The organism is Vibrio sp. GJ43-1 (assembly GCF_055808835.1).
Map to the genome: position 1 here is coordinate 1,557,131 of NZ_CM147884.1, position 115,343 is coordinate 1,672,473.

Sequence of the window (115,343 nt, forward strand, 5' to 3'; positions counted from 1 at the left end):
ATCGGATTATATGATCGCTGAAGACGTTTCGCTAATAATCACTCAAAATAACCGTTAAGCGGGAGAGTTGACGGTTAGCACAGACTCGCTGACGAGTTTTAGCTTCCAACAAAGTGCGAATAGCAGTAAGTATAATATTCCCCCTCCTTCTACGACCCCGAGCCATTGAGAGTGTTGCCAGCAATAAAGTAGAAAGAATCCGCCTAAACTGCCGCCTATGTAATAGTGCACCAAATATAATGCGGTTGCGGTCGCTTTGGCCTGTTGCGCTTTTTGGCTTACCCATGCATAGGCTAAGGTATGCGTAAAGAAAGCGCCGCCACTAATGAATAGTAACCCTACAACCATTGCAGGAATGGTGTCGACAATGGCAATGAGCATCCCACATAGGCTAATGGTCGCACCGAGCGCCATTCCGGTGATAGGGGAAAGTGACGACGCCAAATACCACTCCATTTGGAGCTTAGTGTACCAGCGAGGTAGCAAAGAAAAATCAGTGCCGCCATTGCGATGGGCAGGTTGTGAGGCTCACTGACTAGCCGAAACCCCATGACTGAATATAGGTTAACAAACAAGGCAAAATTTACCCCGCCAATAAGCATGGCAAGCCATATATTGCGATTGGAGAGATGCATCACTAAGGCTCGGTTGTGGTGGCGGAACATGCCTCTAGTGGGTTTAAAGTGTTTTTGTTCCGGAAGCAGCCATGCCACTATTAAGACGCATACAAAGGTAAAGCAAGCGATAACAATGACAGCGGTTTGCCAATCAAATATATCGGTTAATACGCCCCCTGCGATACGGCTAGCTGATTCCCCCCAAAGAATTGGCTGCAATGTAACCGCCAATCGCATTGTTAAATGCTTCGCTAGAGAGCTCCTCAACCATATAGGCGACAGCAACAGAGGCAAATGCGGCTAAAGCAAACCCCATTAACGCGCGCAGCATAACAAGGGAGAATAAACTTGTCGTAAGTAGCATTAATGCGCCGATGACAGGCAGTAGAAATAGCCCCGTTAACATGACCGCGCGTCGTCCCAAGCTCTCTGAACTGATTGCCCATGGCACCAATGAAAGGGAGAGTGCTAAGGTTGCAGCGGCAAAGACCCAATTGATTTCGGTTTCAGAAACCGCAAAATGCTGTGAGAGTTGGGGCAGGATTGGTTGAAAGACATATAGATTACAAAATACCAGAAATGAGCCGAGTGAAAGTCCCCAAGTCACTTTACTATATTCTGCTGAATGTCGTTCAATCACAAATCACCTCATTTGGTTTCTAAATGCCGACTAAAATGCAGCAATGTGACGAAATTATCACCTGAATGATAATAAATAAAATATATTAAAAATATCATCATAATATATTTTGTTTATATGAATATTCGACAGCTCAAACATTTCCTCGCGGTGGCTCGAGAGCAAAACTTTACCCGAGCAGCAAAGAAGGTAAACATTGCTCAACCTGCTGTTAAGTATCTCAATTAAAAAATTTGAACAACAGTTGGGTGTTCAGCTCTTTTCCCGGATCGACAAGCAGGTGGTGTTGACTCAGGAAGGGCGGGCGTTGAAACCTCACGCACAAAAAATATTACAACAAGTCGACGATGCAACGTTGGCAATCGATGAGCTGAAAGGTTTGCTGAAAGGGGAAGTGCGTTTAGGCACTCCGAGCATGATGGGGAGCTATTTTTTCCCAAAAATCATCATGGCGTTTAAATCACAGTACCCCAACTTAAAAATGACAGTGGTTGAAGCGGGCACGCAAGATATTCGTAAAATGCTACTGGCAGGGGAGATTGATTTAGGTGTTATTCGCAACACCGATGTACCGGATGACTTAGATGTCGACCCCATTTACCGTTCAGAGATGGTGGCGGTGATGAGCGAGAACCATCCTTTTGCGTCGCAAGACACATTAACCTTTGATGCGTTCTTTCAAGAAGAGCTGGTGATGTTCAAGCCGGGTTACTTTCACCGGGATTTTATTGATGAAGAGTGTCAAAGAAGAGGGGTAGAAGCGCAGTTTTCTTACGAAACGAACTTACTGCCGATGATTTTAAGCATAGTAAAGCAAGACTTTGCTATCACCGCTTTATTAGAATTGGTAACGGAGCACGAACCCAAAACGCGCGGTGTCTCGTTTGATCCACCTGTTTTTGTCGATCTTGCATTAGCATGGCGTAAAGATGGCTATTTGTCTCGCGCCGATAGGGCGTTTATGGAATACATCAAAAACCACACGTAAGCGTTTAATTAGACAAGGTAGGCACTTTTAATCCGACCTTGTCTTTTCTATGGTTTCCAACGAAAGCGCGTATTTAGTGACCAACGGTTTTTGACAATAAGTTCACGATAAGAACTCCGGCAAGAATAAACCCAATGCCAATTAATGCTGGTAAATCGAGTTTTTGGCCGTAAACAAAGTAGCTAACGGTTGCGACTAACACGATACCAGCACCACTCCAAATCGCGTACACCACGCCAACGGGCATTGTTTTTACTGTGACGGACAGTAAAAAGAAAGCGATGCCGTAGCCAATGAGCACAATAATACTGGGTGATAACTTGGTGAATTGTTGTGTTTTTGGAATAAATGAAGTTGCAATCACCTCAGCTACAATGGCAATAGAAAGTGCAATGGCTGGGGGCAACGAAACAAGTAGTTGGAACATATAGCAACACGCCGCATAGATGAACACGAAACAACTCGTATTCTGTGGCGCGAAGTATAATTAAAAAATATTGATTTGGAAGTACGGAAAGCGTAATTGATTATTACGGCATTGCAATAATCTAGCTACGTATTATCACTCGTCTGGAAGGAGTAGCGGTTCTCTTTCCAGACCGGACGGATTTGCCTTGATAGCGGCTAGATGAAATAGCCGAAAAGTTAACGTGAAGCCGATGCAGTGTGTCCGTTACAGCTTGTCGAGAGTGATATCGTCAAAGCGATAGACTTCGCCGCCAAATTCCGTTGAAAATGCCTTGGCATCAGACTCTTGGCTAAAACTTGCCAATGTCTTGCCCATTGCTCCGGTTTGATTCGAACCAATGACATACCACGCTGTTTTGCCGTCAATAAAATACTCATCTTCTGGTTTCTGCCAGGGCGTTTTACTCATGTCATGGACAAAGACCTGTTCGATCTGGCGCAGGTTATCTGGCTGTAAAATATAGCTAAACATATCTTTGGTGGAGCAGAAGCGAACCGTTGTGTCGCTGCCTTTTTGATAGGCTTGCCCTTTTGGTCCGGGGTAATTGGTGATGACCATGCCACATAGATGGCATTCGTCGGCGCTTTCGATAGCTTGGGCTTGCCGAATAACGTGCTGTTGTTCCGACTCTCCGCAGCCAAAGAGGAGCAAGGCAAAAATGGGGATAATCAGTGATTTAATGATATTCATTAGTTGTCGTCCTTTGTCTTTTGGAGATTTGAGTCATTCAAGGTATATCGGTATTGTGATGATTATTGTCGTGATTATTATTGTGTTGCATGCGTCTGTTATTGCTATAAGTGCTTACGTCTAAAAATGAAAAGTGACACGCTTAAGGGCAATAAGATCCAAGCGAACAAGGCGAAAATCAGGCTCTGCGTTGATAGGCTGCTGTTTATTGCTACGGCGAGTACGCCATTTACATCGGTTTGATTAAGGGCGGAAAGATTGATGAGCCTGAAAAGATCGGCAGGGTTGAGCAACATGATCTGTACGAGCGTCTGTTGGTCGAGTAATTCATATCCGCCAATCAGTACGCCAAGCAGCACAAGATCAAAAACCAAAACAAAAAATAGCCAAGTGAGTAATGCAGCCCCGGCCGCTTTGGATTTTTCAGACACCATAAGGCTAATGAGATACGCCAGTGCAACGAAGCATAAACCGAGTAAGCTAGAGGTGATAATAAATAATGTAAATGCCCCCCAAATCGCTTGTAGTGGTGTGGTAATACTCAATAAAACGCCAGCAGAACCAAAGCCTAGTACCGTCGCCAGTGTGATGATCCCTCCCTGTCCGATAAATTTACCGAACAGCAATTGCGCATGACTCACAGGGTAGGTCATCAATAATAGTAAGGTGCCAGACTCTTGCTCGCCAACAAAGCTGTCATAGCAAAGTAGCAGCGCGATTAACGGAATAATGAAGACAGATAGGCTAGATAGGCTTGCAATGGTGGAAGATAGCGATGGGGTTGCCAGTTGACCTGAAGCGACGCTTCCGTAATAGCTAATACCAATCGATAACAAGGCAAAAACCAGAGTGATGGACACTAACCAGCGGTTTCGCAATCCGTCTTGAAACTCTTTAAGCGCGACGGCAAAAATAGGGTTCATAGTGTGTTCTCCTGCGGCTTAGCGAATTTGTCCTGATTGGTGCGTGGCGTTAACCCGAGAAAGTGCTGGTAAATCTGCTCTAGGTTAGCGGGCTCCATTTGAATATCACTCAACGATTCATGTGCGAGTAACGCTTTGAGCACTCGAATTTTTTCTTCTTTGGGAACAGAGAGCTGATCATTTGAAATCGCGAATTGCGCGAGTTGGCTATTGGTATAAATCGCACCATTCAACCCACGGGTTTTTATTTTTGTCGGTAGCTGTGCTTGTGACCTCAGCTCATCCAAAGTACCAATGGTGATTGAGCGACCTTGAGATAAGATCATCGCACGATCGATATGCTGCTCGACACCCGGCAGTACGTGAGAGCAAAGTATGATGCTTGCCCCTTCTTTTTTTAATGTGTCGACACTTTGATAAAATTCCTGAGTGGCAATCGGGTCGAGCCCAACGGTGGGCTCATCGAGAAGCAGTAGTTTCGGTTTACCAAGAAAAGCCTGTGCTAAACCGAGACGTTGTCGCATGCCTTTTGAGTAAGTTTTGACTTGTCGGTGTAGTGCGTGGGACAGACCCACTTGGTTGAGTAAATCGGTGATCTGTTGCTTGGGCGCCGATTTTAAACGAGCAAAATAGGTGAGGACTTCGAGCCCGGTTAGTTGCTCGTAAAAGCTGACATTTTCAGGCAAATAGCCAATTTGTTTGCGTCCTTGCCATGCTTGTTGACTGCTTGGATTCATGCCAAAGACGGATACGCTCCCTTGCGATGCTTGTGTGACGCCTAAAATGAGTTTCATGGTCGTAGTTTTGCCCGCGCCATTGTGACCAAATAACCCCAATACCTCGCCGGGCATAATAGAGAAACTCAGCGCATCAACCGCACAGACATTTTTGTATTGCTTGCTCACATTATCGAGTTGAACGATAGCCTGATTCATGAGTGACTCCCCTGTATTTGTGATGCTGTTGGAGCCAGTAGTTGCTCGCGTTTTTCTGAGTGATTGGGTGGTGACATGAGCGGGTAGGAATCCTTCACTCCCGATGGTTTTAATACTGGGAATTGTTTCTGAATCCAGCGCAGCATCAAAATAGCGGGGCTATCGAGCAGTACTTTAGATTCTGGGTATTTCCAAACTATTTTATCAATGCCATCGTTGGGCTCGAATGGGGTGTCGCCCGTCGAGCTGTTATTGAGATCCCATCCTAGATAGTTACTCCAATAGTTTCCTTTGCCGTTAATGCTCCATTCCTGCGCTTGATTTGAAACATACTTAACTTGAATCGGATTATTGATGAAGCTATGTTTAGGTGACGTTGACATTTTCAGAGCCCGCTGTGAGGTGAATGCCAATTTCAGCGGTATCTATGATGTTGTGGCTAATTTCGTTGTATCCAGAGTTGTAGACAAAGAGACCTTTGCCTTCGCGACCAACCACTTTATTCTCTGGTTTGGTCCAAATATTGTTTATCTGGTTATAACTAATGGTGGAGTGGGTGATGAAGTTCATTAGCATGCCGTAGTCTTCATTGTCACGGCTGGTGTTGCCAATCACCTGTAGCTGCTTTGAACTCATTAATGCGAAACCCGCACGCGTATTATAGGCAAGATTGCCAATGACGCGATTGCTGTGTGAGTACATATAATGGATGCCGTAGCGAAGCGTGTGCATGGTGTTATTGCGCAGTTCGCATTGCTGGCTTGAAATAATGTAAAGACCGTCACGTGTTTGAGAAATCGTATTGTCGCTGACGAGGGCATTTTTTACCGTAGACAGCTGGATGCCATTGCCTCTATCGGCGGATCGTAATGTTGGGTTACCCACTACGGTGTTGTTTTCAATGGTGATATGTTGCGCTCGTTGAATCCACATGCCAAAGCCATCGCCATTTAAGTGATTATTGAGGATGTATAAGCGCTCAGCTTCCGTATCGGAATAGATTCCTGCGTTCTGATCTGTGAGGTTTCTGCCCCAATTTACAATGGTTAAATTGGAGATTTCGATATCAGAACTCTTGAGAGTAATAGCATTGCCAATGCCTTGAGCATCGACCGTTGCCTCACCTTGACTGGTGAGGGTTAAGGGTCTGGATATGACATAATTACCGTAAAATCGCCCCGATGTTAAGACAATCGTGTCGCCTTGCTGGGCGTGATTAAGCGCGTATTGTAAGTCATCATTGGGACTCACCATCGTGACGGCGGCGAAGGCAATACCATGATAGAAAAGAGTCACAATGAGTAGCCAAAAAGAGTGCTTCAATGAAATCATCCTAACGAGTCAAAATCCCAATACGCTCCCCTAAATATTGAGGGGAGCGTTATGACGTGAAGCTTACGCTTCTACTAGCATTCGGCCGCGCATTTCCATATGGAGAGCGTGACAGAACCAGTTACAGTAATACCACTGGACACCAGGCTTATCGGCAACAAACGTGATAGATGAGGTTTGTTGAGGGCTGATCTCCATTTGTACACCGTGATTGGTCATACAGAAACCATGGCTAACATCTTCGATGGTATCTAGATTGGTAATGACGACGGTGACCGTGTCGCCGAGTTTGACTGTAAACTCATTCATGCCGAAAGTAGGGGCAATAGAGGTCATGTAAACGCGCACCTTATTGCCGTCTCGAATGACCTTGTTTTCCGTCATCACATTGACGCCGTCTTTTTTAGCCATTGCTATCGTTTCAGCAAAAATGGGGTCCTCTCGCGACCATATCTTACTTGGTTTCACTTTGCTGCGGTGAATAATGGTACCGTCGTGCGGTTCTGCGAAAGTAGGACCGTCGTGGACCAGTTTCATTTCGTCGCCGGAGATATCAATTAACTGGTCATTTTCAGCGCGTAATGGCCCAACAGGTAAGAAGCGGTCTTTCGAGAACTTACATAGTGACACCAACCATTTACCATCCGCATCACGCGTTTCACCGCTAGACGTGCTGTTATGCCCCGGTTGATAATGCACATCGATTTTCTGTTTGATGTAATTCACTTTTTCGCCGTTGTAGGCTCTGACGGCCTCTTCTACATCCCATTTTACAATCTGGCTGTCTAGGAAAAGCGTAGTATATGCAAAACCGCGGTTATCAAAGGCGGTGTGCAGTGGCCCTAAGCCCAGTTCCGGTTCGGCGACAATGGTGTCTCTTGGTTGAATTTTGTCGTTAAACAGGTCATCAAGTTTAGCGGTGGCGATAACTGACACCGTTGGAGAAAGTTTACCATTCGCAACGAAGTACTTGCCATTTGGAGAGGTATTCATGCCATGCGGTGATTTAGGAACAGGGATGTAACGAGTGAGTTCGGATCCTTTTCGACCATCGAGGACGGGCACATCATTGCCATTATAGGTTTTAAATTTCCCAGCCTGTAGGGCCGCTTCACAGCGTGCCAAACTAAAGACGACAACATGATCACGCTCGGCGGTGATCATTTCGCCCAGGTTCATGCCCATTTCTGAGTTATAGCAGGTAGAGGCGAAGTATTTGCCATCATAGTCAGCGTCAGTATTATCTAGGTTACCGTCCACCATAACTTGGAAGACCACTTCCATTTTTTCTGCATCAATGACGTTAAACAGTGAACGGTAAGTACTGACGTCTTCGAGTGTCGCCTTGCCATCATTGTTCATTGGAATTTCAAATTCACTGTTACAAATGACGTATTTGGTCTCAGGCACCTTTTGTACGCGAAGTCCATGAATGGCCTGCACGTTAGGGATGGTGATCATCTTGTCCACTTTCATGACATCGCAGCGGATACGGGCAACACGTGAGTTTGCTTTATCGTTGATAAATACATATTTCCCGTTATAGCGACCATCGGTCATACTCATATGAGGGTGATGAGAGTCGCCAGATAGTAAGTGCGCGCTATCACCTTTAATTCGCTTACTCTCATCGGTAAATCCCCAACCTGTCGCACTATCGGCATTAAATACGGGGATTCGCATTAACTCGCGCATTGAAGGGATACCTAAAATACGGACTTCACCGGAGTGGCCGCCGCTCCAAAAGCCATAGTATTCATCCATTTCTCCGGGCTCAACATAAGGGCTATTACCCGACTCAGCAGCCTGTGCTTTCGCCATAGAGGCAAACATGGCGGCTGACATAGGCGCAGCTGCGACACCTAATCCAATGGCGGCCGTTTTTCCAAAGAACTTTCTCCGGTCGGTATTGACGGGCATGTTGTCAGGGTCGAGGGTCTTTTTGTCATCGCTCATGTTGAGTCTCCATTCAAATTGGTAGGGCTGATACATGTCGCTGTTATGCAGTGATAATGCTGTTACCTCACCGCTTAGGGAATCTGTGTTACTGGGATATCAGCGTCGCTCTGTTTCCGTTTTTTGTATGCCTGTTTTTTTAATGGTGGGCATTTCCCATCGTTGGAATAAGTGATCTGACAATCTAGGCAGTAGTGGCATTCACGCATGTTGATCTCACCGTTAGGGTGAATCGCTTGAATCTCACACTCTTTTGCGCAGATTTTGCATGGTGAGCCACATTCTGGACGTCGTTTTAGCCAATCAAATAAACGAATGCTGTTTGACACCGATAAGGCTGCGCCTAATGGGCACAGGTATCGGCAAAAGGTTTTGCGGTTAAATAGGTTCAAAGTGAGTAAAAACACCGCCCACAGAATGAAAGGCCACTCACGGTCAAACTTGAGCAAGAATGTGGTTTTGAACGGCTCAATTTCTGCGAACTGTTCTGCGAGTGCTAGTGAGTCGAGAGAGAGAGCAAAGAGGCCGAGAAGAATAAGGTATTTGATTGCCCACAGTCGTTCATGCACCGCCCATGGCAATTCGAATTGTGGGATTTTAAACGCTCTAGCACTTTGATTGATCAACTCTTGCAGCGCGCCAAAAGGACATAACCATCCACAATACACGGCTCGGCCCCACATTAAAATGGTCACTGCCGCTGCGCACCACAGCATGAAAATTATGGGGTCGAGTAAGAAAAGATCCCACGAAAATTGTGTCATTAGGGCGTTGAGGAAAGTGAAAACATTGACGACGGAAAGCTGTCCGCCCCAGACCCAGCCGATGAAAATAACGGTAATAATTAAAAAACCGTGGCGTAGGCGGTGCATGAACGTTGGGTGGCGTACTAAGAAATCTTGGAAGAATAAAATAAGCAATAAGACAACAATGAGAATGGAAAGTAGCCCCACTTTTACTTGGTTTTCTTGCCACACTTGCTGTGCTAAAGAAAGCTCGGGTTTTATTATTATCGGAGCTGGTGTGTCGACGTATTGTGAAAGTGGGTGATAGTCCCCTTTAAAACTGGTGAAGACACTATCCACCGCGCCTAATTGACGGCGTACCAGTAGCTCGATTTGCCAGTCGGCACCGGGATCAAAGTCATGGTGTGCTTGCACTTTAAAGACAGACATTTCATGAAAGCGCGGTGCATCGGCTATAGACAAATCTAGGATTCGGTTATGGTCTAGATCGCGAAAAGAGATGTCATTGTTGTTTTGCTTGACTTGGATCCGGTCGAATATTCCCCCTCTCACATAACCAGAGCCTTTGTAAGAGTAGCCATTGCCAAAGATAGCAATAAGATGCTCATCTGCTTTAAGGTTGTTGATTAACCATTGGTACTCTTGCTCGCCAAATAGGTTTTTCCCAATAGTCGGGATGTCAGCTTGCGCATAGTAAATCTCAGCAAAAGGTTGCTCTCTATCGCGGGTTGCCACGCGCTCAATGTTTTCGGCAGCTGTATCGGTAAAGGCGTCTTGAACCGCGCCTTTGCGAATGAGCAGTTTACGAATGGAACCATCTCCCGTTAATTCTAACCAACTTCTCTGCTCAAACTGCTCTTTTCTAATGGTGGATTTAGGTTGAATGACATTGCTGATCGGTTTTACGATGCCAAGAGACTCAGCTACCTTGGTCGCCGCTTTCGTAATGGCGACATTCATGACCATGACAGTGACAGTGGCACCTGATAAACCGTCAATGGGTACGTAGTTTTCGTTTGCTTTGCCACCCACTTTAATCCGGTCTTTCACTGACAGGCCGACATACTGATCGCTAAATTGCCATAATTTGCTTTCAGGTATCCCCGCTAAAATGATTGGTTCGTGATGTTCTAGGACTTTAGAGGCAAGGTAACGGCCTTTAGGGTCAATGATGACGAGCATGTTAACAGGCTCGCCAGAGTAAGCGGGTATGCTCGCAATATCGTTGGTTTCAAAGGCGTAGCCAAGAACGTCGTCGTTATGGGTAATGGTTCTTACGAGCGGATCGCCGTGCTTGTCAGAAATGGAAGTTTGGCTAGGGAAGGTTTGTTCAATGAGCGGTATGGGATCTTTGGGAGGGCTGACAAATAATGCATAGCTGGGCAGACTAATAAACAGCAGAGCGAACACCTGACACACTAGAATTTTCGTGACAATTCTTAGCATAAGCGCTCCCTTTATATCCGTATTGCCTGACTGAATAAATCATAGAGATAAACACGATGACACGGTCAGGTGTGAGGCGTTAGAGTAGGGTTTTGTTAATGGAGTGTTTTTGATTTGTATCAAGTTTAGATAAAACGAAAGCTATCAATAGTACAAAGGTTGCTCACCTTCACAGACTTGTAAGGAAATATTATCGCCATTGACTCGGTCATTTTGACCTATACGAGTAGGCTGGATTAGAGATTAGAGATTAGAGATTAGAGATTAGAGATTAGAGATCAAAGGAAGAGGTTAATCATTCGCAAGGATGAAGCAGGATGCAAAATCTGAGTCGAGATCGGAACCCCTTCCTTACATTTAGTTTGAGTTGTACATACGGTCAAAGTTCTTTTGGTTCCAACCTACCATGACCTGATCGCCGATCTTTATCACTGGAATCGAACGCGCGCCCATCGCTTGAAGCTCTTTGCGTCCTCTTTGCATCTTGGCGTTAGTCAGACGGTATTTATAGCCTTTACTATCCAAATAGCGTTGGGCATCTTTACAGTGAGGGCATTTATCAGCGACATACAGGACTAAACGTTTCATTGATTTACTCTATAGCGGGTTTTGACCAGCGCAGTTTATCGATAATTGAGGACAATTACTACTTGTCTGCAACCAAGGCGCTGGCGAGTACTATGACTTACGCTAGGGTAATAGTCTTTGAATACCCGATATTGACCATTTACGCGGTATATAGTCAATTATTCATGGCTTGTTGCAGGGTCAATAAAGCACAATTGTTGATAGAGCGTCGCCGTTTTAGGCATAGTGACGCCATGAGCAAGCGCAATGTCTAACACGTTCTTATACATGTATTGTCGCTCTAATGCCCTCTGATTCTTTAAATCCAGTAGCATGCTGGTGTGATAGGGTTTCATCGCCGCTGTGTTGCTGAGCATGGTGTCAATTAAGGGGGTAGGCAAGTCCGTTCCAAGCGCTTTTGCTGCCGCTTGAACTTCTTGCATGATCTCTTTTGCCAACGTGACGAGTTCGGGACACTGCATGATTTGCTTGGTATCGGCAGATAATACGGCAGAAAGCCCATTAAATGGCACATTCCACAGTAGTTTTTTCCAGCGTGCATCCACAATACTGCTTTCTACATCAACGTCTACGCCAGCGTTACGAAAATCCTGTGCCACTTGCTCCAATAGGGGCTGTCCTTCAGCGCCATACACGCCGAGTGTCAGTCTCCCGTAATCAATATGGTCAATATGCCCAGGACCTATCTTGTTAGAGCAGATAAAGCAAAGTCCACCACCGACAAAGGGTAAGTTAAGTTGTTCAGAGAGTTCTTGCTCTGCTCCAATTCCATTTTGTAGCAGTACGATAAGTGTATTAGGTTTGACTATTGGCGCAATGAGACTCGATAACAGCGGGTTACTTGTCGTTTTGATTGCAACCAAGATGACATCGGCTTTTGGCATCGCTTCACTTGATGAATAGGCTTGCAGAAAGCTCGGTGGAATTGAAAAGTCGCCATAGTGGGAGTCAACGGTTAAACCATGGTCGCGAACATGAGTAAAGTCAGAGTTGAAAAGAAAATGCACATCTTCCCCGCTGTGATGCAGTCTCGCCCCATAATATCCGCCAATAGCGCCTGTCCCGATTACTGCGAATACCTTCTTTGTCATAGCGACGTCCTTGTTATGCATTAATTGAAGTAATGTACATGAACTGACGAATTAGTGAACCTTTGAGGGCAATATTCGTGGCGAAATGTGAACCATCGGCAACGTTAAGTTTCTTATATAAATAATGATGATATTGATACTTAGCGCGTGTTCTCGGTTTTCAAAAGAATCCATTGCTGTAGCATGGTATGCGCTTTATTATTTGCGGGTATTTATTCGGTTTAAGCCGCACATGTCGACGTAATAACAGGTAGTAAGATGATTGAAAGAAAAGAAACAAAACAACGTATGAGCCGCGCAGTGATTCATAACGGTACGGTTTATTTTTGTGGGCAAGTCGCTAAGGATTCAACTCAAGACATTACTCACCAGACGACAACCATGCTGGAAAAAGTAGATGAATTGCTTGAAAGTGTCGGTTCGAGTCGCGAAAAACTGCTATCTGCAACGATATACGTAAAAACAATGGCAGACTTTAAAGCCATGAATGAGGTGTGGGATGCGTGGGTACCAGAAGGCTACGCCCCAGCTCGCGCTTGTGTTGAAGCAAGCATGGCAAGAGAAGAGTTATTAGTAGAAATTTCAGTGGTCGCGGCGGTGTAAATTGACGCTGTGAGAAATAGACCGCCTTTATTCTATGAAAAAGGCGGTCTATTTCTAAGCCGTATCCCCCTTCTTCTTGAGCCCCCTCAGTCTGACTATCCATCGTCCATGTTTTTAATCTGCAATGCTTGATCTTCGGACACTTGATTTTCCCATGTTAAGTGTTGGCTCATTGAAGCTTCTAGGATCGGGATTTTTCCGAGCGCTTTGTACCACAAAGACACAAGCACTAATGAATTAGTGTTGATATTGAACGCGTTGTTTGTCCCATTGTCCGTATAGATGCCAGTGGGGATACTTCTGGCGTTTAAACTGGTTCGAAGGACTTCTTCTCTAAGTTTTGCGCTGAAAGCGTCGTCAAATAGTACGCTGAAACCAAAGCCCGCTTTATTACTGAATCGCTGTGGTGTTTCAATGGGTTTGCCACCAGGACTAACACTTAACCAACTGGTCCCGTAATAGTAGATATTATTGTAGGCGAACCAAGGGCTTTTACTCATCGCATCTTCTGCGTAAATATGGAGCTGGTTCGTTAATTCTGAGCGATGTTTTTGTAATTGGTAGAGCGCGTCTAATTGGTTCCACCATACTTGTGGACGGCCAATCTCTAATGCAAGTAATACATAGGGATCGCTAGTGAAATAGGGCACATTACGTGTATCTACATACAAGTCCATCCCGTCCACGCTAATGGTTTCTGATGTGGTATTGTCGTAGCTAGCAGACAAGTCGAACCCATAGAGTGCGTAGCCTTGCGCAGCGTATTGCAAATAGCCTAATCGACCTTCTTGTCTAAAATATTCCTTACCTTTATACAACTTTGTTCCATAAAGGGTTTGTTCCTTGATTGCTGAGGATAAGCTCCAATGAGATGTGATGTCTTGGACGATGGGCGACAATTCCGGAAAACGTACCTCGGTAATTTTTAACCAAATGAGCAGACGGCCAATATCCAATGCGGACCAACCGTTACCGTTTGAGGCGCTGGTGCTATAACTGCCACTGGGTAACCCGGTTTTTGCGCTGTATTCTCGATTGGGCAGTGTTGTTTTGTAAAGTGGAAAGTCAGCGAGTGTGGTTAACGTGGTACGAAGTCGGTCACGGGTTATTTCGGTGGTTTCTAGCTTAAGAGCGTGTAGGGCCAATGTGGCGGCTAGCCCGCTGGCAATGTCCCACATTGTAGCGTGATGGTAGCCTTGAACCGAATCCCACATCCCCGTTGTTTCGTGGTGATTTTTTTGGAAATAATGTTGGGCTTTTCGTGCCATCAGCCAGTCATTACGAGATAGCTTTTGAACATCGACTAAAAACGATTCTTGGCTGTGTTCTGCTTCATCCATCATGGTCAAGGGAGAGGGCAAGGCGTGAGGGCTGTATTCGTCTAGGGGGGCTTCTGGGCGAATTGGTGGAGCTAAAGCACGTCGCTGATAGTCGATGGTTTTCGCTTCTTTGGTTGTTTCACCTGGGGCCACAGCGCGACCACCATAAAAGCTTGGTAATTCGGGCATGCCAGTATCCGCGTACACAAACGCCGCTGGCATCAAGATGATGAAAAAAGACCGAATTAAGCGTGATACCAATAAAAAGTCCCCAGACGGAAGGCAGAAGATAACCTAATGATAATACATAAGTTATTATTTTCGAGTTTCATTAGATCGATAGTGTCTCAAAATCGAACGCTCAGTGTTAATAAAGGTCGGTTACTTTTTGTACTAAGCACTGTCATTTTTTTGTTGAAGTTGGTACTATCATGGCGTCAACGGACTGTATTGAGTCAACGGATAGGCAGGGCTAACCCAACGAGGTGCTGCTATGCGAAATTTTATCAATACTTTAACTCGCTCAGAACTTTCTCCCGTTCGCCATTCGGCGACAGTGTTACAACAATTCCTTGCGTCTTCACGCGACTATCAGCTTAGTCAAAAACAAAAACAAAGAGTGGAAACCTATTTAGGTGAAACCCAATTGTCGATTGATGATTATGGCAATCCATTAGAGGCTCATAGTGTCATCGCGTTTTCCTTTGGAGACAGTGATGATGTCAATCGTTGCCTTGGCCAACAAGTCGTCAGTTTAATGAAAGACTATCCGTTTTTAGATGCCCATTTACAGCAAGAGGTCGCGAAGCACGCCGTTCATAAAGTCGCTAACGCGCACGTGATATCGAGCGATGATTATCTCACCACTGCGGATATCGCGAAACAGGCGCTTGATTGTGCTATAGGCCGAAACGTAGTGGTGGTGGCCCAGTCTTGGCATGCCAAACGCTGTATTGAAACGTGTCAAGAAGTAGGCTTGAACGTCGTCGCAGTGAAAACCGTAGACCGATTTCCAGAGAACGATCCTCAACCTTGGGTAAGAAACCCCATCAATTGGATTCTGAAAGAGAGCCATCGAGCGGTGGCAAGTGGAATTGAAATTAGTCGTCGATTTAACTTAGCATAAGTCCCATTTAACTTTAACTGCTTGTTTCTGAGATATTTATTGAACGCATAAAAAATACACATTGTTGTCGTAGTTACTATACTCCTTTTTAGTTGAATACTATTGAGGTTTGTGGCTTACATGGAACGAATTAAGTCCGCATTTACGCACACTAGAAAAGAGCTCTGGATAGTATGCTTTTTCAGTTGTGTCATTAATTTTTTGGTGTTATCGCTACCCATTTATGGCTTGCAATTGTTTGACCGAGTTCTGTCGAGTTCGAGTCTAGAGACGATGTTTGCGTTAATGGGCATTGTCCTCTTTTTGGTGACGGCACAATTTTTACTGGAGTATATTCGCACCGAGTTGTTGCAAAAGTCGGGGTTGAAATTAGATGCTCAATTAAGTGGCGTGTTATTAGCCAAAAGCATTTCTCAGTCTTCGGTGACCAATCGAATTGAGAAACAAAGCTTACAAGATTTATCCGAAATCCGTAATTTCCTCGTTACCCCTTCTACTTCTGCTATTTTTGACCTTCCTTGGGTGCCGTTTTTTCTGATTATCCTATTTATGCTACATCCGTATATTGGTGCGGTCGCCTTAATCGGTAGCGCCGTATTTATGATGATGGCAGTGGTGGTTCTGTACCACAGTCGTCGGTCAAATGATGTGGCGAATCAATACTCTAATCGTACCAATATGGAACTTAATGACTACTTGCGCAATGCTCCTATGCTTAAAGCGATGGGAATGTCAGACAGTATCGGCAAAGTTTGGGAAGGTAAAAGCGAAAAGTTGCTTGCTTATCAATGGCAAGTTAACTCGCGAATGGGGCGATTGTTATCGTTGAGCCGATATTTTCGCACCTTACTGCAAATTGCGGTGCTCACTCTTGGTGTGTATTTAGTGCTTACTCAGCAGCTAGGTACCGGAGCGATTATTGCCAGCTCTATCATTATGGGGCGTGTGTTATCGCCATTTGAACAAGCGGTATCGGCTTGGAAATCATGGTATAGCGCAGCGGGGGCTTGGTATCGTCTAAATCGACTGGCTGAAAAAGAGCCGTCGATATCAAAAGTCACCCTTCCTGAACCTAAAGGTCAAATTCACTTTAAAAACGTTGCTCTTAAACTACCGACGATGCAAGAACCATTGCTGCAGAACATTAATTTCAAATTAGCGGGTGGACAGTCGTTGGCAATACTGGGAAATTCTGGTTCGGGTAAATCAACACTCGCTAAGCTCATTATGGGTATCTATCAGCCAAGTATTGGCATGATAGAGGTGGATGGGGCCACCATTGAACAGTGGTCTGAGACCCAGTTTGGTGAACATATTGGTTATTTACCGCAGCATGTCGGACTTTTATCGGGCACTGTTAGAGACAATATTAGTCGATTCAGTCATGCAAAAGACGAAGATGTCATCGCTGCCGCTAAATTGGCATGTATTCACGAGCTCATCATATCGCTCCCTGACGGTTACCAAACGTACTGTGGTGAGGGGGGCTTGCAACTTTCTGGTGGTCAAATGCAGCGAATAGGTCTGGCTCGGGCTATTTTTTCAAATCCGAAAGTGCTGGTATTAGACGAGCCTAATTCCAACCTTGACCCTGAGGGAGAGGTGGCACTTGCGATTGTACTTCAGCACTGTAAAGAAAATGAAATTACAGCGGTGATGATTAGTCATCGACCGGGTTTTTTAAGACAGATGGATTGGGTGATCTTATTAAAAGACGGCAAGGTAGAGAAAGCCGGGAAAAGTGAGCAATTTCTGGGGTTACATGCAGAAACGGGTGCTCCCGCCAGAATTGATGACCATCAGTCTAAAAGTACAGGGTAGGAGTGGCTATGGTATTTGATACTAAAAGCGTTATCAGAAAAGGGATTATTCTCAGTCTAGTCACGACAGTGGGTTTTGTCTGGTGGGCGGTGTCCGTTGATCTTAGCGCGGCTTCTATTGCGAGAGGGGTGCTGGTGGTAGAAAGTAAGCGTAAACAAGTTCAGCACCTTGAAGGGGGTGGGTGAAGCAAGTTTACGTTAAAGAGGGACAAAGTGTTCAGGCGGGCGATGTCTTGCTTGAGTTATCAAATTCGCGAGCTGAAGCGGATTTTCAGCGGTTAATATTGAAATCTATTTCTTTGGATTATCAAAAACGCCGACTTCAAGCATTATTAGATGACAGCCAACAAGTTGATTGGAGGTTTGTGGATGACGGCATTGAGATAGATACGGCTGATAAAACTCAGGTTGTAGCCAATGTGATCAGCAGTGAACAATTGCAATATCAGCAAGCTATTCTCAAACTTGAGTTAACGGAAGGGCAGTATTTGCAGAAAAAAGCGCTGTTGGACGAACAAGTTCGCGGTGGTCAGTTTCAAAAAAGAGCGATCGAGCGTCAGTTGTCTCTTCTCAAAGAGGAGATTGATATGACACAAGGGTTGGTGAAAAAGGGCTACGTGTCAAAAACCCGAATGCTTGAGCTAAAACGAGCAGCAGCGCGAGTGGATGCTGAGTTAGCAGAAGTGAGTGCTGAAACAGAGGTCAACCATCGTCAATTGGCAACCTTAGAGCAAAATCATCAATCAACGTTGTTGGAGTTAAAACAAACCTATTCTTCCCAACTTGCGCAAGTACAAAAGGAATCTCGTGATATTAGTGAAGCGCTTAAAGCAGCAACGGATGTTAAGTCGCGAGTCACCATTCGCAGCGAGCACAATGGTACCGTGGTCGGACTTAATGTGGCGAGTGTTGGTGGAATTGTGAACCCCGGTGATGTTCTCATGGAGATAGTACCAGAGACTGATGAACTGATTATAGAAGCTCTGATCCCGGCGCAAGACATTGATGTTGTGCGCGTAGGGCTGCAGGCTAAAGTTCGTTTAAGTGCTTATAACGTTAGAAAAACGCCACCAGTAGATGGCGAGGTGACTTATGTTGCAGCAGACCGCTTGAGCGATGATTCCAACGAACAGCAAACAGGATACCGGGTGAAAGTAAAGTTGGCGAAGGACGCTCTGGTTGGATTAGATAATATTGAACTGTATCCCGGAATGCAGACGGAAGTCTTTATTGTTTTGGAGAAGAGAACGCTATGGGACTACTTAACCGCGCCGTTAACGGTTAGCTATTATCGCGCCATGAGAGAGGTATAGTGTATGGAACCTGAAATGTTATTTTGGTTGTCATTTTATGGCTTTTTTCTCGTGCTTTCTGTCGTTGTTGGTGCAAAAAAAGGGCGAGTGATTGCTGGTGCGTTGCTAGGGTACGTACTTGGGCCTGTGGGTTTGATTCTCATTTTGTGCAGCTCGGATAAACGAATGGTACCTTGTCCACATTGTGGGGAAAAAACACACCGCCACTCCTATCAGTGTCAACGCTGCCATGAAAAAGTCTATGGCTGTTTGCATTCGAACTAGTGTATAAGCGTCAACTTGTTGTATAGATATTATGGTTGGTCTTCCTTTCCTTTCCTTTCCTTCCTTTCTGTATCATCGATACGGTATGTTACTTGTTCGTAGTGTTTTTTAGGCAAACAATCAGCAAACCTCCAGGTAGTAGGGGGACGTGTTGTGAACTCGCAGCTAAAAGCGGTTTGCTTCTAAATTGGATTTGGCGAAAGAGGAACAATTATGAATCAACCTATCTTACTGTGCCCGAAGTGTCAGGTAGACGTATTACTGAATACTAGCAATGTATGTTCAAAGTGTACGACAAAATACCGAAAAGTCCCTTTTTGTCCGGAGTGTCACGACTCACTTGAAGCATTAAAAGCATGCGGCAATGTGAGCTATTACTGTAACGGTTGCAGAATGCAGAAGTCGCGTACCACCATCCGCTGGCAGTTGCAGGAAGTTGTTGCTGCAGTAAGTCGTTAGAGGGCATTGAATAACGGTTGCTGTTGCTCATAGTGAGTTGAACTAATAACAACGCAAAAAAAGCCCTCTACATTAAGAGGGCAAACAGTCGTGTTGCAAGGAAGTGTTGAAAAATGGTGAATGACGATTCATTCACCCAACGAGGAATATAACGACGACAAGCCTAAGTTATATCTGATGGGAAATTAATGTCGTCTTGCTCTAAATCACTCCAAATAGTGACTTCTTTTCCATCTGAGCTTTCGAGTTTGTAGCCATACAAATTAGACGTGTCAAGGTTTTGTGCTTCGTAGGCATCTTTAAGTCCTTGATCCATATCTGTAGTGGTACTTTTAAGCTCCCACCCCCAACCAGACAAGTCGATAGACTTTGCGCCAGTACAAACAAACTGACCGTTGGCGTCACCGGCACGGTGTCATTGATCGTGACCTTATCGAGTGCAATTGAAATATCGGTATCGGTTGAAGTGACTTTTATGCCTTCAATCTCTTGGAAGGCGGTTTTTGACATGTCGATAGTTTGGTTGTCGCCATCGTTACCCACGACCAGCACATCAAAACCTTCCCCTCCGCTAAAGTAGACGGAGTTAGCATCACCAGAGTTCAGTTCTTCACTATCGAATATAAGCGTGTCATCGCCGCTGCCTGCAAACAATTGATCAAGGCCGCTGCCACCGTCGAGCGAATCGTTGCCTTCCTGACCAAAGATCAAATCATCGCCCGATCCGCCACGAAGTGTATCATCACCAACGCCACCATCAATGTAATCACTGTTACCGCCACCGTCGAGTGTATCGTTACCTTCTTCACCGGATAGGTGGTCAGTACCAGAGCCGCCATACATTTTGTCATCACCGAGCTCGCCATACATGTGGTCGTCGCCAGATTGACCATATACAGTGTCATTGCCGTCTTGGCCATAGAGGATATCGTTACCGGAGCCACCTTCAAGGCGGTCATTACCTTCGCCACCGAACAATTGGTCGGTACCGCTGTCACCTTTTAATCGGTCGTTACCAGTGCCTCCTAAAAGCGTATCATCACCATCGCCGCCATAAAGTTTGTCGGCGCCAGTGCCCCCGTCTAGCGTATCGTTATCGCCATAGCCATAAAGCTTGTCATCACCTTCGCCGCCTTCGAGTAAATCGTTACCTGAGCCTGCGTTTAAAAGGTCGTTGCCCGCTCCGCCATACAGTTTATCGTCGCTTAAGCGCCAGCGTTTAGACTGTCATTACCTTGGTCGCCCCAAAGTTGGTCATGGCCTGCTCCAGAGGAGAGTGAGTCGCTGTCATCGCCGCCGTACAGCTTATTGTTGCCAGCGTTGGCTATGAGTGAATCAGCACCACTACCACCTCTTAATGTATCGTCGCCATCACTCGATGATAGGGTGTCATCTCCTTCGCCACCTTCAATGTGATCACTGCCATCGCCAGAGCTTATTGTATCGTTACCCTCGTTACCAAATAAGGTGTTATTGCCACTTTGAGCAATGATGTCATCATCGCCAATGCCACCAGTGACGGAATCATTACCCGCACCCGTTTTGATATAGTCATCGCCTTCGCCGCCAATAATGGTGTCATTGCCAGTGCCACCGAGGATAATGTCGTCACCTAGGCCGCCATCGAGTGTATTGTCACCGGATTCGCCATGTAGTTGGTCACTTCCTTCACCTCCTATGAGGTGATCATCACCTGAGCCTGCAAATAGGTAATCATCGCCAGAACCACCGTCTAAACGGTCGTTTCCAGCATTACCGAGCAGAACGTCGCTTTCTTCATTTCCGAATAGTTGGTCACTGCCAATGCCGCCATCAATAGTATCAGTGCCTTCGCCACCAGAGAGTGTATCGGCACCGCCCCCTCCATAAAGCGTGTCGTTGCCTTGATCCCCAGTAGCAGTGTCATTGTCTTCGCCGCCGTAAAGGATATCGTCACCCTGACCAAGAGTGATGGTGTTCGTGCCTGCTTCGCCAAACACAGTGTCATCACCCAAGCCTGCATCTACGGTATCTTGTCCATCACCAGCAAATAAGTTGTCGTTACCGCCGCCTCCAGTAATGGTGTCATCATCATTACCGCCATAGAGGGAATCGGCGACATCACTACCGATCAACGTGTCGTTACCAGTACCACCAAAAATTTGATGAGAGCCAGTAGAAGCCGCGATAAGTGTGTCATCTCCCACTTCACCAAGGAGGGTGTCCTGACCATCATCGGTCATGGTATCGTTACCCGCGCCACCCGCTAGAAAGTCGTATCCATCACCACCGATGAGTTGGTCGTCGCCATCACCACCAAAGATGGCATCATTTCCATCCTCGCCATATAGCACGTCATCGCCCGCGCCACCATCAAGGTGGTCATCTCCAGTGCCAGAATAGACGGTATCCGCACCGCCGCCAGCGTAAATGGTGTCACGGCCTTCTGCAGTGTTAATGTTGTCGGCTCCTGTTCCTCCGTACACGGAATCGTTTCCAGCACCGGTTTCTATGGTATTGGTACCAGCTTCGCCAAAGACAATATCATCGCCTTCACCGGTCACGACAGTATCTGTCCCGGTCCCGGCATATACGGTGTCGTTACCTTTACCCGATACCAATGTATCGTTATCAGCACCGCCTTTTAATACGTCGTCTTCATCTGAACCTGTGAGAGTGTCATGACCTGAACCACCGTGGAGCTCGCTGGCGTTTAAACCCGCGGTTAGCGTGTCATTTCCGCCCTCGCCAAACAGGGTATTATTTCCTTGTTCACCAAGTACGACGTCATCGCCAGCGCCTGCAAAGACTCGGTCGTTACCAGTGCCAGCTGAAATGGTATCGTTACCCGAGCCCGAGTAAACGGTATCGTGACCTGTTCCGGCGTGAATGGCGTCTGCGCCAGAGCTGGAATAAAGGTGATCATCACCATCTTGCCCGAGGATTTGGTTATCACCATCGCCCGCGTATATCACGTCACTGCCTGCACCGGAATCAATGATGTCATTGCCACTATCGGCATAAACCGTATCCGCACCATCGCCTGTGTTTATTGTATTTTGACCGCCACCAGCGAAAATGGTGTCATTGTCAGCACCAGATTCAATGATGTCGTCACCGGACTCGGTATAAATTGTGTCGGCACCATCACCAGATTCGATAGTGTTGTGTCCGCTCTGGCCAAAAATGAGATCATCGCCAGCGCCCGTTTCTATTTGGTCATCCCCAGAACCCGCGTAAATCTGATCATCGCCTTGACCTGACGAAATGATATCGTCACCTTCGTTGGCGTGGATGATATCGCTACCATCCCCCCTAACAGGTTGTCAGTTCCAGTACCACCATAGAGTTCGTCGTTACCATCGCCACCAACTAAGTAGTCGTCACCAGCGTCACCGATGAGAACATCATTCCCTTCGTTTCCTGATAGTTGATCGTCGCCAACTTCACCGACGATAACATCGTCGCCTAAGCCGCCGAGCAAGGTATCGTTACCGTCACCACCGAGGAGAAGGTCATTGTCTGACTGGCCGTGAATAATGTCGTCACCATCGCCACCCATAATGAAGTCAGCGCCTTCTCCACCATAAAGAGTGTCATTTCCCTCTTCACCCTGTATTTCATCATCGCCCGTACCACCGTCGATATAATCAGTGCCTTTGCCCCCGAGTAGTACGTCGTTTCCAGTTTCACCATAGATCTGGTCATCACCATCATCACCAATTGCGACATCGGCCCCTTCTCCGCCATAAATGATGTCGTCACCAAGTTCGCCAAGTAACATATCGTCACCAGCGTCTCCTTGTAGTCGGTCATCTCCATCGCTGCCTAGAAGCGTATCATTCCCTTCTCCGCCGGATAGAACATCATCGCCATTCCCACCGACTAAAACATCATCGCCTTCACCGCCAAATAATTGGTCATCGTTAATGTCTCCGTCGAGAAAGTCATCTCCGCTTCCTCCAAAGATAGTATCGTTACCTTGTTGGCCCTTTAAGATATCGTCACCAGCACCACCGTCTATGGTGTCGTCGTAAAGACCATCTACGGCAATATCAACACTATTAACTTGTGAAAGAGGTTGTCCATCGGTCGTTTCCAATGAGAAATGAATGGGGGAGTCGTTTGAGGATTGCTCAGAGGTATAAGTAAAGCTTAGTGATACGTCACCATTTTCATCAACGGTTGCGGGCAGCGTTTGAATGACTTGCCCATTTTCATCGGTTATAACGACAACCACACTTTCGCTAGCTGTCGTGACATTAAAGTTGGCAGTGAGGCTGCTAGTTTGGTCGACTAAGTAATTACCGAGCCTAACGCTGTGTGTGATGGGGTCACTCCCCTCGGTTTGCTCCGCAGCAGAGAAAGAGTAGACCGATTGACTAGCACCCCATGAATCGTTGCTACTACTGCTTTCGGTCGTTGTTGTTTCTGTTGGCGTCTCATACTCCACATCACCTAATACGGTATCAGATCCGTCTCCCGCTTCAATGTGGTCAGAACCTTCACCTCCGGCGATAAAGTCATCCCCTTGGTGTGCGTGTACTTCATCGTTACCTGAACGGGCATTGATGTTATCTGCGTTCTTGGTTCCGGTAATAAGATCGTTATGTTTGGTTCCTTCCATGAGATATTTCTCTAAGCCTGACGTTTTTAATATGTATGGATTAGGATATTCGACAGCAAAATCAATTAAATCTCCCAACTGTCTAAATAGATCAGGATATGTGCCAGATTTTGATTATATGTGTTAGGGTTTGATTTTATAGGGTATTTATTTTTATAGGTTGTAGAGGGGCGTTATATAGACTGTATTTTATTTTGACGAGCAAAAAGAAACACAAATTGCAAACACGGAAGAGTGACAAAAGAGGGGGGGGGGAGTTAGAACGAAAACGAATAGGCAATCATGATAGAACCATCTAAAAATCGGCCAGTACTTTCTGCGGCATCATTTGAGTTCCAACGATTGCCTGAATAATTATTATATTGAACCGTAATGGTTCCCGGTCGCCAGTCAAAGTAACCAAAACCATAGGTATAGTCAGGATTCCACGGTTGTTGTTGCGAACGGTCGAAATAGTAAAAGGCCGTTGCGTTAAGATACCAATTCCCTGTGATGGCGTATTTACAGCCAAGAGATAAGGTTTGATGATGCGCTTTGTAATCTGTTGATGCGAGATCAAAGTAGGTTGGCGTATAATTATAATCAGTCTGGCAACCAATGCTGCCATCCTCGCTAACTCTAGTCCACTCCAGTAGTTTTCCTGTTACGGGAAATTTCCACCCCAGTGACCACGTCCCTTCGTTAAAGTTGGTGCGGGAACCACCGGGTTCAGGGGCAAAGCGGTTACCGCCATAATTAGAGTAAAGCAGACTAAAGGTATATGGGCGCCAATCACTGTAACCGAAAACATAAGTGAAATCTGGATTCCATGCTTGTTGCTGATCTTTATCTAGGTAGTAATAAAGTGTCCCTGATACAAACCAATTTCCGAGTAGTACATATTTAAGAGATAAGTTGGCAGTATAATTTACATTGGAAGGCCCGTTGGTGGCCCCAGCAGGTAAATTAGCTTCTGTCGTTTGCTTTAATGGTAGATTTAGAGAGAAGTTACCACTAAGTCCTGATAATCCGTCACGATCTTTTAACTCACCTAAAGGTAGCTCAAAAGAGCTTTCAACTCCTCGCCAAATTAAGTCCACTTCGGTTTCTTCTGGTTCTTTATTAATAGTGTTGTCATCTTTGGTGATGTTTGGAGAAATAGGAGCCGGGGCATGTTGCCTAGAATGGGACAAATAGTCATCGGCCTTTACTGCTAATGGTATGAGGGCAACAATAATACAGATTTTCGTCTTTTTGCTCATATTTCCCTGTGCCGAAAGCAATAGTTCCTTCTGTTTATTCAAGCACAATCTCACGCTAACGTGAAGAAAACAAAAAAAATTTTGGTAATCCAAGTTTCTATTCCTATCCTGATTAATATGATTGGAAATCGCGGAATTCTGATGAATGGAAAACGTTGAACTCAGTAAGAACCAAATAGAGAGAGCGATTCTGTTAGTTGAGGACAATAAAACAACGCAGATCTTAATGAGTTCGCTGTTAAAGAAGCGAGGCTATGACGTGACAGTGGCAAGCCATGGCTATGAAGCATTGGAAGCACTAAACGAAAGTGAGCACATTCAGTTCGTACTAAGTGACTGGGTGATGCCAAAGATGGACGGTGTTCAATTATGTAAAGAGCTTAAGTCTACGAATTATAATCGTTACATATTCTTTGTTTTATTGTCGTCGCAAGATGATCAGGACTCAATAATCAGTGGTATCGATGCCGGAGCTGACGATTTTGTGGCGAAAAACACCGCCATCGATGAGCTTGATGCACGTATTCGAGCTGGCTTCAGAAATTTGGGTCTTCATAATGAATTACTCAAGAAAAATCATCAATTAGATTCGGCATACGCCACGATAAGGCAGGATTTAGATTCGGCTGGTGACTTTATACGTCAGTTACTTCCAACTCGCACTGAATTTAAACGGGTGTCGATGGCCTATACGTCCATTCCAAGTGCGCAGGTTGGCGGAGACATTCTGGGTTACTTTCCCCTAGATGAGGATCATGTTGGGTTTTATCTATTGGATGTGTCGGGGCATGGGGTAGCCTCTGCGTTGTTGTCTTTTTCTGTGCATCAAACATTGTCTGTTGTGAATGGCCCCAATTCAGTGGTGTTTAAGGGAACTGGGGATGAGAAACAGATCCGACCTGCTGATGAAGTGGTGACGAAGCTCAATGAAATATACAGCCAGGATTCATCTAATCACCTTTATTTTACAATGATTTATGCCGTGCTGAACAAGAAAACGGGTGAATTAAATTACTGCGCAGCTGGGCATCCTCCGATTATTTGGGTGCAACAAGAGGCGAGGACGACTCAATTCTTAGGCGATGACAACTTTGTCGTTGGCATGTTTGATTTTGCTGACTACAAACAAGAAACCATATGTTTGGGAGCGGAAGATGAGATTTGGCTCTATACCGATGGCATCACCGAAGCGAGAGTAGGGGAAGAGTTTTATACCGAAGAGCGATTAAAAAACTTGATCGCACTTCAGGATAGAAAGCCGCTTGACGAGAAGCCTGGGGAGATAGTATCTGCGGTACGCGAATGGCAAAAAAATGCAATGTTTGATGATGATATCAGCATTCTGGTTTGTAAATGGACACCACAATAGGTAGGGAATTATATGAAGTACGATATTTCTAGTAGCGAGTTGTTTACGGTCATTCAAGTTCAAGAAGCGCGTTTCGATGCCAAGCTTGCGACGTCTTTTCGTCAGACCATAGAAGAGGTCAAATCAGAGCTTAAACCGAATATCTTGCTCGACATTTCGCAGGTGACATTTATGGATAGCAGTGGCTTAGGCGCGGTGATGGCCGTTTACAAGTTATTGAGAGACAAGCAAATTGCTGTAGTAGGTGCCAAACAGCCAGTACGCGAGCTGTTCAAACTTACTCGTATGGACAGGTTGATTAAAACGTATGACACGGTGGAAGATGCTATGACGACGTCAGTTTAACTAGTTTTTGACCAGCGACTTACCAACAATGTATTTGCCAATATCTGGCAGCAATAACGAACAACGGCTAGGAAATAATATGAAAGGAATGATTCTGGCGGCAGGGAAAGGGACGCGTGTTCGGCCCATTACTCAGCAGATACCAAAACCGATGATCCCAATTTTGGGTAAGTCGGTAATGGAGTCAATGATTGAATTATTTGTTCAGCATAACATAAGTAAAATTGTCATTAACACCAGTCATTTAGCTGAAGTTATTGAGGGGTATTTTGGTGACGGTCACCATTTTGACGCTCAGCTTTCGTATTCATGTGAAGGCGCTTTAAAGGAAGGGGTCTTTGAAAGCAAGGCGTTAGGTTCGGCTGGTGGAATGAAGCGAATCCAAGAGTTTTCTGGTTTTTTCGACGAGACTTTTGTTGTGGTCTGTGGAGATGCATGGATTGACTTGGACCTTAAAGAGGCCGTTAAAAAGCATCGTAAAAATGGTGGGATTGCCACGATCATTACCAAACGAGTACACGCAGATGAAGTAGAAAAGTATGGCGTTGTTGTCACCAATGATAAAGGGCGAGTTGAAAGCTTCCAAGAAAAACCAACTAAGGAAGAGGCGTTGTCTGATCAGGTGAATACGGGGATTTACATCTTTGAACCTGCGATATTTGATTACATACCCAAAGAGACAGAGTTTGATATTGGTAGCGAACTTTTCCCAACTTTGGTTGAGCAGCATATCCCTTTCCACGCGGTTGAGATGAATTTTCAATGGCTGGATGTGGGTAATATCAAAGATATTTGGGGAGTAACGGAAGACGTATTGAGCGGGAAGGTCCCGGGTTATCGTATCCCTGGAACGCAAGTCAAAGCCGGTATTTGGCTAGGCATTAACACCAACATTAATTTATCGAAATGTAATATCGTCCCACCGGTCGTAATTGGCAGCGGATGTAAAGTCGAGGATGGGGCAACCATTGTTGGGCCAGCCTTAATTGGTGCCAATTGTCACGTTAAAAGCGGTGCGACAATCAAGCATTCGTTAATCTTTGATTACACGCAGATTCATTCGGGAGTCGATATCGCAGAGCAAACCATCTTTGGCGATTTCAGTATTGGTCATGATGGTCAGGCTGCAAGTTCAGTGATGTGGACGAATTTACGACCATATTTGGCAATGAATCGTTTAACCGATGCGATAAACACGATGTAGGCAATACTCAATGCATATTAATGGTGATGAGGTCTCAGTAATGACCATAGATGGGCAAACATTTTCAAATACATATAAAAGCACCATCGATGTATCAAGAGTGGCCGCCGAGGATTTGAAAGGGTTCTGGCATTCACGTCGCTTGAGTGATAGCGATATCGGTGAACTTGAGCTTTGTGTGGTCGAACTTATCAATAACGCGTTTGAGCATGCCTATGCTGGTCAAGATGGTGAGCCGATAGAAGTCACGAGTCGCTACAACGAAAATAAAGTTATTGTCGATATCACCCATTTTGGTGAGGGGATGTCACAAGACGAGTTTCGCGGTGCGTTAGAGGCGGATTTTATTGAGCCTGACCCTGATGACCCTGATACATGGACGACCTCAGGACGTGGGTTCATTATATTGGCCGCGTTACTCGATACTGTGGAGTTAACGCAAGATGGAGAAAAAAATACGTTTACCTTAATAAAAACCATACGGTCATGAAGCGATGGGGGCGGTCATGAGAATTCTAGGATTAAGTTTAATTTATTTGTTACTGCAGGGCTGCACTAGTCAGCCAGCAGTGCAATCTGTGAGCTCTCAATCGCTGCATGGCCAATGGAAATTTACCTCGTTGACACCTATAGCTAAGCCTTATTCGCGTTCGTTATCTGTCCCCTCTAATTGGTATTCACAAGGCGTGGAGTTTTCAGGTGAAGCACTCTATCAAACCTCGTTTAATGTGACAGAGTCAACTGAAAATGGCCGATACTGGTTGATGTTTGACGCGGTTGACTACGAGGCTAAAGTTGCACTGAATAACATTCCGGTAGGCGCACATACTGGTTATTTCTCTCCATTTTCCTTTGATGTCACGCCTTTCATTAAACAAGAAAACAACCAATTAACCGTTATCGTTAAAAGTGAAAATGATGAAAAACTTCCGGATTGGTCACTGAATAAAAGGGAGCTCAAAGGCGTGTTAAGCCACCATGATACTCGACCAGGAGGCGCGTGGTCAGACAAAGGGCAGGACGCCAACTCTGGCGGGATTTGGGGGGAGGTTACACTCAAAAAAACGGGGCCAATTGCAATTAAAGAAACAACGTTTATTCCAACCATTGATTCCAATCGATTTACCTCGGGGACCTTAACCATTGAGCTGGATAGCTTAGTTATAGGGCAAGCGCATATTAATATCTCCCTTGTCTCGCCCTTGGAAGCGGATCATCAAACCCGTAGTGAAACTTACACTTTGGAAACGGAACTCAAGCAGGGAACAAATATAGTTGAATGGGCAGTACCAACAATGAAGAGAGCGTTGTGGTGGCCTTATGATTGGGGAAAGCCTAACTTACACGATCTAACAGTGGAGGTTTCATTAACGAATCAAGCCTTGTCTGACCAAATAATGCAGCGCATTGGGTTTAGGGAAGTAAGGTATTCAGAATCAGAGAAACATTTTTACATTAATGATCTTCCATACTTCATCCGAGGCACAAATTATATTGCAAGCCAGTGGTTAGGAGAGGTGACCCGTGAGGACTATGCCAACGATTTGACGTTGATGCAGCAAGCGAATATTAACGGCATTAGAGTGCATGGGCATGTCGCTGGGCAGGCTTTTTATGAACTTGCAGATGAATATGGTTTTGTTGTCTGGCAAGACTTCCCGTTACAGTGGGGCTATGAAAACTCATTGGCGACAGCGATTGAAGCGGCTCGGCAAGCAACTGAAATGACCAATATGCTATCTAATCATCCGTCTGTCGCCTTCTGGAGTGGCCATAATGAGCCTCCTTGGGATGCGACCTGGATGAAGTATAAGTACCCCAGTTATGAACGATCTCACAATAGACAGTTGACGGCATCGGTGCATGAAGCGCTGTTACGTGCTGATGATGGTCGCATTGTGCGGGAGGCCTCTTACACTCACGAACATCCTTGGTTTGGCTGGTATTCAGGTCATTATAAGGACTATAAAAGACTGCAAGGACCACCCATTATTAGTGAGTTTGGTGCACAAGCCTTACCGCGTGAAGCGATATTATCCCGCTTCTTGACCGATAGAGATACTTGGCCATTAAGCGCAGAGCAATTGGCTACTCTCGAATATCACAATTTTCAGCCTCATGAAATGACTAACTTGGCAAAAGTTAATATGGGAGACAGTGTTAATGAGCTAATTATTAACAGCCAAGAGTATCAACGTGTCGTGAATAAATACGCTGCTGAGCAGTTACGATTGAAGAAAAATAATGGAATTGCGGCTATTTATCAGTTTATGTTTGTGGATAGCTGGCCTTCTGTAACGTGGTCGATATTAGATGTCGAACGGCAAGAAAAATTGGCATACCTAGCAATTAAAGAATCTTTTCAGCCGATTTTACCCGTTGCCAGTGTAAAAGATAAATCTTCGTCTAAGCTATTAAATATCAGTGTAATCAATGACTCAAGAGACGATATTGTTAATGCGAAGATAGAAATTAACTGCATAGAAGGCAAAGCTGAACCCACATCATGCTGGCAAGAGAGGAATATAACAATTGAGCACAACAAGGTTGTGAAAATTGCCACAATTGAACAGTCAAATATAACTGATGATTTTGTAATTAATATCATTGGTGGGAATGGACAGTTAATTTCAAGTAATCACTATAGAGCGGGTGATTATTAATGGCCTGAACAAGTATGTTGAATGAGATACTAAACATATAAAGGTCATTTAAGAAACTGAAGCATGAAACGCTTAATAAGGGAAGTTAAGTTGATGGATATGTATTTCAAAAAGTTCGAACATCGAACACCACCAGAAGCCAGTGCCCCATAGCATTCCGAGAGAGTTGCTGTATCAGTATCTAGCGACGTGTAACCTCACACTCGGGATGTGGTATTTATGGTGGCGTTGGACCTACGCATTAAACATGGATGCGTTGTGGTTTTCTTTGCCACTTGCTTTTGCTGAATCCTGTGCATTTATAGGTTCCATTTTGTTTACTATTAATATGTGGAAGACGAAAGATGAGCCGAAGAAAACCCCTCCTTCCAATATTAATCAGTGCGTTCGTGATTGTGAAGAGGACCGCCCCGTTTCGGTTGATGTATTTTTCCCTAGCTATGATGAAGAACCAGACTTGGTGCGATTGAGTATCGAGGACGCACAGAAAATTACCTATCCCAGTGAAATCGACATGAAGATATTTATCTTGGATGACGGTAAACGGACATCGATGAAAGCGCTCGCAGAAGAAATGGGTGTTGGCTATATTACCCGAGAAGGGAACGTCGGCTTTAAAGCGGGAAACCTAAGAAATGCCATGGAGCAAACCTATGGTGATTTTGTCGTTATCTGTGATGCAGATACTCGTCCATTTTCTACGATTTTAGAACATACCTTAGGATACTTTAGAGATCCAGATGTGGCATGGGTTCAAACGCCCCAGTGGTTCTTTGACCTCCCTGAAGGCGTTCGATTGCCTAAGTGGCTATCAACAAAATTGGGTAATTGGGCGGCACCACTGGGCCGTGGCATAGAGAAAGTTTACGGCCCTGTGACCTTCGGTCAAGACCCGTTTGTAAACGACCCCCAAATGTTTTATGACGTGATTCAACGTAGACGAAATTGGGTTAACGCTGCATTTTGTTGTGGAGCTGGTTCTATACACCGCCGAGAAGCGGTTATGGAAGCCGCTTTGAGGGCGTATGCCGAACAAATTACCAATGAACAACAAGATGTCGAGAAACAGATTAGAAAACTGACCAAAGAGAAAAGCGTCGATCAATCTGTTTCTGAAAATTTACGAAATGAAATTTTGTTTGATACTGAGTTTACTCCTTATAAGTTTCATGTCTCAGAAGATCTGTATACGTCAATTGTGTTGCATTCGGACTCTCAGCGTAACTGGCGTTCCATTATGCACCCAGACGTTGAAAGTAAAATGTTATCGCCGCAAGATTTACAAACATGGACGGTTCAACGCTTCAAGTATTCTGGGGGATCCATTGACATTTTCATGAATGATAACCCGATATTTCGCAAGGGGTTGAATCTAAAACAGAAGCTCATGTATGGCGGTAGTTTCTGGTCCAATCTATCAGCGGTTTGGAACATCGTATTTCTAGCTTGTCCTATCATCTATTTTTTGACCTCTATTGCACTAGGTCAGTGCTTATGACGTGACCTTTTATCTTCATTTTCTTCCTTACGTATTAACCGCGGAAATTGCAATGATGATTGGTACATGGGGAGTAGCTGGCTATAAAGGTAAAACCAATTTCCTATCTTTCTTCCCAGTGAATATGCGTGCACTTTGGACCGTATTGAGAGGGCGGAAAATCAGTTTCCCTACCACGCCAAAAGAGCGACAAACAGGTAATTTTGCCAAACTGGTGGCGCCTCAGATGGCTGTGTTTTTTCTCAGCCTATTTAGCTTAGGATTTGCTTGGTACGGTCATTATTTTGGAGGATGGGGCAGCTATTCAGAAGGTGGTCTAGTTCTGAATACGTTTTGGATCATCAATAATATGCTCGCAATGTGGGGCATGATTGCAGCAGCATTTTGGGAACCACCAAAAGAAGATACAGCAGATAAAGCGGCCGTTTCAGAGACAGAGGATCTTAAGTATGAAGTTTAGTAATGCATTGTTAGCGGCAAGGCACCATATTGTTTTCATTCTTGGTCTCGCAACCGCGCTCGTTATCGCCTTTTCTATTGAAACGCGTGATTATGGCAAAACATTAGGCAATATCACGTTTGAGGCACATGAAGAGATTCCGTTAAAAGCGCAGCGAGTGCTCACCCAAGAAGAATTTACTTGGGCAACGACGGCTTGGCAATATTTTGAAAATAACTATCAAGAAAACACTGGTTTGGTGAATTCAGTTGATGGCTATCCTTCAACGACAATGTGGGATACGGCGTCTTATTTAATGGGGTTAATTGCGGCGGAAAAAATCAACATAGTGACACAAGACGTATTTAAGATGCGGATGGAAAAGGCCCTTCGATCGTTAGCCCGTTTACCGTTGGTTGAAGGGAAGTTACCTAACAAAGCCTATAACACACAAACGCTAGCCATGGTGGACTACCAAAACAATCCAAAACCGGACGGTATTGGTTGGTCAGCGATTGATATTGGACGAATTTTAGTCCCGCTTAATATTCTTATTTGGCAATATCCACAATTTAATACTGAAGTCACCAACATTTTAAATCATTGGAAAATGGATGAGATGCTAATTGAAGGCTATTTATATGGCTCTCGACCAAATGAACAAGGTGGCTTTGAACTTGTCCAGGAAGGGCGAATTGGGTATGAAGAGTATGCTTCGAAATCATTATTTCTGATGGGGCGGGATGTGTTTAACTCAATGAAATATATAGATTACCTAGATATGGTCGATGTCTACGGGATCGAAATTCCAACGGACAAGCGAGATCCCGCTAAGTATCACGCCCACAACTATGTGGTGAGTGAGTCCTATATTTTAGATGGCATTGAGTTTGGCTCAGACAGTGTCTCAAGAATATTCGCACATCGTGTGTTTAGTGCACAGGAGCGCCGTTACGACGATATAGGCATAGTGACCGCAGTGAGTGAAGATAACGTCGATGAGGCACCTTATTTTGTCTATAACACAGTCTTTTCCGATGGAAAAAAATGGAATGCGATTTCTGACGACGGTAAAGATCAATCACACCTGAAAACGTTGTCAACGAAGGCTGCTTTCGGTTGGTACGCCCTTTATGAGAATGCCTACACCGATCTTCTAATTAGTGAAGTATCGCCTCTATTTTCTGATGGTAAAGGCTGGTATTCAGGGCGCTATGAAGCGGACGGCCGTCCTAATAGAGCGATTACTGCCAATACCAATGGCATTGTATTGGAGTCCTTGGCCTACATAGAAAATGGCCCCTTGTTACGGGTTGGAGCTCAGTAATTGAGATTGTGCAGTATTAGGGAGAATTCGATGCGTTATTTGTCAACACTATGTATCGCGCTGGCCGTAGCTGGGTGTGGTAATAAATATAATCAGTTTTCAGAAGATATTGTTGAGCGAAAATCTCACTGGAGCATACCTCAGCCTCGTCATGGTGAACTGACGGAAAAAGAAATGGATATGGCCAGAATTGCTTGGAAATATTTTGAAAATAACTATCAAGAATCAACGGGTTTAGTCAATGCGGTAAATAACTACCCATCAGTAACATGGTGGGATGCGGCTTCCTATCTTGCTGGAGCGGTGAGTGCGCATCAGTTAGGAATTATCGAGAAGGAAGAGCTTGATAAGCGTTTAATTGCTTTTATAGGGACATTAAGTAAGCTTGACCTGTTTCGTGGAGAGTTACCAAATAAGGCCTATAACACTCAAAATGCCGCGAAGGTGGATTACGCCAACCAACCTGGGGAAATTGGCTACTCTGCTCTAGATCTAGGGCGGCTTCTGGTTTGGTTGTATATCATTAAGCAAAGGTATCCAGAATTTGCACCGAGTATCGACTCTGCAATCTTACGCTGGAATTTTTGTAATGTTGTAGACGAAAATGGCACGATGTTTGGCGCTCTTCTAGAAAAAGATAAACCTGTGCAATATCTTCAAGAGGGGCGACTGGGTTACGAAGAATACGCAGCAAAAGGTTTTCAACTTTGGGGTTTTGATACCAGTCAAGCATCAGACCCTGAGCCGTATGCGACCATCAACTTATTCGGCTACGACGTGCCATATGACACACGTGACCCAAGAAAGTTAAAGGCACATAGTTACGTTGTAACTGAAAGTTATGTTTTAGATGGTGTGGAGCTTGGATGGGATTTAACGGAAGACAAAACGGGGCATGATGCTAACTATTCCAATGAGTGGATGGCGGAGTTTGCGCTTCAGATTTATCGCGTTCAGGAGGAGCGTTATAAACAAACTGGTATTATCACTGCTAGGACTGAACATCAATTAGCAGGGGCGCCTTACTTTGTTTACGACACAATTTATACCGATGGCTTTGCATGGAATACCATCTCTGAGGTTGGTGAATATCTACCACAATACTCAGCTGTTGCCATTAAAGGTGCGATGGGAATGTGGGTGCTGTGGGATACAGAGTATACCGACTTACTGTTTGACCATGTTTCTCATATCTATGATCGGGATAAGGGGTTCTATGAAGGGATTTATGAAAATGGTACAGGTCTAATTAATACGTTTACCTCTAATAATAACGGCATCACGTTGGAAATATTGTTGTACAAACAACAAGGGAAATTGTTGCGCTATAAGGACAAACCAGCCCCAAGCTTATGGGAAAAAGCGCTAGAGACACCGTTTGGCTATGAAGGGCAGTGCTTACCGCGAGAAAATTACAAAAAAAGCAAAATAAAACGTAGAGATGTCGCTGATGGTTAAGCACGCAGTATTGCTTATTGTATTTCCAGTATTGGTCGCATGCGGGACGATTGTCCGCGGTGTGAGCGATGGTGTCGATGCAATTAACGCTTCTCAAAGCTTTAGGCAAGGACGATTTGGTGCGCTAACCGAAGAAGAGCTCGCATGGGCAAGTACTGCCTGGAAATACATTGAAAATAACACTCAGCTTCAAACTGGATTAGTCAATGGTATTGACAATTTCCCCTCAACAAATATGTCGGGCATATCGGATTATTTAATCTCACTGTTGGCAGCAAAAGAGTTTGAATTTATTTCTAACAAGCAATACGACGAGCGTCTTACCCTTGTTTTAACCTTTCTGAACGATATGAATCTGAGTATCGGACAAATCCCAAACAAAGTCTATCACACACAAACAGGTCAAATGACGGACTATGGCTTACAACCTAAAGATATAGGTTGGTCTTCTCTGGATGTTGGACGTCTGTTAATTGCTTTAGCCATGGTTAAACAGCATTCGCCGGAATTTTCTGAATACGTTGATAAAGCCGTGTTGCGTTGGAATTTTTGTGAACTGATTAATGAAGATGGTGAGCTGTTTGGAGGCGCGATCTTTGACGGAAATGTCACGCGATACAAAGAGGGGCGTCTAGGGGTAGAGGAATATACGTCATACGGGTATCTGGATTGGCAAGTGGTTCCTTATAAAGCGATGCGGATAGACCCTTATGATGTTGCCACGATTTATGGTATTGACCTTTTATTTGATGGGCGAGATCCACGCAATTTTGATGTGCTTAGACCGGTCTACAGCACGCCTTATCTATGGATGGGATTGGAATTTAACTGGGACAAAATCGACGACCGCTCTTCTTCAGATGCGACGCATACTGATGAAGTGATGTCGGCGATGGCGAACTCACTCTACCGGGTGCAAGAAGCTCGCTGGGATGCTGATAGAATTTATACCGCGCGCGGTGATCATGTGGTCGCTGGTGACCCTTATTTTGTCTATGACGCTGTTTATGCCCTTGGAACTCCATGGATAACAGTCGCAGAGGATGGCAGTTCCCATGACCTATTGGCGTTAGTATCAACAAGGGTCGCGTTTCAGATGTGGGCACTTTGGAAAACGGATTATACTGATCGATTAATGATTTTGGTCAAGGAGCTCTATGATCCTCAACGCGGTTGGTATGAAGGCCGATACGAGCGCAATAGTAAGTATGAGAAAAGTATTACCCTTAAAACCAATGCAGGGGTATTAGAGGCGTTACTCTATAAAAAGAAAGGAAAGCTCTACCAGCCTAAAGAGGATCGAGAATATCGAGATGTACAATTTGATTCGCGTTTTTACCACCCAGGTAAGTGCTTGACGGAGACCTTTGATGATTATGATTAGAGCGTTTTTTTAATTTTAGTGCTCACGTTTAATGGATTAATGGTCTGTAATTTTGCTAATGCGGCAGTGCAAGATGTCGACTTAAGAATTTTTAGTAAACCGACGTTGTTGGCTGGCAATGGAAGGTATAAACAAGCTGCTGAGCAATATCACCGACTGAGTATTCAAATTTTGGCGTCAGAGTCTAAGTTAGGCACAGAAAAAATGTGGCAGTATGCAGGCCTTGCTGAAGTGCTGGCAACGGTATGTGCTAATTTAGATAATGATGCAAAAGCTTATGAGTATTGGGCGAATAGCGTCCGATACTTGTTAACGGGAGGGACTGACTGGGCTCAAATGCAGCAGTATCTGCATCAACAAAATGAGCAAGCCAATACGCAACTTCTTACGCAAATGCAAACCATCGATGTTGCGGGAGGCTATGATCAATCTTGGGAGCAGGATGCTGCTGTATTACAAGTGTGGCAGGAAAAACTAAACCTGTTTGTTTTTTCAGGCCCTAGAGCAGGGATGGCCGTTTCACCATCCGCTCTTACTATTCAGCCGCAAGTGCGGCGACCTGCTTCATGCGGTTCCTGCACAAGTGGCACCGGGGCAAAGAAAACTCAATGGGTTAGAGTCTAATTTTTCTCAGTCTTCGTCTTTCGTTCCAACCGAAGTTACTCCTGTTGTTGCTGTTGAAAGTAAGGATACCGAAGCGACGGCGGAGTCGGTATCAACAAGTTCTCCTACGCTAAATATTCCCCGCACCAATAGGCATTTAATTCAAGGCACAATCTCGCCACAGCCAGTGGTTACAGGCAATGAAGTGACGATTGCGACGCCTATTGAAGCGTTCGATTATGAACAAGCAGAAACGGCTCATAATGAACGTTCAATGCCTAAAGTAACAAAAGATGAAGGGCAGCAGCCAGAGGTCGCGTCACAGTTGCAAAAAGCCAATATTGGTACTGAAACTAATCAAGGCGTGCAAGCGATACAAAGGCGAAGCTTCGCACCGATAACAGAATAACTCTCGATAACAGAATAACTCTCGATAATTGATTGACGTGATCAGCAATCGTGCACTGGATCTCCTCGCATTAGATTTATGTCGGACAATTTCTTGATAACACGATGATAAATCCTAGTTTGCTTTCGTTACGTACATTTCGTTCCGTGAACGCGAGGCAAAGGATATGACCCAAGAACATCAACGACAAAGCGCAACAAAACTTCTTCGACACGCGAGCCAGCATTTTGACCTCACTGATAACGAGCACCAAAAGCAACTATTGAGTTTAGCTGAGCAGCTAGATTCATTGGCCTTGCTTTCAGTCGAGCAACTTAAACAGTTAGCAATTAACGAGCAGGCTCCCTTAGAGTTTCGTCTTGCGGTTAAATTGGTGGACTCAAAGCGCTACATGAGACAAATAACTAAGCCGATATCCGTCGGTGTAGTTTTTGCAATGTGGGGTGAACATAATCGCCTCAACCCAAAATCTGCTCATAATCCAAATGGTGAGGACTCTTTGCGTGCCAAAATCGATCAGCTTAATTGGGTGACACAAGATAGCCCAGTCTCTTGGCGGTTGTATCCCATTGATGATGGCTGTCCACATGGTAGTGCGGAAATAGCGAGAGGCATTAGCATTACGAGTGAATCGAGTAAGCAAGTAAAGGTTTCCTGTCTAGAGGACTATGTCGCAACAGGGGCAGGGCCTTTAGCGAACTTACATAGCGCAGACGATTCACGTAAAGGGGGCGCGATTATACTCGGCTGTATGAAGGCGGTTGAAAACAAGGTCGATGTGGTGGTTTACACTGATGCGGACAATTCAGTGCATCTTGGGCAGCTTGGTTTGTTGTTACGACCGTACTTAGAACAAGGAAAGCAGGTCATTCTTGGAAATAGGAAGCATCCAGATTCGATATTGGTGAAACAAGAAGAGCGTTGGGGAATTGGTATTAAAACGCTGAGGCATATGCAAAGAATGATCGGTAAGCAGATCTTTTCTCAGGGCATCAAAGACACGCAAGCGGCATTTAAATTGTACTCAAGAGATGCGCTAACAAAAATTTTGGAGCGACCAACGGTTTATGACTTCTCGTTCGATACCGACTGGATATTGGCGGCTATGGAATACAACAAGCCAATTACGACAGTGCCATTTGCATTCATTGACTCTGCAGCCGAATCCGCCTCGATAGTACAAGGACCTATGACGACATGGTTTACTTTGTTGGAAGGTTTAGTGAAAGCTGCGCGAGCGCGTCAGGCAAGTTATAGCCGTGAAATGGCAACCGTCTTTGATGAAGAAATTCATTCGCACAAAGACTTAGAGTTGCTCATCGATATTCTTCCTCCAGAGCTTGAGAAGGCAACCGATGCTAACCTTGGAGATCCAGCATTGATGTCACCACAAAAAATGCGTGAGTGGATTCAGAGAGCGAAAATTTCGCGACCTGCAGCGATTTCCTAGTGAGTGCTTGAAGTATAAAGCCAGGTATTGTTGTGCTTCAAGAAAGTTAATTAGCTATGCTGCCTTACCGCTGTACTGCAGCAATGATATTAAGGATTCAAGATAGTTAATAGTTAGCTGGTCTGGTGATGAATTTGGTAGCTCAAGGGTGATGCAGGGTAGTGCCTGCTCTTGACACCAGCTACCAAAAGATCCTGGTGTGTCATAGCCAATATCAGGAACTAAAGGTAATTGAAAGTAGGTAGACAACCAGTGGCCTAATGGCGAATTTTCCGGATCATCAACGCAGGCGAGCGGTTCATGCAAAGAAACAACAAAGTTCGGATTTCTCGTTTTAATAAGAGAAATGATAGCGCTGATTTCGGGTTCTAATGTTGTTTTTTGCCCTGTTGCAACATGTACGTCGCGTTGGGCATTCTTGCTAGTCCAACGATAGGTGGTGCCATTTTCACTCCAGTTTTTCGTTGGGAATGCACGGTTTAAATCAACTTGATTAGCATTTGCTCGCGTACCCAGCTGATGTCCATCAGGATTTAAAGATAAAACAACGTCATGGCGCAGATGTTCAGGTTGCATGCTTCGTAGCGCTGCTGATAATGCCGCCACTGAAGCCGGTTTCATCTCCGTGAGTGCCTGCAATAATTAACCCCTTTTGTGGGGAAGGTATTTGGGCTGGGAAAAAGAGCAACGGGGCATTGAAAACGCTGTGACCAAATGGTTGCGGTTGGATTAAAAATTGCGCGCGCTGAGATCTGGGAATTCGGGCCGTCAGGGAAGATGACGCCTTTGTCGACGATAAACTGTCGTCTTTTGAATTATCTTGCATCGCTATCGTATGTTGTTTAGGGGTGTTCTGACCTGACATAGACTACCTCGAAGCTCATTACTTGGGATAACCTCACGGCTTTATGGATTTGCCTGTGATAAAAGTGTAGGTGAGCTTGTTAATTATAACTTACCTCTGCTCATACGATAGTTCACGGATTTATACGATAGTTCACTGATTTGGTACCCTCGTATGAACAATCAATATACATGGAATGTTGGATACGTCTCTATGAAAAAAAACAGTAAACGTCAGAGGGTGTCATTGACGCCATTTATACTCTTATCTGCTTTCACTATTCTTCTTCCCTCAACTGCTTATACTGCACAGTTGCCCGACCAGGTGCAATTAGCCCCTAATCAGCATGTTGTGAGAGGGAATGACGCTGAAGTCGCGACGTTAGACCCTGCTAAGGCAGAGGGGTTACCTGAAATGCATGTCATTCGGGATTTGTTTGAAGGTTTAGTGATTCAAGATGCCGATGGGAACGTGATTCCTGGCGTCGCAGAGTCATGGGAAACCAAGGATAATAAAACGTTTATTTTCCACCTCCGCTCTGATGCAAAATGGTCAAATGGAGATCCAGTCGTCGCTTCTGATTTCGTTTTTGCGTTAAAGAGAGCTGTTGACCCGGCCACCGCTTCGCCAAACGGCTGGTATTTGAAGATGACGAAGATCAATAATATCGCGATGATCTTAAATGGTGAGAAACCGGTATCGGAACTGGGTGTTAAAGCGATTGATAACCACACCCTAGAATTTAAACTCGACAGTGCCGTGCCTTATTTTGTGGCAATGACGGGGCATACATCGATGATGCCAGTCCATCAAGCCTCGATGAAAGCAAATGGTGACAAGTGGGCGCGAGCGGGCGTGCTTGTTTCAAATGGTGCATTCACTTTAAAGCAGTGGGTCGTGAATGAGCGTATTGAACTGACAAGAAATAGTGATTATTGGGATAACTCAAACACCGTGTTAAATTCGGTGACGTTTATTCCTTTTGAAAGTCAAACCGCAGCTTTAAATCGTTATTTGATCGAGTGAAGTTGACATTACTTCAGACGTACCTGCTCAGATGGCGGCAAAGTTAAAGAAGGAGCAACAAGACGCGTATAAAGTCGTACCGTTACTATGTACTTATTACTATGCGTTTAATACAACACGAGCGCCTTTTAACGACGTGCGAGTTCGCAAGGCGGTGTCTTACACGATTATGAGGGATGTGATAACGAACGGTATTACTCAGGTTGGTAATATTCCTGCTTATACGTTTGCTCATCAGTATGTTGCGGGGTTTACCGCCACTCAACCAGACTATAGCCGTTGGACCCAAGAACAAAGAGATCAACAAGCCAGACAATGGTTATCGGAAGCAGGCTATGGCATTGACAACCCCTTAGATGTTAAGTTGCTTTATAATACCAGTGAGAGTAATAAATCTATTGCAGTTGCCATTTCTTCAATGATGAAGAAGAACTTAGGCGCAAAAGTGGTGTTAGAAAATCAAGAATGGAAATCCTATCTAGTGGCTCGTCGAGAAGGGGACTTTGATATTTTACGAACCTCTTGGTGTGGTGACTATAATGAAGCGTCGACATTCTTATCTTTAATGACGTCCGATAGTGCTGGCAATAGAGCCTTTTACAAGAGTGATGCCTACGATCAAAAAATCAGTAGTGCGTTAACTGCCACTGACATTGAAGCACGTAATCAATACTACGATGCGGCGGAAGCCGTTTTAGTGGAAGACATGCCGATCGCCCCCATTTATTATTACATGCAGGCTAGGCTGGTTCGCCCAACGATTGGCGGATTTCCCATTAATAACGTAGAAGGGCGGATCTACTCTAAAGATTTATACGTGTTGGGACAATAGCACAAGCAGTAGTCGTCATGTTTACGCGACACTTAAGCGTGTAAGTAAAAGAAAAGGATGCCGTAGGCATCCTTTTCGTGTTTAAGGTGAGGCATTTCTAACGTAGCTAAGTTAAGACAGAATAATCAGTATGGTGTAGGCGAGGGTCATTAATATATTCGCGATGGCATAAGTATCAGGCATAGCCAAGCGCTGGGATGGTTGACCGCGCATGTTCGTTCACTACATCCATCGCAGGAGCACATGTTCTCGCTCCGACAATAGCACCGATAAGAAGCGCGCGATTCATCTTCAAGAAGTACGCGCCGACTAGATAGGCAAGTACGACCAAGCACGACGCTGACTAAGAATGCGATAACAATCACTTGCGGGCCAACTTGAGTTAGGTGCTCAAACATTTTACCGCCTGCGCTTAACCCGATTCCAACCATGAAAAACATCAGCCCCAGATCTTTGACCATATTGAGGGCACCTTGTGGCACGTAACCAAAAGTAGGGTGATTTGCCCGAAGGAAACCAAGTGTGATGCCTGAAAGCAGTAGCCCAACAGCATTGCCTAAACCAAACGATACCTGACCAAATGTCATGGTAATCAAACCAAACATGATGCCTAAAATGAAGAAGCTGCAAAATGCAAGCAGGTCTGCCATTTGGCTATGTATGGAGATAAAGCCAACTTTTTCAGCAAGTCCTAATACGCGGCTTTTCTCACCACTGACTTGCAAAATATCACCTTTAGCAAGAACGATATTAGCATCCATCGGCATTTCGATTTGAGCGCGAACTACGCGGTTTAGAAAGCAGCCAAACTCTGACAGGTTAAGATTTGATAAACTCTTTCCTGCAATATTATCACTCTTAACAACAATCTCTTCTTCAACGATGCGAAGGTCAAGTAGGTTACGATCAAACACTTCTTTGCCATTTCTAAAGCTTGGGTCCAAACGTGCATGACTGTCGGGAAACCAACAAGCGCGATTTCATCGCCTTCTTGTAAAATCGCATCTCCGTCAGGGTGGGCAAGGATACCATTACGACGAATTCGTTCGATATAACACCCCGTTTGACGATAGATGCCAAGCTCACGGAGGTTTTTGCCGTCAGTCCAGTCAATTAACTCTTGCCCCACTCGGTAGGCTCGAATTATTGGAAGATACACTTTACGTTGACTAGAGCCGCCAAGACCGCGCTCTTGAGCAATTTGTTGAGCAGAATCGTGTAAATTCTGCTTTTGTAGTTTCGGCAATAGTTTGGCCAGCATAATCATACTGATAAGACCAATCAAATACGCCATGGCGTAGCCGACGGAGAGGTTTTCTAGAACCAAACCAAAATCCATACCGCGTGGAATGGTGGCCAAACCAGAGTTCAACGCGTCTTGCGCCCCCACGAGCACAGGTGTTGCCGTAAGAGCTCCAGCCATAACCCCAGCGGAGAGTCCGTAATCTAACCCTAAATAATGGCTTGCAAAATAGGTCACTGTTAATGCCGTGACCAGCACCACTAAACTTAGGATGAGGTAGTGCTTACCATCTCGAAAGAAGATACCAAAAAAGTTTGGTCCTGCTTCAATACCGACACAGTAAATAAACAGCATGAATCCGATGGTGAGTGCTTCGGCGTTAAATGAGAATCCAAGGTGTCCCATAACCAGTGAGGTGATTAATACACCAATGGAGTTACCGAGCTGAAGACTTCCAAAGCGAATTTTGCCAAATGCAAGGCCAATCGCTAAGGCGACAAAAATAAGGAGGATAGGGTTTTGATCTAACAATTGTACTACGTCAATGTTCACTGTAGCGACTCGAAGCAACGAAGTTGAGTGGGTTATAAAGTGTGGCGATTGTAGCGGAAATAATCAAAAAGATAAGTGATTTTTTTTAAGTTTGACCATTAGATTACATATTGTGGGGATTCTCTGACTTACTCGTAGCGGGTCAATAGCAATTTGGTATAGCTTTGTCGCAATATTGATATAGATCCCAATAAAAAAGCCAACTCATTACAGTTGGCTTTAAGTGTGATTCTTTCAACTATACTGTTGATTAGACAGTGAGTTATTCGTCGAAAAGACCTAGATTTTCTTTTGCATACGCTTCAAATTCCGTACAACCACCAATATGGTCTTGATCGATAAAAATTTGAGGAACGGTTTCAACGGGCTTACCAACGGTTTTCTCTAGGTCAGCTTTAGAGATACCTTCCGCGTGGATGTCAACATAGCGGAAGTTGAAATCGTCACGTTTAGCTTTTAACGTTTCTGCATGCTCTTTTGCACGAACACAGAATGGACAACCTGGACGACCAAAAATTACGACAAACATTGACTTTCTCCTTGAAGATTAAATTCTTACTAAGCACTAGGAGTTTGATTAACTCGGCTCTTATAGTGTATGACGATAACTATGCCTTAAGATGAAAAGGAAATAAAGCCGGAAATACCACTCACTACCATAGGTAAAACCTATTAGTGCATATGTTAGTCAGTTTGCAGCGTCAATGGATGAGTTTATGTTGTGACTCATACCGAAATTGCGAATTTAAAAATGGGTAAAACGTATGTTGATTGGTTTATATCAACTTTTCATTTCTCAGGTCACTGCATGCTATTAGTGGCTTATAACTCTCATGTGTTTTTACTATCGACAGGGCTTGCAATTTGAGACACCACTTTTTCAATGTCGTATTTTGAACTTCAACGACACTGCGCTTTAGGTTTTTAGCATCGGATGAATCGTCTATATGCTGAGACTTAAGTTTCTAGCATAGAAGCTAAATCGACAATGGTGTAATGGTGAGCTTGACGATATACCGAAAGGATATTGGTATGTTTCAGTTTATGACTTCGAGTCGTATCGTATTTGGCGAAGGTGCATTGCAATCGTCTCTCTCTATCATTAACCAATTTGGCTACAGTGTATTACTTGTAACAGGGCAGGATAGGCAACGCGCCGAACCTGTCATCCATTATCTTCACAGTCAAAATATGCGCTATCAGCATGTTGCTATCTGCGGCGAACCGAATATTACTATGGTGGAAGAAACGGCGATTATGGGGCGTCGTTTTAACCCAGATATGGTGATTGCGATTGGCGGTGGAAGTGTTTTAGATATGGGCAAAGCCCTGGCTGCCATCATCCCCAATCAAGGTGACGTTTATGACTATGTTGAAGTGGTGGGGAGAAATGTACCGTTAAAAACAAAACCAATCCCAATGATTGCGATTCCAACGACCGCGAGTACAGGAGCGGAAGTGACGAAAAATGCGGTATTGAAATCAGGACAAGATAAGGTAAAAGTGAGCTTGAGAAGTCCTGACATGTTACCAGACGTCGCGATTGTCGATCCGGTGCTGACTTATGGGACGGATGCTTACACTTCAGGGAGGGGGCAATGGATGCGTTTACGCATCTGATGGAAGCCTATGTATGTGGTGAGCCAAACCCTCTTACGGACATGGTCTGTGAGGAAGGGCTAAGAAGGTTAAGCCAATCTATAATTTCAGGTTGTAAGCAAGACAACCCTAAAGCGCGCGCGGATCTTTCTTTTGCCGCGATGCTTGGTGGCATGGCAATTACCAATGCTAAACTCGGGGCGGCACATGGGCTTGCCTCTGCATTAGGCGGTAAAATTTCAGCCCCTCATAGTGTGATCACCGCGCAATTAGCGCCTCATGTTATGACTGAAAATGTGAAAGCTGCGAAGCGGGCTGGACGCAGTGACGTGCTAAATCGTTATCGTCATATTGCTCAGATTCTAACGTCACGATCGGATGCGTCGATTGAAGATGGGATTGTATGGGTCACAATGATTTTAGAGCGTTTAGAGTTGCCTAAATTATCCGATTTTGGTGTTTGCCACACACCATTTGATGTTGTTGCAGCAGACGCAATGAAATCCGTTGCCATTAAAGGTAATCCATTGCCTTTAACTGTCGATCGGTTAGAGCATATTTTAAATCAAGTATGTCAGTGTCAGTGCGACTCGCGAGATAGGGTCACAGAAGAGCAAGCACAGGTGGAGTATAGAAATAATCCAATTGAAACCGATTAAGGGTGAGAAGGGATAAAAAAAGAGAGGCGTTAACCTCTCTTTTTATGTTTGTTTGCAGCTGGATTAAAAATTAGGCAGCTTATCGTAGCGGGAGTCTTTTAGGACTTCTTTTACACGTTTCAGATTATCTCTGAAGCGACTACCACGTCGCAGTGTAAAGCCAGTAGCAAGAACATCGATAATGGTCATTTGCACGACACGGCTAGCCATTGGCATATACACATCAGTGTCTTCCGGTACGTCAACCGTAATAGACAGTGAACTGGCTTTATCCAGTGGCGAGTCTTTTGCTGTAACCGCAATAACCGTGGCACCATTTTCACGGGCAAGATGTGCAATTTCTACCTGACTCTTTGTTCGGCCAGTGTGCGAAATAAGCACAATAACATCATTATCTGAACAGTTAATGCAACTCATTCTTTGCATCACAACGTCTTCATAACAAGAAATTGGGATGTTGAAGCGAATAAATTTGTTTTGTGCATCACGGGCGACAGAAGATGACGCACCGAGCCCAAAAAATGAGATTCTTTTCGCTTGCGTTAGTAGGTCAACCGCGCGATTGATCTGCATGGAGTCTAAGCTGTTTTTTGCCACATCCAAACACGCCATTGTCGATTCAAAGATCTTGTGGGTGTAGGCGTCGGGACCATCATCTTCCTCAACATTTCTGTTGACGTAGGGTGTGCCATTAGCAAGGCTTTGCGCCAAATGCAGTTTAAAATCAGGAAACCCTTTTGTGTCGAGTCGTCGACAAAAACGGTTTACCGTCGGTTCACTGACATCTGCCATTTTCGCTAAGGTAGCAATGCTAGAGTGAATGGCCGTCTGGGGAGATGCCATTATAACTTCTGCTACCTTTCTTTCAGATTTGCTGAAATTTTCTAAGTTCTTTTGGATTTTCTCTAATGTATTCATAGTGTTCACAGGGTAAAGAGAACATCTTGTTAGCGCATAATAGTTTGATAAGGTGCCATTAATCTAGGGGTAGATTAGTGGGTTCTGTATCAATATCGATTTTATATAGTGACTTTATTTAACGAATAGAGTCACTGTCGACGCGCGCTAACTCCATAAGTTCAGTATAAACGAACAAGCCAGTCAGCTGTAACAAAAGGTCACATGAAATCTTTAGAATATGACAGGCATCAAACAAAATTCTGGAAGAAAAAAACAAATGGACAAAAAACAGGCGAAAATAGTGCTTTTCTAGCCCGTTTACGCCGTATTAGCGCCACAAAATAGAAATAAAATTTCATAATGTGATTGTTGCATCTAATTTCTTCTACAGTTGTGGTATTACTCGCCAATACATCAGTTAGCTGAATGATGCTGCGCAAGCGTTATCTGTTTCGCGATGCGTTCGATCTGAGTGACCAAGTTCGCACCACTGTCTTGCGCTATTTCACGTTGTTCTTGTAACACCGCTCTTAGAACGTCCGTAGAGGTGAGTGGGTTCGCTAAGACTACACGAAAAACTATGGTATTGAGTTCACTCCATCGAGTCGGATTCAATTGCGTCCGTGACACAAAAGAACGTCCGGTTTCGCGTTGCTTCTTCTGAATGAGCTTAGTTAGCTCGTTGAGAAGTGTATGGATGCGAGTGACTTGTTCAGGTGTCGCCATGCTCAGTGCCTGCTTAGCACACTCAGGAACATAACGATAAGTTAATAAACACAGCTCAGGTTTGGATACTAATTCAAAATCGTGCTGTTTATCGATCAATTCAGAAAAGAACTTGGCTTTTTCGATGCTCTGGTTAATGAGTAATTCGTACCCAGGGCGACTAATAATATGCATCGCTGCATATACAAGCATGGCCATACCTGAACGAGAGCCTTCTAATGTGTGGCTTCCAAGATCTTTGGATCCTTTGCGAAGTATATACTGAGCATGATGTTCAATACTTTTCATGGCATCGGGCTTTTTGAAAAGCACCATGCCAGCGCCCATTGGGATGTAGAGTTGTTTATGTGCGTCTATGGTGACGGAATCAGCAAGTTCAATACCATCTAGCAAATGGCGATACTTATCAGACATCAAAGTTGCGCCACCCCATGCAGCATCCACGTGAAAATGGCATTGCTCTTGTGCACAGATTTGAGCGATTTCACGCAATGGATCGACGTGGCCTGTTTCTGTTGTGCCAGCTACGCCAATCACTGCGAACGGCTTGATACGCTGCTTATTTAACTGTTCAAATTTCAGTTGCAAGTCTTGCGGGCAAATTCGGTTATTACTATCAGTCTTTACGGCGACGAGTCCTTCTTGACCAATGCCAAGAATGTCCGCGGCTTTTTTAAGTGAATAATGACCTCGCTCCGACACCAGAATGGCAAGCCCTTCATAGCCAAAATGTTTCATGGCTTTGAACAAACCTTCTTGTTCAACACCCTTAAATTCGCCGTCGGCTCTTAAGGCGTTGTTTCGTGCGACCCAAAGCGCGGTAATGTTGGCGATGGTCCCACCAGAGCAGAAAGCGCCCAAAGAATGGTTCGCACTGTGCATCCAGCGCTGATAGAAGGGTTCATCTTGTGAGTAAATAAGCTTGTGCAGCATACCTAGCACTTGACGCTCTAAGGGCGTAAATGCTTTTGATGTCTCAATCTTCACGAGGTTTTGATTCAACGCGATCATTATTTTAGATAGCGGCATCAAAAAATAGGGCAGCGCTGATGTCATATGGCCAATGAAACTTGGCGATGATGTGTGTACTGAATGAGAAACCAGCGTGTCTAATAAGTGCTGCGTATGCTCTGAAACGAATTCAGGCTGCTCGGGAATAACCGCACTAGAGAAATCTTTTTCAATTTCATAAAGCGGTTTTTCTTCCGCCACAATATGCTCTCGCAAAAACTCATTAAGGTTTTGCGATAAGCTTTCTTCGATTTGTGTCAGCGTTGAATCTGGTCCTTCAGGGATAGTGAATATGCGAAGAAGGCTCTCAAAGCTGACGTTAGCAATTTTTTGCTCAGATACCATATCGTAATCTACTAATATTCCATTGGTGCAAGCGGCACAATCTAAACCAATTAAACGAGAATGTCTTCCAATAATTGAATTGAGAACTAAAGTTTCACCGTGCTACAGACAAAATGGCTAGTTTTTGGCTAATTCAGAAGCAAAAGCTGGCGAATTAGCCAGCTTTCACGGTAGGGGCGCTATTTACAACGGGTTGCTTCGACTTTAGTTATCGCATCGTTGTACTTATTAAGTGCGGAATCAATTTTCTTTGGATGGCTAAGTAAGTCGGCGAAGGCACTGCGCAACTCATAATTTTGTTGATGTGGTGTCGCTTGACGGTCAGCAAAGCTTGTCGCGGCAATCTTACCCAGTTCGTCGTTACGTTGAGACAGTATTTTGATGTCTTTTTGTTCGAGCTGCAACCAACTTTCAATAGGACGCTCTGTTGATACTTTATTTTGATCGTTTTCTAGGTAGTAGTGCACCGCCGCTCGATTGAGTTCAAAGTGGTTTTTACGACCCTCTAAAAACCATTGGCTGACATCTTGTAGCTCAGGATATTGCTCAGTGGTGAGCGTAATTAAATCTTGATACCAGTTAATTGATGCGTCGACATAGGCATCATATTTACCAGAAAGGCATTGAGTATCTGCAGCAAGCGAAGAGAATGAGGTTGTTGCTAGCATCATAGCGGCAAGCCATTTTTTCATTATTAAGTCCTTTAAATGGGCTGAATTTGATTAATTATAATTATTAGAGCGCGAGGAGTATAACGACTTTACGCTAAAAATCCTGCGATCTAACTTCCAAGAGAAACAAAGAACAGCATTAAAACAGGGACTAATAAGCTGAGAATAAAGCCACTGACGATTGCGACAGGGACGCATTTCACACCGCCAGTACTTTGGATCACAGGTAGGGTAAAGTCCATTGCTGTGGCACCAGCGTAGCCTATCGCCGTACTTGGTTTCTTTTGAATAAAAAGGGGTATAAAGACCAATGCCACTAACTCTCTTAGTAACTCTATCATAAAGGACGCGCCGCCAAAGACAGGACCAAACGCATCCCCCATTAAAATACCCGCAAGAGAATACCAACCGAACCCCGATGCCATCGCTAGCCCTTGGTAAGCAGGAATGTCCAATGCCCACGCTGCTAACAAACCCCCGATGAGTGAGCTGATGATGATAAGAGACGCGATAGCCATGCCTTGCTTATTGACTAAAATTTGTTTGAGCGACAAGCCACTGTTTCTAAGCTGAATACCAATGAAAAACAGAAGAACAAATAAGATCCATTCACTTGCCACCTCGACCCAAGCCAAGCCAAGCGGGAGCAGAAGACCTGCCGCAAGGCCACTTCCAACGACAATAATCAGCTTTAGGGATTCAAGAGCCATGCGAGACAGAGGTAAGTTTGAACTCTTTTTCTCTGATTCAAGTGGTAGGAAGCGATCAATCAGTGGAAGGCATAGTAGGTTACACAAGCTGATAATGACAAAGAATGTCACCGTCATTGTGACGATAATCTTTAGATTACTGCCAAAGTCCTCTAAGGCAGCTAGGCTCAATCCCATTAAAAACAAGATGACATAAATGAGCCAAGACGTTGCTTGGTTGATTTTGTCGAGCACTTCGATACGAGAGATCGAAAAAAGATAGCCGATTACCAATGGAGCAAAGATAAACAACATGCCGGAGAACATAAGCTCAATAATCCTTCAAAATATGATTTGGATCGTATTGTGTAGCGTTTGAGCTTTAAAAACAAGCATGTAGCATTGTGTTTACATACTAGATAATAACCATTTCTTTCACTATAAGCCTGAACTACGCATGATATCAGCAGTGTGAGCCAGAAAATCAGCGTCGTTCATAGTGGTTAGCTGAAACATTACTTCTGCGCCGTCAAGGTTGATCTCAACTTCGTGTTCTTCTAAAGCTTCGTCATTTTGCTTTCGATATAAAAGAATGTGGTGAGCAATTCGTGCAATGTCGAGATACGAGACTTCCGGTCTGTCAGTGGTTTTCTCTTGGTTAGATGCCACTTCAATAAAGTCTTGATCAAATGCCCAAGTTGTTAGGACTTTTTCACTAATAAGAGGGCAGCGCGAATGGAATATCTGCATCGCAAGCTCTGGATTAAGGTAGTTACCTTTCTCTAAATAGAGGTGGTATTCGTTCACCAAGCAAAATAGTCCGATATCGGCGAGCAGGCCAACCAATAGTGCTTTTTCTTGTTCTAGGTAACTGTACTCGTCTTTTGACTGTTCATGAAATGCTCGGGTTACGAGGACCATTGTTGCGGCTAATTCACGTGAAACGGCGGCACTTTGGACAAGAACACTTTTGCAGTTATCAGACAAATTAACGGAATGTTTAAGTAACTCAATAGACTGGGCAGTAACGATGTCGCGCACTCTTAATATGCCAAGGCGCGAAACGGCAGTGTGTAAGTCATTACAGGTAATATTTCTGCGGTTGAATACAACAGAGTTAGATACGCGTAAAACGATGGCAGCGAGACCAGGGTCATCAAGAAGGCACTCAGCAATCTCGGTGATTCCAGTGGTTTCAAGTGTACAAAGCTTTTGTATCTTTAAAACAACTTCTGAAATAGGAGGTAGGGAAATCTTACCTGTATTGATGGACTGTTCCACGAGCTCGGCAAACTCGGTCTCTAAGCTTTCTATTAATAATTGTTGATTATCAGGGAGCCAGTAAAAAGATAAGTGATTCATAGGACTTCGGCAGCTAAATATAAGCATCTAGTTTACCTGTCCTTACTCGTAATTGACAATATCCTTAGTGCCAAAATGTCGTGCCAAGTCAATTGTTTGACGTTTAAAACAGCGTTCATATATTGATAGTTATGCCACTAGATGGGTATGATATAAAATAGTGAAGTGACTCGCATTTGCTGGGGGGCGTAGTTATGTAAATGTGATGTTGACCCAGACTTATTTTGCAATGTGAACTATGATTAATGCACATTATATAAAAAGAGAGACACCGCAGTGGTAATGCAGGTCTACTCTAGCTTCACTTTTTTCGCTTAAAAAATGCTGCTTTCTGGTGATCACGTTAATCGGGGTAATGGATTAAAGGATCAATGGAAATGATTGAGCAAAATTTCTACGACTACACAATTAAATTTGGTGAATCTCAAAAGCGTTCAATGTTTGGTGGTACAGGCTTGTTCAAGGAAGGCGCCATGTATGCACTGGTCAGTAATGAGCGGGTTTTTATTCGCGGCGGTTTAGAGCTTGATGATATCTTAAATGGTTTAGGGTGCGACAAGTTTAAGCATGTAAAAAAACAGTCTACAGCGACGGTAAATTACTATGATATTACGGATATATTCGAGTCTAGTTCGTCACGTTTGCATGACTTAGTCAAAAAATCTATTGAGAACTCGGTGAGTCAACGCTGTACAAAAAAGGCGATAGAAAACAGACGACTTCGTGACCTTCCCAATATGCAATTGACGTTAGAGCGTATGGTGAAAAAATCGGGTATTGAAGACGTAAAGACATTCTTAGAGCTAGGTGCCCCAAATGTTTTTAATCGAGTGAAGCGCACTTACGGTAGCGACGTTGACGTGAAACTATTATGGAAGTTTGCTGGCGCGGTTGATGGTGTGCATTGGAAACTCATCCAAGATCCAATGAAACAGCAGTTATTAGATAATTGCTCTCAACTTGATGCGTAATCGCTGTTCACACTTTCGTCTATTTCTGGGGGAGAGTGTCATTAAAAAGGTCATACGATATGTATGACCTTTTTGCTTTCTAGCCTGATTAGATAAGGAAAACTTAGACAAAAGAAGCTTAGCCAACCGGGTTCGCCTGTTTGGCGCTTAGAATGCGAAGCGTGCTGTAAACATCAATTGATCACCGTAGATGTGATTGATGCGGCCTTCCAAACCAAGAGAGAATAATTCTGTTGAGTGGAAGCGTCCGTAAATAGAACCCATCCAGCGGTCTTTATCGCCAACATTTAGGTAACCCGCTTTACCACCGATCTCAAGTTGTGGACCTAGCCATTGGCGTACACCAAGGTTGACTTCCATACCTGTGTCTGTTTTGTGGTGATCGCCACTGTCGTGAATATGCGCAAGCATTTCACCAGTAAAATCCGCCCAGTTGTTGACAGGAGCGTGGAAACCGACACCACCAGTGATATCGTAATCGCCTTCGAATTTAGAATCGATACTACCAACGATGTGTGCATTTGGGTGAATAGATTTACTGATTCCCGCTCCAAATGTCATTGGACTAGCACCGATACGCGCTTCGGCGTAATCGTAGCTAAAGTTACTCATCGTTGCTTGATTTTGCTCTTGCTCTGCAAAAGCATGCTGCGATGTTACGACCATTAATGCTGCTAAAAGAGTCTTGCGCATAATCTTTGTAAACCTTTTTGTTTGATTTTAGTTCCTTGCACATAAGTGCGCGCCGCGTATTGCATTTTTGGCGGCAATGATATGTGGACATAATAATCGAAAGTGTCCCTCAATCACCAATAAAATGTGCCATCAACGCGGGGAAATTCCCAAAAAATGACATAGGTATACAAATTTCCATCAGTATTGACGCATCTATATGGTAAAACTAATGATTTGTTACCTTCTTCAGTGAGCGGCTTTTGGTGATAAGCGTGGGGTTTTAGTCGTGCCTATCACCATGGATGTTGCTTTTCGCCTTTCTTTTTAATCAATTTATCCCACGAAGTAGGCCGTTGCTTGGTTAAATATGGCAATTGCTTAGGTTTGCTAGTCTCCATAATTAATACGATTTTTAGATAGCGCGTCAAAAACGCGCTCGGTGTCCAATACTCTTGCCCAAGGCATCAGTTCGGGCTCGTGCTTTATCATAAAGGTGGTTAACTGCTGCTTTATGATGTTTCTTAGTTCATCACCACGCCATGGCTTGTTGATGTAAAAGTCTAGGCAAGAATGATTGACTGCTTCAATTGTGTCTTCATGATCGGCTTGTCCGGTAAGAAGAATCTTGCGACTCGCATGAGTGTCCTCGTTTTCGTTGAGTTGAATAAGAAAACTGACGCCAGTTTCTCCGGGCATAATGTGGTCACATAAGATTAGGGCGAGTGGAACATTTTCACCTTGTTGTTCTTGAATGATTTCTTTTGCCTCTGCAACGGATTCAGCACCTTCAAGAATAAAGTTATCTTCAAAATCGGATAGGTCTTGTAACACGCTGTCGAGAACTTCTCGTTCATCGTCAACACATAAGATTAAATACTCTCTCATTTTCTTCTCCTTTGCGCGTGTTGCTTCTTCTGGTGGTTAAGTGAGGCTTAGGCTTGTGAGTGCTACTTTTCTTTTAAGTGCTTGTTTGTGCAACTGGTGTTTCTAGTGGAAGGTAGACAGACATGGCGGTATAGACTCCCAGTTCTGAGTCAACGTCAATCCAGCCCTGGTGTTGAGCCAAAATTTGTTGGCAAACGGATAAGCCGATACCTAGACCAAAGTTGCCTTCTTTTTTTGTGGTGTAATTCAACTCAAATATAGCCTTTTGCTGCTCAATCGGGATACCATCGCCGTTATCAATAAATTGGTAAACCGCGTAATCGATGCCTTGGCGCTGTTTGCAACTAGTATGAATTTGCAATTGTCCATTGTCAGGAAGTGCATCCAGCGCATTCGAAATTAGGTTTGTCCATACTTGCTGCAATGCGATAGGCATGCATCGAATCTTGGGGATATCACCGTATTCTTTAATGACATTATGGCGTTTCAGCCTATTCTCAAAGATGACTAATGTGTCTTCAATTCCTTCATGTAAGTCAACTAACTCATAAGACTCATTGTCTGGTCTCGCATAGCCTTTGAGGCTTTTTACCATGTCTGCAATACGCTGTGCGCACACCTGTATGGACCGCAATGTGGCACCCGTTTGTTGGTATTGTTCGAGCTGGTGGAGGCGATGAGACAGTTGTTCTGGTGAAACGCGGGCAAGATTGAGTAAATCTGGGTTGTGGTGCAAATCGAGCTGCACAAGACGCTTTGCTATGCGTCGGTCTGTGATGGTAGTTTGCAGGCTCTTCGTTCTAGCGCGCAATTCCGATGTCGAGAGTGGCGTTGCTAACCTCGATTTTTCGAATACATCAACCCCAAAGGAAAGCTCGTCAGGGTGATTATCTTGCTGAAGGATTTGACTTATCTTGTCAGTCACCGTTTCTGCACCACGTAAAATGGCAGAGACGGGGTTATTAAGTTCATGGGCGACGCCTGCCACTAACTGTCCGAGCATAGCCATCTTTTCTTGGTCGATGAGTTGTTGGTGCGCGGACTCTAGTGATTCAAGTGTCTTTTGTAGTTGAAGCTTAGTGTTGATACTACGTTGTAGTCGGCGATTAAAGTGTCGTAATAGCAGGTTAGTAAATAAAGGTAATAAATCGGTATTGGAATGCATGACTTGTGTGAAGACTTGTCGGTCTAATTTTATTACTTTGGTACGGGTCAGTGTCATCGCCGTGGAAAATGAACATTCGCCCGTAACAAATGACATGCCTCCGACAATACCGCCTTTACCGTGTCTGACAACTTCGCACTGCTGTCCGAGTTTGTCTTTTTTGTATAGGGCAACGTGACCATCCACAATGAACCACAAAAACTGATTAGCTTGTCCTTCTTTCGTGAGTAAGTGCTCGGCGGAATATTGTCGAACCGCTTTCGTTTCATCACTTTCGGTAAAGAATTTAAGTAACGCTTCAATGACTTGCGCAGCGAGGTCATCGTCGGAGAGTTCATGGAAATCATGAATAAAACTCGCACGATAAGAGTGCATCTTGCGTTCGATATGCGCTCTCATTAATTTTTGTTGGTCGAGTATTTGGCTGTAGTACAGTAAGTCTTTTTTTTCTTGGGAGATGATATACGTAGACAGCTCTTTTTTAACCGTTTTTCGTAGAACGTTTTCAGCCAGTGGCAGCGTTAAGCAGTGATCAAGTTGACCTTCATTGACGGCGTTAAGGATGGCTTGAATGTCGCCATAGTTTGTTTTTGTCATCAAAATTTTTCGAGCGGTTTGGGTGTGACGAGATTGCTCGAGCTGGATAAGAAACGCTCCGCCATCAAAGACGTTTGAGTGACGGGCGATGACAAGCGCAAGCTGTTGCCCAACGGATCCTATTAGTGTTAACAGTTCATGAGCATCCTCAATTGAGGTTACCAGGTGAACATCAAAATGCGATTGATATGAGGATAACTCAGTGTCGAGCAAATCGAGATTCACTAAGTCACTATCTAGACATAACACCGCATATCGATTTCGTTGTCGCATTCGTTTCCAAACCTTCTCCATGAGAGTTACATTTTAATATAACAATAAAAAGCATAGGGTTATGAGAAGTAGGTATGAGATTGGAGATCCTTTCAAGTTAGGTTAGACTGAATGAAATACACATCAATAAAATGTCCATACCTCTATGCATCAATTAAAGAAAATGGCGGCTATCGGTGGCGCTGTCGCACTCGTTTTATGTTGGCCTTTTGCCGTCGGTCATATTGGCCAGAAAGTTATCGAAGATGGCATTGAACATCTAGATAGCGATACCGTCAGCGCTGAAGTGGTTCGCTATGATCGAGGCTATTTATCTTCTCAGGTGGAAACTCGCTATCGAGTGAATGATCCTGTTTTGAAAGAACAGTTGGAATTAGATGGGTTACCGACAGACTTTGTGGTCGCGAGTGATATCCAGCATGGTTTGTTCAGCCTTAGCGCTGAATCGGTAATGGTGAATTATCCAGACTTCCCACTGTTGCTCAACACCGTCACCCAACTGAATGGAAATACAGATTATGACTTCACTCTTGGTAGTTGGAGTTATCAAGGTAATGAAAGTCAAAACGTCGACTTCTCTATTTCTCCCGCGTCGGCGAGTGGGACAGTGACCGTGCTTGGCCAAGTGTCGATAGATGCGACAATCCCTTCTATCCAGTTAGATTTTGAAAATGGTGAGCAACTACTGGTTTCTGACTTAAGCATTAGCGGTGATGGCAAAAAAGAGCAAGGTTTTTGGCTAGGTGAACAGCAAGCGTCGATGAAAAACTTTCGTATCGTAAATCAGCAACACACCAGCATTTTTGATATTGATACGGCGTCTTATACCTTTAAGTCTACGCTGGACACCGAGTTAGATAGAATTGATACTCAGCATTTGTTTGACTTGAAAGCGTTGACATACCCTGAAGGCGGGGAGCTTAGTGACTTAAAAGTGGATTTCTCACTTGAGTCTTTAGACCGCACCGCATTTGAGGGCTTGGTTGGGATTTATCAGTCGAATCCTTCTTTGCAACACGCTGATATTAATACGCTGGCACCGCTCATAGAGACGCTGTTTGCACGAGGCTTTAAAGTTGCGATGAATGATATGCATTTTACGCTTCAAGATGGTGAGTTTAAGTCTAAGTGGCTGGTTGAAATCCCTGAGGGAACAACGAATGTATCTAAGGATCCGAGCCTAATCATGCCAGCGCTGACTGGCAATATGGATGCATATATGTCAAATGCAATGATTGCTTCTCACCCTATGTTGTCTCAAGGCGTAGATGAACTCGTGGTTATGGAGATGATTGAGCAACAAGAGTCCGGCTATCAGTTGAAGGCTGACATTGAAAACGGTCAGTTGATGTTTGGAAATGGACAAAAAATACCGCTGCTCGCCCTGTTTCTACCGTTGATGATGGGACAGCCTGGTGCTCAATAATCGCATTGAGTGAATACTCATTGTGTTGAAGCAAGAAAAGAGGTCCTAGGACCTCTTTTCTTGCTTCTTATCTATATAAAAACATGATATTACTGAATCTTAAACCGATTAAAGAGTAGTTAGGAGTAGTAAGTTCATGGAACCGATTCAAGATAATGTCTTCAATTTTAGTGCTGGCCCTGCGGCATTGCCAAAAGCAGTAATGGAAAAAGCTCAAGCAGAGTTTATTGATTGGAACAATCTAGGCACATCGGTCATGGAGGTCAGCCACCGAGGGAAACCTTTTATTCAGGTTGCCGATGAAGCTGAGCAGGATCTTCGCGATTTGATGGCGATTCCTGATAACTATAAAGTCCTATTCTGTCACGGTGGGGCGCGAGCACAGTTTTCAGCTGTTCCTCTGAACTTGTTAGGGAACAAGACAAGCGCAACCTACATTGATGCTGGTTACTGGGCAGAGAGTGCCGTTGAAGAAGCGAAAAAATACTGCACGCCTAACGTATATCGGGCTAAGACGACGATTGATGGTAAGGTGGCGGTCACACCTGCAAGTGAGTGGCACATCGATGCAGACTCTGCCTATGTTCATTTCTGCCCGAATGAAACGATTGATGGTATTGAAATTAACGAGCTTCCTCAAACCGATTTACCTATTGTTGCCGACATGTCATCAACGATTCTATCGCGCGAAATTGATGTTTCTCAGTACGGTGTAATTTATGCTGGCGCGCAAAAAAATATTGGTCCGGTCAGGTATTTGTATTGTGATTGTTCGTGATGATTTATTAGATCTTGCTAGTCATGTACTGCCATCGTTTTTGAACTATAAAGTGCTGGCGGAGAAAGATTCCATGTATAACACCCCACCAACATTCGCGTGGTACTTGTCCGGGCTTGTATTTAAGTGGCTGAAAGCGCAGGGTGGGGTTGCTGAAATTGAAGTTCGCAACAAAGAAAAAGCAGCCATTCTTTATGACTTTATCGACGCTTCTGATTTCTATAGGAATGATGTGCATGTCATGAACCGTTCATTGATGAATGTACCATTCCAGCTGGCGAAACCAGAGCTGGATGACACGTTTTTGGCATTAGCTGAGGAGCGTGGTTTACGCGCCTTGAAAGGGCACCGTGCGGCAGGTGGAATGAGAGCCTCTATTTACAATGCGATGCCAATAGACGGTGTGCAAGCACTTGTTGCGTTAATGAAAGAGTTTGAAGCGCAATACGCATAAAAACAAAACAACGTTAAAGATTGAGATAGAGCCGCACGCGAGTGCGGCTTTTTTGTCTATGGCATACGGGTATGTGTGTGGATATTTTAAGATGAGGCTTGATAGCGACCTTTTACTTACTATTCGATTCTAATTACCATTCGATTCTATTTACCATAAGAGCCTATTTATCATAAGAGCTATTGCACACGTATCTTCTCCAGACCGTCCTATTTCCATAAACAATGTTTCAAAAAAACGTCACGAAAGTCGCCTCGCTTTCAATGATGGTCACCATAAAAATTTTGTGTTCAGCCAGGGCACTTTCTATGCTCATCTTCACGTTTTAGATAGGTAGAAGTCGGCTATGATCGTAGTGTGTTTATCTCGGAGATAGCGTATGGACATCATTTTTCTAGTAAGTCTTATTGCTCTTAACGGTCTCTTTGCTATGTCGGAGATTGCGCTTGTTACTGCGAAAAGCGGTAGATTGAAAAAAATGGCTCAACGGCAGGCATCGGCTCAGCTCGCGCTGCGACTCAAGGAAACCCCGACATTATTCCTGTCTACTATTCAGATAGGCATTACCGCTATTGGTATTTTGAGCGGAGTTTTTGGCGAGGCGATATTATCGGTACCGCTCAAGCTTTGGCTTATAGAGCGTGGCGTAGAACATGATCTAGCGTCGGTTTTTGCCACCGTAATTGTGGTGATAGTGATTACCTATTTTGCCATCGTGGTTGGAGAGCTTGTACCTAAGCGATTCGCGCAAAATAATGCTGAGCGCATCGCTGTTCTCGTGGCTTACCCCATACATTGGCTTGCCCAACTCACCAAGCCCTTCGTGGGCTTGTTGTCAATTTCAACCGACGCTTTACTTCGAATGCTGCGACAACAGGACAATCAGAACGACAATGTCACTGAAGAAGATATTGTTGCCTTGGTGCGAGAAGGTACTGAAAAAGGGGTGATTGAACATCAAGAGCAAGTGATGATTGATAACTTGCTTTATCTTAATGATAGAGTGGCCACATCATTAATGACCCCGCGAAGTGATATCCACTATTTGGATATTGAACAGTCGATCGATGACATTTTAAAGAACCTTCGCCAGACCCAACACTCGGTATGGCCAGTATGTCGAGGTGGTTTAGACAATATGATAGGGACGATATCATCGAAAGTATTGCTTGATGAATACAATGAGCTTTCGATCGCCAAGCTAGCGAGGTTATTACGCAAACCTCGTTTTGTGCCCGAATCAATGAAGGGGCTTTCGTTGCTGACTTACATGCAAAAGACCAGTTCAGAAATGACGTTTTTGGTGGATGAATATGGAGATGTACAGGGGCTAGTGACGCATTATGATGTCCTTAAATCCATTGCTGGTCAGTTGGGGATGGCACCACAGCAAGTGTGGGTGAAGCAATTAAAAGATGAGAGCTGGCAGATGGATGCTCTAATGCCCATCAACGAATTCAAACATACATTAAGTGTCGGTGAGTTGGAGGGGGAGGCCTCTGAAAAGTTTCAAACATTAAATGGGTTCCTAATATGGTTGATGGGCCGAGTGCCGAGTGTGGGGCAACGAATTCATTATCAACAATGGGAGTTTGAAGTAGTCGTCGTGAAGAATAATCGAATCATTCAAGTGAGAGTTCGTAAAGCAGAGGCGATGTCGGATAATAGTCATGTTGACGGATGATAACTAAGATAGAGAATAACAAGCCGCTCCGTTAGGAGCGGCTTGTTACGTTATTATAGTGTTTGATGCAGTTCGAAATAGCGACCTTGCTTAGCCAGTAATGCGTCATGATGCCCAAGCTCTAGGACTTTACCATCCTCAAGTAAGCAAATGGTATCGAATGTATCGAGGTTAACCAGTCGATGGGTAATAAACACAACAGTTTTACCTGCGAAATGATGGTCGAATAGCGTCATGATTTGCTGTTCTGTTTGCTTATCTAAACCTTCGGTTGGTTCATCGAGTAACAGAATCGGTGCATCGTGCAGCAGTGCGCGAGCGATACCAATTCGTCTTTTCTCGCCTCCCGAAAGCTGACGCCCGCCGTCACCAAGCCAAGTATCTAAACCCGACTCAGTAAGTAATGAGTCTAAACTCACCTGCTTTAGTACGGTCTCTAATTCTAAATCTTGAGCATCAGGTTTCGCCATCGTCAAGTTATCGCGTAGCGAGCCATTAAGAATATCAACGCGTTGACTCACAATGCTCATTGATTGCCTTAACTGCACTTCACTCCAATTTTGAATATTGTGTCCAGCCAGTTTGACGCTGCCAGATTGAACGTCCCAATAGCGGGAGATCAGCTGCAATAGCGTAGATTTACCTGAGCCTGTTTGCCCAACAATCGCTAGTTTCTCGCCGCCTGCAACGGAGACAGAGACATTTTCTAACGCATTTTGATGGGCATCAGGGTAGCTAAATTGTACTTTGTCAAAGTCGATAGAAAAGTGACCGTTATGCGTGACAGGTTCCGTAGGAAACTGCACTTCTGGCTCAGCAAGGATAATGTCGTTCAGGCGCTTAGCTGAAGTCAGTGTTTGTCCAAGGAACTGGAATGCGCCCGCGATAGGCATCAGTAGCTCAAAACTGGCCATTGTAGCGAACACCATCAGAGCAATGAGTGGATCGGGTTGATTGCCAGCGACACCATCAGCGGATAACCACAAAATGAGGATGAGTAACCAACCATTGGCCAGAATCAACAAGCCCTGTGCAAGACCTGAGATCTTGGCATGGATAAACTGGTTGCTCAATAAGCGCTGTTGCGCATCTAGAATGGCTTCACGGTAGCGAGACTCGGCGCCAAATAATGTTAATTCACTGTAACCTTGTAACCAATCTAACGTCTTAATTCTAAGGTCAGCTTTATTTAACGTTAACTCATGACCATTATTTTTTCCGAGGGAGTAAAATAATATCGGCCAAATAATCAATAGAACGAGTAAAATGCCACCCAACGTTAGGGCGAGCGTGGTATCAAACCAGCACAGTACCGCGGTAAGACCAATAATACCCAAAAACCCAACAACAATAGGGCTGATTAAACGCAAGTAAACATGATCCATCGCGTCGACATCGGCGACTAAACGGTTAAGCATGTCTGCGTCACGGATATTAATCGCTTTACTTGGGATCAGCGGCGCAAGTTTACTAAAGAAGAATACTCGTAGATCGGTCAGGAGTTTAAATGTTGCGTTGTGGCTAACGACACGTTCACCCCATCGCCCAGCAGTTCGACCCATTGCCGCACCACGAACGCCTGCGCCAGGCAGCATGTAGTTGAACGTTTCTCTCGCGATAGTCAGTCCGGCGACGGCTGAGGCTGAGATAAACCAACCTGACAGCGTCAATAATCCGATTGAGGCAAAAAGTGTTGCAAAGGCGAGCACCATCCCCAGAGACAGACCAAACCAATGTTTCTTATATAATTTAAGATAAGGGAGTAACTCACGCATCTAAATTCCCCTTATTGTTATCGACCATCGTATTGTGTGCCGACAGCATGGATTTAAATAACCCATCAGTTTGTGCTAATGCCTCAAAGTGACCAGATTGTTCCAACTTACCGTGATTCATGACCCATATACTATCGACGCTTTTAAGCTGGGATAGCTGGTGAGTCACCGTTAACGTGGTTTTCCCTTGAGTGGTGTGTCTGATGCCTTCTGTCACTAAGCGTTCACTTTTGGCATCTAAGCTGGCGGTGGGTTCATCAAGAAGCCAAAATTGCCCATCTTGAATCATCGCGCGCGCCAGTGCTAAGCGTTGAGCTTGCCCGACCGATAAGCTACTAGAGCGATCGGTAACGTGGTAATCAAGGCCATGCTGATCCACAAATTCATCTGAAAATGAGGAGGATAGGGCGCTTAGCACGGTGCTATCGCTGACATTTTCTTTGCCCAGTGTAATATTTTCACGGATGGTGCCGTGTAAAAGTAGTGGGTTTTGCCCAACCCAACTGACGTTCTCACGCCAATCATCGCAAGCAAGATCACGCAGTTCTTGTCCATTAATTTTCAGGGACCCCGAGTAAGGCATAAAGCCTAAAATCGTGTTCACTAAGCTTGTTTTACCCGCGCCACTCGGACCGACGAGCGCAATGCTTTGGCCATCTTGAATATGAAAGCTGATAGGTCCAACGAGTCGCTTACCTTCTGGACTAAATATCTCAAGATTCTCAGCGGAGAGCTCAATATGAGAGTGAGTGTTAAGTGTGTTTTGACCCTGTGGCAAATTGTCCACTTTAGTATCTAGAAACTCAACAATACTTTCTGCCGCGCCAACCGCTTGAGCTTTAGCATGATAAAACGTACCAAGATCTCTTAAAGGTTGGTAAAACTCAGGGGCAAGGATCAAAATGAACAAACCCGCAAATAAGGTAACGCCAACGCCGTAGTGGCCAAAATTGACTTCACCGATTAAGCTAAATCCGAAGTAGACCGCGGTCATGGCTATCGAGATGGAAGTGAAAAATTCAAGGACCGCGGAAGAAAGAAACGCTAAGCGAAGTACATCCATTGTTCTCTTTCTAAACACTTCAGAGGCACCTTCAAGTACATCCTTCTCTGCTGCAGTGCGGTTAAATAGGCGTATAGTTGTCATAGACTGCAAGCGGTCATAAAAGTGACCAGACAAGCGCTGCAAGGCTTTAAAGTTTTTTCTGTTAGCGTCTGCTGCTTTCATTCCAACCAATGCCATGAATAGTGGCACAAGGGGAGCGGTAATCAGGAAAATGAGACCCGCAGCCCAGTTAATTGGGAAAACGACAATCAAGATAACAAACGGAACTAAGACTGCCAGTGACATTTGCGGTAAATACTTGGCGAAGAAGTCGTGCATATCTTCGACTTGCTCCAGCACTAGCGTTGCCCACGTACCTGCAGGTTTACCTTTAATATAGCTTGGGCCAAGTTCATGGAGTTTATTGAGAATAAGCTCTCGAATGTAGCAGCGGATTTTTTCGCCACATTTAAATCCTGCAATTTCTCTTCCCCACGCACAACTAGCAGCGCCCTGCAACCGAGGCAACAAGTCCGATAAAATAAGGGATAAGTTCATACTTGTCGGTATGTTCAATAATGAGCTGGTGGAGTATGGTCGCGATCAAGGCAGCTTGCGCGAGCAAGAACAAGCTGGACAACACGCCAAGGCCTACTGCGATCAGTAGCCAGCGCTTTGCCAAGCGACTTTGCGTTTTGAGCCAGTTATTCAAGCTCCGTTGTTTCTTTTTATCCATTTAGACGGCTTAACTTAATGAGTATTATTCTTAGAAGAAGCGGGGAGTATACAAAAAAGAACCCAGTGTATACACCACTGGGTTCTAAGGTTTTACAATTGTTTTAGGCATTGATAGCGTCGAGGAAGCGTTCAGCGTCCAGTGCAGCCATACACCCCGTGCCTGCAGAGGTGATCGCTTGGCGATAATTATGGTCCATAACATCGCCTGCTGCATAGATACCTGGAATAGAGGTTTGTGTGGCGTTGCCCTCTAAGCCAGATTTTACGATGATGTAACCATTATTCATCTCTAATTGACCTTCAAATAGCGATGTATTGGGTTGATGGCCGATGGCAATAAATGCCCCCATCACTTCAATGTGCTCAATACTGTCGGTTTGAGTATCTTTAACATTGATACCCGTTACGCCCATTTCATCGCCTACTACTTCGTCAAGCGTACGGTTGGTGTGCAAAATAATATTGCCACTTTCTACCTTATCCATTAAGCGCTTGATCAGTATTTTTTCGGCGCGGAATGTTTCTCGGCGGTGGACTAGGTGCACTTCTGAAGCAATGTTTGCTAGGTACAGTGCTTCTTCTACAGCAGTATTACCGCCACCGACGACGGCGACTTTTTGGTTGCGGTAGAAGAAACCATCACAGGTCGCACATGCTGATACGCCACGACCTTTAAATGCTTCTTCGGACTCGAGTCCTAGGTACTTGGCTGAAGCGCCTGTTGAAATAATAACCGCATCCGCTGTGTACTCTTGACTGTCTCCAAAGAGCTTAAAGGGGCGCTCACTGAAATCGACGTTATTGATGTGATCGAAGATGATTTCGGTGTCAAATTTTTCTGCGTGTTCTTTCATGCGATCCATTAGTAGTGGGCCACTAAGATCTTCGGCGTCACCTGGCCAGTTCTCAACATCAGTGGTCGTAGTGAGCTGTCCACCTTGCTGCATTCCTGTGACGAGCACTGGGTCTAGGTTGGCACGAGCCGCATAGACAGCAGCAGTATATCCAGCAGGACCAGAGCCAAGAATCAGCAATTTACAATGTTTTGAATCAGCCATGTTTATTCTCACTTATTTATCTTTAGGCAGCGACGTTGAGCTACTCGCTTTATCTTCCTTAATATATTGGGCTTTGCGGATAAGAATCAACACTTAGCGAACAACAATGTCAGATATTTACTAAATCCGTTGACGATAGGTGGATAAATAGCCCGAAAGGCTTTGCTTTCTGCGGCAAGCCACTATCTTTGTCTCATTCTAAAGAATAATTGACTGCTCTAAGCACTAATGGAGATGGGGTGTGATTAGCTTTTGTTTCTGTCAGTATTTTTTATGTTAAGTATATGATAAATAGCATTTAAACTAGTTGTTATAGTCAGCTATGCTAGTTCTTGGTCACTTGGATAGGTTTTAATGGTGATAATATGCTTAATTTTCTTGTTTTGTTGGATTTATATTTTTAAATTGTAATTTTGATGGGTGTAAATGCTACAAATAGTTGAAATAGTAGAGTTACTGCGTTTTACTTATTTGTAATGAAATTGTTGCATTTGTAACTAGAGTGCAGGCGACCAAGGCGATTATTATGTTACATTCCAATGAAAATACCCTACATTTAACTCAGCTCAGTGAGGAAGCAACGCAACAGCTTTCTCCTTCTTTTTCGAAATTGCCCAATACCGAGCATGCCGATGGGCAATATCGTTTGCGTCGTTATTCGGTGATTCAATTTTGCGATGGGAAGGTAGTTGAAGAAGATAAGCATGACTTTATTCAGACTGAACACTTTAATCACTTCCAAGGGGATGTGATTCGTCGCTTTGAGCCTATCCTCTCCAAAACATTGCATAGTGAAGGCATGCGAGAATTGGTTTCACTATTTATGACGTCCAATCAACTTCCGAATGGCCAAGAGATAGAAATTCATCAAATGCGTATCGCTGCCGTTTATGAAGAGACTCAAGTCGCGCCTGAAGGGGTGCACCAAGATGGATTTGACCATATTGCCATTGTCGGTATTGAGCGTAAGAACATTGTTGGCGGAGAGGTGATGCTGTACAACGATAATCATGAAGCGCCGTTCTTTCGAAAAGTGCTTGAAGATGGAGAGGTCGCCATTCTAGATGATCATCGCTTGTGGCATAACGCGCAACCTATTCGTTGCGTAGACGCCAAAGCAGAAGGGCACATGGATGTCTTTGTACTCACAGCCAAGGATGCGAATAATGCACTTCACTCCTAACTCAGCAAGAGAACAATTTCCGGCGCTGGCGCAATGGCATAATGAACGGCCTGTCGTTTTTCTTGATGGTCCAGGTGGGGCGCAAGTGCCGCAAACAGTACTTGAGGCAATGACGCATTATTTAGGGCGTTATAACTCAAACCTTGGTGGGCATTACTTTTCGAGTCAACATACCGTCTCACTAATGGTAAAGGCTCGCCGTGCCGCGGCTGAGTTACTTAACGCCGAAAACGGTGATCAGGTGGTCTTTGGCGCTAACATGACGTCCCTAACGTTCCAGTTGAGCCGCGCAATCTCGCGTGATTGGCAACCTGATGATGAAATCCTTGTTACGGCACTGGATCATTATTCTAATGTTTCATCGTGGCAACAAGCCGCAGATGATAAGGGTGCAATTGTTAAGCAGGTCCAAGTGGATGAGCGCCACTGTACTCTTGATTATGAACACTTTGAATCATTACTGACCAAGAAGACGAAGTTGGTGGCGGTGACATATGCGTCTAATACTACTAGGCTCTATTACCGACATTCGCCGTATTGTAGCGGCCGCAAAGAAAGTGGGGGCCCAAGTGTATGTAGACGCGGTTCACTTTGCACCACATGCATTGATCGACGTGCAGAGCTTAGGGTGTGACTATTTAGTGTGCTCTGCTTATAAGTTTTTTGGACCCCATTTAGGCATTGCCTATATTGCACCGCAGCATTTGCAATCGCTAGAGCCATACAAGGTTGAACCAGCAACCAATATTGGTCCGGGTCGGTTTGAAACAGGGACTCAAAGCTTTGAGTCGTTGGCAGGTTTAATTGCTGCGATTGACTATTTAGCGCAATGGGGCGAAGGAAAGGGGACTCGTGAAAAGTTGATATCATCTGCGACTGTCATTGCTCAGCATGAAGAACAAATCAGTCGTTACTTTTTAGATAGGCTGTCTAGATTAGACTACATGACACTCTATGGGACGTCGGAAGCAGACCATCAGCTTAGAACCCCAACCTTTGCGTTACGGTCGGATGTACATTCACCTGAATGGATGGCAAAAGTGCTCGGGGAACAGAATATCTGCGTGTGGAACGGGCATTTCTATGCGTTAGGTTTAGTTAAACAACTGGGTATTGAGGAGTTGGGTGGCGTGTTAAGAGTAGGCTTTATGCACTATAACACCTTAGCCGAAGTCGATACGTTTTTTGATGCCCTTGAATCGATGCATTGATGTTTGCTAATTATCGCCCTCATGAAAGAGGGCGATGTTGGTTCTGTTTTTCGTTTATTCAGACACTTCCACTTCATAAGAAGTGAACTTTCTAATGTTAATCACGCCTGTATCAAAGATTAGGTATTGACCTTTAATCCCCTTTAATACGCCAGACACAACCGCTACTTTATCAAAGTTATGAGACTTAATCTTTGTTGGGTGCTCGTCTACCGGATAACTTAGAGGCGTAATATTTTCGGCAAGTATTTCGATAGACTGCTCGCCATATTGCGTTCGAATCTCTGCAATTTTATCGGCAACGAGAGGAAGAAGTTCTAGCGCTTTTTCTTGTAACGCAATTGGGGCACCATCCTCTTTTAATAGTGTGCGCCAATTGGTTTTATCAGCAATGTGCTTCGCCAGTTCAATCTCAATTAAGCCAGAAATGTAGCGAGTGGACACTTTTAAAATAGGTAAACCCTGTGTGGCACCTTGATCAATCCAGCGAGTGGGAATTTGAGTGTGGCGAGTGATACCCACTTTTAGGCTAGAGGTATTCGATAAGTAGACAAAATGGTCCACCATGCAGTTGGCTTCGCCCCATTCAGGCTCTCGGCAAGTCCCCGCGTCGTAGTGGCAGGTTTCAGGTTTCATAATGCACATATCGCAACTGGCGAGTTTGCGCATACAGACAAAACAGTGACCTTGAGAGTAGCTTTTTTTCGTTTTCTTACCACAGGCGCTGCAAAAAATATTGCCAGTATGGGTAAGGGTTAATGTGCGACCAATGAAGGCAGCGAGTTCAATTTCTTGCTCGCCAACCTAAGCAGACGATATTGAACCGTTGAGTCGAGAGTAGCACGCATTTTGGATAGCGTGCCAGATGCTAAAAGCGACATGACATTACTCATTTTTGTTGTTTTGTTCAGTGTAACAAATACTCGATAACGGGTCTGTCTAAAATCGTATTGGTCTACCCAAATATTAACCGCACCTAGACTTTCTAGATTTGCTTAAAAATGACGGAGAGCCTATCGGTTATTGAAATGGAGAGTGCCAGTGCGTTTGAGAGCGGCCATTATGTTTCGCGTGATACATGGCTTTATCCGCTAACTGGATTAGTTCATTGGGGCTGTTGGCAGACTCGGGATAAATGGAGACACCGATGCTTAGTGAGAGATCGTACTGACTTAATTCTAGTGACTCCACAAGGTCTTCCATTGCGTAGTGGAGTTTGTCACAAATGATATGTATGACGTTGAGCTGTCTGAGGTTTGAAAGCAGAATTACAAACTCGTCACCACCGTATCGACAGACAAGATCACTACTGCGCAGACTATCGGTTAAAAGACTTGAAATGCCTTGTAACAGGTTATCCCCAACATGGTGCCCTTTATTGTCGTTTATTGCTTTAAAGTTATTGACGTCAAGAAACAACAATCCAAAGTGCAACTGATTTTGTTTGTGATGCGCGATTTCGTTTTCTAACCGAGAGTGAAAATCTTTTCTGTTAGGGAGCCGAGTGAGGTCGTCTCTGCGAGCGAGTTCTTGAAATTTTTGCTCGGAAACTTTGAGTTCATGAAACTTAGTGTTGAGATGGTGTTGAAGGTAGTTGAGAGCTTTGGCTAAATCGCCAATTTCATCTGTTTGGCTGTATTGGCTAAAGTGGGCGGTTTTTCCTAGAGCGATACGTTGTGCTAAGTGAGAAATTTGTGTCAGTGGGCGGGTGATCAATCTAAACAGTGAATAAGAAAGCAGTACCGCAGTGAATATAAAAACGACGATTGTTACACTAAATCCGCGGAGCGCGGTAACTGTCCAAAGCTCAGTAATAACGTCACTTTTGGTTTGCCCAAACATATAGAAATGAGATGTACCGTGCATGAAAAATCTAGCAGGAGAAAAATAAACGTAGCTATGATCGGACGGTGTTTGAGGATCGCTGATCTCAAAAAATGACACGATGTTTTTAGATACCGATTTTTGAGCCGCGGGGTAGTCTTGTTGGACCTGTTCCAATTTTCCACGTGTATAGCCAAATTGTTTATCTTTGTCACGGTGTAAGAGGTAGTCGCCGTTAGCATTGGTGATAAAAAATGTAGAGGGTGCATCCATAATGGACGTTGCATTCTCCATTAACTGCTCGATATCGATAGCAATGAGTAACGAAATATCGCGCTTGTTCAATGTCGACAAAGGGTAAATGACAAAAACAAAAGGCACGGGTTTTGGGTGTGATATTCTGTCGTAGTGCATTGAAATTGGCGAAACAAATATCTTGTTTGGATGAAACGCATAGGATTGGGTATAGAAAGGAATATGGGCGAGGTTATTCAATTCATCATTACTTACTTGAATCACATTCTGTTGTTGATCGCGCTCCAAACGAAGTATTTCTTGATGCGATTTAGCTCGATCAATCAAAGATATACTATTAAATATCACGTCATTCTTAATCACCGCAGCGATTATAGCGGATAACGTCTTCGAACTTGTGCTGTCTTGTTGCGTATTTTCGAGCAGTGTTGCTAAGGTATCGTTCATTCGCTCGATGTCATGCAGCTTTTCTTGCAAAGAACGAATTACGGTGCCTGACGTTTGTTGCATCTTCTCTTCGGTGTTGGCGACGAGTAATGTCACTGAATGTTGATAGGTGAGCCAAGCAACACAAGAAAATGTGCTAAAGAGAGAGAAAAGAAGATGAAGGTGATTTTGCTCGACAGCTTCATGGTTTCGCTCTTTTGGTGTGTTCCATTACTTTTTCGAGCGACTTTCCACTGTAGACAGCGTCCCACATTGCTTCGCGCTCGTGCGGAGACTCAACGGGCGTTAACCAAATGAGTTTTTGTTGTTGTGTGTCGGGAGAAAACTGAGCTAATGGGCTCTGCAGCCCGTGGCGCTGGGTGATTTCCAGTTGAACCCAAGGTTCTAGTACGAAATTAATCCATTGGTGTGCAAGTTCAGAGTGTTCAGTATCAGCAAGTATTGCCCAGCAGTCTAGCCAGCTTAGTGCGCCTTCTGTTGGAATAGTATAAGCAACATTCGCGCCGGACTTCTGTAATGACGTCAATTGCTGGCGTCCAAAATTAGCAAACATCAATGACATTTCAAATTGATTGAATAATTGCGTTGCCTCTTCAACCGAGTCATAAAAGGTCAGGGAGTTATCTCTTAGGGCGATAAGCTTTTCGGCGATATTGGATTGCTCGGTGTTAGGAATATTAAAAGGGTCGTCAAGGTTAAGTACCAATGCTGCAAGGCTTGTGTTGTGTGTCCCGCCATCATAACTCAACACTTTTTTATCGTACGTTGTAGACCAAAACGCATTCCATGAAGAAGGGGGAGTTTTGACCCGGTCTTTATGGTAGATCATTCCCATTGAAGAATAAGTGAAAGGCATGCCATAGATAGTGCCATGTTGTGAGGTTTTCGTGTTACGGCGAAGTGGTGTAAATTGCTCACTCAACCATTTGCTATTTGAAACTTTAGATATATCAATGGGAAGAATGCTATTCAATCTAATATATCTTTTTAACTCTGATGAGTTTAACACCACGATATCAAATGTCTGTTCGGTTTTTTCAATGTTGTTGCGTAACTGCTTATCATTAGTGACATATGTGATATTTATCTTGGTGTTATACTTATCCTCAAAATAAGATACGACATCTGCGTCGGTATAGCCATGCCAAGATAGTATATTTAACTCAGAATTAGCCTCTGATTTAACGCTAGTAAAAGCAATGGTTAATATAGCTTTGTACACCAGTTTATTCTTCATTTATCCCCCATTAACACCTAACCCTTAAGTGTAATAGGATCATTTTTTCTCTTATCAAGTGTAAATAAATAAATCTATCAATTATCGTTTTTTTAATTCTAAAGATGAGATCTCTATCACCAAATACCCTGTTATTTAGATCTTCATCACGAATTTTGTGATGTCAAGGTGTAACAAATCTCAAAAATTGGAATGGGTATCGTTGCTGGGCTTTGTTGAGTATTTAGTCAAATAAATTCATAAATCACAACTAATATCGTTATCGGTTTGCTAGTAAATAATAATTCTACAGCGCATGTGAACATGATGACTTAGAGATAATAAATGTTGAGGTTTAAATGGAATTAACTGAGGCAAAAGGTCTTGTTAATTTAAATAATACGCAGTACTTTAAATTTAGCAAGAAAGTTTTTACATTCATAGCAATAGTGTCGGTAGCGGTTAATATCCTTTTTTTGGTGTTACCCTTATTTTCCATGCAGGTTTTTGACCGAGTTTTATCTTCAGAAAGTAGAGAAACCTTGGTGATGCTAGCATCTGTCGCATTATTTCTTTTATCTATTCAAGCATTACTTGATTGGGTGAGAGGACAGGTAATGCTACGTTATGGTTATGGTATTGAACAACACTCATCAGACTTTGCATTTAATATTGCGATGCTAAAGTCTCAAGAGAACAATGGGGTACATAGCCAACCACTCTCTGACTTATCACGAGTCAAAGAGGTGATCGCGTCTCCGGGTATTTTTGCCCTTTTTGATGCCCCATTCGCGCCTGTCTTCCTCGCGGTCATGTACTTAATGCACCCACTACTTGGTCACTTTGCTCTTATTGGTGCTACGGTGCTCTTTGTTATCTCTCTCCTAAGTCTGCTTGTTACTAAGCGTTTGCAAAATAACGCCAGTCAGCACGCGGGTACGTTTAATGCATTGACGAGTGATTGGCTTAAAAATGCCGAAATTGTGCAAGCGCTTGGAATGAATGACAACTTAGTGGCGAAGTGGCGCAAAGAGTCGATTAACCCAACGGTGGACAAAGCGACAGCAGATAAAATCTCTCGAGGCATTTTGGCCTTAGCAAAATATGCCCGAATGCTACTACAGATAGGCGTGTTATGTGTCTCTGTAATTCTGGTGCTTGAAAATGAGGTGGGAGTCGGTGTATTGATTGCCGCTTCAATGATCATGAGCCGAGTGCTGGCACCCGTGGAGCAAGCGATTCATAACTGGCAAAGTTGGTTAGAGGGTTGGAAGGCACATAAGCGTTTACGTCAAGCCTATCTTGAACAGGCGGATGATGTGGTCGAACTGCCTAAAATAAAAGGCACAATTCAGTTTGAAAAAGTCAACCTAGGGCATCATGGAAGTGAAAAGCCACTGCTTGAAGACCTCTCATTTGTTATTCTCTGCTTAGCGCTTCTGTCGCTATAGTGGGGGAAGTGGTGTAGGAAAATCGACGTTAGTCAAAGCCATGTTGGGGCTGGTGATACCCGTTAATGGCCAAGTGCGTATTGACGGTGCCACCTTAAACCAAAGGCAAGTGTCAGAACTCGGTAAGCAGGTAGGGTATGTGTCCCAAAATAGCCAATTATTGTCCGGCACTATTGCACAAAATATTTGTCGATTTGATGAGCAGGTTGAAGCGAAAGACATTGTCGATGCTGCTAAATTGGCGGGAGTCCATGAAATGATCCTTGCCCTTCCCAATGGATACCAAACCTTAGTTGGTGGCCTCGGTATACGACTCTCAGGTGGGCAGCAGCAACGAATTGCCATGGCGCGCGCACTTTACACCAAACCAGCACTGCTTATTCTTGATGAGCCAGATTCCAACCTAGACCATCCTGGACAGGCGGCATTGACCGAATTTATTGCTCATGCGCATTACAAGCGCATTACCGTTGTTGTTATTTCTCATCGAATGTCGATTATTCAGCATACTGGTCTTTGTATGGTGCTTGGCGAAGGGCGAATGCAACAATATGGCAAGACAAGTGACATTCTCAATATCCCTAAAAGCAATGAAAGCGGTATGGAGAGTGCATCATGAAACTCACACACACAGAGACATCTCGTTCATTCAATTTGTCACTAAGCGGACACGTTCTATTTGGCTGGTTAGTGTTGTTATTGTGCGTCGTTGGTGTTGGATACTGGAGCTACCAAGCCCCGTTAAGTTCCGCATCATTGGCGCCAGGTAAGTTAGTAACCGAGCTAGAGAACCAGGCCGTTCAACATCACACTGGTGGGGTGGTTGAAACCTTATCGGTTAAAGAGGGACAACGTGTAGAGAAAGGTGACCTGCTATTGGTGCTGTCTGACCCATTATTAGTGAGCCAACTAGAGCAACTTAACCAGAAGCAATTTATTGTGCAGTCTAGGCTTTCTCGGGTAGAAGCTGAACTGTCTGGAACGACCATACAGTGGACGGAGGTAAATGATCTCACGCCTATTCAAGTACAGATACGCCGTGATCAAGTGTCGTTACTTAATCAAAATCGGTTAATTCACAAAGAGCAACTGGCATCCTTACACCAACAAATTACTCAGTCTGAAAACGACAGCGACAGTTACAAGGCTTGGTTATCAAGCGATGCGCAATCACTAAAGCTATTGAGCGAAGAAATTGAAGCCAATTCAGCTTTATTGAAAAAAGGTTATGTCTCAAAGGTGGCGTTTTTGGAACTAAAGCGGGAGTACTCCAGTTTAGTGGCGAGAATTGCCGAGCATCGAACGCGTATCAATAGAGCACAAAGTAAAATCATTGAGCTAGGCTCGCAAATTGACGCCATGAAAATGGACTTCATGCGCACGGCGCAAGAAAAAAAGCAAACGCTTGTCTCAGAAGAACAGGCGATATTAAAACAGCTAAAAGCCTCTAACACGCTTAATGATCGAATAGAGGTACGAGCTCCGGTAAGTGGTGAAGTGATCAATCTCACCATTCATACCCAAGGAGGCGTTATCGCCCCCACCAGTACAATTTTAGAAATTGTGCCGAAAAACACCCGTGTGGTGGCGAGCGTGAATATTCAACCCAAAGATATCGAATCGGTGTATGAAGGTCTATCAGCAAATATACGATTGACATCATACAGCTTTCGACAAGTCCCAGCGGTAACAGGTGAGCTTATACACCTCTCTGCGGACAGCATCGTGGATGAGCGGCTAGGCGGTCATTTCTATCAAGGAAAGATAGCCCTCGATGCAACGGAGCTTCTCGATCTTGGCTTAGATCTTAAACCGGGTATCGCCAGTAGAAGCGCAAATTGTACTAGAGGAACGCACGGTTCTTGATTATTTACTTTCTCCGCTGATACAGAGTATGGAGAAGGGGATGAGAGAGATTTAGGGCAACGTCAGAAAGGAATAGAGCAATGAGTACGGCAAATAACAGAGCGAATAAGCATGATTCTGAAACAATTACGATAAATGATTCTGTCACAAATACACATGTTAGAGGGTTTAAGGGCGATGACACACTTGATGCCTCAGCAGCGAATAAAGACCTAGTTTTAGAAGGAAATAGAGGTGATGACACAATCATCGGTGGTAGTGGCAGTGATACGCTATTTGGCGGTGTAGGTGACGACAGCTTAGAGGGTGGTGCAGGTGCGGATACATTTGCTATGCGTATCACCCATGGTGGAAATAATACTATCACCGACTTTGAAGTCGGCACTGATAACTTACAGTTCTTACTCGACCGTAAGCACTTTGTGTTAGAAAACGATTTATCACGTAATGAAAGACACGAAGGTAGAGTGGACGAAAAGCTTGATAGCAAAGTGGATAAACTTGATAACAAATTCTTAGGTGGTGAATTAGAGGTTGAGGAAGGTGCGTCAGGCCTAGAAAAAGCAGATGCATTCGTTGATTCTGCCGTGGCTAATAAGCTTACTATGAGTGTCGATGGTAGTGACTTAGTGTTGACCTTTTTTGCCGATGTCGGAAATGGAAATAAAGGGACAACCATTACCCTTAATGGGGTCGCCGATAATGTAAATATTCAGCGTATTATTCAAAGCAGTGAAGAAACAAATTTTAGTGATGTTCAACATGATATTGTAGGTATTCTCTCTGGCGAGATCCCAGTATTTGAGGGCTCAGTCCTCGATTATCACTATCAAAATCGTTTAACCGTGACAGATACCGTTGATGATCGTGATGGTGTGGTCCAACTTGATAAAAGTGTAGAAAAAGCGAGCTTTGCAGATGGGACATATACGCTAGTCACTGGCCACAATGCTTACGACAACTTGAAAGCCGAAGAGGGAGTCGACTCTCTTTTGATCGGTACTCATGGTCATGATGACCTCACTGGCAACATAAGCAATGATGTCTTGATTGGTGATAATGGTGTTGGTTTTACCTATAAAGGCGGAAACGATAACCTAAATGGCGGTGGAGGCGATGACATTCTCCATGGTGGTTCTGGTAATGATCGTCTTGATGGCGGCGAAGGAATCGATAAGGCAGTATTCAGTGGTTCAGTATTGGACTATAACTTCTTACATCAGTCTGGCGGTAATACGGAAGTAAGAGATTTATTCGGCGGACGAGACGGTAATGATTTTGTCAAAAATACCGAAATCTTTTCCTTTGCTGATGGTGAGTATGCATTTCTACGTGGACACAACTCGGTTGATAATCTGACCGCTAGCGATACAGATACGTTATTGGTTGGGTTTACTGGTGATGACACCTTAAACGGGGGTCTTAGGTAACGATGTATTACTTGGCGACAATGGTGTCGGGTTTACCTACCAAGGTGGCAACGATAACCTAAATGGCGGAGGAGGCGATGATATTCTTCATGGGGGTGCTGGTAATGACAACCTCAATGGTGGAGAAGGAGTCGATACTGCGATATTTAGTGGGTCTTACCTAGAGTATCATTTTCAAAATCGCCTCACGGTCACAGACACAATTGGTGGACGTGACGGCAAGGATCAACTGAGTAATGTTGAAAAAGCCACCTTTTCAGAAGGAACGTACACACTAGTAACAGGTCACAATGCCTACGACAATCTTAAAGCCGAAGAGGGTGTTGATTCCATGCTTATTGGTACTCATGGTCATGATGATCTCACCAAGTTAGTGACATAGTAATGATGTGTTATTTGGCGACAATGGCGTTGGGTTCACGTATCAGGGAGGCGATGACACGTTAGACGGTGGTGATGGTCAAGATTACATACATGCAGGTGCGGGTAATGACACTATTTATGCTGACCAAAAGGCACCAGCACACTTAGCAATTTATGCTGACAGTGATGTTATAGATGGAGCAGAAGGCATTGATACGCTTACCTATAATGATACTTACAAGAATGCTGACTCCTTAAAAGTAACGGTCGTTGATAGCGATACGTTTAATGTTGAGACGTTGCAAGGTTCTGCTGTCACATCAACGGATGCGGTTTCAAATGTTGAAATATTAAACGGTACTCGTGGTGACGACATTATCGACTTCAGTGGCTTAGGTCATGGTATGACCTACAACGATAAGTCGACGGGTGCAGGTCAAGAGGAAGTCACGGGTACTGACTACGACGATATTATTAATGTGATGCACGGTGACGATACCGTCTACGCAAGTGGCGGCCAAGATTATGTAAATGGCGGGCACGGTCAAGATTCATTGGTGTTTGACGCTGCGATAGCGAATATATCTTTTGAAGTAAACGGAGCCGCCTATAAACAAGAGTACAAAGTATTTGATAGCTCTCTCGATGTGAACCGTGATGAAGGTACGGCGAATGATGTGTTTACTATTGTAAAAAATGTTGAGTATATAATCGGAAACGATGGATATTTTGAGATTGTTTAGTAGGACAGGGTAATATGTACTTGAAGAGGTCTTCGACATAGGTCGAAGACCTTTTTGTTATCATCCCTAAACCAGTGCTTCATACGGTGATGATTGTACCTAAGGGCTACTGACCAAAATCAAGGTCGGATATTCGAAATAGACAATTTGAGAAAGGTAAGAACCCTTTTGTTCGCGGATTAAACCGCTCCCCCACAACCAGTAATTTATAGATCACTCAAAAATGTCAACACTAAGCGCCGGATACAGCGAGAGGCTTCATGGTATCGGGATTTGATGATTGCGAATCATAAAGCCAAACGGTAAGTTATTGACGTACTAGTTAACGAGTTTTGCACCACCTCATGAAGTTCCCTTATCAAACTCTCCTGCTACTGGTTGTTATTACGGTGGCTGTTGTTCAGTCTTTTCAATTATGGGGAGACCAAAAACGGCTGGTGTTAATGTCTAAGCAATTTCAACGCTTTGCCACCAACGATCAACAAGATGGGGGACAAAGCCAGTCGACGCTGACAGCCAGTAACAATCAAACACAACTCAATTGTGAATTAAAAAGCAGTGACTACCCTTGGCCTTACTGCGGGCTATCGATTCACTTAAGTGGCGATGCATCAAAAGGAAAAGATCTGTCTGCTTATCATACGTTAGAAATTGAACTGGATTACCCCCAACCGCTTAATGCCGAAAAATCGTTGCGCCTTTACTTTAGAAACTACAACCCCGCCTATTCAAACCTTGAAGATGAGTATACCCATAAGTACAACGGTATTACGCTTAATCATGACAGCGAGAGGTTGTCGATCCCAATCAAAAACTTTCAGGTGATGACGTGGTGGTTGGTTGACAATAAAATCCCCATTGAATTCGCGTCTCCTGAATACCGTAATGTTACCAAGTTTGAATTGGCGACGGGGTCAAACTCTGCGCTGGGTGACCACCAAATAACGATTAAGAATATCACGTTGATAGGGCGCTACATTGAGGGTGAAGCGTTGTTCTTAATACTACTTGTTATTTGGGTTATTGCTGCCATCAGTTTGATTATGTGGGAGTTTAGAAAGCATCAGCGAGATATTGATCGTTCGCAGCGAAGAACCGCTCACTTGGCGCGCCTCAATCAAAGGTTGGTCAGTGAAAATATCATGTTTGCTGAGTTAGCGCATAAAGATGCCCTCACGGGGATCCGAAACCGTCATGCGGTAAGAGGGTGGTTGGATAGCCATCAGAAAAGCACTTCATCTAGCGTGATGAGTATTCTTTTTATCGACATTGACAACTTCAAGCCGATCAATGATACCTATGGACACAGTGTGGGGGATGACGTGTTACGTGAGTTTGCGGTGATATTGTCGGAGTTTATCACTGAACCAGACATTATTGTGCGCTGGGGAGGTGAAGAGTTTGTTATTTTTTGTGTTGATAAGAATAGCGTGGTCGCTGTGCAGGAAGCAGAAAAAATAAGACAAAAAGTGAGCAGTCATCTTTGGGTTCATGGCGATCCGTTGACGTGTAGCATTGGTGTGTCAGAGGTGTACGCGGACAATGTTTATGGCGCGATCACTCAAGCAGACAACCACTTGTATCACGCTAAACAAGCGGGAAGGAATTGTGTCGTGGCTGGCTGATTCGTTGCTCAACCCGTGTTGCTGATAATGAAGTCTTCTTGATAATTAAGGGTTGAGTGGCGGTTACATTGGTTCAGTAGTTATTATTTCGTTTCCCATCGCTTCCTCTTCAGAAATGATGGGCTCTTTAGGACCCAAATACTTGGGTTGTGTATTCATGATATATAAATCTAAGAACGCTTTTGTCCGAGCAAAGACTTCTCTAAGACGAATGGAGAAGCCTGATTTTGATGTGGGACCAGATACAGCAAGGCATGTAGCATTGATATCGTAAGAACGTGCAATAAACAGTGCTCGTTCACAATGAAATTTTTGCGTAATGATGAGAAAGTCATCGGTATCGAAGATCTTCTTAGCTCGAACAATGGAGTCTAGGGTTCTAAAACCTGCATAGTCGAGGTGAATGGCGGGGTCGGGTACTTCGGCTCGTAATAAATCACGCTTCATTGTCCAAGGTTCGTTGTACGAGCGGTGGGCGTTATCTCCGCTCAGTAAAAAGTGTGACACTTTTCCTTCATTATAAAGATCAATGGCTGCTTCGATACGATGTGAATAATACTCATTGAGCGTACGCCCTAAGTACTTACTGGTGCCTAACACGACGGCTACCTGCACATTATCTATCTCTTCAATAGATGTGAGAATGCGGTCTTCCGCTTGCCAGCTGACCCAACGGTCAACGGAAACAACAAAGACAACGAATAGGATGACGGTATAACAAGCAATACGAAGTCCTCTCTTGATGAAAGAGAACATGGATGCGGAGAACAACGTTTCCTTGTTAAATCTGAAGGTCACTAAATCTGACGATTCCTTTGAGCCCAAATGCCTATACTCACAAAGCTTAGAACCACAATGCTGAACATCAAGCCGGGTTCGGTATTATCCAAAACATCAGCTAACAAGGGCGTTGCTTTTATGATGACTAGCCCATAGCCAAATGCGTTAAGTAGTATAAAGCAGACCGTGCGAATTGCGAAATTTGTGTTTCGTAATGCGTTTCGCATCAAACGGTTAATGTCTGCCCCTAATACGACAAGTACGCAAGCAACAAGTGCCGTTGAAACTTCAAAAAGATAGGGAGAGATAAATTGGCCACCGGGCGAGAAGATGTGGAACATAGGGGAGATCCTTACGTATTCGGGAAAATGGAGTCGAAAAACGAAGTTATTAAACAAAAAAAGGCCCTTGTAAACAAGAGCCTATGTGTAGAGTAATCCGCTAAGTGTGAAGTGTATTCCGTTTAGAACGCTGAGCGCTTGTACTTACGGTACACTGGCTGCCAGAAGTTTTCTTCAATCGCTTCACGAAGCGTCTCGTCAGAGGTTTCTTTAGCAACGCCTTGCTCGATGGCTTTTTTAGCAACGGCAAAAGCAATGCGTTTAGACACTAAATGAATCTCTTCTAATGGTGGTAATAATTGCCCAAAGCCTTTTTGTGCCAATGGCGAACATTCGGCCAACGCACGGCTAGATTCCATTAACATTTCATCGGTTACGCGTGACGCTTGAGCGGCGAGTACACCAAGCCCGATACCAGGGAAAATGTAGCTGTTGTTACATTGCGCGATAGGGTAGGTTTTACCTTCAACAACAACAGGGTCAAAAGGGCTGCCTGTTGCGACTAACGCTTGACCTTTGGTCCAACGAAGAATGTCATTAGGTGTTGCTTCAACACGGCTGGTTGGGTTTGAAAGCGGGAACACAATTGGGCGTTCACAGTGTTGATGCATCTCTTGGATGATCTCTTTACTAAACAGACCTGGCGCACCAGATACGCCAATTAATACTGTTGGCTTACCATTCTTAATGACATCATGTAGCGAGAAACCACTGTTTTCACTTTGCCAGTCGGCAGTGTTAGTGTGTTTTTGAACCAAACGTTGTTGGAAGTCGAGAAGGTTTTGCATGCCTTCTTGCAATAAGCCCCAGCGGTCGACCATAAAGACTTGTGAACGCGCCTGTTCATCAGAGATGCCTTCAGAGACCATTTGCGCCACAATTGCTTCAGCGATACCGCAACCCGCAGAGCCCGCACCCAAGAAAGTAATGCGTTGATCAGACAGTTTACTGCCTGCCGCTTTACATGCCGCGAGCAGAGAACCCACGGTGACCGCAGCAGTACCTTGAATATCATCGTTAAAACAACAGATTCGATCTTTATAGCGCTCGAGTAGTGGCATCGCATTTTTTTGTGCGAAGTCTTCAAATTGAACGAGCGCATCTGGCCAGCGGCGCTGGACAGCTTGAATAAAGTCTTCCACAAACGCGCGGTATTCATCAGCCAGTAATACGCGGATGACGCCAACCCATGTACATAGGATCCGCAAGACGTTGTGGATTATTGGTCCCTACATCGAGCACGATCGGCAACGTATAGGCAGGACTAATTCCGCCACATGCCGTATAAAGTGCCAGTTTCCCAATAGGGATCCCCATGCCGCCAATGCCCTGGTCTCCCAATCCCAAGATACGCTCACCATCCGTAACAACGATAACTTTGACGTTATGGTTACGAGCATTGTTTAGCAAGTCGTCAATACGGTCACGATTTGGGTAAGAGATAAACAAGCCGCGTCCACGACGATAGATGTTTGAGAAGTTTTCACACGCTGCCCCAACGGTCGGGGTGTAAATGATAGGCATCATTTCTGAAATATGGTTTTGAACCAAGCGGTAAAAAAGCGTCTCATTAGTGTCTTGAATGTTACGAAGATAAATGTGCTTATCCATGTCGCTTTCGAAGCTTGTATATTGCTTATACGCACGGTCGACTTGTTCTTGAATAGTCTCAGTCGTTTCTGGCAATAGCCCTTCTAAGTTGAAAGACATGCGTTCTTCGTTATTAAAAGCGCTGCCTTTATTAAGAAGAGGCGTACTAAGTAGGGCAGGGCCTGCATATGGGATATAAAGCGGTCGTTTATTGTTGTTCATGGGTTACCTGTTTGGGAACAGTGGAGACGGAATTGAGCACAATTGAGAGACGTAATTTACCATATAATTAGCCATATCGCGATGAAGTTTTGTTAACGACTTGTATTCCACTCGGGGAAAAGTACGGTGATGAACCTCGAAACTTCGTGTGACCCTCGTTATACTCACTTTCCCAATACTTATTGCTTAGCGCCGTTATGATTTCTCTCCCAATTGATAGCATTGAAACCGAATTTAAACAGTTACTTACTCAACACGATTTGGTGGTTGAGGCTGAAACAGGATCGGGTAAATCGACACGTTTGCCGTTATGGGCGATGACACAAGGTCGGGTACTGGTAGTTGAACCGCGTCGAATAGCGTGTACCTCGCTGGCTGGATTTGTCGCTGAAACGCTATCTGAAAAGGTAGGTGTTAGTGTGGGTTATGCGATAAAGCTCGAAACTTGCTACCAAGATAGTTCTCGTGTGGTGTTTGTCACGCCGGGCGTCGCTTTGCGTTGGTTTGCGGAAAATCAACTGGCTGGTTTTGATATTGTCATTATTGATGAATTTCATGAACGACGCTGGGATAGCGATTTATTGGTGGCGCTATTAAAACAGGCACAGAGCCACAGAACCGTCATCACATCGGCGACAATTGAAGGGGAAAAACTTGCTGGGTATTTTGGCGCGCAACGCTTGGTGGCCCAGGGACGCCACTATGACGTCACGCTTCAGCATGTGCGAACCGATAGTCGCCAGTTACCAGACAGTCGAGATTTAGAGCAGAGAATCAAAGAAACGGTTGAGCGTTATTGGCCTACATTAAACGGCGATGTGTTGGTGTTTCTCCCCGGTCGCAAGGAAATTCAGCAAACGGCGTCTATGTTGCGATCCATTGCTGAGCAATACGATATTCTTATCGCACCCTTATATGCGGCGGTTACAGACACGGAACGTGTGCTAGCCATGACAAAGCAGGCCAAACGTAAGATTGTCTTGGCGACGAACGTGGCCGAAACCTCGCTAACAATACCGAATATCGAATTGGTTATCGATTCAGGTCTCGAGCGACGTAATGTTCAAAGAAACGGTCGTACTACGCTGATGCTATCTCATATTTCCAAAGCCAGTGCTAAACAGAGAAGTGGGCGAGCGGGGCGCGTGATGAATGGGCAGTGCGTACGTTTGTATGGAGAGCATGCCGCCCTTGCTGCCGTGACGCCGCCAGAACTTCAGCGAGAGTCCGTTGTGGAACCAGCTCTTGTTGCGGCAGTGTGTGGGCAATCGCTAGAGCGGTTAGATTTTATCGACGCTATTCCCGTGAAATCGCTAGAACAAGCTAGCCAGCATTTAACGGAACTTGGAGTAATCAATGAGTTTGGTATCACCGAGCATGGCCGTCAGCTCGCCCCGTTACCTGTTGATACCTTATACGCACATCTGATCGCTAAGATGCCGACTAACGCATTAAAAGAAGCAATGATCGACCTAACGGCGGCGTTGTGTACAACAGGCAACGTGTACCAGCTCTCTCGTAATGAAGAAGTGCTTGAAGCGTTGGATAAACAAGAGCCAAGGGGCTGCGACGCTACGCTATTAGTGGGACTGGTTCGTGGCAAGGTGTTTAACGGGATTACCATTAATTCGGAAGCCTTAAAGGAAGCTCAAGGTCTCTCACAGCAGATGCGAGACGTGTTTAAACTGCCCGCAAGGGAGGTTGCGTCACGGTACGATATCTCTGAATGGATACTGGCAAGCATTCAGGCGAACAGCGAACTGTTATTCGTTCGCCGTAAGCGACGTAAAGATGCGTTGGGTAATGGTGATATGGAGGTGCTTCTTGGGCGGCAAAGTCGGCTTAAACCAAACTCGGAAGGGGCGTTAGTCTTTTCTATTCACAGCCTGCCGGGACGCGGCGTAAGGGAAACAATGAATTTAGCCACTGCTGTTATGCCCGTCAGCATGAGGTTGATTGAACTCTCAGGAATTGGGCAGTGGCAGACAAAAGAAACGGTCAATACGGAACACGGTCTCAAAAACCTCGATGAATTGCAGTACGCTGGAAGGGTGATTACAACGCGGTTGTCAGAACCTGAGGATGGCAGTGCATTAACCATGATGGTCAATGCCATCATGAGTAAGACGGTTTTTCCTGCGTTAGCTCAACGTATTAAAAGCGAGTTACAGCATTGGCAGCTCTATCAAGAATTGGGATTGGCGGAGCACAAGAAAGTAGCCTCGCCGATCACCGTTGAGCAATGGCTATTTGATAGTTTGAGTTCACTGGGCGTGGAATCGATGAGTGACCTTGAACTATTGGATGACGGTGATTTTATTGTCGAAGGCATTCCTAACTGGGAATACCAAGACTTTGCCGCTCGTTTTCCTCTCATCATTCAATTAAGTGGTTTGAAATTGGATGTGGAATATTTGGGGCGCAGTAAACTCGTCCAGGTTCACTTCAACGGTGGCAGTAGAAAGGCTGATCCAATGCGTAAAGAGCTACCAGCGTGGCAAGGTTGGCGAGTTCGTTATAAAAAAGCGAGCCGAGTAATTGACCTAAGATAAGTGATGCTTTGCATTATCGTTGTGTCGTTATCATGAACATGCTGGTGGTGTTGCCTAGCAAGTTGGAGGCCGATTAAAGAGGTCAGTCTCGCAAACGCTATCGGTTAAATAAGATTATGCAATCTGATGCGCCTTTGTTCTTATTATGTTGCGAGTTCGCTTTTTATATCACCATTGAATCGCCGTTGAAGTAATAAAAGATGATTTTAATATATCCTATTGCTATATGCCGACTGTTGGACAATTATAGCTATATAACATTCTGTAAGCAGGAGTGGTGATGAGTAATGAGATCCTAACGGAAATTGAATTCGACTATACAAGCTTTCTTGGCGCATCTTGCAGTAAGAAGTGGACGTTTCTAGAAGCATTAAGCTCCGTCGCACCTATTTTTGGCGAGGTTTGGAAAGCGAACGCAAAAGGGTCAGAGGATGTAGACTCACGTTTGTGGAAAGAAGCACTCAATACGCTTTCAACCCGACAAAGTGATGAACGTAATTTGATTCGCTTGATTCGGTTGGCTCGTGAGGAAAAAATCACTCGCCTTAGAGTCGTGATGCCTTATTCATTAGAAGTCGAGCAATTAGAAGAGATTCAGACAAAAACTCAAAGCGAGGTTTTGTTAGACAGCGATGATGACGCGCTAACGATCATACTATCGTCGTAATTAAATATCGTCGCAATTAAAGTATCGTCATAACGGAAAGAAAAGAGAGGGGCATCTACCCCTCTCTTTATTATTAATATGTTAGTGACCACTGAACGAGAAATTAGTCAGCGATCAAATCATAATCGCGGCGAAGAATATCAATGATTTCTTGCTTAGGATTATCGCTTAATACAATTTTTTGTCCGGTGATTTTCTCTGCAATACCAATATAGGTTTCAGATACGCTGGTTAGTGCGTCAAGCGGTAGAGCGTTATTGATTGCTAACGCTTCTCGCTCCGGCATACGTTCTTTGTTTAGCAGAATATCAGGGTCTGGGAAGTAGTTAAGTAGAAACTGTCTAAAGCCTTCTTTAGAGTTTTCGACGATGTTACCGTCTTGATAGGCCGTAGTATCCCAAATACGAGATGAATCTGGCGTGCCTACTTCATCCATGTAGATCAATTTCTCATTGCCACTTGCATCTGTCACGTAGCCAAATTCAAACTTGGTATCGACAAAGGTTTGATCAATTTTCTCAAGCGCGCCACTAATGACGGCAAAACCTTCTTTTAGCAATTTTTCGTATTGCGCGACACCTGCGATGTCAGAGAAGTTAAAGGCTGAGTAGTTATCGACGATATTGTCGCGAGTGATATTAACGTCATCAGCTTCTGGTACACCCGGGATATCACGTAAAATTCCTTTTGTTGACGGAGTAATGAGTACGTCGTCAAGTTTAGAATCTTTCTTTAATCCTTCTGGGAGGGTAATACCACAGAATTCTCGCTCGCCTTGCGCATAGGCACGCCACATAGAGCCCGTGATGTACTGACGGCAAATCGCTTCAATCATGACGGGTTTGGCTTTTTGAACGATCCAGATAAATGGATGAGGGATATCTAATATGTGGCTATCGGCCAGACCGCTCTCTTTAAAAAGCTTAAACCAATGATTGGAAATGGCATTGAGTGCAGCCCCTTTACCAGGAACGCCTTTTAGTCCACCTTCACCATGCCAGATACAATCAAATGCTGAAATACGGTCACTGATTACCATAATAGCCAGAGGGGCATCTGCAGCCACATCATAACCTTTATCTTTAATCAGGCGGCGACTATCTGCTTCGGTTAACCAATAGACTGAACGTACTTTGCCACTATGCACAGGCTTATCGGTACGAATTGGGAGATCATCGTTTACAGCAAGGACTTGATCAGCGAGACTCATTGAGACATTCCTATCTAACGTTGGCGTCGCAGTAAAGGCGACAAAGAAGAAAGAGCAACTAAATGCTCACTTTTCCCCGCATCATACCAGAATTCAGACTTGCTTCCATCATAAAAGCAAACGTTTGCTTTGTTTTCTTATTTATCTTTCTTGTCCGTTCATAAAAGCGCCATTTCTAGGCTGTATCGATGTTTTAAAAGAGGAGTTAGTGTAAATAAGGAGAGGGCGCAAGAAAAATAACTTCACAGTTATATTGCTGTGCAAGCTGTTGTAAGTGCTGCTGGCTATCGGATGAAAAGTCACCATGGGCAATAATGGCACAGGCATTACCTGATTGAATGGCTTTTTCGATAACTTGTGTCTGGCTTAAGTGCAGTGATGGTTTCATTTGCACCATATGGTTACCAAGCTCTTGATAATGAGAAATTTGCGCCATGGTGGGGCGAGGACATTCTGCCGTGAGTAGTATCCATTGATGTTTTGAAGCGAGCTGAGATACCTGACTGAGCACATTGGTTGCCATTGCCCGTGGGTAAGGCGGCAGTGCTTTTTTGCCGTCACGTCACGACGTGAGTGGATGTTCAGTGGGTTAAGAATTTCAGTATCTCGCAACATAAACCTGTCCTTTTATACATGCTGTATGCTTATACAGTAGTTTTAAGGCGCAAAAAGGTCAATGTGTTTTTTAAATCTATTTGCGGAATTTATTTAAGCTATTGATATATAAGTGATTATAATTTTGGTAAATGTGATGTCGAGCAAAATAGCTTTCGGGAATAGACGTAATAGCGTTGAGGTACTGTATAAGCACTGTATAACTACTGTATGGAGGGAGTCTGTCCGTAACGGCTTAACTATGGTTAATCGTGTTACTAATGCTAATCACGAGACTAATTGTTAATCACACGACTACTGTCGTTAGCGTCATTATGGTCAGTCCCGAAATAATGGTTAGTCCCGTAATAATGGGAGTCGCGTAACGATTGTCGGTCGCGGTAGAGACGGTAGTTCGCTTTACTAAGGGCGGAGGTTTAAATAGTGGCAGTGGGTGTAGCGATGTTGTGGTGTTTGATTTGCCTATGAGTGGTGCGTGAACGTAGCAGAGGAGTATGGCGAGTAGATATTGAGTAGAAGTAATAACGCCCCTTTTTTAAAAGAGGCGCTTGAAACAAAGCTAAGATTTACACAGGGAGTCTCTGTATTCCAACTCCGCTTGATTAAATTGCCTTACATCCATCGCGGCGTAGTTGACGCACCCTCACATGAGAAATGACACTTGCCGTCGACATATTGGTGCTTAGTCACATAGTTTGGTTTCTGGCACCAATCACAAAAACCTTCAATGGTGAACGTATACATTTTTTCTCCCCACCCTTAATGCTGGGTGTTATTCTCACCACTGATTATGACATGAAATGGCGCGTAATGTTAAATAATTGTTTCATTTATTGTGCTTTTATAAGTATTAGTGAGAACGGTGCGAGTTTTAATGAATTTTTTGAGACGGTTTAACATGTCGCATGAGCGTTTTAAACGCGATGTTGAGCTGCTTCATTTCGTCTTCAGAACCTTGGATGTCAGGATGAAAAATGCGAGAGAGTTGCTTATAGCGAGATTTAAGCAGAGTAGGGGTAAGTTGATTTCGTTGGGTGGCCGAAAAGCCAAATCGCAAATACGCTTCTTCAAATGCGCTTGATGGCGGCTTCGTAGACATAGTCTTTGGTGTGGTTTGTGTTACTTTTAATTTATGCTGGAGTTTTGCAATGGTTCGTTGCTGAGCCTGGAAAGCATCTTGTAAACGTTGGTCACCACGACGTTCGAGCGATAGAGAACGTTTGAATTGCACTAGATAGTAGCCAGCAACTGTCACAACGAGCAAGAGCACTGCCCAATATATGAAGTGGGTGCTCCAAGACATCGTACTGTTATTGCTCTGCATAGTGTTGCGATGATTAGATTGAGGGCTTGTTGGTGCTGAGGGGGCTGTAAGTGTGGTTTTTGCTGTGGTTATCTCTTCTTGCTGTTGCAATGCGTCTATTTGGCGGCGCTGTCGTTCGTTAAATTGCTGTTGCAGCGCGTACTCAAGATCAGCCTCAAAGACAGTCGATTGTTCAGCGGCTAAAGAATACCAAAGTACGGCTTGGTCCGTGGCTGAAATGTGCACCTTATTATCGCGATAGAGTTTAGCAAGTTTGCCATAGGTACTTATGTCACCAGACACCGCTAGCTTGGTGTATAAAAGGGCGGCACGGGACGCGTTTTGTGTTATTCCTCTTCCATACTCGAGTGCTTGGGCATAGTTGTATGTCGCATTAAGGTGACCATTATTGCTAGCCTGTTGATACCAGTGGCTGGCTTTGGTGAGATCTTGTTGAACACCTTGCCCCGTTTCGTAAGCAAGGCCCAGTTGGTACTGGGCATCGGCGTCATCAAGCAGGGCTTGTTGTTCTAAAGAAGCGATGGCACTAGCGAGGGCTGAAGTGTGTAGTGCAGCACACAAGACAATGACACGCATGGTCATTGACCATGTTCGATAAAGCAGCTGAGTCATTATCTTCCTTAATAATAACGAATTACAGGTAATGCTATTTGAGCATTTTCGGTGCTTGTGCGCCATTGATTGGTCGATTTACTGAGAGCTTACGGCCTTTTTTTAGCCCAACTTCATAATCGGCCGTAATGTTTTTCATTGCATCTCTAAGCTGTTGTTTGAACGTCTCACGGTCAATATTTTTAAATTCTTTGTCGATGTAATTGTTAATTTTGTTGTTTGACTCATCGTCGGGGGTAATGATTGGCAGTTTTTCTAGTGCGCCTTCTATCCAACCCGAGACAAAGGAGTTAACGCGTCGAGTGACTTCCGTCGTTGACGTACCAGAGCCCGCAAACCCATTCCTAAACTGCCCGGTATGCTCGTTCATTTCTCGATAGATAATATCGAACGCGAACGCAGCGAAGATCGCTCGGTCAGCTTCACCAATGAACTCAACACGTTTAAGTCCCTTGTGATTGAGCAAAACGGCCTCGACACCAAATTTGGTATTAATGCCGCGAATAACGCGCAAAAGTGTTGAGCTAATATTAGCTGGCAATAGGTGTGTCGATTGGGTTTTCCCCATTTTGATGAACTCGATGTCATCTTTGTCCAGCCCATACTTCAGCATGAGGTTATGCGCCATTTTGATCGCATTTGCGGCTTCATTGACGTTCGCTGAGTTACCTAGTTCAAGGCATTTAGCAATTTTTTTAAGGGCTTTTTGTTTATCCATCGACAATGTGAGTTCTCTGTACCGCGAAAGAAAAAGGGCACTATTTTAACGATTTTCCGAGGAAAGGGGAAGCATGGGTTTGGATTTACCTGACGCGTTTAGACGAAGTATGAGATTACTCGGTGGCACAGTGCCTAAGAGAGCGCCGTAGAGGTGTTCTCTTAGGGGCTCTCATAGAGGCTAACCTTTGGGGAGAGAGACAAAAACCACGTAGTTAGATGCCTAGTTCATCTAACAAGTCTTGGCTTGTATTATCTTGTTTTGTCGCTATTTTTTCTGTTTCTTTATCTTTTATTGCTCGTTCAATAATCGCATCAGGGGATTCATCGGCTTGCACTTCAAACTCTTCCATTTGGATGAATTCGGTTTTATCCATCGCAAACTCTAAATAAAAGATATTGTTGTTTGCCGTTGAGAACGTGACGCGTCTTGCTTGTGGGCGTTCTAAGTTAGTATCAACCGATAGCACGACCTGTTTGTTTATCGCTAGCATCTTAGGTTGATTTTGCGTGATATTGGTTTGCAGTTCTTTTCTCACTTTGTTAGTGAAATCACCAACCAGTTGATTCATTAGCTCACCAAGTACGTCGCCGACTTCGTCCGCGTTATGGTGAATGGCGAGCTCTTCTTCAGGCATACCCATGCTGCGCATGTAGTTTGAATAGACTTCTAGAGCGGCTTGAGAAGTGAAGTTGATGACAACAAGGCCAGAAAAACCACCGTCAAATAACACAAAACAACCAAAATCGGGTTTGAGTGTGGTTTTAGTGATTTTTTGCACCATGGCAGAATATGTGACACTAGATTGCGTTGCTGATGTAAGTACGTGTGATACGGATTGGCATAGCTTAAGAAGGATGTCTTCCGTGGTGATAACCTTAGTTTTTTTCATGAGATACCGCTTTATTGAATGTCTGCTTCCTTGATAGTGCCGAGTTTGGCATGAAGGAAACATCTTGAAAAGATATAAACGATGCACAATTGCGATGAGATTGCGATTTGATCACACTTTTAATTGTTGTAAAGTGAAGAGATAAGTAAAATTAGTACGCACCTACAAAAAAACTCAAGAAATCACGGTTTAAGCCTGTGATTAATGAGCGCTAATGGTTAGATGCATCATCACTTTTTAATACTCCCTTGCTGAGTGGATCAGCATGTTTAGGGGCAGGAAGCAAAATGTTACCAAGACTCAGTTCTCAATCTGATATTAATCCTACAGTGATCGCTTTTCTTGATCAGCTTAATCAACAAGGTTTCTCTGGCGACATTGAAACGCAGTATTCAAGTCGCCTTGCGGTGGCAACGGATAATAGTGTCTATCAGGTACTCCCACAGGCCGTGGTTCATCCTAAGACAACTAACGATGTTCAAATCATTGCTCATCTCGCCAATACTGACCCATTTAAGTCGATTCAATTCTCCCCTCGCGGTGGAGGGACGGGAACAAATGGTCAGTCACTGACTTCTGGAATTGTGGTCGATTTATCTCGTCATATGAATCAGGTCTTGGAGGTTAATGAGGCTGAGGGCTGGGTTCGAGTTCAAACCGGAATGGTCAAAGATGCGCTTAATGACGCGGTTCGCCCATACGGCTATTTCTTCTCCCCGGATTTATCAACCAGTAACCGAGCTACTGTTGGCGGAATGATTAATACCGACGCGTCGGGGCAAGGGTCATTAAAATATGGTAAGACATCGGATCATGTATTGTCTCTACAGGCGGTATTGGCTGACGGTTCAGTACTAGAAAGTGATGGTTCTCTCGGGTTTTCTGAAGATGATAACTTCGTCTCGACAGCATTAACGGTGTCTGAACAAGTGTGCCGTGAGCATCGACCACTTATTGATGAGAAATTTCCTGCGCTTAATCGTTTCTTGACGGGTTATGACCTTAAAAACGCGTTTGATCCGAAAAGTGATTCGTTTGATATCACCAGAATACTGTGTGGCGCGGAAGGCTCGCTCGCGTTTATTACCGAAGCTAAGCTGAACCTGACCCCTATTCCTAAAGCACGAACCTTGATCAATGTTAAATACAACACGTTTGAAGCGGCATTAAGAAATGCACCGTTTATGGTTCAAGCCAATGCATTGTCGGTAGAAACCATTGATTCAAAAGTTCTCAATTTAGCTAAGCAAGATATTATTTGGCATACGGTGAGCGACTTAATTACCGATGTGCTGGGTAAAGAGATGCTCGGCATCAATATGGTTGAGTACGCAGGCGCAGATGAGCAAGACGTTCGCCTTAGTGTCGAGCAGTTAACCGCGCAACTTGATGACATGCTGAAAACGGAGAAGGGTGGCATTATTGGCTACCAAGTCACGAGTGATGTCGCCAGTCTTGGTCGAATTTATAACATGCGTAAAAAAGCCGTTGGTTTGCTTGGCGCGGTAAAAGGCAGCGCTAAGCCGATTGCCTTTGCGGAAGATACCTGTGTGCCACCAGAAAACTTAGCGGATTTTATTGATGAGTTTCGCGCTTTACTCGATGGGCATGGATTGCATTATGGCATGTTTGGCCATGTTGATGCGGGTGTGTTACATGTTCGCCCTGCACTGGATATGTGTGACCCGGAACAAGAAGCGTTGATGCATCAAGTGTCGGACGAAGTCGTGAAGCTGGTGGCAAAGTATGGCGGCTTAATGTGGGGAGAGCATGGCAAAGGATTTCGCTCAGAATATGGCCCTGCATTTTTCGGCGAGACGCTTTTTAATGAGTTGCGTCGCATCAAGTCAGCATTTGATCCGCACAATAAGATGAACCCAGGCAAGATATGTACACCGCTTGATAGCCAAGACGAATTGGTTAAGGTTTCAGATGTTAAACGAGGCACGTACGATCGCCAAATTCCGATAGAAGTTCGTGATAGTTTCTCTCAGGCCATGGAGTGTAACGGTAATGGCCTGTGTTTTAACTATGATACGGCATCGCCTATGTGCCCATCTATGAAGGTGACAGCGGATAGACGTCACTCTCCGAAGGGGCGAGCGGGCATGGTTCGGGAGTGGCTTCGACAGCTGTCTGAACAGGGTTTCGACGTGATTGAGTTAGAAAATCAGACCCAATACACGAGCAGCGCAAAAGGCTTGATCGAAAAGTGGCGTAATACACTGAATAAACGTCATGAATATGATTTTTCGCATGAAGTGTACGATGCGATGAACGGATGCTTAGCTTGCAAAGCTTGTGCTAGTCAGTGCCCAATTAAAGTCGATGTACCTAGCTTTAGAGCTCGTTTTTTGAACTTGTACTACACTCGCTATCAGCGTCCTGCGAAAGATTATTTAGTGGCAAACATTGAGACATTGCTGCCTTATATGGCAAAAATGCCCAAGACGATAAACTTCGCGCTCAAGCAACCGTGGGTTCAATCTTTAACGGCTAAAACTGTTGGCTATGTTGACGCACCTTTGTTGTCTGTACCAACTCTAGAGCAGCGAATGAAGGCGCAGCTAATAGAAGCGTTTGATTTAGAGAAATTGTCAAAACTGACGGATGCTCAGCGAGCGGAATATGTCTTAATTGTTCAAGATCCATTTACCAGTTTCTACGATGCTGCGGTAGTAGAAGATTTTGTTAAGCTTGCGTTCGTACTCGGCAAAACACCCGTTATATTGCCGTTTAAACCAAATGGCAAAGCGGCGCATATCAAAGGATTTTTAAAGCAGTTTGCACAAGGCGCTCAATCCACCGCGGACTTCTTACAGCAAGTCGCACAGCTCAATATTCCGTTGGTTGGTGTCGACCCAGCGCTTGTTCTTTGTTACCGCGATGAATACGTTGAGATCCTCGAAGAAAAACGCGGTGAGTTTGATGTCCTGACTGTGCATGAGTGGTTATTGCCGTTGATGAATACACTCAGCTCATCGCCTTCTAGTGATAAAGAACCCTGGTATCTATTTGCGCACTGTACAGAAAAACTAAGATGCCAAATGCAGAGAAGGAGTGGGGCTCTATTTTTAAGCACTTTGGCGGCGTATTGCATACGGTACCAGTAGGTTGCTGCGGTATGGCGGGCACGTTTGGGCATGAGTCAGATAAGCTACAGATGTCGAAAGATATTTATGGGCTCAGTTGGAAGCCGCAGATGGCGGCGTTACCGAAAGAACGCTGTTTAGTGACAGGGTATTCCTTGCCGTAGCCAAGTGAAGCGCTTTGAAGATCAGCCAGTTCAGCATCCTCTACAAGCGATATTGCGTTTGATTAACGTTGTCTAGTTATTTACGTTTAATAGCCTAATTGCTGTGTTATTGGCCAGTTTACAAGCCATAAACTGGTCTTGCTGTTCAAGTATTGGGCTTGTTGAGCGATCTTACCGCAGTGGCAATAGCGGTTTCGTTAAAGGGGTAAGCAATGCTAAAAGAGTTAGAGCTTAAAGTACCGCTTGGTGGTGGTTTTCGTTATTTTTGCTGTAGCAATGTACGGCATTCATGCGGTTGATAGCACTTGGCTGTTTCTCTATGTTCCTTTGAAAGTGGTTTGGATCGGACTGCTTGTCCTAGTCAGTGGTTACTTTGGTGTGTCGGGCGTAAGAGAGTTTCATCGTTTAAGTACTACCGTTGATCCTACTCGGCCACACAAAGCCAGTAAAGTTGTGGATTCTGGCGTGTTCGCGGTGACAAGAAACCCCATGTATGTTGCACTGTATTGTTTATTATTGGCTTGGGGCGTTTATTTAGAAGATGTGCTGGGTCTCCTCGTCAGTTTATTGTTTATTGTTTATATGACTCGATTTCAGATTAAACCGGAAGAGAGAATTTTAGAGGAAAAGTTTGGAACAGGATACAGAGATTATAAAGCTAAGGTTAGGCGCTGGATTTAAGTGGCTTTTCTTGCTTATAGCCTGTGGACTAAGGCGAGCGCCAGCATCAGCTGGCGCTTATATATCGTTTAGACTAGTGGCCCATTTTGTTCGATAAAATCTGCTTTTCGTTGATTAAAACGTTCAACTAAATCCGCGACGGCGTCATCACAGTAAGGCTTTAACCCTGTGGCGACCATTCGTTTCATTCCTTTACCAACTACTTCACCATCTTCAGTAAAAGAAAAGTTAAGCGTAACTAAACCACGCTTGCCTTCGACATCAAATGTCGCGCCTGTGAATTCAACTTCAGGATGTTTAAGGTCGATGCGAGAAAATTCAACTTCCATACTTTCATAGATAACCAGAGGACGCTGGCAGTTGATCATCATTTGCTGCTCTTGCATTAAGGGCACCATGATGTGTGGGAAGTTCATACCAGAAAATTGCACATAGTTCGTGACCACGTGTTCAATGAAAGCCTGATCATGACTGATTGCGCCTTCGCGAGTCATATGTAGGTATTCTTTATCGTTACTGTCAACAAGTGAGCTTTCGGTATCGCACTTTTTACTAACACTCAGCGGTGTTCCATTGGCGACCATACCAGAAAAATCAAAGCGCATTTTCTGGCTAATGCCTTCTTTTTGCAGTAATACCGCAAATAATAAATCGCCAGGTACGCAGAAGCGTTTTGCGTCTTCGTCATGAATAGGGTTGAAGTCACCTAGCGACTATTTTTGCAAAGTGGCTGGCTTGCTGGCGAGTGAACTCAAAATGGTCGTTGGTGGTTGATACGTAAGGTGTTAGAAACATAATACTCTTCGATTAAACGCAATTGAGCGAATTATATATGAGTAATTGGATTGAATGGTCTATCCAGTGAAAATTTTGACCTATGTACTCAACAATCTACAGGGTTGTAAATCAGAGATATAGGGAGACTGGTGGTAAATAGGTCTATTGACCTCTGCTTCTAGAACCAATACTGGATGACCAACCGTAATCATATTAAGTGACGTGATAGATTAAGATTAAGGGGGAGAGAGAGTGCGCAAACAGGCAGGTTGTTGCCTGTTTGCGAAAAAGTGCCAGCGGTAGGTCGGTGACCAAAATGAAGGTTTAAAGGTTATTGAGCCATACTTGTTTTCATTACTGATGATTTAGACGACAGCGTTAATAGCACGATACAGGCTAAAGCAACCACAATGCCGAACAAAGAGAGGGTAAATACCGAAGCATAACCAAATTGGTCAATCGACATACCCGCTAGCATAGCGCCAACACCGAACCCACCTGCCATACAAAGCATGAGCAACCCCTGCGTTAGCGCTGGTGACGCTGGGCTTAATCGGCCAGCAATGGCAGGGATAATCATATCGTTCCAAGACATTGCTTGCATAAGTACTACGAGTAATACGATAGGGATAAGGCTATGTACGTCTTTCCCTGCGGTAAACCAAAATAGCGATCCAATAATCAAGTAGATAATTTGTGCGGTAAACCAGACATTAAAAGGGCCACTTTTTTGCATCCATCTGCCAGCCGACTCCAGCATGAAAATACTGATAAATGCAGAGGCTGCCATGCCGAGTGCGGAGTTGCCAATTTCAACATGGTAAACCTCCTTGATGAGAAGAGGGCCAAGTTCCATAAGGTTTGACGAGAGGAACATAGAGAAAAATACGGCCAAAAGGAACAGAACCCATGGTAGGAATTTCTTTGGCGCACCTTGGATGCTGTTTTCATTAGTATCGGTTTCAGAGGTGATTTCTGACACGTTGACACTAGGTGGCGGCGAAATGGATACGACAACCAGCACGCAGACAACAAGTGCAAGCAGTATGAGTAGCTGGTTATCACTAGATACGCCGAGGTACTCTGCTACGGCGACGAGAACACCGGTGGCGATAATGCCAAAGAATTGGCATTGAAATAGGCTAGTTAAACCACGACCTTCTTGTTCTTGGTTTTGGCTAGACGCAAGAACGAAGGTTGGGTTGAGTACCAACAGGCTGACACTGCCGATTCCGATGAGAATACCAACCGTCCAATAAATGGGCATGGTCGTTTCTGCAAAATAGAGGATAAGCAGCGCGATAATATGAATGAACAGCGCCATTCTTTGCATGATTCGGTGACAAGCGTATTTATCAGCCACTGCGCCAATCAATGGTGCGAGCAGCCCTGCGCCACCAATTAGAGCCATGACTTGCCCCAATAATGCTCCGCTCGAGGTTCTTTCTATAATGATAGGGTTGAGCAGAATGGCGATGCCAACCCATTGGACGATTCCAAGCGATGCTTGGGCAAAATGCCATAATCGAAAACCGTTCATGAGCAGAGATTCCTCTATTAATAATTTACTCATGAATTGTCGATGATCTGCTGTCAGTTACAAGTAAATTACCTACTGTTACCTTCTCAATCTGAGTAGCGATATTGGTTGATATTATCTAGAGATATAGTCAAAGGCGTTGCTATATCGATAAAGAGATAAAGCCGAAGGGGGAGGCTTATGACAAGTGTGGTTGAGCGGTGTGATTTTGTAACATCTGACGTATTAAAATTCAAGCCTGAGTTGAATCAGTTGAGATTTCATCTAGGGTTTAGTGAGAGCGTGTGCTTTTTAGTGAATATCTAGTGTAGTGAGTATGTAATTTAGCGAACGTTAGGTGGTTGTAGGATCAGATGTAATAGATAGCTTGAATAAGTTTGATTTTTAACAGACAGCGTTTGCGTCGCAACAATGATTAGACATGAGCGCTGCTCATTGGTAAACCTGCCAGTCTCTGAGTCATATGTCATTGGCACGGAAGTAGGACCTAAAATGGCGTTTTCTTCATTGGGTCTGCGTTGTCCACATATCGAAAAGGTAAAAATAATGAAATCACTCGTATCAATGACCGTGCTATCAAGCTTGGCTTTATTCGGTTGTGCAAAGTCTGAGGTAGCGAAAGATGAAGGAAAACTGAATATGGCAAACCCCGCTGCTGTGTTTTGTGAACAGCATGGTAGCTATGACCTAGCAACAGAAGAATGCCTGTTGAGTTCAGGAAAGTCAGTTGATGCATGGACGTATTACCGAGAGCAGCACAGCGATAGCAATGATAAATCCCAAGCCCAGCGTTACTGCGAAGCGACGGAGGGTGTATATGAGGCGACAAGTCAGCAATGTACATTGGCAAACGGGGATGTGATGGATGCAATGCAATACTTCCGAGATCATCAGGCATCGAATAACTAGCCTTGTTTAAGCGATATTATTTAAGCGATTGCGTTCTACTTAGGCAATTAACATAAGGAAGTACCTAGTGGTTCGACGTTCGTTTTCAGGCAAGTGGGTTATTGTCGCTTTATTCGTGATTGTGCTTAGCGGGTGTAGCCACCGGATCATTGAGGCTAATCCTCAAATGTACCAGAGCTCCGGCGCTTTAGCACCGTATCAACAAAAGACGTTTAATCAATATGCAGCGCAAACTCGTGATTGGCTAGATGAGTACCGTGTTTTTCATGGCGCGGGCTACGAACGGGAAATGGATGCGGTGAGTCCATATAAATTAGAACCAGAAGTGCCTAATGGTGAAGGTGTGCTGTTAGTGCATGGATTAGGGGACTCCCTTACTCTTTTATTGATATAGCGCCTTATCTTGCTGAAAAGGGCTACTTGGTTCATGTGATGTTATTGCCGGGGCATGGTTCTAGACCCGCGGACTTAATGAACCCGATGTATGAAGATTGGACAAAGGCGGTGGCTCACCAGGTAGTACTGCTACGTCAAGATGTGGATGCAGTTTGGTTAGGAGGGTTTTCGACCTAGCACTAATTTGGTGACCAGTTTCGCCAGCACTGATGGAGATATTAAAGGCTTAATTTTGTTTTCGCTTAACATTCATACCTAAAGATCCGTTTGCTGGGCTAGCAGGTTTCGCCAGCCATTTTGTCGATTGGGTCAGCATTGAAAAAGAACAGAATTATTCTCGCTACGATTCGCTAGCAATGGATGGTGCTGCACTTTACTATCAAAGTGCGGTTGATGTACAAGAGCAGCTAGAGAGCAATGCGCTAAACGTTCCTGCGATCTTAATGATTGCTGAAAGTGATGAGCTTATCGATGCTAAAGGCGTATATGATTTGTTCAAAGCACGTTTTAGCTCCCCTGAATCTGAACTTATTTGGTTTGGTGATAGGGATTATAGTGATCCAAGATTTGTTAAATTTCCTATGAAGTTACCGGAGTTTTATATACAAAGTGGCTCTCATATCTCTGTGCTATACCGCCCAGATAACCCACTTTATGGTAGGACTGGTTTGATGCGCCAGTGTGGAGATAGTCAAGAGGGGGAAATCTATAAGGTAGATTGCCCTAAAATGCCGACGTTAACGCACGCTGCGTGGGAACTTTTTGATGATGACACCATTAGTGCTAGATTAAGTTGGAATCCTTACTTTGAACCAACAATGAAGCGAGTGGTTGAATTTATGGAAAGAAATAAATAAAAAATTGTTTAATCCACTAATATTATTTTTAATGATGACGTAGTTTACTAGTACGCTCTATTGATCTTCATCATACTAAATATCCTGCTTTCGAGGTGAAAAAGAGTTAATTACTTTTTTTGTTAACGATATCTCATATTGTAATCTGTGATAATGACAAATCCCTATGATCTATAGATAATTGTCTCAGTAGTTTGAAATAGACGTTTCAAATAGGTACAACAATGGAAGACTTCAACATGACAAATAGTTGGATTACACTAGATTACAAAATCGCTTTTTTCTTTCCTTCGAGATAACTCTATCGAACGCACGCTCCAGTGCGCCCTGATTTTATATAACAGATGTAAGTTAAGTATATTTAATAGATTGCTTTATTTATGCTGTGTTTAATCAAAAACTAGAATTTAAAAATTAAATCGTATCTGGATCTTATTTCTAGATAGGGTTGTCTTTATTAATTATTTACCGACCTACTTAATGACACTCGGTAATAATAAATACTATTAGGATAATATCATGGAAAACTTTAAACATCTGCCAGAACCATTCCGTATTCGCGTTGTTGAGCCAGTAAAACGTACTACACGTGAATATCGTGATGAAGCGATTGTAAAAGCGGGAATGAACCCATTTTTATTAGACAGTGAAGATGTCTTTATTGATCTACTGACCGATAGTGGTACAGGTTCAATTACCCAAGAGATGCAAGCAGCAATGCTGCGTGGCGATGAGGCTTATAGTGGTAGCCGTAGTTACTATGCGCTAGCCAATGCCGTTAAAGATATTTTTGGCTATGAACTGACGATTCCAACTCACCAAGGACGTGGTGCAGAGCAGATTTATATTCCAGTGCTTATTAAAAAGCGTGAGAAAGAGAAGGGTTTGGATCGTACTAAAATGGTTGCGTTGTCGAACTATTTCTTTGATACGACTCAAGGTCACACTCAAGTGAACTGTTGTGTTGCGAAAAACGTTTACACCAAAGATGCGTTTGATACGGCAGTAAATGCAGACTTTAAAGGTAATTTTGACTTAGAAAAACTGGAAGAAGCGATCATTGAAGCTGGCGCAGCCAACGTTCCATATATCGTGAGTACGATTACGTGCAACTCTGCTGGTGGTCAACCTGTATCGATTGCGAACCTAAAAGCAGTGTATGAAATTGCTCAAAAATACGACATCCCTGTCATTATGGACTCCGCTCGTTACGCTGAAAACGCTTATTTCATTCAGCAACGTGAAGAGGGTTACCAAGACTGGACAATCGAAGAAATCACGCGCGAAACGTACAAGTATGCAGATGCGCTTGCAATGTCTGCGAAGAAAGATGCAATGGTACAAATGGGTGGACTATTGTGCTTCAAAGACGATTCTTTGATGGATGCCTACACTGAATGTCGTACTCTTTGTGTGGTACAAGAAGGGTTCCCAACATACGGTGGCCTTGAAGGTGGTGCAATGGAGCGCTTAGCTGTCGGCCTATATGACGGTATGCGTCAAGAGTGGTTAGCGTACCGTATTAACCAAGTTCAATATTTGGTGAACGGCCTAGAAGCTATCGGAGTTGTGTGTCAACAGGCTGGTGGTCACGCGGCATTCGTAGACGCGGGTAAACTGCTGCCACATATCCCAGCGGATCAGTTCCCAGCACATGCATTGGCTTGTGAGTTGTACAAGGTTGCTTGGCATCCGTGCGGTTGAAATTGGCTCTCTATTGCTAGGTCGTGATCCTGCTACACGGCAAACAACATGCGTGTCCTGCGGAGCTACTTCGCTTGACCATCCCTCGTGCAACTTACACTCAAACGCACATGGATTATGTTATTGAAGCGTTCGAAAAAGTGAAAGAAAATGCCCATAAAGTAAAAGGTTTAGACTTCACTTACGAGCCAGAAGTATTACGTCACTTCACCGCTCGTCTAAAAGAAGTTGAAAAAGTGACTACAAGCACTACTGAATCAGCATTAGCAGAAGCTTAATAGTAATTAGAGCGTGGCAAATAAATGCTACGCTCTTTTTTTGTCTGAATAATTATAAAGCTGAAACTAATCATAACGAGAAATTCTACGAGAATATATTATGAATAAGAGTCCATCTTTAATAGGTGGTGCCTGTATTATTGCCAGCGTATGTGTGGGTGCTGGAATGCTAGGGCTACCGAGTGCAGGAGCAGGGGCGTGGACAGTTTGGTCCCTATTGGCAATAACCGTAACCATGATAGTAATGACAATTTCCGGTTGGATGTTGTTAGAAGCATTTAAAAACTACGATCTTAAAGTTTCTTTTGATACAGTAACAAAAGATTTATTAGGTTCAAAAATAAATCTATTTAATAATATAACCGTATACTTTGTTGGTGGTATTCTTTTATACGCTTATATTACCTCTTCTGGTCTTATATTAAAAGATGTCCTAGGAGTAAATGACAAACTCGCTTCCATTTTCTTTGTGCTTATTTTTTCCACCTTTGTTTGGCATTCCACTCGAGCTGTCGACCGTATATCAGTTGTATTGATAGCTTTTATGGTACTAAGTTTTATTTTCGGTGTGTCGGGTTTAGCGGTCAATGTTGATATGAGTGTGCTGCTAGATACGATCAGTGCCGAAAATAACTACGCACCGTATGCGATGGCGATGCTACCTGTTGCGTTAACCTCGTTTGGTTATCATCACTCGGTATCGTCAATGCGTGCTTACTACGGATGTGAATCTCAGGCGAAAAAAGCAATATTAGGGGGCACGGTAATCGCGTCTATCCTTTATTTTGTTTGGCTAATTAGCATTTTTGGCAACTTACCCCGTGCAAATTTTGGCCCAGTAATCGAGCAAGGTGGAAATGTTGATGCGCTATTAACAGCACTTGGTTCAGTGATTGAATCCGATAGAGTGGCGAATGCGATTAATACGTTCTCAATGGCGGCTATCTTATCCTCATTCATTGGCGTAGGGCTGGGTTTGTTTGATTTCCTTGCTGATTTTTTTAAGTTTGAGGACACCCGTCAAGGGCGTGCTAAAACGTGGTTAGCAACGTTCTTACCGCCACTTATATTTTCACTACTTTTTCCTTTTGGTTTCGTCATTGCGATTGGTTATGCAGGGGCTGCGGCAACGGTGTGGGCATGTATTATTCCTGCGATGTTAGCAAAGAAAACGAGAGACGGTGAAAAGGGGTCCGAGGGTTTTCGAGCACCTGGTGGCACAGTAATGATCTATTTAGTCATTGGATTTGGCGTGCTTACTGCGGTTTTCCATTTCTTATCTATGCTAGGAATGTTGCCAATGTTCACTGGCTAATAGACCAGAGCATGGTATTTAGTTAGATACTCGATCATCAACATCAATGAGTTAACTCAGAGATTGGTTTCATCACTCTGAGTAAAACAAAGAATTCAAAAAGGAATATCTATGACCGCGATTTCTACCACCAAAGCCCCTTTGGCTATTGGGCCTTACGTTCAAGGTGTAACATTTGGGAATATGGTAATAACATCAGGGCAGTTGCCTATTAATCCAGAAACAAAAGTGATGGATGACGATGTGGCTGAGCAAACGATACAGTCGTTAACGAATGCGGTTGCGATTGTTCGCGAAGCTGGTTTAGAGCCTCGCCATATTGTAAAGACGACGGTGTTTGTAAAGGATTTGAACGAGTTTTCCAAAATCAATGCTGCTTATGAGGCATTTTTTGAGGCTCATAGTGCGCCATTTCCTGCACGTTCATGTGTTGAAGTTGCGCGTCTGCCTATGGATGCCAAAGTCGAAATTGAAGTGATAGCGGTGTTGCAGTAACTGAAGAGTAGAATAGAGACGTTTAGTTCGTCAGGGGGCGCCTTCAAAAGGCGCCTCATCTCAAGCTGTGTGCTTGTTTCCCCATCGGTATTTCAAGTGATGAACTGGGACTTCATTGTTGCGTGATGATTTATTTACTTCGCCATGTTTTACTTACCCAACCTCCTGCGTTTTCATCAAAATAATTGCCAGTAAATTCTTGTTTGAATTCAACGATATTATCGCGTTCTGGGTTCTGATCTAACAAGGAATTGATGTATCGTGCCATTGGGTCATCACACTGTTCCCGTACTTTCTTCTCCGCGACTTCTTTTATGATTTGCATACGGTACGACTTACTCATTTTTTTCATGTTTTACCTCCTTTGCTGCGAGCGATTTACAAACCATAGGAGGGAATTAGAGGTCGGTCAAATAATGAGCAATGTTTTATTGAGAATTTAGTTCAATAGTGTTAGAGCAGCATATAACGCTGCAATAGAAATGACAAAGTTACATCCAGTATGTTACTGCCCATAAGATGCAATACGAATTACTATTGTTTGCAGTTTTCAACAAGTTTCCTTGTTTTGATCGGAGATACACCATGTCAAACTTTAAAAAATGGCCAGCCATAGACCCAGAGAAAGTCGCTAAATATAAATACATCTGGGAAAATGTCTCCGCCGCTGACAATTTAGATCCAAAAATCGCTGCTTATCTAGCTCGTGTTAAAGAGCAGGGTGGCGGTAAAGGTATTGAACAGCTGAGCTTTATCAATAAAGATTACTTAGGCTTTTATCAAGCGCCGTTTTCACAAGATCTGGATAATGCTGACGTTGTTATTTATGGCATGGGTATTGAAAAATGCTCACCAACGGGGTCATCTCACAAGTTTGCACCACAGCGCCTACGTCACCTAAGTAAAATGGGTATGGGTACTGTTGGTGATAACGGTGAGCTGCCATTCGAATGGTGTCGTGTTATCGATTACGGAAACTGGGATAGCTTGGGTCAATTTGAGCTTAAAGCAGAAGTTGAGCAGTTGACTGAGCTTCTTCATCACATGGTTGTTGAAAAAGATTGTACACCGCTTGTTTTCGGTGGTGATCACACGATCCCATATCCAACGATGCGCGCTTTGGGTGAAAAATACGGTCCATTACGTGTTATTCACTTTGATGGCCACTATGACCTATCAACAAGAGCGGATTTTGATTACCCGTACACATCTGGTCACTGGTTGGCTAAATTGTACTCTGAAGGCTTAGCCGATCCAGAGCGTACAGTTCAAATTGGTATGCGTGGCCGCCAAACGGCACTCGTTAAAGGCAACCATATTGCATTTGGTACGACTGGCTTTACTTCGAATGAAGTGTATGACCTTGGTGTTGACGCTATGGTAGAAAGCATCATCGACCGTTGTGGTGATGGTGGTCCGGTTTATTTAACATTTGACTTGGATGCATTAGATACCGCGTTCTGTCGTGCTAACTCAAGCCCAGATCCATTTGGTCTAAGTCACCTACAAGTTTACGAAATCCTGCGTAAAGTGAAGGCTTCAGGTAAAGTTCGTCTTGTTGGTGCTGATATTGCTGAATATACACCAGACACGGATCCAACAGATAAAGATGGCATCATCGCAGCTGGTTTCGGTTGGGAATTGTTCTGCTGGTTGGCGGAGACCAAGCGTGAAGAAAATGGCGAAGATCGCCATACAGAATGGCCATTGGCATTCGGTTCTGTGACGCTATAAGCTAGGATGCGATAAACAGGCATTATAAGTTCATGATGTTATGAGCTTAGTTAGCTAAATGAGAAAAGGTTCGACAGTGTCGGGCCTTTTTTGATCCTGACTGTCTTAAATAGGGCGTTGGCTAATTTGGGGCAGTTGATAGCGACACAGGACGTGACATTGCCGATTTTATACGTGTAAAACAAAGTAAATTCATGAGACAAAAGCAAAGTCTGTGGTAAAATTAATGATAACAATAATCATTAATAAGCGTGTTCTATGAAAAAGCCTTCACCTAAATTGCTTACCTTGATTCATTCCGAGTCTTTGACACCAAACATGCGTCGTCTCACGTTACAATCTGAAGCATTAAAGACATTCGAACCTAACAGTAACGGAAGTTATATTAAGTTCCTGTTTAATCAAAATGGCGGGACTGAACTCAACGATCTGAGTGAGGAGAGTCGACCAAAAATGCGCACCTACACGATACGTGGGTTGGATATTGAACACGGCAAGATTGAGGTGGACTTTGTCACCCATATTACCGAAGACAAATTGTGTGGATTCGGCAGTCGCTGGGCGATGGATGCGAAAATTGGCGATCAAATTAGCATCGTCGGTCCGGGTGCGATTCAAAATGTAAATACTGATAAAGATTGGTTTTTCTTCAATGCCGATATGACAGCGTTACCAGCACTATCGGTGAAGTTGGCAGAGCTACCTGCAGAAGCCAAAGGCTATGCCATCATTCAACTGATGGATGCGGCAGACCAGCAAGTGATCAAGGCACCGCAAGGCATAGACGTTATTTGGACAACCGAACCCGTATCCAAGATCGCTATGTCACAGCCGTGGCTAAGCGGTGAACCGTACGTATGGTGCGCGTGTGAGTTTGATGAAATGAAGAGGCTGAGACAGTTTTTCCGTAATGATAAAGCCATTCCTAAAGACGATATTTACATTAGTAGCTATTGGAAAAAAGGGGTGGCAGAGGATGGACATAAAGTGATTAAGAAACAAGATCACGATGAATTTGAAGGTTAGACACTTTAGTCAATCTGATGGTTGTTGCACTCGTATTGGTGAGTTTGATTAATTATATAAAATAAGCTCACCAAATTTCCCAACAAATCAGCTAGACCTACGTTTAACCCCGCAATAAATGCTACCGACATCACGTTATCCCCCGCTAATATTCGGCTTTATTTTTCCTAGCAGATTAAGTATCTGCTTGTTACACTCCCGCACAGAAAAATAACAACATAATCACATCCCAAACACGCGTCTTGCCTTCTGTACCCTACATACAAAAGAGGGGCGCAAATAACTGATAGAGGTCCCCCAGGTACTATGAGTAATAGCACTATCTCGCAATCGGAAATTCATCAAAATCAATGGCAATTAAATCAAACACTTGTTGAGTCAATTTTACCTATTCTAGGTCGACTCTATCGAGAAAAAGGCGTGGAAATCCTGTTGTTTGGTAAGACGCTTGTTAATGCCACCACGATTGATATTATTAAAACCCACCGTGTCTCTCGTCACTATGCTCCTCAATCTGTCAATGTTGCTCAAACCGCACCGCTAATAGAAAAACTCATCGAGCTTGATTTGTCGCCATGTTGTATCGACATCGGTCAACTCGCCCAACAATACTGGGCGTCTCACGATGACCATAAAAACATCGCTGACTTTTTGATGACTTCATTGGCAGAAAGCATCAGTAGCAACGGCATCAAAGAAACTCGAGATGTTGTGCTTTATGGGTTTGGCCGTATTGGGCGCCTTTTGACGAGAATCCTAGTTGAGAAAAGTGGTCCAGGTTATCCACTTCGTTTGCGTGCCATTGTTGTGCGTGGCGGAAAAGAGGGTGATCTACAAAAGCGTGCGAGTTTATTACGCCGAGATTCAGTTCACGGTCAGTTTAACGGCAGTATCGTTGTTGACGAAGAGAACAAGGCGCTGATCGTCAATGGTAATTACATTCAGGTTATTTACGCGAATTCGCCTACCGATGTCAATTACACGCATTATGGCATCGATAATGCCCTCGTTGTTGATAATACGGGTGTGTGGCGTGACGCTGAAGGTCTAAACCAACATGTTGCCTGTCAAGGTGCAGAACGTGTGCTACTAACGGCACCAGGAAAAGGCGAAATTAAAAACGTCGTATTTGGTGTGAATCATGATGCGATTCAAGACAGCGATACGATTGTGTCGGCAGCAAGTTGTACGACGAATGCCATTACGCCAACGCTTAAGGCTGTTAATGACAAATACGGTATCGTGTCAGGGCATATTGAAACGGTTCACTCGTATACAAACGATCAAAATCTCATCGATAATTACCATAGTGGTGATCGTCGAGGTCGCTCTGCATCGTTAAATATGGTTCTTACGTCAACTGGCGCGGCAAAAGCGGTATCTAAAGCGCTTCCAGAGCTAGAAGGTAAGTTGAGTGGTAACGCGATCCGTGTACCGACGCCAAATGTATCAATGGCAGTTGCGAACTTAAACCTTGAGACGACAGTGTCTAAAGACGAGTTGAATGCCTACCTTCGAGAGATCTCCTTGACGTCGTCACTTGCCGCGCAAATTGACTACACGGATTCCACCGAAATTGTCTCTACTGATTTGGTTGGAGCGCGTCATCCAGGCATCATCGATGGTCAAGCCACGATTGCTCAAGACAACCGCTGTGTGCTTTACATTTGGTATGACAATGAATTTGGCTATAGCTGCCAAGTTGTCCATTGTATGGAACAGATGATGGGCGTGAAGTTTAAGACATACCCAGCACTGGCTTAACGATAACGTGATACTGAAACCGCCACTGTTTTCTAAAAACAGTGGCGGTTTTTTATGTGACACCTAGTTTTTATATGCCGTCTAATAGAGTGACAAATCAGTTAGCGTATTGATCCGTTAACGCACTTTTTAGTTAATGCACTTTGCCGCTAAGATCGTTAAAGGTGTGCCAATCTCATCAAACTTTAAGCTCCAGACATAGCGCCCTTCGTCAAGGATCGTCACTGCGGTATCTTTACCGTAGCCCCCAAACTTTAGTGTGTTCTCTTGACCAAGCTTTACGCTTAGTCCTTCCGCTGTGAATTGAGGTTTCCAATCTTTTGTGGCGTATTGCATACGATAGCTGCCGGGTTTTTCGTTCGCCACGACTTGATAGACGCCGTTGCCTTTATATTCAAAAGCTCGTGACGACGTATGTTTCCAGTTTGAATCGCTAAAGTCACCTACAACGTAGAGTGATTCATCGATGGGACCTGCCTCTGGCAATGTTGGGTTATCACAAGCGCTCATGAATGTATCGCCCGTGCTGGTAGCAGAGGCGGCAATCAGCCCTATTGGAGCGGCATCAGTTGGCTGATCAATGCGAAGAAAACGTCCTTCAAATGGCGACAGCGCGATCGTGTAGAATCCTGAAGACAGCGCGATTTTTTCGTCCGATTGTAAGTCAGTCAATGTAGAGGAGGAGGCGATAGTGTCACTGGATATGGATATTTTCTGGTCGCTGTCTGAAACATTGAGGAGGTAAAGAATCGACTCACCTTGGTATTGTTTGACATCAGCATAACTGACCTGGTCTGCTAAAACATTGGTGCGCGAGCCTTTAGATAGCGCTGGATGCTGTGCTCTCAGCACCATTAATTCACTAACGTATGCCTTAAGATTAGCTTGTTGAGAATTCAGCGTGGTATTGATGCCTTCTATGCGACCACTTGTCCGAGCCACGTGGTCATCGCACTTTCCAATAATGGCACAGTCATTTTCAATGCGATTCGAGAAGCCTGCCAATTCATCCCCAATTTCGTCTCCGTAATAGAGTGTGATTGGTCCCGTATAGGCCGCTTGGAATGAGATGGCCGCTTTATAGCGCTGCCAGTAACCATCATCGACAGGTTCGGCCAGATTACCTCGTTGAATAAGGTCGCCAAAACGGACTAGGTCATGGTTTCCTAACATAAGGTTTGGTTTGGCATGGTCTGGATACAGGGCATGAAGGTTCATACCTTCTGCTATCCATTCACCTGTTTTGCCGCCTACGCCAGATTCATTCACGGCTAAGGTTTCTACAAGTCGATAGCGCACAGGAAAATCAAAGGCCGAACAAAGCGCTGGTGACTCGTTAGAGCCGTAGCCCGTTTCAATGATTTTGTTCTCACCTACCCAAATTTCCGCCACCATGTAACCTAAAGGATTAACCTGATTACCCGCTTGGTTGGCATACGTGACAGATTGAGAGGCTTCATCGACCGTTTTACGAATTTCCTGCCAGGCTTGCGTCGGGACTTGATACGCTTGGTCGAGACGCCATCCGTCAATTTTAAGCTCCTTAATCCAATATTCGGCGACTTCTTTGTAAAAGGGAGACTCTCTGGATAGCGGACGGGGTTATCACTACCAGCAGGTGTTAAGCCGCTAGGTGACGGTACGATCGTTGCTTTTATGATGCCCAAATACGCCATCGAAAAAGACATACATTCCGCGCGCATGAGCTTCATCGACCAATTTTTTGGCATCCTCTAGAGTGCCAAAGCGCGGGTCAATTTCAAAATAGTTAGTCGCAAAGTAGCCAGTGGCATCCAGTCTATCCGCCCAATGATCTTGTCCAGCGATAGGCTCAGAATTGAAAATAGGCGTTAGCCATAGGCCGTTCATACCGAGTGACTGAATGTAGTCGAGTGAATCGATAATACCTTGTATATCACCCATGTGATGGCTGGTTCCATAGCCAGTACCATGACCAATACTATTGTCACCATTAACGAAGCTTTCGACCATGACTTGATAGATTCTAAGATCATTAGCGGCTGAAATGTTGGAGTTGTCACAGCTATAAAGTGGTGTTTTCGCCTGTTCTGATGGTGAGTTTGATTCGGAAGCACAGCCAAAGATTAAAGCGCTGGTAATGGAAAGGCAAAGTGCGGTTTTTATCGGTTTCACGTGATGTCCTTTTCTAATTATGGGTAGGGCACCGTGAATTATCGCTGCGATTATGGAGAGAAAAATCCTCCATTTAGAGACCAAATAGGGAGGAGATAGAAGGCTGAGAGAGGACCATCACGCTCGGTCCTAAATTGTGGGATTTTAGCGTGATGAGCCTCTAGGTTTGTACACTTTATGTATGAGAATGAGGACTACTTTCCGATGGCGACACCTTCTCGCCTTGGGTCTGCGGCGCCTTCTAATCCATTTTCTGAGATGCGAATGGTGTGTAACCCTGAATTAAGGTCTCTCGCTTTAACGGAATAGCCCATGCTTTCAAATTGCTGAGAAAATTCGGAAAGTGCTGTGTTGGCTTCTATATCCATCTCCCCAAAGCGATTGATCATTTTAGGTTGATTGATCGCTTGCTGAATATCCATTCCCCAGTCGACATGCGCGATAATACTTTGTGCGACATAGCCAATAATGCGGCTGCCGCCAGGAGAGCCAATGGCCATGTAGGGTTTATCATCTTTCATGACGATGGTAGGGGCCATAGAAGAGCGTGGTCTTTTACCAGGTTCAAGACGATTGGCAACAGGTTCGCCGTTTTTCTCAGCCACAAAAGAGAAGTCGGTCAGCTCATTGTTAAGAATAAAGCCAGATGCCATAACCCGCGAACCAAACACATTTTCCACCGATGATGTCATTGACACCACATTACCTTCAGAATCGATAACATTAAAATGCGTGGTGGAGGGTAGCTCGAGAGATTGGTCTTTCGACAGACTAGCTAAGTTCGCCACAGGAGTACCATGTGGGGCAGATGTTAGGGCTTTTTTAGGCTTAATGAGCGCGCTTCTGGTTGCTATATAGTCTGTATTTAATAACTCAGTTGTTGGCACATCAAAGAAGTCGCTATCGGCCATGTACATCCCTCGGTCAGCGAACGCCAGACGAGAAGCGTCGGCGAGAATCTGCCAGCTGATTGGGTTATTTGCGCCGAGGGTGGCAAGATTAAAAGGCTCAATTGTCATCAGTATTTGACCAATGGTCAGCGCGCCGCTGCTTGGTGGTCCCATCCCGCAAACATCGTATTGCTTGTAGGGTGCGCAGACAGGCGTACGTTGCACCACTGAATATTGAGTGAGGTCCTCTCGACTTAACAGACCAGGATTGCCTTTTGCATTGTGGACAGCATCGACGATCGATTGTGCGACCGGGCCATCATAGAATCCATCAGCACCTTTACTCGCGATTAATGACAGAGTAAGGGCGTAATCTGGGTTCTTAAGCACAGTGCCTTGCGTCTTCGCTTTGCCGTCGCCTTGCAACAAATAGTGACGTGTCTCAGGGTGGCGAGACAAGAAAGCTTTATCTTTTTCTATCAAAGCAGCCAGTCTGGCGCTGATTGGGAAACCTTGGGTCGCAAGGGCGATGCTGGGTTCAATCAATGATGCCCAGTCCAGCTTCCCGTACTTTTGGTGAGTATCCCACAGTAATTTAACGGTACCTGGCGTGCCTACGGATCGCCCGCCAACAACGGCATCGTAGAACTTCATTGGTTGACCGTTATCATCAATAAAAAGATCGCCCGTGGCGTTGAGTGGCGCTGTTTCCCGACCATCATAAGTCGTTAGATTGTTGTCTTTTGCATCCCAATAGACTAAAAAAGAGCCGCCGCCAATACCACTAGATTGAGGTTCCACAAGACCGAGCGTCAACTGAATAGCCACCATGGCATCAATGGCATTGCCGCCTCTGGCGAGAACGTCGGCAACCTGCTTACGGCTCGCGGTGGGGTTAGCAGCTGTCACCATCCAATCTTTTGCGGTGACAATAGATTTCGTTTCAAGTGCAGTGGTGGTTTCTGGTGCAAACGCATCAGTGGCTTGCTGTGAAGAATAAGCGTTACTACTCACTGCAAATAAAAGTAATGGCAGCATGTGTTTAACAGGCACACACAAAAACATGTTAATTCCTTATCTCGTCATTTTGGTTTGATACAGGTAAGTCTCGGTGACAAGTGGTCAGTTAGCAACGAAAGCGATGTGCGAAGACGGGTTTTAGTGGCAGGGCTATCGAAATTTGGCGGATAATTTGAACTGTAACGTCATAACGTGACAAAACGAAGCAGTCAGGCGCTATTGGCAACCAAAATAGTACCTGACTGCTGAGTGGTATCAGCGCAGAATTATTGTGCTAAATCAGCAATAAATTCTTGTGGCTCTAATGCGGTACGCTTGAGCTGGCTTTTTATCCAGCTATTGAATAAACCAAAATCAGAATGGATTGGCCAAAATAACGACGCGACCACTTTTTTGCCGTAGAAATTGGGGTGGTCACTGATGATACGCAGACCTTTACTACGATTATATTGGTCGAGAATATACTCAGGCAACAGCGCAATGCCTTTTTGCGCGGCACATAGGTCAACTATGGTATTGAGATCATCTAACCGCCATAAGTTATTGGAGGCGACATGGGAGAGGTTTAATAGCTCATCTACGCCATCCATTAGCAAGATTCGAGGGGGATTGGCTTCATCGTCAAGTTGTACTTTTTCATGACTGACCCACCAGCAGTTTGCCTGAAATAATTCTTCGATATTAAAGTCATTATTGGTTTTATGGTAAGGGTTCCCTAATGCAAGATCGATTTTTCCTTCACTCAGGTAATTACCAAGAATAAAGCTTGGTTTTGTGACCACGTGTAAGTCTACATTTGGAAATGCATCGGAAAATTCAAGTAAGGTTTGTTTTACGTTATTGTTGAAGACTAGGGGGTCAATACCCACACGATAGACGATCTGCTCAGAGATGTTCATTTGTTGTGCTGTGGTAATGAGCTCTTTATATTTTCCTATAACAGGAGTAGACAAGTGGAATAGTCGTCTCCCTTTATGAGTAAGAGATATCTTAGCGTTTTTTCGACAAAACAAATCAAAGCCTAAGTCTGACTCTAAGTTTTGAATTGCAGTGCTAACAGTCGATTGAGATTTGCCCAGTTTTCTAGCGGCAGAGCTAAAAGAACCCTCGTTGACCACCGCTACAAACGAAACAATATTTTCGAACTGTAGTTTCATGAATAGACCCCGGCGCGTGACATAATAAGCGTTACTAATATTTTTATATATAATTATCGCTAAAACGATACCGATTCATCGGCAAGTTTACAACAAGCAAATAAAGATAAGACAATATAAATAGGCAAAATAAACTCAAGTCACAAAATTGGCTTAGTATTTTTGCTCTATTGCGCATGTAAATATGAAGTGAGAGTGGCATTTAGCAGTAGTGTAAAAGAATGTAAAATTCTAAATGTGTGACCTCTGCCACACTTACGCTTCTGGGTGAAATCTTTTTCATATTAATTCATTCCATTTCTTTGTTTGTATAAGGTGTTGTTTTTATTTAATTTGTTTGATTTTCATAGCCTGGTATTGTAATTGCGCCTGATTTTCAATCACCTACTATCGATTCTATCGATAGCAGGTATTTTTATACAAGATGAATAGTTAATTAAAATGGGGCTTGCTTTGGGGAAAACTTATAAAAGGGAAAACTATGTTAACAACACTATATGTAAAAGCTGCTTCGTTCATGACTTCATTTAAAAATGACGAGCGTGGCGTAACTGCCATTGAATACGGCCTAATTGCAGTGGCGATGGCTTCAGTTTTAGGGATTATTTTTGCATCGGGTGATGGAACTCTTATTGAAGCGCTAACGGCGGCATTCAAAACAGTAGAAGACAAACTTAAAACACCGTAAAAAAAGCAGTTGAAAATGTCTTCGAGCTTTGAAAAAGAAGCTCGAGGACGTGACTATATGAGAATTGAAATGCTTTATATCGCGGTTACGCTCTTATTCTGCTGTTTGTTAGCGATATTAGATATTCGAAGTAGAGTGCTACCAAACAAGCTGTTACTAGTATTGTTGATATCACAACTATTATTTTTAGGAATAGATGCGATAAATATCGTACCGTTTATCATTATAATGGCGTTTGGCTTACTTACATTTGCTTTAGGCTACATTGGCGCTGGAGATGTTAAGTTTGCTGCCATTCTAGCGTTAGCTCTTCCATTGCCTCAATTGGTCGAGGCCTTAATGTTGACGGCATACAGTGGTGGTGTATTAATTCTGTTTTACTACTTAAAACACCGTATGACACCAGGTAGTCTAATTCAAGATGTGACACTTCCTTACGGAGTAGCAATCAGCGTTGGCTTTTTCTCACGATTGCCAGCCATCAACTGCAATCTCAACAATTACTTTAAACAACAGCGAATATAGCTCATGCGTTCAAGAATTGTTTTACTCATTGCTTTAGTGGCTTTGATTGTCGGGGTCGTGGGCCTCGTTGATTTAATGAAGAAGGCACCAGAACAGGTAGAGACTAGTGAACCTGTGATTGAAGTTGTCGAAGAGCGTCATGTTACGGTATGGAAAGCGGTTGAGCCAATTTTAAAAGGTTCACCGATCTCGACCGACCTTGTCAGAAAAACGCAACTGCCGCTTAGTGACGCACTAAAGTTTGGTATAAAAAATGATACCAAGGTGGACTTTGACCCTAGCACGCTCACCAATACCGATATTCACCAAGGCGCCATTGTCATGGCTGAATATCAAACCAACCGCAGCCAACCTGGTTATATCGACCTGTTAATTACCGACGGTATGACGCTGTATCCCCTGCAAGTTAGCGACAAAAACCTCATCAATGACTACATCCGCCCCGGTGCGTATATCGATGTACTTACCGTGAGCTCACCTAATGTTAATCTAGCCGCGAATGCGGATAAGCCTAAGCATTTTAAAGGGGTGAAAGCCTCGATGTTTCTTAAGCATGTCAAAGTATTGAACGTTGGCGATGATAGCGGTGACAGTGATGTCGTATCTGCGCGTGCCCCAGTGAAAGAAAAAGGGCTCACCACAATCGTGATAGAGGTGCACCCAGACGATCTCGCGAGGCTCGCTTTGGCACAAAGAACCATGCATATCGAAATTTATCGCAGTCAAACTTACCAAAAACCGACTTACGCGGAAGTGCGAACCATTATGGACAATTATGTCGGTGTGGAAGAGTTTCGTGGCAATGTCAGCAACCCAAGAGAGGCCATGTAATGGGTCCCATGACCACAACGATTTTTCGTTTTCTATTGACCTTATGGTTTGGTTTTTATGCACTGTTTATCAGTCAAGCCGCGCTGGCTGCCGATCGCTATATAACCTTAAATGATGGACGTCATATTCAGCTACCTGTACCAATTGGTAAGGTATTTATTAGTAATCCAGATGTCGCCGATTACAAGATCATTAATGAGACGACTTTAGTGGTGTTTGCTAACGGTATGGGGCAGTCAAGATTGATTGTCTACGGTATGGCAGAAGATGTGTTGTTATCGGATCGTATTATCGTTGACTTGGATTTAACTCAAGTTCGTCGCCAGATTAAGTTTCACTTCCCAGATTTTGATATCAAATTGCAATCCATAGGTGAGCAAGTGGCGGTCAGTGGCATTGTCAGCTCAGAACAGGACCGAGACGATGTCTACCGCTTGGTCGCCACGCTATTGGGACGAGACAAAACTGAAAGGTATGACAAAGCTGAGAAAATTGAATTTACTTCAGAGAATGTGAAACTCGAAGAGCCAGAAAGCATGGTGTTTGCCAGAAACATGACTTGGGAAGGCATTGTCGAGCGTTTAGAAGTCGCGACGGTACAACAAGTGAATGTAAAGATTTCTGTTGCTCAAGTAACGGAATCATTTGGTGAAACTATCGGGGTGGATTGGGGCTCACTCGGTGCCAGCGCTGGTGAGTTTGTTTTCAACCAATTTGAAGCAGCAAACTTGGCAACCGTGATTAATGCCCTAGGTAATGAAGACATTGCCCAAGTGTTGGCTGAGCCCAACCTTACGGTACTATCTGGTGAATCGGCGAGTTTTCTAGTGGGTGGCGAAGTCCCGGTTATCGTTTCTACCAACAATAACGTCAATATCACTTTTAAAGAGTTTGGTATCAAACTT

85 protein-coding genes and 20 pseudogenes (1 of these 105 cut by a window edge) are annotated in these 115,343 nt (G+C 44.2%); 55 read left to right on the forward strand and 50 right to left on the reverse strand.

Features of this window, described 5'->3' with window-relative positions:
- Positions 1 to 54: 54 nt before the first annotated feature.
- Positions 55 to 1,257, reverse strand: a pseudogene (locus AC0L66_RS07565) (MFS transporter).
- Between the two features lie 117 nt (positions 1,258 to 1,374).
- On the opposite strand from AC0L66_RS07565, the pseudogene AC0L66_RS07570 reads away from it, so the two are divergent.
- Positions 1,375 to 2,245 (forward strand): annotated as a pseudogene (locus AC0L66_RS07570) (LysR family transcriptional regulator).
- A 73-nt stretch (positions 2,246 to 2,318) separates the two neighbouring features.
- Here the strand turns inward: AC0L66_RS07570 and AC0L66_RS07575 are convergent.
- The 10 genes from AC0L66_RS07575 to AC0L66_RS07620 all read right to left on the reverse strand — a co-directional run bounded on the left by AC0L66_RS07575 (position 2,319) and on the right by AC0L66_RS07620 (position 12,421).
- Positions 2,319 to 2,672 (reverse strand): DMT family transporter, encoded by a 354-nt coding sequence (locus tag AC0L66_RS07575; protein ID WP_428751173.1) that lies wholly within the window; start codon positions 2,670 to 2,672, stop codon positions 2,319 to 2,321.
- 246 nt (positions 2,673 to 2,918) lie between these two features.
- A complete protein-coding gene (locus AC0L66_RS07580; protein ID WP_473568962.1) occupies positions 2,919 to 3,404 on the reverse strand; it encodes a nitrous oxide reductase accessory protein NosL in 486 nt (161 codons plus the stop codon).
- A 104-nt stretch (positions 3,405 to 3,508) separates the two neighbouring features.
- On the reverse strand, positions 3,509 to 4,327 hold the full coding sequence (locus tag AC0L66_RS07585; protein WP_473568964.1) for an ABC transporter permease: 819 nt from the start codon (positions 4,325 to 4,327) through the stop codon (positions 3,509 to 3,511).
- Positions 4,324 to 5,262, reverse strand: a complete 939-nt coding sequence (locus AC0L66_RS07590) for an ABC transporter ATP-binding protein (protein ID WP_473568965.1) — start codon at positions 5,260 to 5,262, stop codon at positions 4,324 to 4,326. The genes AC0L66_RS07585 and AC0L66_RS07590 overlap by 4 nt, the downstream gene beginning before the upstream one ends.
- The gene (locus tag AC0L66_RS07595; protein WP_473568967.1) at positions 5,259 to 5,645 is read right to left on the reverse strand and encodes a hypothetical protein; all 387 of its coding nucleotides are present in this window, start codon (positions 5,643 to 5,645) and stop codon (positions 5,259 to 5,261) included. Before AC0L66_RS07595 ends, AC0L66_RS07590 begins: the two co-directional genes overlap by 4 nt.
- Complete coding sequence (locus tag AC0L66_RS07600; protein ID WP_473568969.1) at positions 5,629 to 6,585, reverse strand: NosD domain-containing protein; 957 nt, start codon at positions 6,583 to 6,585, stop codon at positions 5,629 to 5,631. Before AC0L66_RS07600 ends, AC0L66_RS07595 begins: the two co-directional genes overlap by 17 nt.
- A gap of 72 nt (positions 6,586 to 6,657) precedes the next feature.
- The gene (gene nosZ / locus AC0L66_RS07605) at positions 6,658 to 8,550 is read right to left on the reverse strand and encodes a TAT-dependent nitrous-oxide reductase (protein ID WP_265673215.1); all 1,893 of its coding nucleotides are present in this window, start codon (positions 8,548 to 8,550) and stop codon (positions 6,658 to 6,660) included.
- A gap of 74 nt (positions 8,551 to 8,624) precedes the next feature.
- Positions 8,625 to 10,742, reverse strand: coding sequence for a transcriptional regulator NosR (gene nosR, locus AC0L66_RS07610; RefSeq protein ID WP_473568971.1), 2,118 nt, complete (start codon positions 10,740 to 10,742; stop codon positions 8,625 to 8,627).
- A gap of 357 nt (positions 10,743 to 11,099) precedes the next feature.
- The gene (locus AC0L66_RS07615; RefSeq protein WP_265673213.1) at positions 11,100 to 11,330 is read right to left on the reverse strand and encodes a glutaredoxin family protein; all 231 of its coding nucleotides are present in this window, start codon (positions 11,328 to 11,330) and stop codon (positions 11,100 to 11,102) included.
- A 158-nt stretch (positions 11,331 to 11,488) separates the two neighbouring features.
- A complete protein-coding gene (locus AC0L66_RS07620; protein ID WP_473568972.1) occupies positions 11,489 to 12,421 on the reverse strand; it encodes a 2-dehydropantoate 2-reductase in 933 nt (310 codons plus the stop codon).
- Positions 12,422 to 12,679: 258 nt separating this feature from the next.
- Between AC0L66_RS07620 and AC0L66_RS07625 the strand changes: the two genes are divergently transcribed.
- On the forward strand, positions 12,680 to 13,024 hold the full coding sequence (locus AC0L66_RS07625) for a RidA family protein (protein ID WP_265673211.1): 345 nt from the start codon (positions 12,680 to 12,682) through the stop codon (positions 13,022 to 13,024).
- A gap of 95 nt (positions 13,025 to 13,119) precedes the next feature.
- Here the strand turns inward: AC0L66_RS07625 and AC0L66_RS07630 are convergent, their stop codons facing one another.
- The gene (locus AC0L66_RS07630; protein WP_473568974.1) at positions 13,120 to 14,604 is read right to left on the reverse strand and encodes a DUF3131 domain-containing protein; all 1,485 of its coding nucleotides are present in this window, start codon (positions 14,602 to 14,604) and stop codon (positions 13,120 to 13,122) included.
- 232 nt (positions 14,605 to 14,836) lie between these two features.
- On the opposite strand from AC0L66_RS07630, the gene AC0L66_RS07635 reads away from it, so the two are divergent.
- The 6 genes from AC0L66_RS07635 (at position 14,837) to AC0L66_RS07660 (ending at position 19,325) form a co-directional block, all read left to right on the forward strand.
- Entirely contained in the window at positions 14,837 to 15,469 is a 633-nt protein-coding gene (locus tag AC0L66_RS07635; RefSeq protein ID WP_265673209.1) for a hypothetical protein, read from the forward strand.
- Positions 15,470 to 15,589: 120 nt separating this feature from the next.
- Positions 15,590 to 17,290 carry a type I secretion system permease/ATPase gene (locus tag AC0L66_RS07640; RefSeq protein WP_473568975.1) on the forward strand — a complete coding sequence of 567 codons (1,701 nt, stop codon included), beginning with the start codon at positions 15,590 to 15,592 and terminating at the stop codon, positions 17,288 to 17,290.
- Between the two features lie 8 nt (positions 17,291 to 17,298).
- Positions 17,299 to 17,475 (forward strand): hypothetical protein, encoded by a 177-nt coding sequence (locus AC0L66_RS07645; RefSeq protein WP_473568977.1) that lies wholly within the window; start codon positions 17,299 to 17,301, stop codon positions 17,473 to 17,475.
- Positions 17,472 to 18,602, forward strand: coding sequence for an HlyD family type I secretion periplasmic adaptor subunit (locus AC0L66_RS07650; RefSeq protein ID WP_473568978.1), 1,131 nt, complete (start codon positions 17,472 to 17,474; stop codon positions 18,600 to 18,602). The genes AC0L66_RS07645 and AC0L66_RS07650 overlap by 4 nt, the downstream gene beginning before the upstream one ends.
- Positions 18,603 to 18,605: 3 nt before the next feature.
- On the forward strand, positions 18,606 to 18,866 hold the full coding sequence (locus AC0L66_RS07655; RefSeq protein WP_265673206.1) for a hypothetical protein: 261 nt from the start codon (positions 18,606 to 18,608) through the stop codon (positions 18,864 to 18,866).
- A 213-nt stretch (positions 18,867 to 19,079) separates the two neighbouring features.
- Positions 19,080 to 19,325, forward strand: a complete 246-nt coding sequence (locus AC0L66_RS07660; protein ID WP_473568980.1) for a YfgJ family double zinc ribbon protein — start codon at positions 19,080 to 19,082, stop codon at positions 19,323 to 19,325.
- A 201-nt stretch (positions 19,326 to 19,526) separates the two neighbouring features.
- Here AC0L66_RS07660 and AC0L66_RS07665 read toward each other — a convergent pair whose 3' ends face one another.
- From AC0L66_RS07665 to AC0L66_RS07690, 6 genes and pseudogenes are all read right to left on the reverse strand, one after another.
- Positions 19,527 to 20,303, reverse strand: coding sequence for a calcium-binding protein (locus tag AC0L66_RS07665; protein WP_473568982.1), 777 nt, complete (start codon positions 20,301 to 20,303; stop codon positions 19,527 to 19,529).
- A 21-nt stretch (positions 20,304 to 20,324) separates the two neighbouring features.
- A pseudogene (locus tag AC0L66_RS07670) lies at positions 20,325 to 20,519 on the reverse strand (calcium-binding protein); the annotation flags it as partial.
- 11 nt (positions 20,520 to 20,530) lie between these two features.
- Positions 20,531 to 22,279, reverse strand: coding sequence for a calcium-binding protein (locus AC0L66_RS07675; protein ID WP_473568984.1), 1,749 nt, complete (start codon positions 22,277 to 22,279; stop codon positions 20,531 to 20,533).
- 42 nt (positions 22,280 to 22,321) lie between these two features.
- Positions 22,322 to 22,603: pseudogene (locus AC0L66_RS07680) on the reverse strand (calcium-binding protein); the annotation flags it as partial.
- A complete protein-coding gene (locus AC0L66_RS07685; protein ID WP_473568986.1) occupies positions 22,516 to 23,931 on the reverse strand; it encodes a FlgD immunoglobulin-like domain containing protein in 1,416 nt (471 codons plus the stop codon). The gene AC0L66_RS07685 and the pseudogene AC0L66_RS07680, both read right to left, overlap by 88 nt.
- A gap of 257 nt (positions 23,932 to 24,188) precedes the next feature.
- A complete protein-coding gene (locus tag AC0L66_RS07690) occupies positions 24,189 to 25,172 on the reverse strand; it encodes a hypothetical protein (protein ID WP_473568987.1) in 984 nt (327 codons plus the stop codon).
- A gap of 145 nt (positions 25,173 to 25,317) precedes the next feature.
- On the opposite strand from AC0L66_RS07690, the gene AC0L66_RS07695 reads away from it, so the two are divergent.
- The 13 genes from AC0L66_RS07695 to AC0L66_RS07755 all read left to right on the forward strand — a co-directional run bounded on the left by AC0L66_RS07695 (position 25,318) and on the right by AC0L66_RS07755 (position 39,321).
- Complete coding sequence (locus tag AC0L66_RS07695; protein ID WP_265673201.1) at positions 25,318 to 26,541, forward strand: SpoIIE family protein phosphatase; 1,224 nt, start codon at positions 25,318 to 25,320, stop codon at positions 26,539 to 26,541.
- A 12-nt stretch (positions 26,542 to 26,553) separates the two neighbouring features.
- On the forward strand, positions 26,554 to 26,886 hold the full coding sequence (locus tag AC0L66_RS07700) for an STAS domain-containing protein (RefSeq protein ID WP_265673200.1): 333 nt from the start codon (positions 26,554 to 26,556) through the stop codon (positions 26,884 to 26,886).
- A gap of 79 nt (positions 26,887 to 26,965) precedes the next feature.
- Positions 26,966 to 28,090, forward strand: a complete 1,125-nt coding sequence (locus AC0L66_RS07705; protein WP_473568989.1) for a sugar phosphate nucleotidyltransferase — start codon at positions 26,966 to 26,968, stop codon at positions 28,088 to 28,090.
- 10 nt (positions 28,091 to 28,100) lie between these two features.
- Positions 28,101 to 28,580 carry an ATP-binding protein gene (locus AC0L66_RS07710; protein WP_473568990.1) on the forward strand — a complete coding sequence of 160 codons (480 nt, stop codon included), beginning with the start codon at positions 28,101 to 28,103 and terminating at the stop codon, positions 28,578 to 28,580.
- 16 nt (positions 28,581 to 28,596) lie between these two features.
- Positions 28,597 to 30,753, forward strand: coding sequence for a glycoside hydrolase family 2 protein (locus tag AC0L66_RS07715; RefSeq protein ID WP_473568992.1), 2,157 nt, complete (start codon positions 28,597 to 28,599; stop codon positions 30,751 to 30,753).
- A gap of 142 nt (positions 30,754 to 30,895) precedes the next feature.
- On the forward strand, positions 30,896 to 32,251 hold the full coding sequence (locus AC0L66_RS07720; RefSeq protein WP_473568994.1) for a glycosyltransferase family 2 protein: 1,356 nt from the start codon (positions 30,896 to 30,898) through the stop codon (positions 32,249 to 32,251).
- A 52-nt stretch (positions 32,252 to 32,303) separates the two neighbouring features.
- On the forward strand, positions 32,304 to 32,711 hold the full coding sequence (locus AC0L66_RS07725) for a hypothetical protein (RefSeq protein WP_473568996.1): 408 nt from the start codon (positions 32,304 to 32,306) through the stop codon (positions 32,709 to 32,711).
- Positions 32,701 to 34,017, forward strand: a complete 1,317-nt coding sequence (locus AC0L66_RS07730; protein WP_265673194.1) for a DUF3131 domain-containing protein — start codon at positions 32,701 to 32,703, stop codon at positions 34,015 to 34,017. The genes AC0L66_RS07725 and AC0L66_RS07730 overlap by 11 nt, the downstream gene beginning before the upstream one ends.
- A gap of 30 nt (positions 34,018 to 34,047) precedes the next feature.
- A complete protein-coding gene (locus tag AC0L66_RS07735; protein WP_473568997.1) occupies positions 34,048 to 35,475 on the forward strand; it encodes a DUF3131 domain-containing protein in 1,428 nt (475 codons plus the stop codon).
- Positions 35,468 to 36,859, forward strand: coding sequence for a DUF3131 domain-containing protein (locus tag AC0L66_RS07740; protein WP_473568999.1), 1,392 nt, complete (start codon positions 35,468 to 35,470; stop codon positions 36,857 to 36,859). The genes AC0L66_RS07735 and AC0L66_RS07740 overlap by 8 nt, the downstream gene beginning before the upstream one ends.
- Positions 36,860 to 36,898: 39 nt before the next feature.
- Positions 36,899 to 37,483 (forward strand): hypothetical protein, encoded by a 585-nt coding sequence (locus AC0L66_RS07745; RefSeq protein ID WP_473569001.1) that lies wholly within the window; start codon positions 36,899 to 36,901, stop codon positions 37,481 to 37,483.
- On the forward strand, positions 37,443 to 37,871 hold the full coding sequence (locus AC0L66_RS07750) for a hypothetical protein (protein WP_473569002.1): 429 nt from the start codon (positions 37,443 to 37,445) through the stop codon (positions 37,869 to 37,871). The genes AC0L66_RS07745 and AC0L66_RS07750 overlap by 41 nt, the downstream gene beginning before the upstream one ends.
- A 166-nt stretch (positions 37,872 to 38,037) precedes the next feature.
- Positions 38,038 to 39,321, forward strand: a complete 1,284-nt coding sequence (locus AC0L66_RS07755) for a glycosyltransferase family protein (protein WP_265673188.1) — start codon at positions 38,038 to 38,040, stop codon at positions 39,319 to 39,321.
- Between the two features lie 54 nt (positions 39,322 to 39,375).
- Here the strand turns inward: AC0L66_RS07755 and mpaA are convergent.
- A pseudogene (gene mpaA / locus AC0L66_RS07760) lies at positions 39,376 to 40,093 on the reverse strand (murein tripeptide amidase MpaA).
- Between the two features lie 285 nt (positions 40,094 to 40,378).
- Between mpaA and AC0L66_RS07765 the strand changes: the two are divergent.
- A pseudogene (locus AC0L66_RS07765) lies at positions 40,379 to 42,023 on the forward strand (ABC transporter substrate-binding protein).
- A 111-nt stretch (positions 42,024 to 42,134) separates the two neighbouring features.
- Here the strand turns inward: AC0L66_RS07765 and AC0L66_RS07770 are convergent.
- Together AC0L66_RS07770 and AC0L66_RS07775 are read right to left on the reverse strand one after the other, a co-directional pair.
- Positions 42,135 to 43,818, reverse strand: a pseudogene (locus tag AC0L66_RS07770) (aspartate:alanine antiporter).
- 262 nt (positions 43,819 to 44,080) lie between these two features.
- Positions 44,081 to 44,347: a GrxA family glutaredoxin gene (locus AC0L66_RS07775; RefSeq protein ID WP_102470603.1), complete on the reverse strand. Its 267-nt coding sequence runs from the start codon at positions 44,345 to 44,347 to the stop codon at positions 44,081 to 44,083.
- Positions 44,348 to 44,850: 503 nt separating this feature from the next.
- Between AC0L66_RS07775 and AC0L66_RS07780 the strand changes: the two are divergent.
- A pseudogene (locus AC0L66_RS07780) lies at positions 44,851 to 46,076 on the forward strand (iron-containing alcohol dehydrogenase).
- A 63-nt stretch (positions 46,077 to 46,139) separates the two neighbouring features.
- Here AC0L66_RS07780 and AC0L66_RS07785 read toward each other — a convergent pair.
- The 5 genes from AC0L66_RS07785 to AC0L66_RS07805 all read right to left on the reverse strand — a co-directional run bounded on the left by AC0L66_RS07785 (position 46,140) and on the right by AC0L66_RS07805 (position 51,780).
- The gene (locus tag AC0L66_RS07785) at positions 46,140 to 46,994 is read right to left on the reverse strand and encodes a MurR/RpiR family transcriptional regulator (protein ID WP_250617170.1); all 855 of its coding nucleotides are present in this window, start codon (positions 46,992 to 46,994) and stop codon (positions 46,140 to 46,142) included.
- 396 nt (positions 46,995 to 47,390) lie between these two features.
- Entirely contained in the window at positions 47,391 to 49,058 is a 1,668-nt protein-coding gene (gene panP / locus AC0L66_RS07790) for a pyridoxal-dependent aspartate 1-decarboxylase PanP (protein WP_473569004.1), read from the reverse strand.
- A 179-nt stretch (positions 49,059 to 49,237) separates the two neighbouring features.
- Positions 49,238 to 49,750, reverse strand: coding sequence for a hypothetical protein (locus tag AC0L66_RS07795; RefSeq protein WP_265673182.1), 513 nt, complete (start codon positions 49,748 to 49,750; stop codon positions 49,238 to 49,240).
- 89 nt (positions 49,751 to 49,839) lie between these two features.
- Positions 49,840 to 50,745, reverse strand: a complete 906-nt coding sequence (locus tag AC0L66_RS07800; protein ID WP_265673181.1) for a LysO family transporter — start codon at positions 50,743 to 50,745, stop codon at positions 49,840 to 49,842.
- A gap of 111 nt (positions 50,746 to 50,856) precedes the next feature.
- On the reverse strand, positions 50,857 to 51,780 hold the full coding sequence (locus AC0L66_RS07805; RefSeq protein WP_473569006.1) for an HDOD domain-containing protein: 924 nt from the start codon (positions 51,778 to 51,780) through the stop codon (positions 50,857 to 50,859).
- A gap of 371 nt (positions 51,781 to 52,151) precedes the next feature.
- On the opposite strand from AC0L66_RS07805, the gene AC0L66_RS07810 reads away from it, so the two are divergent.
- Positions 52,152 to 52,751: a TfoX/Sxy family DNA transformation protein gene (locus AC0L66_RS07810; protein WP_265673179.1), complete on the forward strand. Its 600-nt coding sequence runs from the start codon at positions 52,152 to 52,154 to the stop codon at positions 52,749 to 52,751.
- 147 nt (positions 52,752 to 52,898) lie between these two features.
- Here the strand turns inward: AC0L66_RS07810 and AC0L66_RS07815 are convergent, their stop codons facing one another.
- The 3 genes from AC0L66_RS07815 to AC0L66_RS07825 form a co-directional block, all read right to left on the reverse strand.
- Complete coding sequence (locus AC0L66_RS07815) at positions 52,899 to 53,444, reverse strand: hypothetical protein (protein WP_265673178.1); 546 nt, start codon at positions 53,442 to 53,444, stop codon at positions 52,899 to 52,901.
- A gap of 369 nt (positions 53,445 to 53,813) precedes the next feature.
- A complete protein-coding gene (locus AC0L66_RS07820) occupies positions 53,814 to 54,311 on the reverse strand; it encodes a response regulator (protein WP_473569008.1) in 498 nt (165 codons plus the stop codon).
- A gap of 73 nt (positions 54,312 to 54,384) precedes the next feature.
- Entirely contained in the window at positions 54,385 to 56,346 is a 1,962-nt protein-coding gene (locus AC0L66_RS07825) for an ATP-binding protein (RefSeq protein ID WP_473569010.1), read from the reverse strand.
- Between the two features lie 145 nt (positions 56,347 to 56,491).
- On the opposite strand from AC0L66_RS07825, the gene AC0L66_RS07830 reads away from it, so the two are divergent.
- The 3 genes and pseudogenes from AC0L66_RS07830 to AC0L66_RS07840 all read left to right on the forward strand — a co-directional run bounded on the left by AC0L66_RS07830 (position 56,492) and on the right by AC0L66_RS07840 (position 60,688).
- The gene (locus tag AC0L66_RS07830; RefSeq protein ID WP_265673175.1) at positions 56,492 to 57,772 is read left to right on the forward strand and encodes a DUF945 family protein; all 1,281 of its coding nucleotides are present in this window, start codon (positions 56,492 to 56,494) and stop codon (positions 57,770 to 57,772) included.
- 136 nt (positions 57,773 to 57,908) lie between these two features.
- Positions 57,909 to 59,004, forward strand: a pseudogene (gene serC, locus AC0L66_RS07835) (3-phosphoserine/phosphohydroxythreonine transaminase).
- 379 nt (positions 59,005 to 59,383) lie between these two features.
- Positions 59,384 to 60,688: a hemolysin family protein gene (locus AC0L66_RS07840; protein WP_473569011.1), complete on the forward strand. Its 1,305-nt coding sequence runs from the start codon at positions 59,384 to 59,386 to the stop codon at positions 60,686 to 60,688.
- A gap of 53 nt (positions 60,689 to 60,741) precedes the next feature.
- Here the strand turns inward: AC0L66_RS07840 and cydC are convergent, their stop codons facing one another.
- The 3 genes and pseudogenes from cydC to trxB form a co-directional block, all read right to left on the reverse strand.
- On the reverse strand, positions 60,742 to 62,463 hold the full coding sequence (gene cydC / locus AC0L66_RS07845) for a heme ABC transporter ATP-binding protein/permease CydC (protein ID WP_473569013.1): 1,722 nt from the start codon (positions 62,461 to 62,463) through the stop codon (positions 60,742 to 60,744).
- Positions 62,456 to 64,244, reverse strand: a pseudogene (gene cydD / locus AC0L66_RS07850) (heme ABC transporter permease/ATP-binding protein CydD). The gene cydC and the pseudogene cydD overlap by 8 nt, the downstream one beginning before the upstream one ends.
- Before the next feature lie 103 nt (positions 64,245 to 64,347).
- Positions 64,348 to 65,304 carry a thioredoxin-disulfide reductase gene (gene trxB, locus AC0L66_RS07855; RefSeq protein ID WP_265673170.1) on the reverse strand — a complete coding sequence of 319 codons (957 nt, stop codon included), beginning with the start codon at positions 65,302 to 65,304 and terminating at the stop codon, positions 64,348 to 64,350.
- A gap of 526 nt (positions 65,305 to 65,830) precedes the next feature.
- Between trxB and AC0L66_RS07860 the strand changes: the two genes are divergently transcribed.
- Both AC0L66_RS07860 and AC0L66_RS07865 read left to right on the forward strand, forming a co-directional pair.
- Positions 65,831 to 66,487: a 2OG-Fe dioxygenase family protein gene (locus AC0L66_RS07860; RefSeq protein WP_265673169.1), complete on the forward strand. Its 657-nt coding sequence runs from the start codon at positions 65,831 to 65,833 to the stop codon at positions 66,485 to 66,487.
- Positions 66,471 to 67,698 (forward strand): annotated as a pseudogene (locus AC0L66_RS07865) (cysteine desulfurase-like protein). The gene AC0L66_RS07860 and the pseudogene AC0L66_RS07865 overlap by 17 nt, the downstream one beginning before the upstream one ends.
- Before the next feature lie 54 nt (positions 67,699 to 67,752).
- Here the strand turns inward: AC0L66_RS07865 and AC0L66_RS07870 are convergent.
- The 3 genes and pseudogenes from AC0L66_RS07870 to AC0L66_RS07880 form a co-directional block, all read right to left on the reverse strand.
- A pseudogene (locus AC0L66_RS07870) lies at positions 67,753 to 68,579 on the reverse strand (DUF2797 domain-containing protein).
- 139 nt (positions 68,580 to 68,718) lie between these two features.
- The gene (locus tag AC0L66_RS07875; protein WP_473569015.1) at positions 68,719 to 70,320 is read right to left on the reverse strand and encodes a GGDEF domain-containing protein; all 1,602 of its coding nucleotides are present in this window, start codon (positions 70,318 to 70,320) and stop codon (positions 68,719 to 68,721) included.
- Positions 70,321 to 70,405: 85 nt separating this feature from the next.
- Positions 70,406 to 71,461, reverse strand: a complete 1,056-nt coding sequence (locus tag AC0L66_RS07880; RefSeq protein ID WP_473569017.1) for an ABC transporter substrate-binding protein — start codon at positions 71,459 to 71,461, stop codon at positions 70,406 to 70,408.
- Between the two features lie 338 nt (positions 71,462 to 71,799).
- Between AC0L66_RS07880 and AC0L66_RS07885 the strand changes: the two genes are divergently transcribed.
- The 7 genes and pseudogenes from AC0L66_RS07885 (at position 71,800) to AC0L66_RS07915 (ending at position 78,918) form a co-directional block, all read left to right on the forward strand.
- The gene (locus AC0L66_RS07885; RefSeq protein ID WP_473569019.1) at positions 71,800 to 72,891 is read left to right on the forward strand and encodes an ABC transporter transmembrane domain-containing protein; all 1,092 of its coding nucleotides are present in this window, start codon (positions 71,800 to 71,802) and stop codon (positions 72,889 to 72,891) included.
- 13 nt (positions 72,892 to 72,904) lie between these two features.
- A pseudogene (locus AC0L66_RS07890) lies at positions 72,905 to 73,510 on the forward strand (ATP-binding cassette domain-containing protein); the annotation flags it as partial.
- Positions 73,507 to 74,757: an HlyD family type I secretion periplasmic adaptor subunit gene (locus tag AC0L66_RS07895; RefSeq protein WP_473569020.1), complete on the forward strand. Its 1,251-nt coding sequence runs from the start codon at positions 73,507 to 73,509 to the stop codon at positions 74,755 to 74,757. The pseudogene AC0L66_RS07890 and the gene AC0L66_RS07895, both read left to right, overlap by 4 nt.
- An 80-nt stretch (positions 74,758 to 74,837) precedes the next feature.
- Positions 74,838 to 76,187, forward strand: a complete 1,350-nt coding sequence (locus AC0L66_RS07900) for a calcium-binding protein (protein WP_473569021.1) — start codon at positions 74,838 to 74,840, stop codon at positions 76,185 to 76,187.
- Positions 76,188 to 76,242: 55 nt separating this feature from the next.
- Positions 76,243 to 76,569, forward strand: a pseudogene (locus tag AC0L66_RS07905) (hypothetical protein); the annotation flags it as partial.
- Positions 76,570 to 76,576: 7 nt separating this feature from the next.
- Positions 76,577 to 77,293 (forward strand): hypothetical protein, encoded by a 717-nt coding sequence (locus AC0L66_RS07910; protein WP_473569022.1) that lies wholly within the window; start codon positions 76,577 to 76,579, stop codon positions 77,291 to 77,293.
- A gap of 443 nt (positions 77,294 to 77,736) precedes the next feature.
- Positions 77,737 to 78,918, forward strand: coding sequence for a GGDEF domain-containing protein (locus AC0L66_RS07915; protein WP_473569023.1), 1,182 nt, complete (start codon positions 77,737 to 77,739; stop codon positions 78,916 to 78,918).
- 63 nt (positions 78,919 to 78,981) lie between these two features.
- Here AC0L66_RS07915 and AC0L66_RS07920 read toward each other — a convergent pair whose 3' ends face one another.
- The 3 genes and pseudogenes from AC0L66_RS07920 to AC0L66_RS07930 form a co-directional block, all read right to left on the reverse strand.
- Positions 78,982 to 79,716, reverse strand: a complete 735-nt coding sequence (locus AC0L66_RS07920) for a SanA/YdcF family protein (protein WP_473569024.1) — start codon at positions 79,714 to 79,716, stop codon at positions 78,982 to 78,984.
- On the reverse strand, positions 79,716 to 80,039 hold the full coding sequence (locus AC0L66_RS07925; protein ID WP_265673158.1) for a DUF3392 domain-containing protein: 324 nt from the start codon (positions 80,037 to 80,039) through the stop codon (positions 79,716 to 79,718). Before AC0L66_RS07925 ends, AC0L66_RS07920 begins: the two co-directional genes overlap by 1 nt.
- A gap of 122 nt (positions 80,040 to 80,161) precedes the next feature.
- Positions 80,162 to 81,851: pseudogene (locus AC0L66_RS07930) on the reverse strand (NAD-dependent malic enzyme).
- A gap of 197 nt (positions 81,852 to 82,048) precedes the next feature.
- On the opposite strand from AC0L66_RS07930, the gene AC0L66_RS07935 reads away from it, so the two are divergent.
- Positions 82,049 to 84,403 carry a helicase-related protein gene (locus AC0L66_RS07935; protein ID WP_473569026.1) on the forward strand — a complete coding sequence of 785 codons (2,355 nt, stop codon included), beginning with the start codon at positions 82,049 to 82,051 and terminating at the stop codon, positions 84,401 to 84,403.
- A gap of 280 nt (positions 84,404 to 84,683) precedes the next feature.
- Positions 84,684 to 85,070, forward strand: coding sequence for a transporter (locus tag AC0L66_RS07940; RefSeq protein WP_265673155.1), 387 nt, complete (start codon positions 84,684 to 84,686; stop codon positions 85,068 to 85,070).
- Between the two features lie 103 nt (positions 85,071 to 85,173).
- Here AC0L66_RS07940 and AC0L66_RS07945 read toward each other — a convergent pair whose 3' ends face one another.
- The 6 genes and pseudogenes from AC0L66_RS07945 to AC0L66_RS07970 form a co-directional block, all read right to left on the reverse strand.
- Positions 85,174 to 86,280, reverse strand: coding sequence for a phosphoribosylaminoimidazolesuccinocarboxamide synthase (locus AC0L66_RS07945; protein ID WP_473569028.1), 1,107 nt, complete (start codon positions 86,278 to 86,280; stop codon positions 85,174 to 85,176).
- Between the two features lie 205 nt (positions 86,281 to 86,485).
- A complete protein-coding gene (locus AC0L66_RS07950) occupies positions 86,486 to 86,791 on the reverse strand; it encodes a hypothetical protein (RefSeq protein ID WP_473569030.1) in 306 nt (101 codons plus the stop codon).
- A 663-nt stretch (positions 86,792 to 87,454) separates the two neighbouring features.
- Positions 87,455 to 87,639: pseudogene (locus tag AC0L66_RS07955) on the reverse strand (hypothetical protein).
- Between the two features lie 127 nt (positions 87,640 to 87,766).
- On the reverse strand, positions 87,767 to 88,831 hold the full coding sequence (locus tag AC0L66_RS07960) for a tetratricopeptide repeat protein (RefSeq protein WP_473569032.1): 1,065 nt from the start codon (positions 88,829 to 88,831) through the stop codon (positions 87,767 to 87,769).
- A 34-nt stretch (positions 88,832 to 88,865) separates the two neighbouring features.
- Positions 88,866 to 89,549 (reverse strand): DUF2786 domain-containing protein, encoded by a 684-nt coding sequence (locus AC0L66_RS07965; RefSeq protein WP_265673150.1) that lies wholly within the window; start codon positions 89,547 to 89,549, stop codon positions 88,866 to 88,868.
- A 214-nt stretch (positions 89,550 to 89,763) separates the two neighbouring features.
- Positions 89,764 to 90,441, reverse strand: coding sequence for a DUF3334 family protein (locus tag AC0L66_RS07970; RefSeq protein ID WP_473569034.1), 678 nt, complete (start codon positions 90,439 to 90,441; stop codon positions 89,764 to 89,766).
- Between the two features lie 287 nt (positions 90,442 to 90,728).
- Here AC0L66_RS07970 and ydiJ point away from each other — a divergent pair.
- Together ydiJ and AC0L66_RS07980 are read left to right on the forward strand one after the other, a co-directional pair.
- Positions 90,729 to 93,773: pseudogene (gene ydiJ / locus AC0L66_RS07975) on the forward strand (D-2-hydroxyglutarate dehydrogenase YdiJ).
- Positions 93,774 to 93,943: 170 nt separating this feature from the next.
- Positions 93,944 to 94,378 carry a methyltransferase family protein gene (locus tag AC0L66_RS07980; RefSeq protein ID WP_473569036.1) on the forward strand — a complete coding sequence of 145 codons (435 nt, stop codon included), beginning with the start codon at positions 93,944 to 93,946 and terminating at the stop codon, positions 94,376 to 94,378.
- Between the two features lie 68 nt (positions 94,379 to 94,446).
- Here the strand turns inward: AC0L66_RS07980 and AC0L66_RS07985 are convergent.
- Both AC0L66_RS07985 and AC0L66_RS07990 read right to left on the reverse strand, forming a co-directional pair.
- Positions 94,447 to 95,173: pseudogene (locus AC0L66_RS07985) on the reverse strand (DUF3581 domain-containing protein).
- Between the two features lie 313 nt (positions 95,174 to 95,486).
- Positions 95,487 to 96,695 (reverse strand): MFS transporter, encoded by a 1,209-nt coding sequence (locus AC0L66_RS07990; RefSeq protein ID WP_473569037.1) that lies wholly within the window; start codon positions 96,693 to 96,695, stop codon positions 95,487 to 95,489.
- Between the two features lie 546 nt (positions 96,696 to 97,241).
- Here AC0L66_RS07990 and AC0L66_RS07995 point away from each other — a divergent pair.
- The 8 genes and pseudogenes from AC0L66_RS07995 to AC0L66_RS08030 all read left to right on the forward strand — a co-directional run bounded on the left by AC0L66_RS07995 (position 97,242) and on the right by AC0L66_RS08030 (position 102,649).
- The gene (locus tag AC0L66_RS07995; protein ID WP_473569039.1) at positions 97,242 to 97,604 is read left to right on the forward strand and encodes a putative hemolysin; all 363 of its coding nucleotides are present in this window, start codon (positions 97,242 to 97,244) and stop codon (positions 97,602 to 97,604) included.
- Positions 97,605 to 97,671: 67 nt separating this feature from the next.
- On the forward strand, positions 97,672 to 97,998 hold the full coding sequence (locus AC0L66_RS08000) for a hypothetical protein (protein WP_473569041.1): 327 nt from the start codon (positions 97,672 to 97,674) through the stop codon (positions 97,996 to 97,998).
- Positions 97,999 to 98,036: 38 nt separating this feature from the next.
- A complete protein-coding gene (locus tag AC0L66_RS08005; RefSeq protein WP_473569043.1) occupies positions 98,037 to 98,177 on the forward strand; it encodes a hypothetical protein in 141 nt (46 codons plus the stop codon).
- Between the two features lie 179 nt (positions 98,178 to 98,356).
- Positions 98,357 to 98,857: a hypothetical protein gene (locus AC0L66_RS08010; protein WP_473569044.1), complete on the forward strand. Its 501-nt coding sequence runs from the start codon at positions 98,357 to 98,359 to the stop codon at positions 98,855 to 98,857.
- 224 nt (positions 98,858 to 99,081) lie between these two features.
- Positions 99,082 to 99,156: a tryptophanase leader peptide gene (gene tnaC, locus AC0L66_RS08015; RefSeq protein WP_390902880.1), complete on the forward strand. Its 75-nt coding sequence runs from the start codon at positions 99,082 to 99,084 to the stop codon at positions 99,154 to 99,156.
- A gap of 220 nt (positions 99,157 to 99,376) precedes the next feature.
- A pseudogene (tnaA, locus tag AC0L66_RS08020) lies at positions 99,377 to 100,839 on the forward strand (tryptophanase).
- Between the two features lie 100 nt (positions 100,840 to 100,939).
- Complete coding sequence (locus tag AC0L66_RS08025) at positions 100,940 to 102,154, forward strand: aromatic amino acid transporter (protein WP_265673141.1); 1,215 nt, start codon at positions 100,940 to 100,942, stop codon at positions 102,152 to 102,154.
- Between the two features lie 111 nt (positions 102,155 to 102,265).
- Positions 102,266 to 102,649 carry a Rid family detoxifying hydrolase gene (locus tag AC0L66_RS08030; protein ID WP_279348186.1) on the forward strand — a complete coding sequence of 128 codons (384 nt, stop codon included), beginning with the start codon at positions 102,266 to 102,268 and terminating at the stop codon, positions 102,647 to 102,649.
- A 130-nt stretch (positions 102,650 to 102,779) separates the two neighbouring features.
- On the opposite strand, the gene AC0L66_RS08035 is transcribed toward AC0L66_RS08030, so the two are convergent.
- Entirely contained in the window at positions 102,780 to 103,001 is a 222-nt protein-coding gene (locus AC0L66_RS08035) for a hypothetical protein (protein ID WP_265673139.1), read from the reverse strand.
- A 233-nt stretch (positions 103,002 to 103,234) separates the two neighbouring features.
- On the opposite strand from AC0L66_RS08035, the gene AC0L66_RS08040 reads away from it, so the two are divergent.
- The 3 genes from AC0L66_RS08040 (at position 103,235) to AC0L66_RS08050 (ending at position 107,173) form a co-directional block, all read left to right on the forward strand.
- Complete coding sequence (locus AC0L66_RS08040; protein WP_428750991.1) at positions 103,235 to 104,383, forward strand: arginase family protein; 1,149 nt, start codon at positions 103,235 to 103,237, stop codon at positions 104,381 to 104,383.
- A gap of 258 nt (positions 104,384 to 104,641) precedes the next feature.
- Positions 104,642 to 105,409, forward strand: coding sequence for a siderophore-interacting protein (locus AC0L66_RS08045; RefSeq protein WP_265673137.1), 768 nt, complete (start codon positions 104,642 to 104,644; stop codon positions 105,407 to 105,409).
- 306 nt (positions 105,410 to 105,715) lie between these two features.
- Positions 105,716 to 107,173, forward strand: coding sequence for a glyceraldehyde-3-phosphate dehydrogenase (locus AC0L66_RS08050; protein ID WP_265673136.1), 1,458 nt, complete (start codon positions 105,716 to 105,718; stop codon positions 107,171 to 107,173).
- A gap of 129 nt (positions 107,174 to 107,302) precedes the next feature.
- Here the strand turns inward: AC0L66_RS08050 and AC0L66_RS08055 are convergent.
- The 3 genes and pseudogenes from AC0L66_RS08055 to AC0L66_RS08065 all read right to left on the reverse strand — a co-directional run bounded on the left by AC0L66_RS08055 (position 107,303) and on the right by AC0L66_RS08065 (position 112,394).
- Positions 107,303 to 109,369, reverse strand: a pseudogene (locus tag AC0L66_RS08055) (alpha-amylase family glycosyl hydrolase).
- A gap of 152 nt (positions 109,370 to 109,521) precedes the next feature.
- Positions 109,522 to 111,282, reverse strand: a complete 1,761-nt coding sequence (ggt, locus tag AC0L66_RS08060; RefSeq protein WP_473569047.1) for a gamma-glutamyltransferase — start codon at positions 111,280 to 111,282, stop codon at positions 109,522 to 109,524.
- Positions 111,283 to 111,503: 221 nt separating this feature from the next.
- Positions 111,504 to 112,394: a LysR family transcriptional regulator gene (locus AC0L66_RS08065; protein ID WP_265673134.1), complete on the reverse strand. Its 891-nt coding sequence runs from the start codon at positions 112,392 to 112,394 to the stop codon at positions 111,504 to 111,506.
- Between the two features lie 481 nt (positions 112,395 to 112,875).
- On the opposite strand from AC0L66_RS08065, the gene AC0L66_RS08070 reads away from it, so the two are divergent.
- The 4 genes in view from AC0L66_RS08070 to AC0L66_RS08085 are tightly spaced (at most 15 nt apart) and all read left to right on the forward strand, a layout consistent with a single transcriptional unit that may run on beyond the window.
- Complete coding sequence (locus AC0L66_RS08070; protein WP_473569049.1) at positions 112,876 to 113,082, forward strand: Flp family type IVb pilin; 207 nt, start codon at positions 112,876 to 112,878, stop codon at positions 113,080 to 113,082.
- Positions 113,083 to 113,097: 15 nt separating this feature from the next.
- Positions 113,098 to 113,607, forward strand: coding sequence for an A24 family peptidase (locus AC0L66_RS08075; RefSeq protein WP_473569051.1), 510 nt, complete (start codon positions 113,098 to 113,100; stop codon positions 113,605 to 113,607).
- A 3-nt stretch (positions 113,608 to 113,610) separates the two neighbouring features.
- Complete coding sequence (locus AC0L66_RS08080) at positions 113,611 to 114,438, forward strand: RcpC/CpaB family pilus assembly protein (RefSeq protein ID WP_473569053.1); 828 nt, start codon at positions 113,611 to 113,613, stop codon at positions 114,436 to 114,438.
- An 8-nt stretch (positions 114,439 to 114,446) separates the two neighbouring features.
- Positions 114,447 to 115,343, forward strand: the 5' portion of a protein-coding gene (locus AC0L66_RS08085) for a type II and III secretion system protein family protein (RefSeq protein ID WP_390902879.1). The gene runs 465 nt beyond the window's last position; the window shows 897 of its 1,362 coding nt (coding positions 1–897); the start codon lies at positions 114,447 to 114,449; the stop codon falls past the right edge of the window.

Bases quoted from the DNA above. Each gene is read 5' to 3' on its own strand.
- trxB (WP_265673170.1), bottom strand. From the start codon at position 65,304: ATGGCTGATTCAAAACATTGTAAATTGCTGATTCTTGGCTCTGGTCCT.
- AC0L66_RS08045 (WP_265673137.1), top strand. From the start codon at position 104,642: ATGAAAAAGCCTTCACCTAAATTGCTTACCTTGATTCATTCCGAGTCT.
- AC0L66_RS07755 (WP_265673188.1), top strand. From the start codon at position 38,038: ATGACCCAAGAACATCAACGACAAAGCGCAACAAAACTTCTTCGACAC.
- AC0L66_RS07705 (WP_473568989.1), top strand. From the start codon at position 26,966: ATGAAAGGAATGATTCTGGCGGCAGGGAAAGGGACGCGTGTTCGGCCC.
- AC0L66_RS07595 (WP_473568967.1), bottom strand. From the start codon at position 5,645: ATGTCAACGTCACCTAAACATAGCTTCATCAATAATCCGATTCAAGTT.
- AC0L66_RS07940 (WP_265673155.1), top strand. From the start codon at position 84,684: ATGAGTAATGAGATCCTAACGGAAATTGAATTCGACTATACAAGCTTT.
- AC0L66_RS07625 (WP_265673211.1), top strand. From the start codon at position 12,680: ATGATTGAAAGAAAAGAAACAAAACAACGTATGAGCCGCGCAGTGATT.
- AC0L66_RS07840 (WP_473569011.1), top strand. From the start codon at position 59,384: ATGGACATCATTTTTCTAGTAAGTCTTATTGCTCTTAACGGTCTCTTT.
- AC0L66_RS07635 (WP_265673209.1), top strand. From the start codon at position 14,837: ATGCGAAATTTTATCAATACTTTAACTCGCTCAGAACTTTCTCCCGTT.
- AC0L66_RS07645 (WP_473568977.1), top strand. From the start codon at position 17,299: ATGGTATTTGATACTAAAAGCGTTATCAGAAAAGGGATTATTCTCAGT.
- AC0L66_RS07830 (WP_265673175.1), top strand. From the start codon at position 56,492: ATGCATCAATTAAAGAAAATGGCGGCTATCGGTGGCGCTGTCGCACTC.
- AC0L66_RS07995 (WP_473569039.1), top strand. From the start codon at position 97,242: ATGAAATCACTCGTATCAATGACCGTGCTATCAAGCTTGGCTTTATTC.
- AC0L66_RS08065 (WP_265673134.1), bottom strand. From the start codon at position 112,394: ATGAAACTACAGTTCGAAAATATTGTTTCGTTTGTAGCGGTGGTCAAC.
- AC0L66_RS07815 (WP_265673178.1), bottom strand. From the start codon at position 53,444: ATGCGCAAGACTCTTTTAGCAGCATTAATGGTCGTAACATCGCAGCAT.
- AC0L66_RS07695 (WP_265673201.1), top strand. From the start codon at position 25,318: ATGGAAAACGTTGAACTCAGTAAGAACCAAATAGAGAGAGCGATTCTG.
- AC0L66_RS07825 (WP_473569010.1), bottom strand. From the start codon at position 56,346: ATGCGACAACGAAATCGATATGCGGTGTTATGTCTAGATAGTGACTTA.
- nosZ (WP_265673215.1), bottom strand. From the start codon at position 8,550: ATGAGCGATGACAAAAAGACCCTCGACCCTGACAACATGCCCGTCAAT.
- AC0L66_RS07800 (WP_265673181.1), bottom strand. From the start codon at position 50,745: ATGTTCTCCGGCATGTTGTTTATCTTTGCTCCATTGGTAATCGGCTAT.
- AC0L66_RS07895 (WP_473569020.1), top strand. From the start codon at position 73,507: ATGAAACTCACACACACAGAGACATCTCGTTCATTCAATTTGTCACTA.
- AC0L66_RS08010 (WP_473569044.1), top strand. From the start codon at position 98,357: ATGGATGGTGCTGCACTTTACTATCAAAGTGCGGTTGATGTACAAGAG.
- panP (WP_473569004.1), bottom strand. From the start codon at position 49,058: ATGGTATCTGAGCAAAAAATTGCTAACGTCAGCTTTGAGAGCCTTCTT.
- AC0L66_RS07710 (WP_473568990.1), top strand. From the start codon at position 28,101: ATGCATATTAATGGTGATGAGGTCTCAGTAATGACCATAGATGGGCAA.
- AC0L66_RS07970 (WP_473569034.1), bottom strand. From the start codon at position 90,441: ATGAAAAAAACTAAGGTTATCACCACGGAAGACATCCTTCTTAAGCTA.
- AC0L66_RS07860 (WP_265673169.1), top strand. From the start codon at position 65,831: ATGTTACATTCCAATGAAAATACCCTACATTTAACTCAGCTCAGTGAG.
- AC0L66_RS07715 (WP_473568992.1), top strand. From the start codon at position 28,597: ATGAGAATTCTAGGATTAAGTTTAATTTATTTGTTACTGCAGGGCTGC.
- AC0L66_RS07885 (WP_473569019.1), top strand. From the start codon at position 71,800: ATGGAATTAACTGAGGCAAAAGGTCTTGTTAATTTAAATAATACGCAG.
- AC0L66_RS08040 (WP_428750991.1), top strand. From the start codon at position 103,235: ATGTCAAACTTTAAAAAATGGCCAGCCATAGACCCAGAGAAAGTCGCT.
- AC0L66_RS07880 (WP_473569017.1), bottom strand. From the start codon at position 71,461: ATGAAGAATAAACTGGTGTACAAAGCTATATTAACCATTGCTTTTACT.
- AC0L66_RS07740 (WP_473568999.1), top strand. From the start codon at position 35,468: ATGGTTAAGCACGCAGTATTGCTTATTGTATTTCCAGTATTGGTCGCA.
- AC0L66_RS07960 (WP_473569032.1), bottom strand. From the start codon at position 88,831: ATGACTCAGCTGCTTTATCGAACATGGTCAATGACCATGCGTGTCATT.
- AC0L66_RS07580 (WP_473568962.1), bottom strand. From the start codon at position 3,404: ATGAATATCATTAAATCACTGATTATCCCCATTTTTGCCTTGCTCCTC.
- AC0L66_RS07795 (WP_265673182.1), bottom strand. From the start codon at position 49,750: ATGAAAAAATGGCTTGCCGCTATGATGCTAGCAACAACCTCATTCTCT.
- AC0L66_RS07925 (WP_265673158.1), bottom strand. From the start codon at position 80,039: ATGTTCCACATCTTCTCGCCCGGTGGCCAATTTATCTCTCCCTATCTT.
- AC0L66_RS07620 (WP_473568972.1), bottom strand. From the start codon at position 12,421: ATGACAAAGAAGGTATTCGCAGTAATCGGGACAGGCGCTATTGGCGGA.
- AC0L66_RS07700 (WP_265673200.1), top strand. From the start codon at position 26,554: ATGAAGTACGATATTTCTAGTAGCGAGTTGTTTACGGTCATTCAAGTT.
- cydC (WP_473569013.1), bottom strand. From the start codon at position 62,463: ATGCGTGAGTTACTCCCTTATCTTAAATTATATAAGAAACATTGGTTT.
- AC0L66_RS07655 (WP_265673206.1), top strand. From the start codon at position 18,606: ATGGAACCTGAAATGTTATTTTGGTTGTCATTTTATGGCTTTTTTCTC.
- AC0L66_RS07785 (WP_250617170.1), bottom strand. From the start codon at position 46,994: ATGAATACATTAGAGAAAATCCAAAAGAACTTAGAAAATTTCAGCAAA.
- AC0L66_RS07590 (WP_473568965.1), bottom strand. From the start codon at position 5,262: ATGAATCAGGCTATCGTTCAACTCGATAATGTGAGCAAGCAATACAAA.
- AC0L66_RS08025 (WP_265673141.1), top strand. From the start codon at position 100,940: ATGAATAAGAGTCCATCTTTAATAGGTGGTGCCTGTATTATTGCCAGC.
- AC0L66_RS07945 (WP_473569028.1), bottom strand. From the start codon at position 86,280: ATGAGTCTCGCTGATCAAGTCCTTGCTGTAAACGATGATCTCCCAATT.
- AC0L66_RS07900 (WP_473569021.1), top strand. From the start codon at position 74,838: ATGAGTACGGCAAATAACAGAGCGAATAAGCATGATTCTGAAACAATT.
- AC0L66_RS07805 (WP_473569006.1), bottom strand. From the start codon at position 51,780: ATGAATCACTTATCTTTTTACTGGCTCCCTGATAATCAACAATTATTA.
- AC0L66_RS07725 (WP_473568996.1), top strand. From the start codon at position 32,304: ATGATGATTGGTACATGGGGAGTAGCTGGCTATAAAGGTAAAACCAAT.
- AC0L66_RS07660 (WP_473568980.1), top strand. From the start codon at position 19,080: ATGAATCAACCTATCTTACTGTGCCCGAAGTGTCAGGTAGACGTATTA.
- AC0L66_RS07965 (WP_265673150.1), bottom strand. From the start codon at position 89,549: ATGGATAAACAAAAAGCCCTTAAAAAAATTGCTAAATGCCTTGAACTA.
- nosR (WP_473568971.1), bottom strand. From the start codon at position 10,742: ATGCTAAGAATTGTCACGAAAATTCTAGTGTGTCAGGTGTTCGCTCTG.
- AC0L66_RS07735 (WP_473568997.1), top strand. From the start codon at position 34,048: ATGCGTTATTTGTCAACACTATGTATCGCGCTGGCCGTAGCTGGGTGT.
- AC0L66_RS08030 (WP_279348186.1), top strand. From the start codon at position 102,266: ATGACCGCGATTTCTACCACCAAAGCCCCTTTGGCTATTGGGCCTTAC.
- AC0L66_RS07775 (WP_102470603.1), bottom strand. From the start codon at position 44,347: ATGTTTGTCGTAATTTTTGGTCGTCCAGGTTGTCCATTCTGTGTTCGT.
- AC0L66_RS07990 (WP_473569037.1), bottom strand. From the start codon at position 96,695: ATGAACGGTTTTCGATTATGGCATTTTGCCCAAGCATCGCTTGGAATC.
- AC0L66_RS07640 (WP_473568975.1), top strand. From the start codon at position 15,590: ATGGAACGAATTAAGTCCGCATTTACGCACACTAGAAAAGAGCTCTGG.
- AC0L66_RS07820 (WP_473569008.1), bottom strand. From the start codon at position 54,311: ATGAGAGAGTATTTAATCTTATGTGTTGACGATGAACGAGAAGTTCTC.
- AC0L66_RS08050 (WP_265673136.1), top strand. From the start codon at position 105,716: ATGAGTAATAGCACTATCTCGCAATCGGAAATTCATCAAAATCAATGG.
- AC0L66_RS07935 (WP_473569026.1), top strand. From the start codon at position 82,049: ATGATTTCTCTCCCAATTGATAGCATTGAAACCGAATTTAAACAGTTA.
- ggt (WP_473569047.1), bottom strand. From the start codon at position 111,282: ATGTTTTTGTGTGTGCCTGTTAAACACATGCTGCCATTACTTTTATTT.
- AC0L66_RS07685 (WP_473568986.1), bottom strand. From the start codon at position 23,931: ATGGAAGGAACCAAACATAACGATCTTATTACCGGAACCAAGAACGCA.
- AC0L66_RS07810 (WP_265673179.1), top strand. From the start codon at position 52,152: ATGGAAATGATTGAGCAAAATTTCTACGACTACACAATTAAATTTGGT.
- AC0L66_RS07585 (WP_473568964.1), bottom strand. From the start codon at position 4,327: ATGAACCCTATTTTTGCCGTCGCGCTTAAAGAGTTTCAAGACGGATTG.
- AC0L66_RS07915 (WP_473569023.1), top strand. From the start codon at position 77,737: ATGTCTAAGCAATTTCAACGCTTTGCCACCAACGATCAACAAGATGGG.
- AC0L66_RS07730 (WP_265673194.1), top strand. From the start codon at position 32,701: ATGAAGTTTAGTAATGCATTGTTAGCGGCAAGGCACCATATTGTTTTC.
- AC0L66_RS07690 (WP_473568987.1), bottom strand. From the start codon at position 25,172: ATGAGCAAAAAGACGAAAATCTGTATTATTGTTGCCCTCATACCATTA.
- AC0L66_RS08075 (WP_473569051.1), top strand. From the start codon at position 113,098: ATGTCTTCGAGCTTTGAAAAAGAAGCTCGAGGACGTGACTATATGAGA.
- AC0L66_RS07745 (WP_473569001.1), top strand. From the start codon at position 36,899: ATGGTCTGTAATTTTGCTAATGCGGCAGTGCAAGATGTCGACTTAAGA.
- AC0L66_RS08080 (WP_473569053.1), top strand. From the start codon at position 113,611: ATGCGTTCAAGAATTGTTTTACTCATTGCTTTAGTGGCTTTGATTGTC.
- AC0L66_RS07615 (WP_265673213.1), bottom strand. From the start codon at position 11,330: ATGAAACGTTTAGTCCTGTATGTCGCTGATAAATGCCCTCACTGTAAA.
- AC0L66_RS07575 (WP_428751173.1), bottom strand. From the start codon at position 2,672: ATGTTCCAACTACTTGTTTCGTTGCCCCCAGCCATTGCACTTTCTATT.
- AC0L66_RS08035 (WP_265673139.1), bottom strand. From the start codon at position 103,001: ATGAAAAAAATGAGTAAGTCGTACCGTATGCAAATCATAAAAGAAGTC.
- AC0L66_RS08005 (WP_473569043.1), top strand. From the start codon at position 98,037: ATGTTATTGCCGGGGCATGGTTCTAGACCCGCGGACTTAATGAACCCG.
- AC0L66_RS08070 (WP_473569049.1), top strand. From the start codon at position 112,876: ATGTTAACAACACTATATGTAAAAGCTGCTTCGTTCATGACTTCATTT.